Raw genomic sequence first — 114,379 nt, forward strand, 5'->3', positions numbered from 1 at the left:
TTTCGCCGCGAAGGCCCACCGCCTGCTGCCAGGCTCGGCTCCGGTTGGATCCGGTGTGAGCTTTTTCGCGGCAGCGAGGCAGATGGTTCGTGCCCGGGTGGTCGGCCTCCGTGAACACCCGCGATGCCGAAGCGCCGGGCGCGGGTGTCCTCGGGGGCGAACTCAAGGGGGAGGCGACGGCCACGGGCCGTCGCCGAAGGACATTCGTCCGCGAGGGCGGCCGTCCCGGTGCCGCGCGCAAATGATGCGTGACTGTCCGGCGCGTCCAGGCCCAGGTGTCTCACGGAGTGGACCGTACGATGCGAGGCCGGTTCGACCGCGCGGTGGATGGCGGATCCGGAACGGCGGGAAGCTGCAGGAGAAGCGAAAAAAGAAAAGGCCCGCGTGCGCGGGCCTTTCCGGAACATGGCGCTCCCTACGGGATTCGAACCCGTGTTTTAGCCTTGAGAGGGCCACGTCCTAGGCCTCTAGACGAAGGGAGCTGGGTGCTGCGGAACGCAGCGCCGGTTGGACGACCGGCTGCCCCGACCACCCGGGAAGCAAGAGGCCGATGCAGCTTGCTAGTATAGCAGCGATACGGCGGCCGACACTCCATCCCGGCGCCGATCCCGGAAGCCCCTGGCCTGATGCCGACCCATACCTCGTCCATCCCGACCGAACTGCGGATCATCCCCCGCGACCAGCATCCGATCTCGCGCCGGGGCATCAGCCCCAACGCGCTGCGCGTGCTCTACCGCCTGCACGAGGCCGGCCATCGCGCCTGCCTGGTCGGCGGTGCCGTCCGCGATCTGCTGGCTGGGCTCGCCCCGAAGGACTTCGATGTCGCCACCGACGCCACGCCCGAGGAAGTCCGGCATCTGTTCCGCAACTGCCGCCTGATCGGCCGCCGCTTCCGGCTGGCGCACGTGGTGTTCGGACGCGAAATCATCGAGGTGGCCACCTTCCGCGCCAACATCGACGACGGCAGCGGCGATCGCCAGGTGCACGACGACGGCCGCCTGTTGCGCGACAACGTCTACGGCTCGATCGAGGACGACGCGGTCCGCCGCGACTTCACCGCCAACGCGCTGTACTACGACATCGCCGACTTCTCGGTGCGCGACTATGTCGGCGGCTTCGAGGACGTCACCCATCGGGTGATGCGGCTGATCGGCGATCCGGAGACGCGCTACCGCGAGGATCCGGTGCGCATGCTGCGCGCGATCCGCCTGGCCGGGAAGCTCGGGTTCGACATCGCCGAAGACACCGCCGCGCCGCTCCCGGGCCTGGCGCCGCTGCTGTCGGAGGCCGCGCCGGCGCGCCTGTTCGAGGAATGCCTGAAGATGTTCCTCTCCGGGCATGCGGTGGCGAGCTTCGAGGGCCTGGAGCGCCACGGCCTGCTGGCCGCCCTGTTCCCCGAGACCGCGGCGGCGCTGGCATCCAACCGCAGCGGCGCGCTGCGCCGGATGCTGGTCGAGGGCCTGCGCGGGACCGACCGGCGGGTGGCGATGGACGAGCCGGTCTCGCCGGCGTTCCTGTTCGCCGTGCTGCTGTGGCCGGCGTATTGCCGTTCGCTGATGGCGCTGCAGGCGCAGGGCCTGCACACGGTGGAGGCCGAGCGCCGCGCCGCCGACCGGGTGACCCTGCACCAGCTGTCCACGATCGCGCTGCCGCGCCGCTTCTCGCTGCCGATGCAGGAAATCTGGCTGATGCAGGCGCGGTTCTCGCAGCGCCAGCGCAAACGGGTGGTGCGCACGCTCTCGCATCCGCGATTCCGGGCCGCGTTCGATTTCCTGGTGCTGCGGCGCGCCGCTTCGCCTGCGCACGAGGACGACATCGCGTTCTGGCAGGAGGCGCAGGGCGATCCGGACATGGCGATCGCGCACCAGGCGGATCCGGGAATCTCCGACGGCGCGGACGGAGAGGTGCCGCGCAAGCGGCGCCGGCGCCGCCGGCGCCACGCGGCCGGGGAATGAACCGGGTACAGGCCTGCGTCGGCCTCGGCGGCAACGTCGGCGAGGTGGCGCGGACGCTGGCCGCGGCGCTCGATGCGCTCGCACGCTTGCCGGGCACGAGTCTGCTGCGCGCTTCGCGCCTCTATCGCACCCCGGCCTGGGGCCGGCGCGACCAGCCCGATTTCCTCAATGCCGCGGCCGTGCTCGACACCGGCCTGGCTGCGCGCGACCTGCTCGATGCCCTGCTCGCGACCGAACGCGGCTTCGGCCGCGAGCGCCTGGACGGGGAGGGTGATCGCTGGGGCCCGCGCACGCTCGACCTCGACCTGCTGCTGTACGGCGAGGCGGTGATCGACGCCCCCGGCCTCCGCGTGCCGCACCCGCACCTGCACGAGCGCGCCTTCGCGCTGGTGCCGCTGGCCGAGATCGCACCGACGGCAATGATCCCCGGGCACGGGACCGTGGCCGCTGCACTGTCGGCGTTGGATGCCGCCGGCATCGAAGCGATACCCTAGGCGCATGGACCGAGCCGCGCCCGACAAGCCCATGACCGTTCCGGCGCTGGCCGAGGCGCGCCGCGCCGGCCGGCGGCTGGCGATGCTCACCGCCTACGATGCCGGCTTCGCGCGCGTCCTCGACGCCAACGGCACGGACATCGTCCTGGTCGGCGATTCGCTGGGCATGGTGGTGCAGGGCCACGCGTCCACCCTGCCGGTCGCCGTGGAGGACATGGTCTACCACGTCTCGGCGGTCGCCCGGGGCCTGCGTCGCGCACTGCTGCTGGCGGACCTGCCGTTCCAGGCCGACGCTACGCCCGAGCGCGCGCTCGATGCCGCCACCCGGCTGCTGCAGGCGGGTGCGGGCATGGTGAAGCTCGAGGGCGCCGGCCCGCACAAGCTGGCGGCGATCCGCTTCCTGGCCGCGCGCGAGATCCCGGTCTGCGCGCACCTGGGGCTCACGCCGCAGTCGGTGCTTCGCTTCGGCGGCTACAGGGTGCAGGGTCGCGAGGCCGATGCCGCCGCGCAGCTGCGTGCCGATGCGCTGGCGGTGGCCGAGGCGGGCGCGACCCTGCTGGTGCTCGAATGCGTGCCGTCGGCGCTGGCGGAGCAGATCACGCGCGACTCCGCAGTGCCGACCATCGGCATCGGTGCGGGTCCCCACTGCGATGGCCAGGTGCTGGTGCTGCACGACATGCTCGGGCTCGACAGCGGCCACCGGCGCCCGAAGTTCGTCAAGGATTTCCTCGAAGACGGCGGCTCGGTCGCCGGCGCGGTGCGGGCCTACGTGTCCGCGGTCCGCGAGGGCAGCTTCCCGGGCCCCGGGCACGCCTACGACTGAGCGAGGCGGCGCATGCTCGAGATCATCGAAGAGCTGGCCGCGCTGCGCGCGCGCGTGGCGGAGTGGAAACGACTGGGCCTGCGCGTCGGGTTCGTGCCGACCATGGGCAACCTGCATGCCGGCCACTTCTCGCTGGTGCGACTGGCGCGTCGGCACGCCGACCGGGTGGTCGTCAGCGTGTTCGTGAACCCGACCCAGTTCGGCCCGAACGAAGACTACGCGCGCTACCCGCGCACGCCGGTGGAAGATGCCGCGGGACTCGACGGCGCCGGTTGCGATGCGCTGTGGATGCCGTCGGTGGAGACGATGTATCCGTTCGGAGCGGAGCAGGCCGTGCGCATCCGCGTGCCCGGCATCACCGATGTGCTGGACGGCGCGCACCGCCCCGGCCACTTCGACGGCGTGGCGACCGTGGTCGCGCGCCTGTTCAACCAGGTGCAGCCGGACGTGGCCGCCTTCGGGCGTAAGGACTACCAGCAGCTGGCGGTGATCCGCTTCCTCGTCCGCGACCTCGCGATGCCGATCGAACTGCTTGCCGGTGAAACGATGCGCGAGCCCGACGGGCTGGCGATGAGTTCGCGCAACCAGTACCTGGATGCCGGCGAGCGCGCGATCGCACCGGAACTCCATCGCACGCTGCAGGCGATGCGCGACGCCGTGGATGCCGGGACGGGCGTGCAGCGGGCCGAGGCCGATGCGGCCGCACGCCTGCGCAGCGCCGGTTTCGACGTCGACTACGCGGCGCTGCGGCGCGCCGACCTCTCCGGCGTCGGCGACGAACGCGCCACGCCGGGCGCATACGTGGCGCTGGTCGCGGCGCGGCTGGGGCGGACGCGCCTGATCGACAACCTCGCCTTCGACATCGACTGACGACTGACGACGTCTTCGGGTGGACGCGGTTCGATCCTATACTCCGTCGTGATCCAGGCCGCCGGCGCGTGCTGCGCGATCTGCGCGAATGCAGCGCACCCCCGTGCGGCCCGGGACGGATTCCTCTCTCCCCATACTGCAGGCCCGACCATGCCGGATTTCGCGACCCTCCGTTCCCACGCCGCACGCCTGGCCGACACGCCGGTGGTGCGCCTGCTGCAGGACGACCCGGAGCGCGCGCGCGCGCTGTCGCTGCGGGTGGGACCGCTGTACGCGAACTTCGCCCGCCAGCGCTACGACGGCGCCGCGCTGGACGCGCTGTACGCGCTGGCCGACCAGGCAGGCTTCGCGGCGGCCATGCGGCGCCTGCTCGACGGCGAGACCGTCAACGCCACCGAGGGCCGCGCCGCGCTGCACAGCGCGCTGCGCGGCAATGCCTCCGCGGCGCCGTTCTCGCGTGAATGCAGCGCGCAGGCGGCGCAGGCGCGGACGCGGATGCGCGAGCTGGTGGATGCGGTGCTGGCGGGCGGCGTGACCGACGTGGTCAGCGTCGGCATCGGCGGCTCCGATCTCGGACCGCGACTGGTGGCCGATGCCCTGGCGCTGCCGGGCGCGCCGGTACGCGTGCACTTCCTGTCCAACGTCGACGGCAATGCCGCGCGCCGGACGCTGGTCGGCCTCGACCCGGCGAAGACCGCCGCGATCCTGATCTCCAAGACCTTCGGCACCCAGGAAACACTGCTCAACGGCGCCATCGTGCGCGACTGGCTCGGCGACGACGCGCGCGTGTACGCGGTGAGCGCCAACGTCGAGCGCGCGGCTGCGTTCGGCATCGCGCCGGAGCGGATCCTGCCGATGTGGGACTGGGTCGGCGGTCGCTACTCGCTGTGGTCGGCGGTGGGCTTCCCGATCGCGCTGGCGATCGGAATGGACCGGTTCGAGGCGTTGCTGGCGGGCGCGGCGGAACTCGACGCGCACGCGGTGGAGGCCGCGCCGCGCGAGAACCTCGCATTCCTGCATGCGCTGACCGCGCTGTGGAACCGCAATGCGCTCGGGCTGGCGACTCAGGCCGTCCTGCCCTACGACGAGCGGCTCAGGCTGTTGCCCAACTACCTGCAGCAGCTGGTGATGGAGAGCCTGGGCAAGTCGGCGCGCCTCGACGGCGCCCCGCTCGACGAGGACACCGTGCCGGTGTGGTGGGGCGGCCCCGGCACCGACACCCAGCACAGCTTCTTCCAGGCCCTGCACCAGGGGACCCAGGTGGTGCCGGCGGATTTCATCGGCGTGGTGCGCAGCGAGGACGGCTTCGAGGGGAACCATCGCGCGCTGCTGGCCAACCTGCTGGCGCAGACCGAGGCGCTGGCCAACGGCCAGGCCAGCGACGATCCGCACCGCGCCTATGCCGGCAACCGACCCAGCACCCTGCTGCTGCTCGACGCGCTCACGCCGCAGTCGCTGGGCATGCTGATCGCGCTGTACGAGCACAGCGTGTACCTGCAGTCGGTGGCCTGGGGCATCAATGCGTTCGACCAGTTCGGCGTCGAGCTGGGCAAGCAGGTGGCCAACCGCCTGCTGCCGGCGCTGGAAGGCAAGGCCGAGGCCGACGATGCGGTGACCCGCGTCCTGCTGGCTGAGATCGCCGCACGCGCCTGACGCCTGCTTCAGGGCACGCGTAGCCGGGCCGGGCCGCTACACGCCGTGCCGCGCCAGCGCCCACGCGACATGCTCGCGTACCACCGGATCGTCCACGTCGCGACGCGCGCGCAGCGCAGCCAGCACCTGCGGCGAAGACGGCGCGTTGCCCAGCGCCACCGCCAGGTTGCGCAGCCAGCGCGCATAGCCGCTGCGGCGGATCGGCGAGCCTTCGGTGCGCTGCAGGAACTCGTCCTCGCTCCACGCGAACAGCTCCTCGAGCGTCGCTTCGTCCAGCCGGTTGCGCGCGCGGAAGTCCGGCTCGTCGGTGCGCCTGGCGAACTTGTTCCAGGGACACACCAGCTGACAGTCGTCGCAACCGAAGATCCGGTTTCCGATCAGCGGTCGCAACGCCTCGTCGATGCTGCCTTCGTGCTCGATGGTCAGATAGGCGATGCAGCGACGTGCATCGAGCCGGTGCGGCGCGGTGATCGCGCGCGTCGGGCAGACCTCGATGCAGCGCACGCAGCTGCCGCAGTGGGCGCTGGCGGGGGGATCGACCGGCAGGGCGAGATCGACATAGATCTCGCCGAGGAAGAACCACGAGCCGCCGTCGCGGTCGATCAGGCAGGTGTGCTTGCCGATCCAGCCCAGCCCGGCGTTGCGCGCCAGCGCGCGCTCGAGCACGGGCGCCGAATCGACGAACACCCGGTGCCCGAACGGCCCGATCTCGGAGCCGATGCGGTCGGCCAGCCGCTGCAGGCGCTGGCGCATGAGCTTGTGGTAGTCGCGGCCCAGCGCATAGCGCGCGACGTAGGCGCGCGAGCCGTCGGCGAGGGTACGCCATGCCGGGTCCGGATCCTGGCCGTAGTCGAGCCCCACCGAGACCACCCGCACCGTGCCGGGCACCAGCCGGTCCGGGCGTGCGCGCTTGTCGCCGTGGCGCGCCATCCAGTCCATGTCGCCATGCAGCCCCTGCGCCAGCCAGTCGCGCAGGTGGCCTTCGTCCTCGCCCAGTTCGACGCCCGCGATGCCGCAGCGCTGGAAGCCCGCCTCGCGCGCCAGCGCCTTGATGCGCAGCGCGAGTGCGGCGGGGTCGGGGGCCTGTAGGGCGGGGCGGGTGGACACCGGCGCAAGTATAGAATCCGGGCCATGTACGCCGTCCCCGCCCCCCGTGGCACGCCGCTGTATGACGCCGCCGCGTTGCGCGGGATCGAGGCGTCGATGGCGACGCGCCTGGGCGACGACTTCGCGCTGATGGCGCGCGCCGGCCAGGCCGCGTGGCGCGAACTGCTGGCGCGATGGCCGGACGTGCAGCGCATCGTGGTGGTCTGCGGGCCCGGCAACAACGGCGGCGACGGCTACGAACTGTGCCGCTACGCGCACGAGTCCGGTCGCGATGCGCGCGTGCTGCGGATCGATGCCCACGCGCCGCGCACGGCGCTTGCGCAGCGGGCCTGCCAGGCCTACCGGGAGGCCGGTGGTCGCATCAAGGCGTTCGACGACGGGTTCGGGCGCGCGCAGCTCGTTGTCGATGCCCTGTTCGGCATTGGCCTGTCGCGCGAGCCCGATGCCGACGCGGCACGGGTCATCGACGCGATCAATGCCTCGGGCCTGCCGGTGTTCTCGCTCGACGTGCCCAGTGGACTGGACGCCGACCGCGGCAGTGCACCCGGACGGGTGGTGCACGCGACCCACACGCTGCAGCTGCTCGCGCCGCACGCGGGCCTGTACACGGGCGCCGCCGCGCGTTGCACCGGATCGCTGGCGCTGGCCACGCTCGACGCCGAGGAGGCGCTGGCGCAGGCGCCGGTCGCTGCGATCCGGCTCGGCCAGGAGGACCTGCGCGACTGGATCCCGCTGCGCGCGCGCGACGCACACAAGGGCGACAGCGGCCACGTGCTGTGCATCGGAGGCGACACCGGCAAGGGCGGGGCGGTGCTGCTGGCGGCCGATGCGGCGCTGCGCTGCGGCGCCGGACTAGTGAGTGTGGCGACCCGCCCGGGACACGTGCCGGCCCTGCTGGCGCGACGGCCCGAAGCCATGGGCCATGGGCTGGACGACGCCGGCGCGCTGGCGCCGTTGCTCGAGCGCGCCGATGTGGTCGCAGTCGGTCCCGGCCTCGGTCAGGAGGCGTGGGGCGCCGCATTCCATGACCTGGCGCTGGCCTCGACGAAACCGCTGGTGCTCGATGCCGACGCGCTGAACCTGCTCGCACGGCGCACCCGCGTGCTGCCGGCCGGCACCATCCTGACCCCGCATCCGGGCGAGGCCGCTCGGCTGCTCGGGTTCACCACGGCCGAGGTGCAGGCCAACCGCTTCGCCGCGGCGCGGCTGCTGGCGGAGATGTTCGGCTGCGTGGTGGTGCTCAAGGGCGCCGGCACCCTGGTGGCCGCGCCGGAGCAGGTGCCGCGTGTGATCGCGGCCGGCAACCCGGGGATGGCCGTCGGCGGCATGGGCGACCTGCTGACCGGCTGCATCGCCGCATTGCGCGCGCTTGGGCTGGACGCATTCGACGCCGCCTGCCGCGGCGCACTGCTGCATGCGGTCGCCGGCGATGCCGCAGCCGCGGACGGTGAGCGCGGCCTGCTGCCCTCGGACCTGCTCGGTCCGCTGCGCACCTGGGTCAACGGCGGGCCGGGCGCGTGATGGAACTGTCGCTGCCCGACGAACCCGCGACCCGCCGGTTGGCCGCCGCCCTGGCCCAGAGCGCGCCTGCGCGCGCCGTCGTGCACCTGCACGGCGACCTCGGCGCGGGGAAATCGACCCTCGCGCGGGCCTGGCTGCGGACCCTGGGAGTCACCGGCACCGTCCGCAGCCCGACCTACACCCTCGTCGAACGCTATCCGCTGGCGAGGGGAGGCGAGGCCCTGCACCTGGACCTGTACCGGATCGGCGATGCGGCCGAACTCGAATTCCTCGGTTTGGACGAGGCCGAAGCCGCCCTGTGGCTGGTGGAATGGCCCGAACGCGGCGCCAGCGCCCTGCCGCCCCCCGACCTGGACGTGCATCTGGGCTTCGAGGGCACCGGACGGGCGGCGCGCCTGTCTGCGTCGACTCCGACGGGGACTGCCTGGCTTGCCACTCTGCGGGACATGCCCCAGTTGCATCGGATTGCTGAACCGAACCCATAGGAAGGGGCGGCAGGTGACCGATTTGAAAGGAAAAGTGCGTTGCAAACGTGGGTCATCGATGATTCACTAGTCGGTATGCGCACGCGGGGGCTCAACGTCCAACAGATCCTGCTCGGCCTCGCCCTGCTGGCGGCGCTGGTCTGGAACCTCGCGCACGCCGCGGAACTGCGCGCCGTGCAGCTGGACAGCGGCCCCACCGGGACCCGCGCCGAACTGCAGGTGGACCAGGAGGCCGAATACCGGCTCATCCATCTCCAGAATCCCGACCGCCTCGTCGTGGACCTGCCCGGCAGCCGCCTGGCCGGTGCCCTGGCGCTGCCGCGCGCGGCCGGGGTGGTGCGATCGGTCCGCAGCGGCCAGCCGGAGCCGGGCACCACCCGTATCGTGTTCGACCTGGCTGCGCCGGTGGTGGCGCTCAAGCCGCGCTTCGAAGCCGGCCCGGGCGGCACGCGGCTGGTCATCGAATGGCCGGATGACGGCCCGGTCGACCCCATCGCGCAGCTTGCCGCCGGCCGGACCGCCAGCGTCACGACCACCTCCGTTGCCGCCACTTCGCCGGCGGCGGCTCCTGCCGCGCCGTCCACGACCGAGGCGCCCCCGACGGCTGGATCCGTCCCGACGACAAAGCCGGATCCTGCCGCCGCTTCCGCCGCGGCGACCTCGCGTCTGGTCGCCGAACTGCGTGCCGCCGGCCAGGCCGCCCCCGCCCCCGCCCCGAATCCGGCATCGCCGCCGCAACTGCCGCCGACACACGATCCGTCGTTGCCGCGCGCGGTGCCGAACTCCACCCCGTCACCGGCCACGGTCGCCGCGGCCGTCGTGCCTGCGACGTCCCCGGTCGTGTCGCCGCCGCCAGCGGTGGAATCGCCCCCGCCGCCGGTGCGCGCGGTGACCGGCGGCACCCGGCCGCTCGTGATCGCGATCGACGCCGGCCATGGAGGCCAGGATCCCGGCGCCATCGGACCGAGCGGCAAGCGCGAGAAGGACATCACCCTGGCGATCGCGCGCGAGCTCGCGCGCCAGGTCAACGCCACGCCCGGCCTGCGCGCGCACCTGGTGCGCGACCGCGACGTGTTCATTCCGCTCAACAACCGGGCCCGGCTGGCGCGCCAGGCCAAGGCCGACATGTTCATCTCGATCCACGCCGATGCGGCCGAGAACCGCAATGCGAAAGGCTCGTCGGTGTACGTGCTGTCGCTGCGCGGCGCGTCGTCGCAGCGGGCGCGCTGGCTGGCGGACAAGGAGAACGCGGCCGACCTGATCGGCGGCGTGCGCGCGCCGTCGAACGACAACGTGCTGACCAACGTCCTGCTGGATCTTACCCAGAGCGGCCAGATGAAGGCCTCCGAGGACGCGGGCAACCACATCCTGTCGGGGCTCAAGCGCATCGGCAACAACCACAAGCCGCACATCGAGCGTGCGAACTTCGCCGTGCTGCGGACGTCCGACATGCCCGCGATGCTGGTCGAGACCGCCTTCCTCTCCAACCCGGAGGAGGAAAAGCGCCTGATCGACCCGAAGTTCCAGGGCACCGTGGCGCGCGCGATCCTGGACGGCGTGCACACGTATTTCTCCAGCCAGCCGCCTCCCGGCACGCTCTACGCCGCGCGGGCGGCAGGCGACCGGGTCGCCAGCGCTTCACCAGGCGGCCGCTGAAGGACACGCGCGGAGCAACCGCGACGCCGCGCGCCGGTATCATGCGCACGTGCCCATCCAGCAACTGCCCGACACCCTGATCAACCAGATCGCCGCCGGCGAGGTCGTGGAACGACCTGCGTCGGTGGTCAAGGAACTCGTCGAGAATGCGCTCGACGCCGGCGCGGGGCGGATCGACATCGACCTCGAGGAGGGTGGCGTGCGCCTGGTGCGGGTGCGCGACGATGGCGGCGGCATGGCGGCCGACGATTTGCCGCTGGCGGTGTCGCGCCACGCCACCAGCAAGATCGCCAGCCTCGACGACCTGGAGTCCGTGGCGACGCTCGGTTTCCGCGGCGAGGCGCTGCCGTCGATCGCGTCGGTGAGCCGGTTCCTGATCGCCACCCGGCGCGACGGCGACGCACACGGCGCGGCACTGGGCGTGGACGGCGGGCGCGTGGGGCAGGTGGCGCCGAAGCAGCAGCCGGTCGGCACCGTGGTCGAGGTCCGCGACCTGTTCTACAACGTGCCGGCGCGGCGCAAGTTCCTGCGCGCCGAGCGCACCGAGCTCGGCCACATCGAGGAATGGCTGCGCGCGCTGGCCCTGGCGCGTCCGGACGTGGAACTGCGTGTCACCCACAACGGCAAACCGTCGCGGCGCTACCGCGCCCTGTCCGAATCCGGCGCCGGACTGTTCACCGACGAGCGGCTGGCCGGGACGCTGGGCGAGGAGTTCGCGCGCCAGGCGCTGCGCATCGAACACGCGGGGGCTGGCCTGCGGTTGCACGGCTGGGTGGCGCAGCCCGGTTACTCGCGCGCCAGCGCCGACCAGCAGTACGTCTACGTCAACGGACGCGCGGTGCGCGACCGCAGCATCGCGCACGCCGTGCGCCAGGCCTTCGCCGACGTGCTCTACCACGGGCGCCAGCCTGCCTACGTGCTGTTTCTCGAACTCGATCCCACCCGGGTCGACGTCAACGTGCATCCGGCCAAGCACGAGGTGCGGTTCCGCGACTCGCGCCTGGTGCACGATTTCGTCTACCGCACCGTACAAGGCGCGCTGGCGGCGACGCGCGCGGGCACCGCGCCTGCGTCTCCGGGCGTGGGGGCCAGCATGTCGCCGGCGGACCCTGCGCAGCGCCAGGCCGGGGGCATCGAGGACGCGCGTGCCCGGTCAGCCATGGGCGCGATGGCGCCGGGCGCGACCCACCAGGTCCCGATGCGGCTGCAGGTCGACGAGGCGAGGGCCGCGTATGCGGCCCTGTACGCCGGGGACCCCGGGCGCCCTGCGCTGCCGCGCGAGGATGCCGGCGCCGGCGTGCCGCCGCTCGGGTTCGCCATCGCGCAGCTGCACGGAATCTACATCCTGAGCGAGGCGGCGGACGGCCTGATCGTGGTCGACATGCATGCCGCGCACGAACGCATCGGCTACGAGCGCCTGAAGACTGCACACGACAGCGAGGGGCTGCGTGCGCAGCCGCTGCTGGTCCCGCAGGCGGTGGCGGTGTCCGAACGCGAGGCCGACGTGGCCGAGCAGGAGGCCGGCACGCTGGCCGAACTGGGCTTCGAGCTCTCGCGCGGCGGGCCGCAGTCGCTGCTGCTGCGCAGCGTGCCCGCGCTGCTGGCGCAGGGCGATATCGAGGCGCTGCTGCGCGACGTGCTGGCCGACCTGCGCGAACGCGGCGAGAGCCTGCGCGTGCGCAGCGCGCGCGACGCGCTGCTCTCGACCATGGCCTGCCACGGCGCGGTGCGCGCCAACCGCCGCCTCGGCATTCCCGAGATGAATGCGCTGCTGCGGCAGATGGAGGCGACGGAGCGCTCCGGACAATGCAATCATGGACGTCCGACCTGGGCGCACTTCCCGCTGCCCGAGATCGACCGGTGGTTTCTGAGGGGGCGTTGAGCATGGGCATGCGTGGGAGATGGACGGGCGTCGCGCTCGGTGTGTTGCTGGCGGGTTGTGGCGGCGGCGAGCCCGGGGACCGCGGCACGGGCGATGCATCCGCCGAGCCGGTGGGCGCCGATCCCGCCTTCGTGTCCGGGAATGAAGCCTGGCGCGCGCAGCGACGCGAACGCCTGCTCGAGCCCGACGGCTGGGCCAGTCTGATCGGCCTGCACTGGATCGAACTGCCGGCGCACTACGTGGGCAGCGGTGCGACCAGCGGCATCCGCCTTGCCCGCGGTCCCGAGCGCATGGGTCTGCTGCAGCGCCAGGGCGGCAAGGTGTATCTCACGCCGGACGCCGATGCGGCGCTCACCGTGGACGGTGCCCCCGCGAAGGGGCGCTTCGAACTGTTGCCCGATCTCTCAGGCACGCCGACGCTGGTCGGCTTCGACGAGGGCAAGGGGCAACTGGTGCTGGTCGATCGCGGCGGCCGCAAGGCGCTGCGGGTGCGCCACGCCGAGGCCGACACGCTCACCGGGCTGGGCCCGCTCGATTACTGGCCGGCCGATCCGGCGTGGCGGGTACAGGCGCGCTTCGTCGCCCACCCCGCCGGCAAGACGATCCCGATCATGGACATCCTCAGCCAGCAGCAGCCGCAGCCCAATCCCGGCGTGGTGGAGTTCGAACGCGGTGGCGCCAGCTATCGCCTCGAGGCGCTGGAGGGCGAGGACGGCGGGCTGTTCCTGGTGTTCGCCGATCGCACCAGCGGCCACGAGAGCTACGCCGCCGGGCGCTACCTGTACACGTCGGCGCCGGCAGGCGATGGCACGGTGGAGGTCGATTTCAACCGGGCCTACAACCCGCCATGCGTGTTCACCGACTACGCCACATGCCCGCTGCCGCCCCCGGAAAACCGCCTCGACCTGGCCGTGACCGCGGGCGAGAAGAAATACGTGCGGCCGGGGCCTGCCACCTGACGCCGACGCCTGCAGCGCGACGGGACTGCCCACCGGCGGCCCGTTTCGTCACACCCGGCTCGCCGGGCATGTCCGGGATTTACCTCACCACCACCATGGATGTCCGATGAGATTCCAGCACGCGCGCGCGCCACGCCTGATCCGATCCCTCCTCGCGGCCACCGCACTCGTCGCGTTCGCCGGCGCGCTGCATGCCGACACCGCGCGCACCGATGCACCGGTGCCGCTGCTGTGGAAGGTCTCCGACGACGACAACGCGCTGTACCTGCTGGGGTCGTTCCATCTGCTCAAGCCCGACGACTATCCGCTGTCGCGTGACGTGGATGCCGCGTTCGCCGATGCGGAGAAGGTCGTGTTCGAGATCCCGCCCGAAGAGCTGGGATCGCCCGCGCTAGGCATGCAGATGGGGCAGGCCGCGCTGCGCACCGACGGCACCGGACTCGACAGCGAACTGCCGGCGGAGACCCGACAGGCGCTGGCGGAGTGGCTGGAGGCCAACGCGGCCGAACTGCAGAAGCTGCAGATGACGCCGCAGACACTGCAGCTGTTCGAGCCGTGGTTCGTCGGCCTGATGGTGGCGATCGTGGAGATGGGCAAGGCCGGGCTCGATCCGTCGCTGGGCCTGGACAGCAACCTCGCGCAGAAGGCCGCGCAGGCGGGCAAGCCGACCGGCGGACTGGAGACCGGGGTCCAGCAGATCGCGTTCCTCGACGGCATGGACCGGGCCGAACAGCTGCAGTTCCTGCAGGAGTCGCTGAAGACCGCGGACGAGGGTCGCGCGGAAATCGACAAGCTGCACGCGGCCTGGCGGCAGGGGGACGCGGAAGCGCTGTGGTCCGGCATGGCCGCGGAGATGCGCAAGCAGTTTCCGAAGCTCTATCACCGCATCAATGTCGAACGCAACGACGCCTGGGTGCCCAAGCTCGAGGCGAAATTGTCCGCGGCCGGCACGGACGACACGCTGGTCGTGGTCGGCGCGCTGCACCTGCTGGGCGAGGATGGCGTGGTGGAGAAGCTGCGCGCGAAGGGTTACGAGGTCCAGCGCATCTGTTCGGCGTGCCCGGTGCGGTAGGGCGTCAGCGCCTGGGTCACGCCACCCGACGTGCTATCAAGGCGCGTCGAGGGTGCGTGGACACGCCGCCTTCCGACCGCGGACGCCTGGCGGGCGGCACGGGGCGAGTCGGGGTCTGAGCACTGGGCCGGCCGTCGCGACGCGCTTGGCGGGTGCGCAGGCCATCGAGGCCTTCCCATCGGTGCGGTCAGATGTCCGCAGCGTCGCGTGCCGCGCCCGGGCGCAGTTCGATGCAGTCCACCGGGCAGGCCGGCACACACAGTTCGCAGCCGGTGCACAGGGGCGCGACGACCGTGTGCATCAGTTTGGAGCCGCCGACGATGGCATCGACCGGGCAGGCCTGGATGCACTTGGTGCAGCCAATGCAGTCGGCTTCCACCACCCACGCCACCTGCGGCGGTTTGCACGCGCCGCGGGCCCGGTCGTAGGGGCGGGCGGGCACGCCGAGGACGTGCGCGAGCGCACGTGCGCCCGCGTCGCCGCCGGGCGGACAGCGGTCCACGCCGGCCTCGCCGCGGTCCATCGCCTCGGCATAGGGGCGGCAGCCATCGAAACCGCACTGCCCGCACTGCGTCTGCGGCAGCAGCCGGTCCAGCCGTTCGATGCGGACGGGGGCCGCCACCGGAATCGGACGCGTGGCGCGCTCAGCGCACCGGCATGCCGGGCCGGGCGCCGGTGTCGGCGTCGAGCAGGGCGAGGGCGCCGGCGTCGAATCCGGCCGAGAGGATCATCCCCTCGCTGAGGCCGAAACGCATCTTGCGCGGCGCGAGGTTGGCGATGAACACGACATTGCGCCCGACCAGTTTCTCCGGCTCGGCGTAGCTGGCGCGGATCCCGGAGAAGATCTGGCGCTGGCCGAGCTCGCCGGCATCGAGCAGGAAGCGCAGCAGCTTGTCGGAGCCGTCGACGAACCCGCATTCGAGCACCTTGCCGATGCGCAGGTCGAGCCTGGCGAAGTCGTCGATGCCGACGTGCGCCGGCGCATTCTCCACCGACGCGGGCATGGGCGCCGGGGGCGTGGCGCCGGCGACGGCTGGCGCCACCGTGGCGGCGTCGGGCCTGGCGGCGAGTGTGTCCTTCGAGGCTTCGGTCATGGCGTCGATCTGCTTGGGGTCGATGCGGGTGAACAGCGGGGTGTAGACGTCGAGCGTATGGCCGGCGAGTTCGCTGAACCCTCCCGGCCGCAGTTCGACGCCGCCGAGGTAGTGCTCGACCCGCGCGACGATGCCCGGCAGGATCGGCTTGAGCATGCCGGCGATATCGGCGAAGGCCTGCAGCGCGGTGCCGAGCACCAGGTGCAGGTCGGCGCGGCGGGCAGGGTCCTTGGCCAGCGCCCACGGCGCGGTCCGGGCGATGTATTCGTTGACGCTGTCCGCCGCCGCCATCGCGTTGCGCGCCACGGCGGCGAAATTGCCGAGTTCGTAGTCCTGCGGCGCGAGCAGGCACGCCTCGCGCACGCCGTCGCGTACGGCGCGTGCCTGTGCGTCCCAGCCTTCGCTCGTGCCAGCCGTCGTGTCGCCTGGCAGGACATTGTCGAAGTGGCCCTGGAGCAACCTGGCGCAACGGCTGGCGATGTTGACGAACTTGCCGACCAGATCGCTGTTCACGCGCGCCACGAAGTCGGACAGGTTGAGGTCGACGTCGTCCACGCCACCGGAAGACTTGGTGGCGAAGTAGTAGCGCAGCGCTTCCGGATCCAGGCCGCTCTCGAGGTAGGTGCGCGCCATGACGAAGGTGCCGCGTGACTTGGACATCTTGTCGCCATTGACCATCAGGTAGCCATTGACGTGCAGCCGTTCGGGCAGGCGCAGGCCGTTGCCCGCCAGCACCGCCGGCCAGAACAGGCCGTGGAAGTTGACGATGTCCTTGCCGATGAAGTGGCGCAGTTCGGCATGGTCGCCGGGCTGCAGCATCATTTCGAACGCTGCCTCGTCGAAGCCGGGCTTGCGGCCGCTGCGGGCGAGCGCCAGCAGGCTCGACAGGTAGCCGATCGGCGCGTCGAGCCAGACGTAGAAGTATTTGCCCGGATGGCCCGGGATCTCGAAGCCGAAATACGGTGCGTCGCGCGAGATGTCCCAGTCGCGCAGGCCGCCCTCGGCGTCGATCCACTCGCGCAGCTTGGCCTTGACTCCGGGGATGCCGACGTCGCCCTGCAGCCAGTCGCGCAGCACGCTGGTGAAGTCGCCGACCTGGAAGAAGAAGTGTTCGGACGCACGCAGCTCGGGCGTCGCGCCCGAGACCACCGAGCGCGGGTTCTTCAGCTCGGTCGGCGAATAGGTCGCGCCGCAGTTCTCGCAGTTGTCGCCGTACTGGTCCTCGGTGCCGCACACCGGGCAGGTGCCCTTGACGTAGCGGTCGGGCAGGAACATCGCCTTGACCGGATCGTAGAGCTGCTCGATCGAGCGTCGCGCGATATGCCCGCCGGCCTCGAGCGTGGCGTAGAAGCGCTCGGTCAGCTCGCGGTTCTCGGCCGAATGCGTGGAGTGGTACCAGTCGAAGTCGACGGAGAAATCGGCGAAATCGCGCTGCTGGCTCGCCTGCGTGACCTGGATGAACTCCTCGGGCGCCACGCCGGCCTTCTCGGCGGCGAGCATGATCGGCGTGCCGTGGGTATCGTTGGCGCACACGAAGTGCACCGTGCCGCCCGCCATGCGCCGCGCGCGCACCCAGATGTCGGCCTGGATGTAGCCGACCAGGTGGCCGATGTGCAGGTGGCCGTTGCCGTAGGGCAGGGCACTGGAGACGATCGCGGGGCGGGGCATGGAGGCGGGCGACGGCGAGGGGCCGCGATTATCGCATGACCCCACGCCTCTCCTGGCGTGCGTGCCGGCGCTGGTGTTCGTGCTTGTTCCGGGCCGTGCTCATGCGCTTATCCACCCATACGCTCACGGGCCCATGCGCTCACGGGCGTCGCGGACCGCCGGGAGCCCGCTGCTTCCCGCCGGCACGAGCACAACCCGCGCGAAAGCGGGTTGCGCGAAGCCCGGCGCAGGCCGGGCCGGCGGGGATGCCTGGGGCGGCTACTGCCGCACCCAGACCTGCGACTTGCAGATGAAGGCGACGCAGCCCGAGACCTCGAGCTTGCCCCCGCCCTCGAGCAGTTCCATCTTCGACTTGTACACCTTGCCCTCGTCCGGCTTGAGGATCGTGCCGCCGGAATAGGCGTCGCCATCGGGCTTCATGCCGCGAATGATCTCCATCCCGGTGATCGGCTTGCCCTTGCGGTCGTCCTTGCACTTGTCGCAGGCCGGGTTCGGCCGGCTCGGAGCGAGCAGTTCGACGATCCGCCCGCTCAGCGTGCCGTTCGCGCCCTGGGTGATCTCCACGATCGACTTGGCCTGGCCGGTCTCGTCGTCGATGGTCTTCCAGCGGCCTTCGGCGGGGTCGGCGGCGGCCGCCTGCATGGGCAGCAGTGAAAAGGCCAGCAGGCAGATGTACTTGAACATGGTGCTCTCCGTACGCGGCATCCGCCGCTGTGGGCGAACCTTATACCGCATCGCATGGCGGGGACAGGTCTGTCCTCCCATCGCCATTCACCGGAAAGCAGGAAGCCCGACCAGGGCCGGGCTTCCTGCGTCATCACGTCGGCGGTCTATTGCCCGAACGCGTACTTCGCTTCCAGATACACGGCACGACCCAGAATGTCGAAGTAGTAGTTGTTCCAGGGCGTGCCGGTCGTGCCGGGATGGTTCTCCGCCTGCTCATCGGGCATCTTGTTGAGCACGTTGTTCACCATCATCGAGAGCGTGAGGTCCTCGGTGGCACGCCAGTTCACACTGGTGTTGTAGGTGATGTAAGGCGCCCACTTGCCGCCCGTCTGCCCGCTCGGATGCTCGTATCCGTAGCCCTGCGCGTACGCCAGGTAATTCGGCGTTGAGCCGATCCGGTTGGCATACAGGGTCGTGGTCCAGTCGCCCTTCGCCCATGCGACCGAACCATCGGTGCGGGTCTTGGCGTAGGAGTCGTAGATCCACATCGAGTACGGATCGCGCAGCAGGTCCACCCCCGGTGTCTCCGGAGTGGCCTGCAGCTTGTGGCGAATCTTGTTGGTGTAATTGCCGGCGAAGGACAGGCTTCCGAAGTTGCCGATGTCCAGCATGTAGTTCAGGCTCGCGGTCACCAGCTCGAGGCTCTGCTTGGCGATGTTGACCTTCGGCGTATACAGGGAGACCAGCTCGCCGTTCGGTCCGCGCGATACCCATTCCAGGATGTTCTCGCACGCGGTAATCGGCGTGCCATCCGCTGCCGAGCGGCAGTAGTATTCGCCGCGCATCAAGCCATCGGCACTGATCGAGTCCACCTCGTTCTCGATCTGCCAGCTGTAGTAGTCCACAGCCATCGACAGGCTGGAGGTAGGCGACCAGACCACGCCGGCATTCCAGACGTCCGCCTCGATCGGCTCAAGCTCGCGGTTGCCGGAGGACTGTCCGAAGAACTGCTCGCTGTCCCATGTACAGTCGTCGGTGTTCCCGGGCTCGAAGCCGGCTTCCCCGCAGCGGTAGTAGTCGGTCACCGAGCTGTAGTACCCGCTGAGACCCTGGAACGTGTCGGCCAGCGACGGCGCGCGGAAAGCGGTGCCGATCTTGCCACGCAGCAGCAGGCTCTCGAGCGGACGGTATTCCACGCCCAGGCTCCAGGTCGGCTTGTCCACGGTCTCGTCGGCGATCTCGAATGCGTCGTAGCGTGCCGAAGCGGTGACCGTCAGCGGTTCGAACAACGGCATGCGCAGCTCGCTGGTCAGAGAGTAGCGGCTGCGGCGTCCCGCACCGCTTACCGAGGTCTGCCCCCAGATCTCCGAAAGCAGCGTGTCGGGATCCTCGATCATGCGGGCGTCCGGGCTGTAGTCCCAACCCTCGTTGCCTACCTCCGCCGCTACCGCGAACCCCGCGTCGCCTCCGGGGAGCGAGAACAGCGAAGTGCTGGTCAGCTGGAAGTGCGCCAGGTTGTCCCAGGTCCGCGATTCGCTATCGACGAAGCCGGTGAACGAGCGGAAATCCTCCGGATCGATCGGGGAGTAGAACGCGGCGTAGTCGGGGGTGAAGACGGGGTAGACGCCGAAAAACGGGTCCACGCCCTGCTGCGGGCCGAGCACATTCTCCAGGAAATAGTTGTCGATCGGATCGCGGAACCTGACCCAGTTGGTTTCGGTCAGGCGGTACTCCGCTCGCGACACGTAGGCGTTGTAGTCCCATTCGCCCAGCATGCCGTTGGCACCGAAGGTGACAGTCAAGGCCTTGTTGGTGTCGGTGTTGGTGATGTCGCGGTAGCCCTCGCCGCCGATGTCCTCCGGCGCGAAGGACCGCTGCAGGTTGACCAGTGTGTCCGGAATGTTGGGATCGTAGAAAGCGCCGAACGTTACGCCGGTTCCCCACCAGGTGTAGTTCGAACCGGTGGCGTATTCCACTTCCTCGTACAGTCCCATCACTTCCGCGTACAGCTGAGTAGTGTCGCTCAGATCGAACGTGCTGTAGGAGTAAATCTGACCGGCATCCTTGCCGTTGCGCAAGGTGCGATAGCCCGGACTCTGGAACGAACCACAGTAGGTCCCGAAGTTGGGACGCGTGAACTGCTGCGTGCTCCCGCTGAAATTACCGGTGGTGTTCTCGCAGTTGTTGGGATCGGTGAAGTAGTACGTGCCGTCGAACGCGTCGAGCACCACGAAATCACGGCTGGGAGCCGCGGCAGTGTAGCCATCGAAGTTGTAGGTGCTCGACAGGTCGCGCTGGTAACCCCACACGGGGTCGCGGGTATCGAGCTGGACGCCTAGGAGGGTGTTGAACCGGCCATCCGCGCTGCTGAAGCTGTCGGCGAAGGTGAAACGGACGCTGTCGCCACCACCCTCGCTGAAAAAGCCCCCGCGCACAGAAAACTCACCCTCTTCGACCGTCTTCTTCAGGATGACGTTGACGACGCCGGCGATCGCGTCCGATCCGTACAGCGACGACTGGCCTCCAGGCAGGACTTCAATGCGGTCGATCAGCGCTACGGGAATGCCGCTGATATTGTTGAACACGTCCGAGCCATTGTAGAGGGCTGGGTAATTGGCCATCGGGCGGCCGTTGATCAGATATTTGGTGTAGCCCGGGTCGAGGCCGAACATGCTTGCAGCCTCGGCGCCCTGGGTGAAGGACGCGCTGGTCTGGCCGCCCTGAATTCCGCCTGTCGCGAAGCTCGATTGCTGGAGAACATCGGAGACGCTCTGGAAGCCGCGCATCTGGATGTCTTCCGCGGAGATCACGGTCACCGGCGTCGCTGTCTCGATCTGACTCTGCGGGATCAGCGAGCCGGTTACGGTGACCTTGTCGAGGGTGCGGGCGGTGGTCGGCGTGTCGGAGGCGTCCTGCCCGTCAACGTCCTGGGCGAATCCGGCGCCGGTCGAACTCAGCATTACGGCGGTCATCAGCGCCGAGCTCAGGCGGCTCGGTCGCGGGCGGGTGTGTCGAATCGTCATGTGGTCTGATTCCAAGTGGGGAAGACAGGCGGACCCATTCCGGACAAGGTCCGGCACACGCGAGGTCCGCGAAGGATCGGGTGAAGGCCCGACGTCCCGAACTTAACATATGGTTAACCGACGGAACAAACACTGCAAACAGTGTCATCGCAATCTGTTAGCACGCCTATTCGCGGGGGCGACGGGCCTCGAAAATCCTCGCCGGGGCTTAGAATTGTCGAGATGACGCTCCCGCAAGTTCCCGGTCGTTCCGTCCAGCCGAAACTGTCGCCCCATCCCCGCATCCGCAACATCCTCGCCATCGGCTCGGGCAAGGGCGGGGTGGGGAAGTCGACCACGGCGGTGAACCTGGCGCTGGCGCTCGCGGCCGAGGGTGCCCGGGTCGGGGTGCTCGACGCGGATGTCTACGGACCGAGCATCCCGACGATGCTGGGCCTGTCGGGCAAGCCCGACAGTCCGGACGGCAAGTCGATCCTGCCGATGCGGGCGCACGGGATCGAGGCGATGTCGATCGGGTTCCTGGTCGACGCCGACACGCCGATGATCTGGCGCGGGCCGATGGCGACTTCGGCGCTCACCCAGTTGCTCAACGACACGCTGTGGGGGGGTGAAGAGGGGCTGGATTACCTGATCGTCGACCTGCCGCCGGGAACCGGCGACATCCAGCTCACGCTCGCGCAGAAGATCCCGGTCGCCGGCGCGGTGGTGGTGACCACGCCGCAGGACGTGGCCACGCTCGATGCGCGCAAGGCGCTGCGGATGTTCGAGAAGGTGGAGGTGGCAGTCCTGGGGCTGGTGGAGAACATGGCCCAGCACGTGTGCTCGAACTGCGGCCATGTCGAGCACCTGTTCGGGCACGGCGGCGGCGAGCGAATGGCCGCGCAGTACGGCGTGCCGCTGCTGGGATCGCTGCCGCTGGAGATCGGGATCCGCGCGCAGGGCGACGCCGGCGTGCCAATCGTGGCCGCGTCCCCGGGCTCGGCCGCCGCCGCGGCCTACCGCGCCACTGCCGAGCGCCTGCGCGAGGAACTCGAGAAGCGTCCGCGCGCGCCGCGGGGCATTTCCGCTTCACTCCTGTAAATCGGCCTGGATCTGCGCAGCAGCGCTGTCCGGGTGAGCGCCTGCGATCCGGCGCCGGCGCAGGCGTACCCGGGCGCTTCGATCCCTGCGACCATCGACGAGTGGGGCAACTACGCTTCCGGCCTTGTGCCACCTCCGAGCGTGAGGCACCCGGCGCGATGCGCAGAACCAGCGGGGATCGACGGCTGACGGCGGGCCGGGGCCCGCCCTACAATGCCGGGTTCAGGGCCGCGTGGCCGCAGGGAACTCCGCACCGCATGAGCATCAAGAGCGACCGCTGGATCCGGCGCATGTCCGAGCAGCACGGCATGATCGAACCCTACGAGCCGGGTCAGGTGAAGGAAGCCGCCGGCGGTCGCATCGTCAGCTACGGCACCTCCAGCTACGGCTACGACGTGCGCTGCTCGCGCGAGTTCAAGATCTTCACCAACATCAACTCGACCATCGTCGATCCCAAACGGTTCGACCCGAAGAGCTTCGTCGACATCGAAGCCGACGAGTGCATCATCCCGCCCAACAGCTTCGCGCTGGCGCGCACGGTCGAGTACTTCCGCATCCCGCGCGACACCCTGGTGGTGTGCCTGGGCAAGAGCACCTACGCGCGCTGCGGCATCATCGTCAACGTCACGCCGCTGGAGCCGGAGTGGGAAGGACACGTGACCCTCGAGTTCAGCAATACCACGCCGCTGCCGGCGCGGATCTACGCCAACGAGGGCGTGGCGCAGATGCTGTTCTTCCAGTCGGATGCCGACGACGTGTGCGAGACCTCGTACCGCGACCGCGGCGGCAAGTACCAGGGACAGACCGGCGTCACGTTGCCGAAGACCTGAGTTGGCGCGCAGCGAGGCGCGCCCCTATTCCGTCGCGCCCGCGCCGATGCGCCGGTCGTGCGGCGTGCTGAGTGCGACGCGGAGGGCGATGCGCAGCGCTTCCACGATCGATTCCAGCGGCAGCGCGCCCGGGGTGCCCGCGGCGGCGTTGTCGATCGCCGGAGGGACGTGTACGAAGCCCGCCCGGATCCTGCGCCGGCGAAGCATGTGCATCATGCCGTAGAACACGTGATTGCAGACGTAGGTGCCGGCGCTCTGCGAGACTTCGGCCGGAATCCCGGCTTCGCGGATCGCGGCGTACATCGCCTTGATCGGCAGGGTCGAGAAATAGGCCGCCGGGCCGCCGCGCACCACGGCGAGGTCGACCGGCTGGCGGCCCGCGTTGTCGGGGATGCGGGCATCGTCGACGTTGATCGCCACGCGCTCGAGCGAGATCTTGTCGCGACCGGAGGCGAGGCCCGTGCACAGCACCAGCGCGGGACGCACCTCGAGGATCGCGCGCCGCAGCGCATCGCGCGCCACGCCGAACTCGACCGGCAGTCGACGCGCGACCACGCGATGACCCGCGATCTCCTCCCCATCGAGCACGCGCGCCGCGTCCCAGCTCGGATTGCCCGCGGCGCCGTCGAACGGCGCGAAGCCGGCAAGCAGCACGTGGCGCATGCGTGGGTGCCGGGTGCTCATCGGAAGACGATCAGGTACATCAGCACGATATTGCACGCCAGCAGCGGCAACGCGGTGGCGACCTGCTGGCGGATCACCGCATTGGGGTCCTTGAGTTCCAGCAGCGCGGCGGGCACCAAATTGAAGTTCGCCGCCATCGGCGTGAGCAGGGTGCCGCAGTAGCCCGAGAGCATGCCGATCGCGGCCAGCGGCGCGGCATCGGCCCCGTGCAGCTGCACCAGCAGCGGCAGGCCGATGCCCGCGGTCATCACCGGGAAGGCGGCGAAGGCGTTGCCCATGACCATCGTGAACAGCGCCATGCCCAGCGCGTAGGCGAGTACCACCACGAAGCGGTTGTCGACCGGGATCGCCATTTCCACCAGCGCCGCCACCGCCTCGCCCACGCCCGCGGCCGCGAACACGCCGCCCAGCGTGGCCAGCAGCAAGGGCAGCAGCGCGGCCCAGCCGACGGCATCGATCAGCCGACGCGACTGCTCCACCGCGCTCCAGGGCGTCTGCCGCGTCAACCGGCAGGCGGCGACCGCCGCGACCACGCAGGCGATGCCGAGCGCGACCAGGGTGGTCTGCTCGCGCCCCAGCAGGTAGACGCCGCCGAAGGCCACGTCCTTCAGCACCACCGCCAGCAGCACGCAGACCCCGGGGATCAGCAGCGCAGGCCAGAACAGGCGGTTGCCCAGGCGCGTGGCTTCGATCCGTTTCGCCTCGTCCGAAGGCTCGTCGTAGCGCCCGCGACCGAGCCCTCCGAATCCGGCCAGGCAGGCCAGCACCACGACCACGACGCCGACCACGACGGGCGCCAGCCGGTCCGCTGCCAGGAACATCAGCCCGAGCAGACCCCAGAACAGCGCGGTCGCGTGGCGGCGCGGATTGTGGCGATCGCGCAGGCCGAGCGCGGCCACCGCCAGCAGGTAGATGCCGGCGAGCCAGTAGATCATCTGCAGGGTGATCACGCGGCCGGTTCCCGGTTTGCCGCGTCCCGCAGTGCCGCTGCCTCGCGCGCAAGCTGCGCGTCCATCCGCAACAGCCGCGAGGCGTGGATGAGGAAGGCGCAGATCGCCGTGGGAATGCCCCACAGCGCGATGTGTAACGGTTCGAGCACGATGCCGTGTTCGGCGAAGAAGCCCTGCATCAGCAGCACCGCGCCGAAGGCGATGAACACGTCTTCGCCGAAGAAGCGGCCGACGTTCTCGCTGGCGGCGGTCATCGCCTTGATCCGCTCACGGGTGGCCTCCGGCAACCTGCCGTGGGCGTTCTCGGCGGCACCGACCGCCATCGGAGCCATCAGCGGGCGCACCGTCTGCGCGTGCCCCCCGAGATCGACCAAGCCCAGTGCCGACAGCAGTTGCCGGCCGCCCAGATACGCCGTGAGCGCGCGACCGGCGGTGGCACCGCGCAGGCGCGCGATCCACTGCTGCGCGCGTTCCTTCAGGCCGTGGCGCTCGAGCAGGCCGATCGCCGGCAGCGTGAGCAGGAACAGCGCGAGGTAGCGCTGCTTGGTGAAGGCCTCGCCGATCAGCGCCAGCACGTCCAGCGGGGCGATCCCCGCGAGCAGGCCGGTGGCGATGCCGGCGGCCACCACCACCAGCGCGGGATTGAGCCGCAGCACGAAGCCGAGGACGACCAGGGCGATGCCGAGCAGCGGCCACCAGTTCATGCCGCCGCGTCCGGTGCGAGAACGCGGATGCCTTCGGCTTCCAGCGCGGCCCGCAGCGCGGCGGCGAAGCGCGGTGCGTCCGGGCGATCGCCGTGCAGGCACAGGGTGTCGGCGCGCAGCGGGACACGACTGCCGTCGAGCGCGACCACCACACCCTCGCGCAGCATCGTGCGGACCTGGGCCAATGCCGCTTCGAGGTCCTCGATCACCGCGCCGGGAAGGTCGCGTGGCGTGAGGCGGCCATCGGCGCCGTAACTGCGTTCGGCGAAGGCTTCCTCGGCGACGGGCAGGCCGGCGAGACGACCGGCCTCGGCCAGGGCCGAGCCGGACAGCGCGTACAGCCGCAGCGTCGGATCGATGGCATGGACCGCCGCCGCGATGGCATCGGCGACGTCGATGTCGCGCGCAGCGAGGTTGTACAGCGCGCCGTGCGGCTTGACGTGCCGCAGGCGCGCGCCAGCGGCGTCGCAGAGTGCCGCCAGCCGCCGTACCTGGGCCAGTACCAGGACGTGGATGGCGCCGGGGCCGAGGCCGAGTTCGCGCCGGCCGAAGTGCTCGCGATCGACGAACGACGGGTGCGCGCCGATCGCCACGCCATGCGCAAGGCACAGCGCGACAGCTGCCTGCATGGTCTCGTCGCTGCCGGCATGGCCGCCGCAGGCGATGCTGGCCGAGCTGATGTGCGGCACGATCGCGGCGTCGTCGCCACAGCCTTCGCCGAGGTCGCAGTTGAAGTCGATGCGGTCAGGCAAGTGCGCGCTTCGCGTCGAGGGCCAGCGCGATTCTATGCAGGCGCTGGCGCTGGCGGCAAAGCGCGTCGCGGGCCTCGCCGGGCGTGCAGGGCGCGAAGCGCACCCGGTCGCCGGGCCGCAGCTGGGCCAGCAGCGGCCAGTCGGCGCGGATCGCGTGGCCGATGCGCGGGTAACCGCCGTGCGTCTGGGCGTCGGCGAGCAGCACGATGGGCTGGCCGTCGGCCGGCAGCTGGATCGTGCCGGGCATCACCGGTTCGGAGACGCGCTCGCCGCCATCGGCCGCGGTGAGCACGGGCCCCGCCAGCCGCAGCCCCTGACGATTGCTGTCGGCGCGCACGGTCCAGGCGCGGCCGTGCAGCGCAGCGGGTGGCGCGGTCGCGTCGCTGCCCGGCAGGACGCGCACCAGCGGCTCCGCGCCCGCGGGCCGGTCGTCGAACGCCGGGTCGATCCACCACGGTGCGATGTGCAGCGTCGCGGCCCCGGCGGACGGTGCGGCAAGCGCCAGGCGGTCGCCCCGGCACAGGGCGCGGCCCGCGTGGCCCCCGAATCCGCCGCGCAGGTCGGTGCTCGCGCTGCCCAGGATCGCCTCGGAGCGCACGCCGCCTGCGATCGCCAGGTAGGCGCGGGCGCCTTCCGTGCAGCGGCCGATCCGCAGCGTGCTGCCGGGGGGCAGGTCGAGCGGACGATGGCCGGGCACCGGCGCGCCGCCGACTTCGGCGTCGACCGGGGCGCCGCACAGTGCGATGCGCGCCGCGCGGTGGAAGCGCAGCGTCGGGCCCGACAGGGTGATCTCCAGTGCCGCGGTGCCGGCGGGATTGCCGACGACCAGGTTCGCAAGCGCGAAGGCCCACGGATCCAGCGCACCCGCGCCGCCGACGCCGAGATGACGCAGGCCCTGGCGACCGCCGTCCTGCAGCAGCGTCGCCAGCCCCGGCGAGAGGACTTCGATGCTCATGCCGCGCCGCGCCCGCATGCGGCGCGGAACGCGGCCTCGTCGATCGCCACGAAGCGCACGCGCGCGCCGGCCGGCAGCAGGCAGGGCGGATCGCGACGGGGGTCGAACAGCGCGACCGGCGTGCGCCCGACCAGATGCCAGCCGCCCGGACCTTCGCGCGGATAGATGCCGGTCTGGGCGCCGCCGATCGCCACGCTGCCGGCGGGCACGTGGGTGCGCGGCGTACTCCGGCGCGGAATCGCAAGGCGCGGGTCGAGTCCGAGCAGGTACGGGAAGCCCGGAGCGAACCCGGTCATCGCCACCCGGTAGTCGCCCGCGCAATGCAAGGCGACCACCTCGGCCGCGGAGAGTCCCGCGTGCGCGGCCACCGCCTCCAGGTCGGGTGCGAACGCCGGGAGATGGCAGACCGGCACCTCGATCGCCGGCAGGGAGGCCTCAGGCGATGCGTGCGGTTCGTCATCGCCCGCCAGCAGGGCACGCAGCGCTTCCGCCGCATAACCCGTGTCGTGGAGGCGATCGCAGGCGTCCTGCGCGAGGCAGACCGCGAGCGATGCGTACGCCGGCACCACTTCGCGCACCCACGGCAGCCCGGCCGCCTCGATCCGCCGCACCAGCGCGTGCACGCGCGCGTTCACGGCCGGATCGATGCGGCGGTCCAGGCGCAGCAGCAGCGCGTCCTCGCCGAGCGGCTCGATCGTGAGGCCGCTCACGCGCGCAGCGCGGCCTCGAGCAGGCGGATGCGCCCGACCAGCGCGTCGGGCGAGTACGGGCGCGCGGCCACGCGCCCCCAGACCGGCGCCGGCCAGGCGGGATCGTTCTCGAAGCGTGCGATCACGTGCACGTGCAACTGCGGCACCAGGTTGCCCAGGGCGGCCACGTTGAGCTTGAACGGGTGGAAGACCTCGCGCAGCGCGCGTCCGGCCAGATCAATCTCGTCGGTCAGGCGGTGGCGCTGGGTGGCGTCGAGGTCGAGCATTTCGCGCGCGCCGGCCACGCGCGGCACCAGCACCAGCCACGGGTAGTTGGCGTCGTCCATCAGCCGCAGCTCGCACAGGTCGAGCGTGGCGAGTGGATGGGTATCGCTCGCGAGCTGCGGATCGAGCGCGTAGGGGCCGTGGGCATTCGTGTTCATGGTGCCTCCGGGCCGCGCAGCGCGGCATCGAGGAAGGCCAGCGTACGCTTGCGCGCAAGCGCCGCGCTGGCTGGATGGAAGTGGCGGGGATCGACGTCGCGGTTGAAGGCATGGCCGGCGCCGGGATAGACGTGGATCTCGGCTTCGGGCCACGCGTCGCGGTGGGCCTGGATGTCGTCCGCGGGGGTCGTCGCGTCCTCTCCTCCGAAGTGGAACAGCATCGGCGCCCGCAGCGGTTCTCCCAGAAACGGGCGCGAGCGCGCGCCGTAGTAGGACACCGCCGGCAACCCGAGCCGTGTATTGGCGAGCAGAGCCATGCTGCCGCCCCAGCAGAAGCCGGCCACCGCCGTCTTCAGGCCCTCGCCGCGCAGCTGCTCCGCCGCGGCCCCGATCACCGCCACCGCCCGTCCGGTGCCCAGTTCCTCGACGAGCGCCCGTCCGCGCGCGAAGCCGGCCTCGTCGTAGCCCAGCTCGACATTGCGGGCCACCGGGTCGAACAGCGAAGGCGCCAGCGCCACGTAACCGGCCGCCGCGAACCCCTCGGCCACGCTGCGGATATGGGCGTTGACGCCGAAGATCTCCTGCACCACCACCACCGCGCCCAGCGCGGCGGCGTGTCCGGGCGGATCGGCGCGCCAGGCGTCGGCCGGCCCCTGCGGCCCGTGGATGACGATGTCGCGGCCCATGCGCAGGCTCCATCCGGCGGAGGCCCGATTCTAGCCGAGGCTATAATTCGCGCCCCGTGACGCGTCGGTGCGTCGCGCGTCCCCGTCCGCGTCCGGTCCCTCATGCCCGCTGCCAGTCCCAAGGTCGGTTTCGTCAGCCTCGGCTGCCCCAAGGCGCTGGTGGATTCCGAGCGCATCCTCACCCAGCTGCGGGTCGAGGGCTACGACCTGGTCCAGAGCTACGACGATGCCGACGTGGTGGTGGTGAACACCTGCGGCTTCATCGATTCGGCGGTGGCCGAATCGCTGGATGCGATCGGCGAGGCGATGGCCGAGAACGGCAAGGTGATCGTGACCGGCTGCCTGGGCAAGCGTTCGGAGCTGATCCGTGAACAATACCCGGACGTGCTCTCGATCAGCGGGCCGCAGGACTACGACAGCGTGATGGGCGCAGTGCATCGCGCGTTGCCGCCGACGCACGATCCGTTCCTCGACCTGCTACCGCGGCGCGCGCGCGAGGACGAGGTCGGCATCAAGCTCACGCCGAAGCACTACGCGTATCTCAAGATTTCCGAAGGCTGCAACCATCGCTGCAGCTTCTGCATCATCCCCTCGATGCGCGGCGACCTGGTCTCGCGCCCGGTGGACGAGGTGCTGCGCGAGGCCGAACGGCTGGTCGAGCGCGGCGGGGTGCGGGAACTGCTGGTGGTCTCGCAGGACACGTCCGCCTACGGCGTCGACCTGCGGTACGCCGAACGGGAATGGCGCGGCCGCGCGTATCAGACGCGGATGAAGGCGCTGTGCGAGGGCCTGTCCGAACTGGGCGTGTGGACGCGGCTACACTACGTGTACCCGTACCCGCACGTGGACGACACCATCCCGCTGATGGCCGAAGGCCGCCTGCTGCCCTATCTGGACATCCCGTTCCAGCACGCCAGCCCGCGCATCCTGCGGCTGATGAAGCGCCCGGGCGCGGTGGACCGGGTGATCGAGCGCATCGCAAGCTGGCGCGCGATCTGCCCCGAACTGACGATCCGCAGCACCTTCATCGTCGGCTTCCCCGGCGAGACCGAGGCCGAGTTCGAGGAACTGCTCGATTTCCTGCGCGAGGTGCGGCTGGACCGGGTCGGTGCGTTCGCCTATTCGCCGGTCGCGGGCGCCACCGCGAACGCGCTGCCCGATGCCGTGCCCGAGGCGGTGAAGCAGGCGCGGCTGGCGCGGTTCATGGAGGTGCAGGCGGAGATCTCCGCGCAGAAGCTCGAAGCGAAAGTCGGCAGCGTGCAGCGCTGCCTGGTCGACCTGGTCGACGGCGAGCTCGCCATCGCCCGCTCGATGGCCGATGCGCCGGAGATCGACGGCGTGGTGCAGGTGCAGGATGGCCGCGATGCTGGACTGCAACCGGGAGACTTCGTCGACGTGCGGATCCTGGGCAGCGACGAGCACGACCTGTACGGCGAGACGCTCGCGCCGCTGCGCGTGCTGGACTGAGCCCTGCGCCCTTGCGGGCCCGGCTGCCGGGAGTGCGAGCGCGGAGAGGTGTTCGACGACCTCGATCGCGAGGTCGATGGCATTCCCTGAGCCGCCGGACGGCGCTCAGCCGCCGTAGCGCACGTCGAGGATGAAGAAGCGCGCCACGCCGGCCGGCAGCTGTGCCTCGAATTCGTCGTCCACGCGTTTCTTGAGCATTGCGCGGGCCAGGGGCGAGTCGATGCTGATCCACCCGCGTCGCGCGTCGGTCTCGTCCGGACCCACCACGCGGTAGCGCGCGGTCTCGCCACTGGCGGCATCTTCCACCTCGACCGTCGCGCCGAAGAACACGGCCAGCGGATCCGACGGCACCGTATCCACCACGCGCAGCGTCTCGAGCCGTTTGCCGAGGTAGCGCACGCGCCGGTCGATCTCGCCCAGCTGCTTCTTGCGGTAGGTGTATTCGGCGTTCTCGGAGCGGTCGCCCTCGGCCGCCGCCGCCGCCAGGGCGCGGACCACCTCCGGCCGCCGCACGCGCCACAGGTCGTCCAGCTCGGCTTTGAGTCGCGCGTGGCCCTCCGGTGTGACCAGCGCGGTGCTTTTCTCGGCGGGAGGACGCCAGCGGCCCAAGTCGGTGCGGTCAGCCGCGGCGCAGGCTGGTGTTGGCGTTGCCGGCGATCGGCCTGCCCTCGGTATCGAGCGCGCGGAGCTCGTCCTTCGACACGATCTCGAACCAGCGATCCGCGGCCTGCTTGGTGTCCGGATCGAACTGCAGGCGCGTGCCGTCGGCGTCGACGGTCCAGGTGCCCGCCGTCTCGTGGCGCGTGTCGCGGTCCCGGTATGCCTCGACCAGCCGGAAGGTGCCGTCGTCGCCGATCTGCACGCTGGTGTCGATGCCGGGGCAATCGGCGCAGGGCAGGGTGCCGGCGAACCGGCCGGCGAAGGCCTTGCGGTCGAAACCCGCGGGATCGTCGGGGCTGTGGTGCACCACCGCGGTGGCATCGATGCCATCGGGCGTGCCCGCTTCCGCGTGGGCGGCCGTCGCGACCGGCTCGGGAGCCGGTTCGGGGCTGGGGTCGGGGTCGGGCGTGCAGGCGGCCAGCGCCCACAGCAGCGGGGCCAGGGCAAGACGGGTGAGGTGGCGATGGACCATGGGAGCGGCTCCTTGTCGAACGGAACGGGCGAACGCGAGTCTGGGGCGGCGGGGGTGAACGGTCCGTGCCGCCGCCGTCCGACTCACTTCAGGATGCCGCCGAGGATGCCGCGCACGATCCGGTTGGTGATCGTGCGCGCGGCCTGTTTGCCGGCGGCCTGCACCACGCCCTGGCGACGCTTCGTGCCGAACAGCCACTCGTTGACCGCCCGGCCCATGCCGCCTTCCTGCGCGGCAGCTTCTTTGTCCGACTTCGCGGCGGGCGCGCCGGCCTGCGCGGTCGCCGTTTCCGCGCGCCTGGCGAGCAGCTCCGCGGCCGATTCGCGGTTCACCGCAGTGTCGTACTTCGTGCCCAGCGGACTGGCGGCGCGCACCTGTGCGCGCTCGGCATCGGTGATCGCGCCCATGCGGCAGCGGGGCGGGGCGACCAGGGTGTGTTCGACCGGCATCGGGACGCCCTTGTCCTGCAGGGTCGAGACCAGCGCCTCCCCGGTGCCGAGCCTGCCGATCGCCTGCGCCACGTCGAGGTGCGGGTTCGCGACGAAGGTCTCGGCGGCCGTCCGCACCGCCTTCTGGTCGCGCGGCGTGAATGCGCGCAGCGCGTGCTGCACGCGGTTGCCGAGCTGGCCGAGGATGTCGTCCGGCACGTCGTCGGGGAACTGCGAGCAGAAGTACACGCCCACGCCCTTGGAACGGATGATGCGCACCACCTGTTCGATGCGTTGCTGCAGCGCCGGCGGCGCGTCGTCGAACAGCAGGTGCGCCTCGTCGAACACGAACACCAGCCTGGGCTTCTCGAGGTCGCCGACTTCCGGCAGCGATTCGAACAGTTCCGACAGCAGCCACAGCAGGAAGCTCGAATACAGCCGGGGCCGCAGCACCAGCTGGTCGGCGGCCAGGATGCCGACCACGCCGCGGCCGTCGTGGGTGGTGCGCATCAGGTCGTGCAGCTCGAGCGCGGGCTCGCCGAAGAAATGGTCGCCGCCGTCCTGCTCCAGCCGGAGCAGCGCGCGCTGGATGGCGCCGATCGACTGCGGGCTGACCAGGCCGTACTCGGTGGAGACGGTCTTGCGCTCGGCGGCCACCAGGTTGAGCAGGGCGCGCAGGTCGTCGAGGTCGAGCAGCAGCAGGCCGCGGTCGTCGGCCAGCTTGAAGGCGATGTCGATCACGCCCGACTGGGTGTCGTTGAGTTCCAGGATCCGCGAGAGCAGGGTCGGCCCCATTTCGCTGACGGTGGTGCGCACCGGATGGCCCAGCTTCCCGTACAGGTCCCAGAACACCACCGGGCTGCCTTCGGGCGCCCAGCCGTCGATGCCGATCTGTTCGATGCGTGCCTGCAGCTTTTCGTTCGCGGTGCCCGGCACCGCCAGGCCGGCCACGTCGCCCTTCACGTCGGCCAGGAACACCGGCACGCCGATCCGGGAAAAGCCCTCGGCCAGCGTCATCAGCGTCACCGTCTTGCCCGTGCCGGTGGCGCCGGCGACCAGCCCATGGCGATTGCCGTAGCGCGGCAGCAGGTGCACGTGGCCGCCGTCCGCGGTGGTGATCGCCTTGCCGACGAGGAGGGGGTCCATGCGTGCGATCCTGGTGGAGTCGTGCCGATTCTAGGCGCTGGCGACGACCCGTCACAGACGATGCACGCGTTCCTTGTCGCCCCCTGGCACAGCGGATACCCTGCGGGCCGCGTTTCCGTCTTCCTGGTGGTCGATGTCCCTGCTGTCCTGCGCCGCACGCCGGTGGCTGCTCCCCGTCCTCGTCTTCTCCTGCGTCCTTGCCGTGCCCGCGCAGGCGCAATCCCGCCGCGCCCAGGCCGCGATCGACGCCCTCAACCAGCGCATGGCCGTGGCCGAAACGCGCTACCGCGAGGCGCTGGTGAAGATCGGCAACGCCGATCCGGCCGGGCTTGACGAGAGCAACGCCGCGCTCGAGGACATGGAGGACGTCCTGGTCGAATGCGGCCGGATCAAGGGTTGCGGCACCGGCGACCTGCTGGCGAGCTACAAGCGCCTGCTCAAGGCGCAGGCCGATGCGGCGGCCGGCGTGGTCGGGCCCGACGGCGACGACACCCTGGTCGACGACGGTCAGGGCCTGCCGACCGGCGACGTGCCCGACGCCGCCTCCGCGGCCTCGCTGCTGACGGCCGAGGACCGCCGCTTCCTCGAACGGGTGCAGATGAACCCCGCGGTGCAGGCGGGCATCCGCCGCTGGCTGACGGACATGCGCGTGGCGCTGATCACCAGCCACGAGAACTACCAGTACATGCAACACATGATGTCGCCGGCGTTCAAGCGCCGCGGCCTGCCCGAGGCGCTGCTGTTCGGCATCCTGGCCAAGGAATCCAACGGCCGCGTGCACTCGCGCTCGCGCGCCGGCGCCGCGGGACCGCTGCAGTTCATGCCCGCGACCGGCCTGCGCCTGGGCCTGGGGCCCGACGGACGCGGCTTCGATACCCGCTACGACCCGCGCGCGTCCGCCGACGCCGCGGCGGTGTACCTGGGCGAACGCTACGCCGAACTGGGCAACAACATCGAACTGTGGCTGGCGGCGTACAACGGCGGCGAAGGGCGCGCGCGCCGCGTTTACCGGGAATTCGGCGGGCGCAGCTTCTGGGACGCGGACGTGTACAACGAGTTTCCGCCGGAGACCAAGGACTACGTGCCGATGGTGATCGCGGCCGCGTGGCTGTACCTGCATCCGAAGGAGTACGGGCTGAGCTTCCCGAAGGTCGACGCGCGCCCGGCGACCATCGCGCTGCAGCGGCCCGCGTCGATCTACGAGCTGACGATCTGCCTCGGCAACGGCGGCACCCGCGACGGGTACATGCGCGTGCTGCGCAACCTCAACCCGCAGTACGAAGCCGAAGGCTGGATTCCCGCAGGCACCCGGCTCAACGCCACCGTGCGCATGGCCGGCCTGTACGAACGCTGGTGCACCCGCGGTGCGCGCGCCGACCTGGCGCGTTCGCTGGTCAACAGCGATCCGTCCACCGCGATCGTACGCGTGGGCGACGTGACGACGGTGACCGCGCCCGACGGTAGCGTCAGTACGGTGCAAACACCGTCGCCCGCGCCCGCGCCACCCGCCGCGCCGCGCAGCCACCGCGTGGCGCGTGGCGAAACCCTGGTGTCGATCGCGCAGCGCTACGCCTGCGACACGAAGGTGCTCGCGTCGGCCAACGGCCTGAAAGCGCCGCGCTACCTGCTGCGGCAGGGCCAGCAACTCGAACTGCAGGGGTGCCGCTAGCGGTTCGGACCGGGCGGGCAGTCCCGCCCGCGACCGCCGCGACTCCTAGCCGCCAGTGCGCCGGGCCAGTGCCTGGCCGAGCCGGACCGGTGATTCCGCGCCGAGCCCCGGCTCCAGGTCGGCCACGCCCGGCGGCAGCACCACCACCACGGTCGAGCCGTAGTTGAAGCGCGCCATTTCCTCGAACCGTTCGAGCACGATGTCCTCGCCGGTCCACGACTTGCTGGTGATGCGGTCGCCGTAGGCGGGAATCTCCTCGCCGCTCCAGACCGTCTCCACGCCCGACACCAGCAGCGCACCCACCATCACCACCGCCATCGGGCCGAAGTCGGTCTCGAAATGGCAGACCAGGCGCTCGTTGCGCGCGAACAGCCGCGGCACCCGCGCCACCGCCGCAGGCCCGACCGAGAACAGCCGCCCGGGCACGTGCACTGTCTCCAGCAGGCGCCCGGTCCAGGGCATGTGCACGCGGTGGTAGTCCTTCGGCGACAGGTAGACGGTCGCGAACAGGCCGTCGTGGTAGGGCCGGGCCGCGGCCTCGCTGCCCAGCAGTTCGGCGGCGGTGAACGAGCGGCCCTTGGCCTGGAAGATGCGACCGGCGGCGATCGGCCCGCACTGGCTGATGCGGCCGTCGGCGGGCATCAGCAGGGCGCGCGGATCCGGGTCGGGCGCGCGCGCACCGGGCTTGAGCGCGCGGGTGAAGAAGGCGTTGAACGTGGCGTAGGCGGCCGGTTCGGATTCGGCGGCCTCGCCCAGGTCCACGCCGAAGCGGCGCGTGACGGTGTCGATCAGCCAGCCGCGCAGGCGCGGGGAATCGGAGTACGCCAGCGACCGCGCGAGCGAGGACAGCAGCCGGTGCGGCAGCGCGTAGGTCAGCACGGTGACCAGGCTCACGGACGCGGCGCCGCCGTGAGTGCGGCGAAATCCGCGGCGATCGCCGCCGGATCGTCCACCGCATTGCCGGTGACCACGCCGGCCATGCGGCCCCGGGGGTCGAGCACCGCCATCGAGGCGCTGTGGTCGACCGAGTACTGGTCCTGCGGCGCGTCGTCGGGCCCGGGCACCTTGGCGAACACCAGCGACAGCGAGCGGGTGAACGCCTCGAGCGAGGGGATGTCGGCGGTGGCGGCCAGGGTGTCGCGGTGGAACGCGTGCGCGTATTCGCCGATCCGGTCGGGCGAGTCGCGTTCGGGGTCGACCGAGACGAACAGCACCCGCGGCCGGGTCGATTCGGGCAGCGCTTCCCACTGCCGCTGCGCCTGCGCCATCTGCGCCAGGGTGGTGGGGCACACGTCCGGGCAGAACGTGAAGCCGATGAACACGAGCGTCCAGTGGCCGTGCAGCTCTCCCGGCACCAGCTGGGTACCGTCGGACTGCTGCAGCGCGAATGGCGGGATCTCGCGCGGGGTCGGGAACAGCTTGACCGCGCGCAGCTCCGGCTGCGGCGCGGCCGGCGCGGACAGGAACTGGCGCGAGGCCAGCAGGCCCAGACCGGCGAACACGGCCACCAGCAGGATGATGAGGACGGTGCGGTTGAACATCCGGGGTTCCAAGTGCGGTACGGCCATGATACCCCTGCCGCCGCTATACTCGCCGGTCCCCAGCGCGACACCGGCCAGGGCCGCGGATGGCCGGGCCGGCATGTGCCGGATCCACGCGCGAGGCCCTGAACGACGGTCCGCGCGGGACGCGTCCGCCTCCGTTCACCGCACCGACTCCATCGCCCCGACCCGCGCCCATGACCGACGAACTGCACACGATCATCGACCTGATCCGCTACGGCGCGAGCCGGTTCCAGGCCGCGGGGCTGACGTTCGGGCACAGCTACGACAACGCGATCGACGAGGCCACCCAGCTCACCCTGCACGCGCTGCACCTGCCGCACGACCTCGGCCCTGCCTACGGCCAGGCGCGGGTGACGCTGGCGGAGAAGGAGGACGTGCTGGCGCTGTTCCTGCGCCGGATCGAGGAGCGCGTGCCGGCCGCGTACCTGGCCGGCGAAGCCTGGTTCGCCGGCCTCAGTTTCAAGAGCGATCCGCGCGCGCTGGTGCCGCGCTCGCCGATCGCGGAACTGATCGAGTCGGGCTTCGAGCCCTGGCTCGGCGGCCGCGAGGTGCGGCGCGCGCTCGACCTGTGCACCGGCTCGGGCTGCATCGCGATCGCGATGGCGCACTACCGGCCGGACTGGCACGTGGACGGCGCCGACATCAGCGAAGACGCGCTGTCGCTGGCGCACGAGAACGCGCAGCGGCTGCTTTCGCGCAACACCCGCTTCGTGCAGTCGGACCTGTTCGCGAACCTGCAGGGCGAGCACTACGACCTGATCGTCAGCAACCCGCCGTACGTGACCAACGCCGAGACCGACGCGCTGCCGCGCGAGTATTCGTACGAGCCCGAGCTCGGCCTGCGCGCCGGCGACGACGGCCTGGACCTGGTGCTGCGCATGCTGCGCGACGCGCCGCTGCACCTGACCGACGACGGGCTGCTGATCTGCGAGGTCGGCGAGTCCGAGCAGCACCTGGTCCGGCTGCTGCCGGAGCTGCCGCTGATCTGGGTCGAGTTCAAGGTCGGGCAGATGGGCGTGTTCGTCGCCGACCGCCACGACCTGGTGGCGCACCATGCCCGCATCCGCGCGCTGGCCGACGCACGCGAGGCCGGCGCGCCGGCGCCGCCCGCTGCCGCCGCGCCACCGTCGGCCGGCGCTTTGTTCTGAACCGGGGCATCACTGCTTGAACACCTTCGGCCATCTGTTGCGCGTCACCACCTTCGGCGAATCGCACGGCCCGGCGATCGGTTGCGTGATCGACGGCTGCCCGCCCGGCGTCGCGATCGCGCCGGAGGACTTCGCCCACGACCTGGCGCGCCGCGCCACCGGCAGGAGCCGCCACACTTCGGCCCGGCGCGAGGAAGACGCGGTCGAGATCCTGTCGGGCGTGTACGAGGGCGTGACCACCGGCACCCCGATCGCGCTGCTGGTGCGCAATACCGACCAGCGCAGCAAGGACTACCGCGACATCGCGCGCCAGTTCCGCCCCGGCCACGCCGACTACGCCTACTGGCACAAGTACGGCGTCCGCGATCCGCGCGGCGGCGGGCGTTCGTCCGCGCGCGAGACCACGATGCGGGTGGCCGCGGCGGTGGTCGCGAAAAAGTGGCTGGCCGAGCGCCATGGCGTGACCGTGCGCGGCCACATGGCGCAGATCGGCGACGTGCTGCCGCGCGCCCACGACTGGAATGCGGTCGAGGACAATCCGTTCTTCTGGCCGTGCGCGGAACAGGTGCCCGAGCTGGAGGCGTACGTGGATGCGCTGCGCAAGTCCGGAGACTCGGTCGGTGCGAAGGTCGTGGCGGTCGCCGACGGCGTGCCGCCGGGCTGGGGCGAACCGGTCTACGGCAAGCTCGATGGGGAACTGGCCGCGGCGATGATGTCGATCAACGCGGTCAAGGGCGTGGAGATCGGCGACGGCTTCGCCAGCGTGGCGCAGAAGGGCACGGTGCATCGCGACGTGATGACGCCGGCGGGCTTCCTGAGCAACCACGCCGGCGGCGTGCTCGGCGGCATCTCCAGCGGCCAGCCGGTGGTGGTGTCGGTGGCGTTCAAGCCGACCTCGAGCCTGCGCCTGCCGGTCGAGGGCGTGGACGTCGACGGCAACGTCGTCGACGTGATCACCACCGGCCGCCACGATCCCTGCGTGGGCATCCGCGCCACCCCGATCTGCGAGGCGATGCTGGCGCTGGTGTTGATGGACCAGGCGCTGCGCCACCGCGCGCAGTGCGGCGACGTGGACGAGGTGACGCCGCGCATTCCGCCCTCCGCCGATGCCTGAAGCGCGCCCCCGGGTCTGGGTGTCGCAGCCGCTGTTCGGCGACATCATCGCCGGGCTGGACGAGCATTTCGAGGTCGACGACACGCGTGAGGTAACTGCATGGTCTCCCGCGCAGGTGGCGCGGAAGCTGGCGGATGCGGACGGCGCGCTGGTCACGCTCAACGAACGCGTGGGCGCCGCCGAGATCGCGGACGCCCCGCGGCTGCGCGCGGTCGCCAACGTGGGCGTGGGCTACGACAACCTCGATGTCGCCGCGCTGCGCGCGCGCGACATCGTCGCGACCAACACGCCCGACGTATTGACCGAGACCACGGCCGACATGGGCTTCGCCCTGCTGATGGCGGCCGCGCGCAGGATCACCGAAGGCGAGCGCTGGCTGCGCGACGGGCGCTGGACGCAGTGGTCGTTCGACACCCTGCTCGGGCACGACGTGCACAGCACCACGCTCGGCATCCTGGGCATGGGCCGGATCGGGCAGGGCATCGCCCGGCGCGGGGCGCTCGGCTTCGGCATGCGGGTGCTGTACCACAACCGCAGCCGCCTGCCGGACCGTATCGAACGCAACAGTCGTGCGGCCTGGGTCGATCTGGATACACTGCTGCGCGCCGCGGACCACCTGGTCCTGGTGCTGCCGTATTCCGCCGCGACCCGCCACCTGATCGATGCCGCCGCCCTCGCGAAGATGAAGCCGACCGCGACGCTCACCAACATCGCCCGCGGCGGACTCGTGGACGAGGACGCACTCGCCGATGCGCTGTCCGCCGGTCGCCTGGCCGCCGCGGCGCTGGACGTGTTCGAGGGCGAGCCGGCGGTGAACCCGCGCCTGCTCGCGCTGCGCAACGTGGTGCTGACCCCGCACGTGGGCAGCGCGAGCCTGGCGACCCGGCGCGCGATGGCGACGCTGGCGGTCGACAACCTGGTCGCCGCGCTCGGCCGCGGCCCGCGCGCCGGCGATCCGCCGACACCGATCGCGGCGACGGCAACCGGCGCGACCACCGCCAAACGATAGGGGAACCGTCCGCGGGTCGTCCCGCGCGGGTTCCCCCGAAGCCAGCGATGGCGCGCGCGCCCGGTCGGCGCCTGCCGCGCGCGCACCTCCACGACACTTCTTCCTGCACACCTTCCGGACCATCCCGATGAACTCCCCCAGCACCCGTCGCTTCAACGTTGCCGTCGCCGGCGCCACCGGCGCCGTCGGCGAAGTCATGCTCTCGATCCTGGCCGAACGCGATTTCCCGGTCGGCACGCTGGTGCCGCTGGCGTCCGAACGCTCTGCCGGCAGCACCATCGAATTCCGCGGCGACGACATCGTCGTCCAGGACCTGGCCACGTTCGATCCCACGGGCATCGACATCGCCCTGTTCTCCGCCGGGGGCGACACCTCGAAGGAATATGCGCCGAAGTTCGCTGCCGCCGGCGCGGTGGTGATCGACAACTCCTCGGCCTTCCGCTACGACGACGACGTGCCGCTGGTGGTGAGCGAGGTCAACCCCGAGCAGGTAACGCAGCGCCCGCGCGGCATCATCGCCAATCCCAACTGCTCGACCATGCAGATGCTGGTGGCGCTGGCGCCGCTGCACCGCAGGTACGGCATCGAGCGCATCAACGTGACCACCTACCAGTCGGTCTCGGGCGCCGGTCGCAGCGCGATGGAGGAACTGGGCAAGCAGACCGCGCAGCTGCTGGGCTTCCAGGAGATCGATCCGCAGAAGTTCCCGGTGCAGATCGCGTTCAACCTGATCCCGCACATCGACAGCTTCCTCGACAACGGGTTCACCAAGGAAGAGATGAAGCTGGTCTGGGAGACGCGCAAGATCCTGGGCGACGATTCGATCCAGGTGAACCCGACCGCGGTGCGGGTGCCGGTGTTCTACGGCCACTCCGAAGCGGTGGCGATCGAAACCCGCGAGAAGGTGACGCCGGAAGCCGCGCGCGAGCTGCTGGCGTCCGCGCCCGGCGTCGAGGTGGTGGACGAGCGCAGGCCGGGCGGCTATCCAACGCCGGTCACGCACGCCTCGGGCAAGGATGCGGTGTTCGTCGGTCGCATCCGCGAGGATCTGTCGCATCCGCGCGGTCTGAACCTGTGGATCGTCTCGGACAACATCCGCAAGGGGGCGGCGCTCAACGCGGTGCAACTCGCCGAGCTGGTAGCCGCCGAGGGCTGAGCCAGGGCTGGGTCCGGCCGGCGCCGACCGACGGTGCCGCCTCGCACCGGCGCGCGCGTACGGCGATACGTGCCGCCGAGGGCGTCCGTCAGGGGCGCCGCGCTTGACGTCCGCCACGTGAATCAATACGTTGCGTGCGGAACCTGACAGGTGCCGGGAAGACGGGGATCAATGGGAACGCAGCCGTGATGAGATGGGCCGGTCGGCTGGTGGCGCTGTGCCTGCTGCTCCAGTGCCAGGTGGCGCTGGCGCTTGGCCTGGGCCAGGTCGAGGTGCGTTCGCGCGCCGGCGAGCCGCTGCTGGCCGAGATCCCGATCATCTCCACCGATCCGGCCGAGCTGGAGAACCTGCAGGCGCGCCTGGCCTCGCCGGAGACCTTCCGCCGCATCGGGCTCGATCCACCCGCGGGCCTGGTCTCGGACCTGCGCTTCACCGTGGCGCTCGATGCCCAGGGCCGGCCGGTGATCCGCATCACCACCGATGTCCCGGTGCAGCAGCCGGTGCTGAATTTCCTGGTGGAGGTCGAATGGGCCCAGGGCCGGCTGGTGCGCGAATACTCCGCACTGGTCGATACCCCGCAGACCGTGGCCGCGCCCGCCCAGCCGCCGATCCAGGCACCGCAGGCCGCGCCGTCCAACCTGATCGAACGGCCTGCCATCGCGGCGCCGGCCGAACCCGCGCCGGCGGACGGCGCGGACGCAGCCACCGCCGACGAATCGTCCAGTGTCGACGCCGATGCCGACGCCGAGGCGGTTGCGAGCGAGACCCCGGCGGGCGAGCCCGTGCCCGAGCCGGCTCCCGCACCGGCCCCGCCGCCCGCGAGTCCGGCGGTGACGCCGGTCGCGACGTCCGTTCCCGGCGAGATCGGCCCGGTGCAGGCGGGACAGACCCTCGGCCAGATCGCCTCGTCCCTGTCCGCAGGCAGCGGCCACAGTCTCAACCAGGTGATGCTGGCGCTGCTGCGCGCCAATCCCGAGGCGTTCATCGGCGGCAATCTCAACCTGATCCGCCAGGGCGCGGTGTTGCGCGTGCCCGCGGCCGACACCTGGTCGCAGGCCAGCGTGGCCGAGGCCAATGCGCTGGTGCGCGATCATGTCAGCCGCTGGCGCGAATTGCGCCGCCCGGTGGCCCAGCCCGATGCGGTGGCCGGCGACCGGACGCCGGATGCGGAGGCTGGCGACCGCCCGGCGGACGCGTCCCCGGCTGCGGCCAGCCGGATGGCCGAAGCGCGGCTGGAGATCGTGCCCGCGGCTGCGGGCGCCGGCGCGAGCGCAGGAACACGAACCGGCACCGCCGCCGGGGGCGAGGGCGACATGCTGCAGCAACAGGAACTGGTCCAGACCCGCGAGACCCTGGCCGCGCGCGATGCCGAGGTCGAAGAACTGAGGACGCGGCTGGCCGAACTCGAACAGTTGCAGCAGCAGCAGTCGCAGCTGATCGCGATGAAGGACAGCGAGCTGGCCGCCGCGCAGCAGCGCCTGGCTGAGAGCAATGCCCGGCCGGCCGCCAGCGTCGCCGAGTCCGGTGCCGCGGCGCCGGTCACGGAGGCGGGCGGTGCAGTGCCGTGGCTGTGGATCGGGCTTGGCCTGGTCGCCGCCGCGCTGCTGGTCGCCTGGCTGGTGTCGCGCCGGCGCGCGACGTCCGAGCGCAAGTCGGGTCCGAGTTTCGCGACGGCGTCGAACCGGTCGACTCCCAGGCGCGCGGTCGTGGTGCCGACGGCGCCCGAGGCACCCGCGCCGGCGTCCTCGACGGCTGAACCGCCGGTCGTTCCGGTGGAACGCGCCTCCAGCTGGCAGGCGCCGCCGCCGGCAGCCTCGGGCGCCTCGCCGACATGGCATGCGGCGGGCGAGGCACGTACACCTGATCCGGACGACGCACCCACGACCGGGGCACCGCCGCAGTCGCAGAGCCAGTCGCAGACGCAGGTGCAGCCCGAGTCAACATCGCAAGCCGCCGCCGGACACGACCGGATCGAACTCGCACGCGCCTACCTCGACCTGGGCGATACCGACACCGCACGCAGCCTGCTGCAGGAAGTCGCCGACGCCGGGGATCCCGACGCCCGCGACGAGGCACGCCGGCTGCTGCGCGACATGGCCTGAGCGGTGTGCCGCGTTACGCGCTAGGCGTCGAGTACGACGGAGGCGGCTTCCGCGGCTGGCAGCGGCTCGCACCCCCGGGCGCGGCCGACCAGGCCACGGTGCAGGGCGTGCTGGAGACGGCGCTGTCGTCGGTGGCGCACGCACCGGTCTCCACCGTCTGCGCCGGGCGCACGGACGCCGGGGTGCACGCGCAGTGCCAGGTGGTGCATTTCGACAGCGATGCGCGACGCGATCCGCGCGCCTGGACGCTCGGCACCTCGACCCGGCTGCCGCCCGCGGTGAGCGTGGTGTGGTGCCGTCCGGTGGCCGACGACTTCAACGCCCGGTTCTCGGCCCTCGCGCGTCGCTACCGCTACCGCATCCTCAACCGCCAGGTGCGCCCGGCGCTCGCGCGGCAATGGCTGTCGTGGCACTGGCGCCCGCTCGATGCCGACGCCATGCATCGCGCCGCGCAGGCGCTGGTCGGCGAGCACGACTTCGGCGCGTTCCGCTCTGCAGAGTGCGAAGCCACGCACGGCCGGCGCGACCTGCAGCGGATCGCGGTCTCGCGCATGGGCGAGATGGTCACCATCGACGTGCAGGCCAATGCGTTCCTGCACCACATGGTGCGCAACATCACCGGCTCGCTGCTCGAAGTTGGCGCGGGCGCACGCGCGGAGACGTGGATCGCCGACCTGCTGGCCGGGGGCGATCGGCGGCTGGCCGGCCCGACGGCGCCGCCCACCGGCCTGGTGTTCGTCGGGCCGCTGTACCCGGGCTGTTGCGGGCTGCCGCCCGACGTCAGCCTCGACTGAGCCGCGGCGTCGCATCCGCGCACCGGACATGGCCGCCGCGGTCCGTGCCTGCGTGCGCGCTCCCACAAGCGCGGGGAATTCCGCACAATGCACCACCTTCCAGGAAAGCCCGCCATGTTGCCGCCCCTGTTCCGCACCCGCATCAAGTTCTGCGGCATGACCCGCCCCGGCGATGTCCGCCTGGCCGGCGAGCTCGGCGTCGACGCGGTCGGATTCGTGTTCGCCGCGACCAGCCATCGCCGGGTGGAGCCCGAGCAGGCGGCGGCGATGCGCGATGCGTTGGCGCCGATGGTCGATGCGGTCGCGCTGTTCATGGACAGCAGCGCCGACGAGGTCCGTCAGGTGTTGTCGATCGTCCGGCCGTCGTTGCTGCAGTTCCATGGCGACGAGGACGAGGCGTTCTGCCGCAGCTTCGGGCTGCCCTACATCAAGGCGGTGGCGATGGGTGCGGACGCGCCGCCCGATCCGCTGGCCCTGCATTCGCGCTTTCCCAGTGCCTCCGGCTTCCTGCTCGACGCCCACGGGCCCGGCGAGGCCGGCGGGACCGGACGCGCGTTCGACTGGGCGCGGGTGCCGCGCGGGCTGACCAAGCCGATCCTGGTCGCGGGTGGGCTGACGCCGCACAACATCCATGAAGCGGTGGTGACGACCCGTCCCTGGGGCGTGGACGTCTCCGGCGGGATCGAGGCCGATCGCGAATCGCCCGGCGTCAAGGACGGCGCGCGCATGCGCGAGTTCGTCGAGGAAGTGCGGCGCGCCGACTGCGGCTGACCGCGCGCCCCGGCCGCCCGATGCGGGCGGCCGCGCCTCGGGAGCTTCCTGCTAGATGGGCTGCCCCTGGGCCAGTTCCGTGCGCAGCCAGGCGGCCAGCCGATCGAGCTGCGGATCGTCCGCCGTGCGCGTGCACAGGCACCACTGCGCGCCGGTCTCGACGAAGCCCCAGGGGGCGGCGAGCCGGTCGGCGCCGAGGTCGGCCGCCACCAGCGGCGCGGGCGCGATCGCGATCCCCAGGCCCGCCACCGCCGCCTCGAGCAGGTAATAGAGATGCTCGAAACCGGTCCCCGTGCGCAGCCGGTCGGGCGCCAGCCCCTGGCTTCGCGCCCACTGCGGCCAGGCCTGCGGGCGCGAGGCGGTGTGCAGCACGGCTTCGTCCAGCAGCGCGTCCGCGGGCCGTCCGGCCAGCCGCGCGAACGCCGGATGGCGCGGGCTGAGCACCGGCCCGATCTGCTCCGGTCCCAGCGCATGCACGCGCCAGCCCGCGGGCCAGGGCGGAGCGCCGGCCAGCAGCACCGCGTCCAGGCCGGGCAGCGCAGGATCCGGGTCGCTGTCCTGGGCCGACAGGTGCAGGCGCAGCCCGGGCAGGTCCGCGTGCAGGCGCTCCAGCCGCGGGATGATCCAGCGCGCCAGCAGGCTGCCCGGGCAGCCGATGACCCGGGTTCCCGCGCCGGCGCCGCGGCGCAGGGTGCGCACGGTGGCCTGCAACTGGTCGAACGCGGTGCCCGTCGCTTCCCGCAGGCGCTCGCCGGCCGTCGTCAGTCGCAGTCCGCGGCCCTCGCGCAGGAACAGCGCGGCCCCGAGATCGTCCTCGAGCAGCCGCACCTGGCGGCTGACCGCACCGTGGGTGACGTGCAGCTCCTCGGCGGCCCGGCTCATGCTGCCGAGCCGGGCCGCGGCCTCGAAGGCGCGCAGGGCGTTGAGCGGGGGCAGGGCGCGGGCGACCATACGTGAGTTTTACTGACGGATTGGCCAGATCTTATCGGTTCTGGTGGGCCGGCATGTGCATTAGAGTGGGGTCCTGTCTCGCCATCGCTGCCTGCCATGTCCATTCCCGCCGACTTCCACGCCTATCCCGACGCATCCGGCCATTTCGGCCGCCATGGCGGCCGCTTCGTCGCGGAAACCCTGATCGGGCCGCTCGAGGAACTGGCCGCGGCCTACGATGCGGCGCGGGTGGATCCGGCCTTCATCGCCGCCTACGACAAGGACCTCAAGCACTACGTCGGCCGGCCGAGCCCGATCTACCACGCCGAACGACTGAGCCGCGAGGTCGGCGGCGCGCAGATCCTGCTCAAGCGCGAGGACCTCAACCACACCGGCGCGCACAAGGTGAACAACACCATCGGCCAGGCGCTGCTGGCCGCGCGCATGGGCAAGACCCGGATCATCGCCGAGACCGGCGCCGGCCAGCACGGCGTGGCGAGCGCCACCGTGGCCACCCGGCTGGGGCTGGAGTGCGTGGTCTACATGGGCGCCACCGACATCGAACGCCAGAAGATCAACGTCTACCGGATGAAGCTGCTGGGCGCGACCGTGGTGCCCGTGACCTCGGGTTCGGCCACGCTCAAGGACGCGCTCAACGAGGCGATGCGCGACTGGGTCACGAACGTGCGCGACACCTTCTACATCATCGGTACGGTGGCCGGCCCAGACCCGTACCCGCGCATGGTGCGCGATTTCAACGCCGTGGTCGGCCGCGAGGCGCGCGCGCAGATGCTGGAGGACTACGGCCGCCTGCCGGACGCGATCACCGCCTGCGTCGGCGGCGGCAGCAACGCCATCGGCCTGTTCCATGCCTTCCTCAACGACCCCGGCGTGCGCATCGTCGGCGCCGAGGCGGCGGGCGAGGGGATCGAGACCGGCCGGCATGCGTCCTCGCTGGCGGCCGGGCGCGTCGGCGTGCTGCACGGCAACCGCACCTACGTGATCTGCGACGACGACGGTCAGATCACCGAAACCCATTCGATTTCCGCCGGGCTCGACTATCCCGGCGTCGGTCCCGAACACGCCTTCCTCAAGGACAGCGGTCGGGCCGAGTACGTCGGCGTCACCGACGACGAGGCGCTCGCGGTCTTCCACAAGCTCACCCGCAGCGAAGGCATCCTGCCGGCGCTCGAATCCAGCCACGCGGTCGCCCAGGCGATCAAGCTGGCGCGCGAACTGCCGAAGGACGCCCTGGTGCTGTGCAACCTCTCGGGGCGCGGTGACAAGGACGTGCATACCATCGCGGCGCGCGAAGGGGTCGAGGTATGAGCGCGGACGCGCAGGCGGGCGGCCGGATCGCGCGCAGGTTCGCGCGTCTGTCGGACAGCGGCCGCAAGGCCCTGATCCCGTTCGTCACCGCCGGCGATCCGTCGCTGGAGGCGACGGTGCCGGTCATGCACGCGCTGGTCGGCGCGGGCGCGGACGTGATCGAACTGGGCGTGCCGTTTTCAGACCCGATGGCCGACGGCCCGACGATCCAGCGCAGTTCAGAGCGCGCGCTGGCACGCGGGGCGGGGCTGCGCTGGGTGCTCGGGGCGGTGCGCACGTTCCGGGCACGCGACACCGAAACACCGGTGGTGCTGATGGGTTACCTCAATCCGGTGGAGATCCGCGGTGCCGACCGGTTCGCGCGCGACGCACAGGCCGCCGGCGTCGACGGCGTGCTGCTGGTCGACCTGCCGCCGGAGGAGTCGCCCGAATTCCGCGACGCGTTCGCCGCCCACGGCATCGACCTGGTCCTGCTGGCTTCCCCCACCACGACCGATGCGCGCCTGTCGCTGTTGCTGGGCAACGCGCGCGGCTACCTGTACTACGTCAGCTTCGCCGGCGTGACCGGGGCCTCCGAGCGGCTGGACACCGCCGCCGCCAGCGAACACCTGCGCCGGATCCGCGCCGGCAGTCCGGTGCCCGTGGTGGCCGGTTTCGGCATCCGCGATGCCGCGGGCGCCGCGGCCATGGCCGTGGACGCCGACGGGGTGGTGGTGGGAAGCGCCCTGGTCGCGGCGCTGGCCGAAGCGGGGGACGCCGACGAGGCGGCCCGCCGCGCGGCAGAGTTCCTGGCGCCGTTGCGCGCGGCACTGGACTGACCGCGCCCAGCGCGGATATCCGGCCGCTGCCGCGCAGGCACGTCCGGGCTCCCGGCGCTGCCGCGATCGCACTCGGCCACGGCAAACCGCCGTCGAGGACCGCCTGCGTAGACCTCCGGTCCACACATGCGGACCTGACAGAGCGCAGTTCCGGCGCGGCCTCGATCCGTCGGGGCCGCCACCGGCCTTGCGCTAAACTGCGCGCCTTCCGCGGCCGCGGCCGCCCCCGGATCCGATCCCAGGCATGAGCTGGCTGAAGAAACTGATGCCACCGCGCATCCGCACCGACAGCGCCGCCACCCGCAAGCGCAGCGTCCCCGAGGGCCTGTGGGAGAAGTGCGACCGCTGCGGCGCGGTCCTCTACGGCCCCGAACTCGAGGAGAACCTCGAGGTCTGCCCGAAGTGCAGCTTCCACCGCCCGATCCGCGCCCGCGCGCGCCTGAAGGGCTTTCTCGACCCGGGTGAGCTGCGCGAGATCGGCGGCGGCCTGGGCCCGACCGACGTCCTGAAGTTCCGCGACCAGAAGCGCTACGGCGACCGCATCAAGGCCGCGCAGAAGGCGACCGGCGAGCGCGACGCGCTGGTAGTCGTGGAAGGCACCCTCAAGCGCCTGCCGATGGTGGCGGCCGCATTCGACTTCGCCTACATGGGCGGTTCGATGGGATCGGTGGTGGGCGAGCGCTTCGCCCTCGGCGCCGAGCGCGCGCTGGAACTGGGCTCGGGCTTCGTCTGTTTCTCCGCCAGCGGCGGGGCGCGCATGCAGGAGAGCCTGTTCTCGCTGATGCAGATGGCCAAGACCTCGGCCGCGCTCGGGCGCCTGCGTGCGGCGGGCCTGCCGTACATCTCGGTGATGACCCATCCGACCACCGGCGGCGTGTCGGCCTCGTTCGCGATGCTGGGAGACGTCAACATCGCCGAGCCGGACGCGCTGATCGGGTTCGCCGGTCCGCGCGTGATCGAACAGACCGTGCGCGAGACGCTGCCCGAGGGCTTCCAGCGCTCCGAGTTCCTGCTCGAGCACGGCGCGATCGACCAGATCTGCGATCGCCGGCAGCTGCGCGACCGGATCGCCACCCTGGTGGCGATGATGACCCGCCAGCCGGTGCCGCAGGACGTGGCCGCATGAGCCGTCGCTACTTCGGCACCGACGGCATCCGCGGCCGGGTGGGCGAGGGCGCGATCTCGGCCGACTTCGTCCTGCGCCTGGGCAACGCCTACGGCCACGCCCTGCGCGAGGCCGCCGAACGCGGCGGCGACGCGCGCAAGCCGCTGGTGGTGATCGGCAAGGACACGCGCATCTCCAACTACATGTTCGAGGCGGCGCTCGAGGCGGGGCTGGTCGCGGCCGGCGTGCACGTGCAGCTGATGGGGCCGATGCCGACGCCGGCGGTCGCGCACATGACGCGGTCGCTGCGTGCCGACGGGGGCATCGTGATCTCCGCCTCGCACAACCCGCACTACGACAACGGCATCAAGTTCTTCTCGGCCGAGGGCGAGAAGCTCGACGACGCCACCGAGCTGGCGATCGAAGCCGCGCTCGACCGGCCGTTCGCCACCGTCGCGTCGGAGCGGCTGGGCAAGGCGGTACGCACGCGCGACGCCGTCGGCCGCTATGTCGAGGCGTGCAAGAGCTCGGTCTCGCGCAGCTTCAACCTCTCGGGCATGCGCGTGGTGGTGGACTGCGCCAACGGCGCCACCTATCAGATCGCGCCGCTGGTGCTGCGCGAGCTCGATGCGCGGGTGGACGCGATCGGCGTCGACCCCGACGGCATCAACATCAACGCCGGCGTGGGCTCGATGCATCCCGAAGGCCTGGCCGCGCGCGTGCGCGAGACCGGCGCCGACCTCGGCATCGCTTTCGACGGCGACGGCGACCGCCTGCTGTTCGTCGACAGCGACGGCGCGGTGCACGACGGCGACAACCTGTTGTACCTGCTGGCGACCGACTGGCAGGCCAGCGGCCGCCTGCGCGGCCCGGTGGTCGGCACGATCATGACCAACTACGGCCTCGAGCAGGCGCTCGATCGCGCCGGGATCGGCTTCGTGCGCACGAAGGTCGGCGACCGCTACGTGCACCAGGCCTTGCTGGAGCACGACGGCATCCTCGGCGGCGAGGCCTCCGGCCACCTGCTGTGCCTGGACCGCGCCACCACCGGCGACGGCATCATCAGCGCGCTGCAGGTGCTGGAGGTGCTGCAGCGCCGCGGCATCACCCTGCAGGAGGCCCTGGCGGACGTGCGCAAGCTGCCGCAGAGGACGGTCAACGTGCGCTACGGCAACGGCGCCAAACCCGCCGAGTCCGACAGCGTGCAGGCCGCCCTGGTCCGCGCGCAGGCCGCGGTGGAAGGGCGCGGCCGCGCGTTCCTGCGCCCGTCGGGGACCGAACCGGTGGTGCGGGTGACGGTCGAGGCCGATGACGAGGCGCTGGTGGCCTCGACGCTCGAGGCGCTGGCCGGCGCGGTGCGCGACGCGGCCGGCGCCTGACCCGATCCGGATCACGGCGTCCTGCGCGCCGCCGTGGCCGAATATCCCGGACCCGCTTCCCCGGAGCCCATGATGAGTTCGCGAATCCCGACCCTCGACATCCGCCGCTTCGACACCGACCGCGATGCCTTCGTCGCCGAACTCGGCGCGGCCTACCGCGAATGGGGATTCGCCGGCATCGGCCATCACGGCATCGCGCAGTCGCTCATCGACGATGCCTACGCTGCCTTCCGCGCGTTCTTCGCACTGCCCGACGACGTCAAGCGCCGCTACCACGTGCCGGGGCAGGGCGGGGCGCGCGGCTATACGCCGTTCGGCATCGAGACTGCCAAGGGTTCGAAGCACTTCGACCTCAAGGAGTTCTACCACATCGGTCGCGAGCTGCCGGACGATTCGAAGTACCGCGACGTGATGCCGCCGAACGTGTGGCCCGACGAGGTGCCGGAGTTCCGCGCCCGCGGCCTGGCCCTGTACGACGCGCTCGACGCGCTCGGATCGCGCGTGCTGTCGGCGCTGGCGCTGCACATCGGACTGCCGGCCGGTTTCTTCGCCGACAAGACCGACTTCGGCAACTCGATCCTGAGGCCGATCCACTATCCGCCGATCACCGCCGACGACATCCCCAACGTGCGCGCTGGCGCGCACGGCGACATCAACTTCATCACCCTGCTGGTCGGCGCCTCGACCGCCGGACTCGAGGTGCAGTCCAAGCAGGGCGAGTGGGTGCCGTTCACCTCCGACGGCGACACCATCGTGGTCAACATCGGCGACATGCTCGAGCGGCTGACCAACCACGTCTATCCCTCGACCATCCACCGCGTGGTCAACCCGCCCGGCGAGGCCGCGCGCAAGCCGCGCTACTCGGTGCCGTTCTTCCTGCACCCGAACCCGGACTTCCTGATCGACGTGCTGCCGGCCTGCATCAGCGCCGAGCGCCCCAGCCGCTATCCCGAGCCGATCACCGCCCACGGCTTCCTCGAGCAGCGCCTGCGCGAGATCAAGCTGAAGTAGGGCGCCGACGGCCCGGCCGCGCAGCGCTCCACGCGTCGCGCGGAGCCCGGCCGCGATCGGCTATCCTCGGCGCCACTGACCCGAACGGAGCCGCCGATGCGCCGCAGGATCGTCGCCGGAAACTGGAAGCTGTACGGAACCCGCGAGTCCGCCACCAGCCTGCTGTGCGCGGTCGCCGCGGAACTTCCGGTCGACGGGGTGGACGTGGTGGTGCTGCCGCCGATGCCCTACCTGGGCGACCTGGTCGAGGACTTCGAGGCGCATCCGATCGCGTTCGGCGCCCAGGACGTGAGCCACAACGAGGAGGGGGCCTACACCGGCGAGGTGTCGGCGCGGATGCTGCTCGACGTCGGCGCCCGCTACGGCCTGGTCGGCCACTCCGAGCGCCGGCAGCACCACCACGAGACCAGCGAGCTGGTGGCGAGGAAGTTCCTGGCCGCGTCCAACGCCGGGCTGGTGCCGATCCTGTGCCTGGGCGAAACCCTCGACGACCGCGAGGCCGGCAGGACCGAGGCGGTGATCGCTTCGCAGCTGAAGCCGGTGCTGGAACTCGCCGGGGTGGCCCGGTTCTCCGGCGCGGTGCTGGCCTACGAGCCGGTGTGGGCGATCGGCACCGGCCGCACCGCCAGCCCGGAGCAGGCACAGGCGGTGCACGCCTTCATCCGTGGCCAGGTCGCGGCGCTGGATGCTAGAATCGGCGATTCGCTGCCGATCCTGTACGGCGGCAGCGTCAAGCCGGCCAATGCGCCCGAACTGTTCGCCCAGGCGGACATCGACGGCGGCCTGATCGGCGGCGCTTCGCTGGTGGCGGCGGATTTCCTCGCCATCGTCCGCGCAGCCGCCCGCTGACGCCGGGTCCCAAGCCCTCCCGAGTAAGCCGCAATGCTGCTGTTGACCCTCAACATCCTGTTCGTCCTGGTCGCGATCGCGATGATCGCGCTGATCCTCATGCAGCGCGGCGCGGGCGCGTCCGCCGGTTCCGGGTTCGGTGGCGGCGCCTCGTCCACCGTGTTCGGCGCGCGCGGCTCGGCCAATTTCCTGAGCAAGGCCACCAAGTGGCTGGCGATCGCGTTCTTCGCGATCACGCTGTTCATGGCGTGGTACGCCACCCACCGCGCCGTGAGTCCGGAGGCCAGCAGCGACCTCGGCGTGATGTCGCAGGTACCGGCGGCGCCATCGGCCCCCGGCGCCGTGGCGGTGCCCCAGGCCCCGGCGGCCGATGCGAGCGTGCCGGTCGCGCCGGATGCGGCGCCTGCCGCCAGCGATACGGTGGTGCCCGATGCGCCGGCCGCCGACACGCCGGCGGCGGAAGATGCCGAACCCGCTGCTCAAACGCAGTAGGAAGGCTTACAATTGCGTGATGCCGCGCAGCACATGCGCGGCAACCTGAACTTGCCCAGGTGGCGGAATTGGTAGACGCACTACCTTGAGGTGGTAGCGGCTTCGGTCGTGGGGGTTCGAGTCCCCCCTTGGGCACCATTTTTTTGACCTGTCGCGCGCCTGGCGCGTCGAGCAACGGCCGCGGCGACGCGGCAAGTAGCCGAGAGAACAACGAGTGCTGGCCGAATACCTGCCGACCCTGCTGTTCCTGATCGTGGCCACCGGTATCGGCATCGCGTTGCTGATCATCGGCAACCTGCTCGGTCCCAAGCGGCCGTCCCCGGAAAAGCTGTCGCCCTACGAGTGCGGGTTCGCGGCGTTCGAGGACGCGCGCATGCAGTTCGACGTGCGCTATTACCTCATCGCGATCCAGTTCATCATCTTCGACCTGGAGATCATCTTCATCGTGCCGTGGGCGACGGTGTTCCGCGAGCTGGGTCCGCTGGGCCTGGTGGAGATGGGCATCTTCGTCGGCATGCTGCTGCTCGGGTTCGTCTACGTCTGGAAGAAGGGAGCGCTGGAATGGGAGTGATCCAGGCGGTCCGCGGCCTGGCGGATGCGGCCAGCAATCCGCTGCCGGAAGGCCGGCTCGACGACATCCTGCGCCCGGAGGGTGAGAACCCGCTGCTGGAGCGCGGCTTCGTCACCACCAGTTCCGACGTGCTGCTCAACTGGGCGCGCACCGGTTCGATGTGGCCGATGACCTTCGGCCTGGCCTGCTGCGCGGTGGAGATGATGCACGCCGGCGCGGCGCGCCTGGACCTGGACCGCTACGGCGTGGTGTTCCGCCCGTCGCCGCGCCAGTCCGACGTGATGATCGTGGCCGGCACCCTGGTCAACAAGATGGCGCCTGCGCTGCGCAAGGTCTACGACCAGATGCCCAGCCCGAAGTGGGTGATCTCGATGGGCAGCTGCGCCAACGGCGGCGGCTACTACCACTATTCCTACGCCGTTGTGCGCGGCTGCGACCGCATCGTGCCGGTCGACGTGTACGTGCCCGGCTGCCCGCCGACGGCCGAGGCGCTGGTGTACGGCATCCTGCAGCTGCAGAAGAAGATCCGCCGCGCCACCAACTTCGGCGACGACAAGACGGGGCTGCGCGAATGAGCGAGCCGCTGTCCACCTTCGTCGAGCGCCTGCGCGCGCGCTTCCCCGACGCCACCGTGACCATGGCCGTGCCGCGCGGCGAAGTTGGACTCGTGACCGCCGGCGACTGGCTCGAGACCTGCACCGTGCTGCGCGACGAGTTCGGCTTCGAGTCGCTGGTCGACCTGTGCGGCATCGACTACCTCGGCTACGGCAGCGACGAGTGGGACACCGACACCTCGTCGGAAGGCTTCAGCCGTGGCGTGGAAGGACGCGGGCCCGGGCGCTTCGGCTTCGGCCAGGCCACCACCCAGCAGCTCGACGAGCCCGACGGGGTGGGCGCTATCCCGGTGCCGCAGCGGCGCTTCGCCGCCGTGGCGCAGCTGCTGTCGGTCCAGCACAACCGCCGCGTCCGGGTGACCTGCTTCTCGCCCAGCGACGACCTGCCGGTGGTGTCGTCGCTGACTGGCCTGTGGCCGGTCGCCAACTGGTTCGAGCGCGAGGCCTTCGACCTGTACGGCATCATCTTCCAGGGCCATCCCGACCTGCGCCGGATCCTGACCGACTACGGTTTCATCGGACATCCCTTCCGCAAGGATTTCCCGCTGATCGGCAACGTCGAGGTCCGCTACGACGCGGAACGCAAGCGCGTGGTGTACGAGCCGGTGACCTCGGTCGAGCCGCGCGTGAACGTGCCGCGCGTGATCCGCGACGACGCGCGCTACGCCACTGCGGTCGGCGAGCAGATGGCGCGCCGCACCGGAGACGCGAAATGAGCGCCGTTCCCCATGCGCCCGTGCCCCAGGCCAGCGAAGGCTTCGCCAGCAGCGCCGCCGAGGGCCGCCAGGAGATCCGCAACTACACCCTGAACTTCGGCCCCCAGCATCCGGCTGCGCACGGCGTGCTGCGCCTGATCCTGGAGATGGACGGCGAAGTGGTGCAGCGTGCCGATCCGCACATCGGTCTGCTCCACCGCGGCACCGAGAAGCTGGCCGAGTCCAAGCCGTTCAACCAGTCGATCGGCTACATGGATCGCCTGGACTACGTGTCGATGATGTGCAACGAGCACGCCTACGTGCTCGCGATCGAGACCCTGATGGGGATCGAGGCGCCGGAGCGCGCGCAGTACATCCGCACGCTGTTCGACGAGGTCACGCGGATCCTCAACCACCTAATGTGGATCGGGTCCAATGCGCTCGACCTGGGTGCGATGGCGGTGTTCCTGTACGCGTTCCGCGAGCGCGAGGAACTGATGGACGTCTACGAGGCGGTGTCGGGCGCGCGCATGCACGCGACCTACTACCGTCCCGGCGGCGTCTACCGCGACCTGCCCGACCGCATGCCGCAGTACCGCGAGTCGCCGTGGCGCAAGGGCGCCAAGCTCAAGCGCTTCAACGAATGGCGCGAGGGTTCGCTGCTCGACTACATCGAGGCGTTCGCGAAGGATTTCCCCGCGCGCGTGGACGAGTACGAGACCCTGCTCACCGACAACCGCATCTGGAAGCAGCGCACGGTCGGCATCGGCGTGATCCCGCCGGAACAGGCGCTCGCGTGGGGCATGACGGGGCCGATGCTGCGCGGGTCCGGCGTCGCGTGGGATCTGCGCAAGAAGCAGCCGTACGCGAAGTACGACGTGGTCGACTTCGACATCCCGGTCGGCGTCAACGGCGACTGCTACGACCGCTACCTGGTGCGCGTGGCCGAGATGCGCCAGTCCGTCCGCATCATCGAGCAGTGCGTGGCCTGGCTGAAGGCCAACCCCGGCCCGGTGATGATCGACAACTACAAGGTCGCGCCTCCCTCCCGCGAGGAGATGAAGGACGACATGGAAGCGCTGATCCACCACTTCAAGCTGTTCTCGGAAGGCTATTGCGTGCCGGCCGGCGAGACCTACTGCGCGGTCGAGGCCCCGAAGGGCGAGTTCGGCTGCTACCTCGTCAGCGACGGCGCCAACAAGCCCTTCCGCGTGCACCTGCGCGCGCCGGGGTTCGCGCACCTGTCGTCGATGGACGAGATCGTGCGGGGCCACATGCTGGCCGACGTGGTGGCGATGATCGGCACCTACGACATCGTGTTCGGCGAGATCGACAGGTAAGGCAGGCGATGAGAGCGACCGGCAATTTCGAGAATGCGCGCAACGTCGACCCGATGGTCGTGCTGAGCGATGCCACGCGTGCGCACATCGACCATTGGCTGACCAAGTTTCCGCCCGACCGGAAGCGGTCGGCGGTGCTGCAGGGGCTGCACGCGGCGCAGGAGCAGAACGGCGGCTGGCTGAGCGACGAACTGATCGCCGGCGTGGCCAAGTACCTCGACCTGCCGCCGGTATGGGCGTACGAGGTGGCGACGTTCTATTCGATGTTCGAGACCGAGCAGGTCGGGCGCCACAACGTGGCCTTCTGCACCAACATCAGCTGCTGGCTCAACGGGGCCGAGCAACTGGTCGGGCACGCCGAGAAGAAGCTCGGCTGCCGGCTGGGCGAGTCGACCGCAGACGGGCGCGTGTACCTCAAGCGCGAGGAAGAATGCGTGGCCGCCTGCTGCGGCGCGCCGGTGGTCGTGATCAACGGGCATTACCACGAGAAGCTCACGCCAGAGCGCGTGGACGAGTTGCTGGACGGGCTGAAGTGATGGCGGGTCATTCGCACTATTCGGAAGGCTACGGCCCCGTCGGTCCCGCGCCGAAGGAGCATCAGGCCGTCTATACCACGCTGCATTTCGACAAGCCGTGGTCGTACGAGAACTATCTCAAGACCGGCGGCTATTCGGCGCTGCGCCGGATCCTGAGCGAGAAGATCCCGCCGGCCGACATCATCGAGATGGTCAAGCAGTCCGGCCTGCGCGGCCGCGGCGGCGCGGGCTTCCCGACCGGCCTGAAGTGGAGCTTCATGCCCAAGGGCGAGATGCAGAAGTACATCCTCTGCAACTCCGACGAATCCGAACCGGGTACGGCGAAGGACCGCGACATCCTGCGCTACAACCCGCATTCGGTGATCGAGGGCATGGCGATCGCCTGCTACGCCACCGGCGCCAGCGTGGGCTACAACTACCTGCGCGGCGAGTTCCACCACGAGCCGTTCGAGCACCTAGAGGAGGCCACCCGCGAGGCCTATGCCAACGGCTGGCTGGGCAAGGACATCCTCGGCTCGGGCATCGACATCGACCTGTACAACGCACTCGGCGCCGGCGCCTACATCTGCGGCGAGGAAACCGCGCTGATGGAGTCGCTGGAGGGCAAGAAGGGCCAGCCGAGGTTCAAGCCGCCGTTCCCGGCCAACTTCGGCCTGTACGGCAAGCCGACCACGATCAACAACACGGAAACGTTCGCCTCGGTGCCCGCGATCGTACGCAACGGCTCCGAATGGTTCCTGGGCCTGGGCAAGCCGAACAACGGCGGCTGCAAGATCTTCTCGGTCTCCGGCCACGTGACCCGCCCGGGCAATTACGAACTTCGCCTGGGCACGCCGTTCTCGGAGTTGCTGGACATCGCCGGCGGCCTGCGCCCGGGGCGCAGGCTCAAGGGCGTGATTCCCGGCGGTTCGTCGATGCCGGTGCTGCCCGCGGACACGATCATGGGTCTGACCATGGACTACGACGCGCTGCAGAAGGCCGGTTCCGGCCTCGGCTCGGCCGCCGTCGTGGTGATGGACGACAGCACCTGCATGGTCCGCGCCTGCCAGCGCGTGGCGCGCTTCTACTTCAAGGAAAGCTGCGGCCAGTGCACGCCGTGCCGCGAGGGTACCGGCTGGATGTACCGCATGCTGACCCGGATCGCGAACATGGAGGCCACGCTCGACGACCTGCACATGCTGCGCGCGGCGGCGGGCCAGATCGAGGGACACACCATCTGCGCGTTCGGCGAGGCCGCCGCGTGGCCCGTGCAGGGCTTCCTGCGCCATTTCTGGCATGAGTTCGAATACGCCATCGTGAACAGGCGCTTCTACGTCGACGACGAACGGGCCGGCACCCTGGTCCAGGCCGAGCAGGTGGCCGCGTGAGCGCACAGCCGGTCAACCCGAACCTGCCGCCCGACCACGTCACCGTCTTCATCGACGGCGTGGAGCTGGCCGCGCCCAAGGGCTCCATGATCATCCATGCCGCCGACAAGGCCGGCATCCCGATCCCGCGTTTCTGCTACCACGACAAGCTCTCGATCGCGGCCAACTGCCGCATGTGCCTGGTCGACACCGAGGTCGGCGGCAGGTCCGCGCCGAAGCCGTCGCCGGCCTGCGCCACGCCGGTGATGGACGGGCTGAAGGTGTTCACGCGCAACGAGAAGGCGCTCAAGGCGCAGCGCAACGTGATGGAGTTCCTGCTGATCAACCATCCGCTCGACTGCCCGATCTGCGACCAGGGCGGCGAGTGCGAGCTGCAGGACCTCTCGCTCGGTTACGGGCGTTCGGTCAGCCGCTTCGTCGAGCGCAAGCGGGTGATCGCCGACGAGGACATGGGGCCGCTGGTCGCCACCGAGATGACCCGCTGCATCCAGTGCACGCGTTGCGTGCGCTTCACCGCGGAAGTCGCCGGCACCTACGAGCTGGGCGGCATGCAGCGCGGCGAGAACCTGCAGATCGGCACCTACGACGGCAAGCCGCTGACCACCGAGCTGTCGGGCAACGTCATCGACGTGTGCCCGGTCGGCGCGCTGACCAACAAGGTGTTCCGCTTCCGCGCACGGCCGTGGGAACTGATCGCGAGGGAGTCCCTGGGCTTCCACGATGCGCTGGGCAGCAATCTGTTCCTGCATTTGCGCCGCGGCGACGTGATGCGCGCGGTGCCGCGCGACAACGAGGCGGTCAACGAGTGCTGGCTGTCGGACCGCGACCGCTATTCGCACCAGGGCCTGTACGCCGACGACCGCGCGTTCCGGCCCCTGCTGCGCGTGGCGTCCAACGGCGACGACGGCGACTGGCGCGAGGCGACGTGGGAGGAGGCGCTGGCGAAGGCCGCGCAGATCCTGCGCGACAATGCCGCCGACAATCTGGGCGTACTGGTGCATCCGGCGACCTCGAACGAGGAGGGTGCGCTGCTCGCGCGCCTGGCCGAGGGCCTGGGCACCGGCAACCTCGACCATCGCATCGGCCAGCGCGACCTGTCCGATGGTGCGGTCGCCGAGGCGTTCGCGATGCCCGTGGCCGAGATCGAGCAGGCCGACACGATCGTGATCGTCGGCAGCAACCTGCGCCACGAAATTCCGCTGCTGCACCAGCGCGTGCGCAAGGCCTTCCTGCGGGGCGCGAAGGTGCACGTGGTGGGCCCGGTCGATTTCGAGTTCACGTTCGACATCGCGTCCAGGGCGCTGGTCGCGCCCTCGGGGATCGCGGACGCGCTCGGGGCCGGCGAGCTGGCGGAGGCCGTAGGCGGCACTGGCCGCATCGTGGTCATCGTCGGCGCGGTGGCCGAGAACGGGCCGCACGCCGCCGGGATCCGCCGCGCGGCAGCCGACTTCGCGGCCGCGCACGGTGCGTCGCTGTGCCGCATCCCGCAGGGTGCGAACGCGCTGGGACTGGCGCGCCACGGCGTGCTGCCGGCTGCGCGCGACGCCGCCACGATGCTGGCCGACCCGCGCAGCGCGTACGTCCTGTACGGAATCGAGCCCGGGCTCGACTTTGCCGACCAGGCGGCGGCGGGCGGGGCGCTCGGCGCCGCCCAGGTCGTGGCCTTCAGTCATTTCGCCTGCCAGTCCACCCGGCGCGTGGCCGACGTGATCCTGCCGATCGCCACCCTGTTCGAGAACGATGCCACCCTGACCAACCTCGACGGTCGCGACCAGCGCGCGTTCGCCGCCGGCAAGCTGCCGGGCGATGCGCGCCAGGGCTGGAAGGTGCTGCGCGCGCTCGCGGCCGAGCTCGGTCTGCCGGGCTTCGAGTTCACCGATCTGGGCGGCCTGCGCGCCGGCCTGGTGGCGCGGACGCCGTCGGTGCCGCGTGCCGGTGCCGCGCCCGCGACCGACGGAGGCGAGGGGCTGGAGCTGGCCGTGTCGCAGGCGATCTACCGGGCGGATGGCCTGGTGCGCCGCGCCCAGGCGCTGCAGGCGCATCCGCTCACCGTCGGTCCGCGCGTCACGCTGCATCCGGACGACGCACGCGCGGCCGGCCTTGCGACCGGCGCGATGGCGAAGGTCACCAATGGCGCCGGCACGGCGACGCTGCAGGTCCATCTCAGCCAGTCCGTCGCCGCGGGCTGCGTGTGGGTCGAATCCGGTTACGGCGCGACCGCCGCACTCGGCGCCGGTCGGGTCCGGGTGGAGGCCGCATGAGCGCGACCAATACCGCCACCCTGCTGTCGGGCTGGACGGCACCGCTGCACGACTGGCTGCTGTCGCTGGGCGCGATTGGCGTGATCGTCTGGATCGTGCTGAAGGTGCTGCTGATCGCGGTGCCGGTGATCCTCGCGGTCGCGTTCTACGTGGTCTGGGAGCGCAAGCTGATCGGCTGGATGCACGTGCGCCACGGGCCGATGTACGTCGGCTGGGGCGTGCTGCAGGCCTTTGCCGACGTGTTCAAGCTGCTGTTCAAGGAAGTCATCCAGCCGACCAAGGCGCAGAAGGCGCTGTACATCCTGGCGCCGCTGATCACCCTGGCGCCCGCGTTCGCGGCCTGGGCGGTGGTGCCGTTCGACGCGCAGCTGGTCCTGTCCGACGCCAACGCCGGCCTGCTGTACCTGCTGGCGATGACGTCGCTGGGCGTGTACGGCATCATCCTGGCCGGCTGGGCCTCGAACTCCAAGTACGCGTTCCTGGGTGCGATGCGCTCGGCCGCGCAGGTGGTCAGTTACGAGATCGCGATGGGCTTCGCCCTGGTCGGCGTGATGGTCGGCGCGGGCAGCCTGAACCTGTCGAAGATCGTGATGGCGCAGTCCGGCAACGCGGGCCTGCTGGAATGGTTCTGGCTGCCGATGCTGCCGCTGTTCGTCATCTACTTCATCTCCGGCGTGGCCGAGACCAACCGCGCGCCGTTCGACGTGGTGGAGGGCGAGTCCGAGATCGTGGCCGGTCACATGGTCGAGTATTCGGGCTCGGCGTTCGCGCTGTTCTTCCTGGCCGAATACGCGAACATGATCCTGGTCAGCTTCCTGACCCCGATCTTCTTCCTCGGTGGCTGGCTTTCGCCGATCCCGGCGGCCTGGATCCCCGACATTCCCGTGCTGGGCGTGATCCTGGGTGACGGCTGGTGGTGGCTGTTCGCGAAGGTGTTCTTCTTCGCCAGCTGCTTCATCTGGTTCCGCGCCTCGTTCCCGCGCTACCGCTACGACCAGATCATGCGGCTGGGATGGAAGGTCTTCATCCCGCTGAGCATCGGCTGGATCGTGGTGGTGGCATTGATGGCGTATTTCGGCGTGTTCGAGGCGGGGCAGTGATGGGCAAGTTCGTGTCATGGGTGCGGAGCCTGCTGCTGCTGGAACTGATCGGCGGCCTGGGGCTGACGCTCAAGTACCTGTTCCGTCCGAAGTACACGCTGATGTACCCGATGGAGAAGACCCCGCAGTCGCCGCGTTTCCGTGGCCTACATGCGCTGCGCCGGTATCCCAACGGCGAGGAGCGCTGCATCGCCTGCAAGCTGTGCGAGGCGGTGTGCCCGGCGCTGGCGATCACCATCGATTCCGAGCCGCGCGAGGACGGCACCCGCCGCACCACGCGCTACGACATCGACCTGTTCAAGTGCATCTACTGCGGCTTCTGCGAGGAATCCTGCCCGGTGGACTCGATCGTGGAGACCCACGTGCACGAATACCACTTCGAACACCGCGGCGAGAACATCCTCACCAAGCCGAAGCTGCTGGCGATCGGCGACCGGCTCGAGGCCGAGATCGCCGAGCGCCGCGCCGCCGACGCCGCCTTCCGATAAGCGACCGACCATGGATTTCGCACTGCTCGCCTTCCTCGCCTTCGCCGCCGTGGCCGTCGCCTCGGCCGGCGCGGTGATCAGCGTCCGCAACCCGGTGCACGCCGCGCTGTTCCTGGTGCTGACCTTCTTCACCGTGGCCTGCACCTGGATCCTGGCCGGTGCCGAGTTCCTGGGCGTGGCGCTGATCCTGGTGTACGTCGGTGCGGTGATGGTGCTGTTCCTGTTCGTGGTGATGATGCTCGACATCGACGTGGTGCCGCTGCGCGAGGGCTACGTGCGCTACCTGCCGGTGGGCCTGCTGGTGGCGGTGGTGATGCTGATCGAGATGCTGACCCTGATCGGGGTGAAGGCGCGCACGGTGCCGTTCGGCGCGGATCCGGTGGAGGCGGCGGGCGGCAACAACGTGAGCTGGATCGCACGGCGGCTGTTTACCGATTTCCTGCTGCCGTTCGAGGTCGCCGCACTGATCCTGACCGTGGCGGTGATCGCGGCGGTCACGCTGACGCTGCGGCGCCGGCCCGGCACCAAGCACCAGAACCCGGGCGAACAGGCGCGGGTGCGCGCGGGCGACCGCGTGCGCATCGTGAGCATGGCGGCCGAGAAGCGCGTCGACGCCGCGAGCGAAGAGGGGGGGGCGCAGTGATGGAATTCCTCGGCCAGGGCCTGGCGCTGGGCCATTACCTCGCCCTCGGCGCCGCGCTGTTCTGCATCAGCGTCGCCGGCATCTTCCTCAACCGCAAGAACGTCATCATCCTGCTGATGTCGATCGAGCTGATGCTGCTGGCGGTCAACGTCAACTTCATCGCCTTCTCTCGCCATTTCGGCGACGAGGCGGGACAGATCTTCGTGTTCTTCATTCTGACGGTGGCCGCGGCCGAGGCCGCGATCGGCCTGGCCATCCTGGTCACGCTGTTCCGCAACCGCAGCACGATCAACGTCGCCGAAATCGATTCGCTGAAGGGGTGAGCCGCAGCGCTTGCGCGCCACTGGCGCGCGCTGCGGCGAACGCCCGGCCATGGATGGCCGGGCCGGGTCTCTCCGGAGCCCGAGTGGTACCGCCATGGATGGCGGCAGGAAAAAAATCAAGCGCCACGTACGCGCCACTGGCGCGCGCATCGGCGAACGCCCGGCCATGGATGGCCGGGCCGGGTCTCTCCGGAGCCCGCGTGGTACCGCCATGGATGGCGTGACAACCGGGATTCAACGCACGGCAGCGGGCGCAGGCCCGCGCCGGCACAACGTCGCCGCAGGGCGGCAGTGAAGGGCGGCCGCATGGCGCCGGCAATGGACGAGACATGGCGATTTCGACAACCCACCTGCTGATCATCGTGCTGGCCCCGCTGCTGGGCGCGATCGTGGCCGGCTTCCTCGGCCGCCAGGTCGGGCGCGCGGGCGCGCACTCGGCCACCATCCTCGGGGTGGCGGTCAGCTGCGCGTTCTCCGGCTACGTGCTGTACCAGCTGGTGTCGCAGGGGGCGGCGCCGTACAACCAGAACCTCTACACCTTCTTCGAGGTGGGCAACTACGCGGCCCATGTCGGCTTCATGGTCGACACGCTGACCGCGATGATGATGGTCGTGGTGACGTTCGTCTCGCTGCTGGTCCACGTCTACACCATCGGCTACATGGCCGAGGACGACGGTTACCAGCGTTTCTTCAGCTACATCAGCCTGTTCACGTTCTCGATGCTGATGCTGGTGATGTCGAACAACTTCCTGCAGCTGTTCTTCGGCTGGGAAGCGGTCGGCCTGGTGTCGTACCTGCTGATCGGGTTCTGGTTCAAGCGGCCGAGCGCGGTGTTCGCCAACCTCAAGGCGTTCCTGGTCAACCGGGTCGGCGACTTCGGCTTCCTGCTCGGGATCGCGGCGGTGCTGTGGTACTTCGGCACGCTCGACTACGCCACCGTGTTCGCCAATGCGGGCGACGTGCTCGACGGGCGCACCGTTGAGGTGCTGGCCGGGCACGAGTGGTCGGTGGCGACCATGATCTGCATCTGCCTGTTCATCGGCGCCATGGGCAAGTCGGCCCAGGTGCCCCTGCACGTGTGGCTGCCGGATTCGATGGAAGGCCCGACCCCGATCTCGGCGCTGATCCATGCCGCGACGATGGTCACCGCGGGCATCTTCATGGTCGCGCGCATGTCGCCGATCTTCGAGATGAGCGTGACGGCGCTCAACTTCGTGCTGTTCATCGGCGCCACCACCGCCTTCTTCACCGGCCTGATCGGCATGGTGCAGAACGACATCAAGCGCGTGGTCGCGTATTCGACCCTGTCGCAGCTGGGCTACATGACGGTGGCGCTGGGCGTGTCGGCCTACTCGGCCGCCGTCTACCACCTGATGACGCACGCCTTCTTCAAGGCGCTGCTGTTCCTGGCGGCCGGCAGCGTGATCATCGGCATGCACCACGAGCAGGACATGCGCAAGATGGGCGGTCTGCGCAAGTACATGCCGATCACGTTCTGGACCAGCGTCATCGGCACCCTGGCGCTGATCGGGACGCCGTTCTTCAGCGGCTTCTATTCCAAGGACTCGATCATCGAGGCCGCCAAGCTCGGCGCCGAGCGCGCCGGCTGGATCGGCACCTATGCCTACTGGGCGGTACTGCTGGGCGCGTTCGTGACCTCGTTCTACAGCTTCCGCCTGCTGTACATGACCTACTTCGGGCCGGAACGCTTCCGCGATGCCGTGCCGTCTCATGCGCACGCCACGCACGACGAACACGGCCAGGAAACGCACCACGAGCCCCTGCACGACGACGGCCACGGCCACGACGCGCACGATTCGCACCATGGCGTGCACGAGCCGCATGAATCGCCGTGGGTGGTGACGCTGCCGCTGGTCCTGCTGGCGATTCCGTCGATCGCCGTGGGCTTCTTCACCGCCGGGCCGATGCTGTTCGGCACCGACTGGAGCGGACACCACGAGGGCACGCCGTTCTTCGCCGGCGCGATCGAGGTGCTGACGGGCCAGGACGTGATGGCGCGGCTGAAGGAAGAGCTCTGGCACGGGCCTGTAGCGATGGGCCTGCATGCCTTCGTGACGCCGGTGTTCTGGCTGGTGGTCGCGGGCTTCCTGCTGGCGACGCTGATGTACCTCTGGAAGCCCGGGCTGCCGGCCAGGGTGGCGAACGTGCTGCGACTGCCGATCCGCATCCTGGAGAACAAGTACGGCATGGACGACCTGTGGATCAAGGGCTTCGCCGGCGGCGGCCTGATGCTCGGGCGCGGCTCGCGCGAGGTCGATGGCAGGCTGATCGACGGGCTGTTCGTCAACGGCGCCGCGCGACTGGTCGGATTCACCGCCGGTCTGGTGCGCCGCATGCAGACCGGATACCTCTACCACTACGCGTTCGCGATGATCCTCGGCCTGATCGTGCTGTTGGCCGTGCTGATCCGCCATTGGACCTGACCCCGTGCAGAACTGGCCCCTCCTCAGTCTCCTGATCTGGCTGCCGATCCTCGGCGGCGTGCTGGTACTCGCGCTGGGCGAGTCGCGCGCGCGTGTCGCCCGCTGGGTATCGCTGGCGCTCGCGCTGGCGGTGTTCCTGCTCAGCCTGCCGCTGTTCGCCAGCTTCGACTATGCCGCCGTCGGCATGCAGTTCGTCGAACGGCGCGCCTGGATCTCGGCCTACGACATCCAGTACCACCTCGGCGTGGACGGAATTTCGGTCGCGCTGATCGTGCTGACCACGCTGACCACCGCGCTGGTGCTGGTGGGCGCGTGGACGGCGATCGACCGGCGGGTGAACCAGTACTACGCGGCGATGCTGATCCTCGAGGGCCTGATGGTCGGCGTGTTCTCGGCCGTGGACGCGCTGCTGTTCTACGTGTTCTTCGAGGGCATGCTGATCCCGATGTTCATCATCATCGGCGTCTGGGGCGGTCCGCGGCGCGTCTACGCGTCGATCAAGTTCTTCCTCTACACCTTCCTCGGCTCGGTGTTCATGCTGGTGGGCCTGGTGTACCTGTACCTGAAGGCGGGCAGCTGGCAGTTGCCGGACCTGTACGCCCTGCCGCTGAACGCTACCGAGCAGATGTGGCTGTTCTTCGCCTTCCTGGCGGCGTTCGCCGTCAAGGTCCCGATGTTCCCGGTACACACCTGGCTGCCGGATGCGCACGTCGAGGCGCCGACCGGCGGTTCGGTGATCCTGGCCGCGATCATGCTGAAGATCGGTGGCTACGGCTTCCTGCGTTTCAGCCTGCCGATCACGCCCGATGCCGGCCACGAATGGGCCTGGCTGGTGATCGCCCTGTCGCTGATCGCAGTGGTCTACGTGGGCCTGGTGGCGCTGGTCCAGGAGGACATGAAGAAGCTGATCGCCTACTCGTCGGTCTCGCACATGGGGTTCGTGACCCTGGGCACCTTCATCGCCTTCGCGCTGGTGCGCGACGTGCCGGGCGGCGACGACGCGGCACGGCTGGGCCTGCAGGGCGCGATGGTGCAGATGATCTCGCACGGCTTCATCTCCGGCGCGATGTTCTCCTGCGTCGGCGTGCTGTACGACCGCATGCACACGCGCATGATCAAGGACTACGGCGGCGTGGCCAACGTCATGCCGTGGTTCACCTTCTTCATCGTGCTGTTCGCGATGGCGAACGCCGGCCTGCCCGGCACGTCGGGTTTCGTCGGCGAGTTCATGGTGATCCTGGCCAGCTTCCAGCACCACCCGCTGATCGCATTCACCGCGGCAATGACCCTGATCATCGGCGCGGCCTACACCCTGTGGATGGTGCGCCGGGTGATGTTCGGCGAGGTGGCCAATGCCCATGTCGCTGAGCTGAAGGACATCAACGGACGCGAATGGCTGGTGCTCGGCGTGTTCGCCGCCGGCACGCTGCTGATCGGCATCTGGCCGCGTCCGCTGACGGACCTGATGGAACCGGCGATCGCCCAGCTGGCCAGCCAGCTCGCCGCGAGCAAGCTTTGAGGACCCGCACGCGATGACCGCTGCCATGATGCCGCCACCCCCCGTCCGTTCCTTCGCCGAGCTCGCGCCCCTGGCGCCCGAGCTGGTGGTGGTGTTCGGCGCGTTCGCGCTGCTGATGCTCGACCTGTTCCTGGACGACCGCCGCCGCGTGGTCACCCACGCACTCGCGATCGCCACCCTGCTGGTGGCCGCGGCGATGCTCTGGTTCGACGTCGGCGGGCAGGGCACCACGCTGTCGGGCATGTTCGTGCGCGACGAGGGCGCCGACGTGCTCAAGCTCGTGCTGCTGGTGGTGAGCGCCGCGGCGATGGCCTACATCTGGCCGTTCCTGCGCGAGCGCGGGTTGTACAGGGGCGAGGTCGCGGTGCTGGTGCTGTTCGCCGTGGCCGGCATGATGCTGCTGGTCTCCGCCGGCAGCCTGACCATGGTCTACGTGGGCCTGGAACTGCTCGCGCTGTGTTCCTACGCGCTGGTGGCCACCGACCGCGACAGTCCGCTGGCCTCCGAGGCGGCGATGAAGTATTTCGTGCTCGGGTCGCTGGCCTCGGGCCTGCTGCTGTACGGCATGACCCTGGTCTACGGCGCCACCGGCACGCTGGACCTGGTGGCGATCCGCGATGCCGCATGGGGCGTGGCCGGCGAAGACCGGATCCTGCTGCTGACCGGCACCGTGTTCGTGGTGGTGGGCATCGCGTTCAAGTTCGGCGCCGCGCCGTTCCACATGTGGCTGCCCGACACCTACCACGGCGCGCCGACCCCGATCACGCTGTTCATCGGCTCGGCGCCCAAGCTGGCCGCGTTCGGCATGACCTGGCGCCTGCTGGAGGTCGCACTCGGGCCCGCGCACGAACAGACCCAGCTGCTGCTCGCGTTGCTGGCGGCGCTGTCGCTGGCGGTGGGCAACGTGTTCGCGATCGCGCAGGCGAACCTCAAGCGCATGCTCGCGTACTCGACCATCTCCCACGTCGGCTTCCTGTTCCTGGGTCTGGCGGCGGGCGGCGAGGGCGGCTACGCGGCGGCGATGTTCTACGCCATCAGCTACGCGATCATGTCGGTGGCGGCATTCGGCGCGATCGTGATGCTGTCGCGGCGCGGGTTCGAGGCCGACCGGATCGAGGACTTCCGCGGCCTGGCCGCGCGCAGTCCCTGGATCGCCGGGCTGGTCCTGCTGGTGATGGCATCACTGGCCGGCGTGCCGCCGCTGCTGGGCTTCTGGGCCAAGCTGGCGGTACTGCGCGCGGCGCTCGAGGGCGACCTGCTGTGGCTGGCGATCGTCGGCATCGTGTTCGCGGTCATCGGCGCGTTCTACTACCTGCGCGTGATCAAGGTGATGTACTTCGAGCAGCCCGCCGGCGAGCCGATCACGATCCGCGGTGGCGCCCTGCAGGCCGTGTTCGCGGTCAACGCACTGGCGCTGCTGGGGCTGGGCCTGTTCTGGAGCCCCATCATGGCCTGGTGCCAGCAGGCGTTCGCCTGAGCGCAGTCCCGCGCGGTTCAGCCCGGGGAACCCCCCGGGCTTGTCAAAAGCCCCGCGCATCTTCATAATTCCGCGTCTGCTGCGGGGTGGAGCAGTCTGGCAGCTCGTCGGGCTCATAACCCGAAGGTCGCAGGTTCAAATCCTGCCCCCGCTACCAGTTTCATCGGGTCGTCGAAGGCGTTGAGGCCTTCCACGGATGCCGGGGAACCGGGCTCATCGAGGTGGCTGCTCGCCTCGATGCCGAAATCCGGCCGCATGGCCGGACATTCAGGACAAGGGGCCCAATGGGCCCCTTGTTGTTTTCGAAGATTGTCGAACGCGCAACGGACGAGGACGTGACGGACAAGGCGACACAGCTCTCGACACTGCTCGCGCCCACGGTGGAATCGCTGGGCCTGCAGCTGCTGGGCATCGAGTACCTGCCCGCACCGGGCGGCTCGGTCGTGCGCCTGTACCTGGACGTGCCGGATGGCGAGGTCGAGACGCGGCACGTGACGATCGAGGATTGCGAGGCGGTGAGCCGCGAGGTCTCGGCCCGGCTCGACGTCGAGGATCCGATCTCCGGCAACTACACGCTGGAGGTGTCCTCGCCCGGCGTCGACCGGCCGCTGTTCGCCGCGGCGCAATTCTCGCGCTTCACCGGCGAGCGGGCCAAGGTCGGGCTGAAGCTGCCGCAGGACGGGCGTCGCCGGCTCACCGGCACGATCGTGTCGGTGGACGAGGCCGCGATCACGTTCGACGTCGACGGGCAGCCGATCGTGGTGGCCGTCGACAACATCGACAAGGCGCGGCTGGTGCCGGACTGGGCCGCGCTGGGCTTCGCGCCGGCGCGTGATCTGCCCGGGGGCGACGCACGCCCGGGCAAACCCGGCCGCAAGGCGCGTTCGGGCGGGTCGCGGGAAGGCTGAGTATTTCAGGCATCGCCTCCGCCTGCAGGGGGAGCGCGCAGCCAACGGGAGCCGGGCGGAAGTCCGGCGCTATCGAACACGGATCAAGCCGGTTTTCGAATAAGGTCTGACAGAGATGAGCAAAGAGTTGTTGCTGGTGGTGGACGCGGTCGCGAACGAGAAGGGCGTCCCGGAATCCGTGATCCTCGAAGCGATCGAGGCCGCGCTGGCCACGGCCGCCAAGAAGCGGTACGTGGACCAGGACGTGCTGACGCGCGTGGCGATCGATGCGAAGGACGGCAGCTACGAAACGTTCCGCCGCTGGGAAGTGGTGGCCGACGACGTGGTGATGGAATCGCCCGACCGCCAGATCCGCATGATGGACGCGGTCGACGAGGTCGAGGGCGTCGAGGTCGGCGACTACATCGAGGAGCAGATCGAGAACGTCGATTTCGGCCGCATCGCCGCCCAGGCCGCCAAGCAGGTGATCGTGCAGCGGGTGCGCGAGGCCGAGCGCCAGCAGGTGGTCGACGCCTGGAAGGATCGCATCGGTGAACTGGTGACGGGCGTGGTCAAGCGCGTCGAGCGCGGCAACGTCTACGTCGACCTCGGTGGCAATGCCGAGGCGTTCATTCCCAAGGACAAGGCGATCCCGCGCGACATCGTGCGCGCCGGAGACCGCATCCGCGGCTATCTCTACGACGTGCGCAGCGAGCCGCGTGGCCCGCAGCTGTTCATCAGCCGCGCCGCTCCGGAATTCATGATGGAACTGTTCAAGCTCGAGGTGCCGGAAGTCGGCCAGGGCCTGGTCGAGATCAAGGCCTGCGCGCGCGATCCGGGCGACCGCGCCAAGATCGCCGTGATCGCCTACGACAACCGCACCGATCCGATCGGCGCCTGCATCGGCATGCGCGGTTCGCGCGTGCAGGCGGTGAGCAACGAGCTCAACGGCGAGCGCGTGGACATCGTGCTGTGGTCCGACAACCCGGCCCAGTTCGTGATCAACGCCATGGCGCCAGCGGAGGTGCAGTCGATCGTCGTCGACGAGGACAAGCATTCGATGGACCTCGCCGTGGCCGAGGACAAGCTGGCGCAGGCGATCGGCAAGGGTGGCCAGAACGTGCGCCTGGCCAGCCGCCTGTCGGGCTGGCAGCTCAACGTGATGACCCAGGACCAGGTCGCGGCGAAGTCGGAGGCCGAGCAGGCCGCCGCGCGCGCGCTGTTCCAGGAGAAGCTCGAAGTCGACGAGGAAATCGCCGGCATCCTGGTCGCCGAGGGCTTCAACACGGTCGAGGAAATCGCCTACGTGCCGGTCGGCGAACTGCTGGCGGTGGAGGGCTTCGACGAGGACATCGTCGAGGAGCTGCGCGCCCGCGCCCGCGACGCGCTGCTCAACGACGCGCTGGCGGTGGAAGAGGAGCTGGACGAGCACGCCCCGGCAGAGGACCTGCTCGCGATCGAGGGCATGGACGACGAGACCGCGTACGCGCTGGCCTCGCACGGGGTGCGCACCAGCGAGGACCTGTCCGACCTGGGTGCGGACGAGGTGGTCGAATTCGGCATCGAGGGACTCGACGGGGAACGCGCCGCGGCGCTGATCCTGGCGGCCCGCGCCGAGGAGATCGCACGCCTGGAGCGCGGCGAATGACCCCGCGATGAACGCCGCCCTGCGCCGCTCAGGGCTTAGAATCAGCGCTTCCCTTGCTCTGCGCGAGGGGGCGCCACACAGAGCATAGGATCCGAATGTCGCAACAAACCACCATCCGCAAGCTTGCCGCCCTGGTCAACACGCCGGTGGAGAAGCTGCTCGAGCAGTTGTCCGAAGCGGGCATGGCATTCAGCGACCCCGACCAGGTCGTCACCAGCACCGAGAAGGTCAAGCTGCTCGGCTTCCTGCGCCGGACCCACGGCAAGGCGGAGAAGCCGGCCGAAGATCCGGACGCGCCCAAGAAGATCACGCTCAACCGCACGCGCAAGCAGGAAATCACTGTCGGCGGCGGCAAGAACCGCGCCACGGTCGACGTCGTCGTGCGCAAGAAGGTGACCCTGGTCAAGCCGAGCGAAGCCGAGCGCGCCGCGGCACCCCAGGGCCCGGTGAACGACGAGCAGGCCGAGATCCTGCGCAAGCTCGAGGAATCGCGCCTGCGCAACCTGTCCGAGCAGCAGCGCCTGGCCGAAGAGGACAAGCGCCGCGCCGACGAGGCTGCCGAGCGCAAGCTGCAGGCCGAAGCCGAGGCCGAACGCGCGCGCCAGGAGGCGGCGCTCGCCGCCGCGGCGCCGCCGGAGGACGAGGCCGCCGCGCGCAAGGTGGCCGGTCACGGCCACGGACACGGCCATCCGAAGCCGGCTGCTCCGCGCAGCGAGGATCGGGGACTGGGCCCGAAGCACAAGGGCAACCGCGGTTCGCACGTGATGGTGGCCGGGGTTGAGGACGACGACAGCACCGCGCGCTTCGCCGGCCAGCTGCACCTGTCGGCCTCCGAGCGCGCGCGCCGCAGCAGCACGCGCGGCAAGCCCAAGTCGCGTCGCCACGTCGAGCAGTCGCGCAGTGGCGCCGGCCCGCACGGGTTCGAGCGTCCGACCGCGCCGGTGGTGCGCGAGGTCGCGATCGGCGAGGCGATCACCGTGGCAGACCTCGCGCAGAAGCTCGCGCTCAAGGGCGGCGACGTGGTCAAGGCGCTGTTCAAGATGGGCGTCATGGCGACCATCACCCAGTCGATCGACCACGACACCGCTGTACTGGTGGTCGAGGAACTCGGTCACCGCGCCGTGGTCGCCGACAGCGACGATGCCGAGTCGGAACTGCTGGCGCATGCCGAGCAGATGCAGGGCGACAAGGTCGCCCGGCCGCCGGTGGTCACGATCATGGGTCACGTCGACCACGGCAAGACCTCGCTGCTGGACTACATCCGCCGCACCAAGGTCGCCTCGGGCGAGGCGGGCGGCATCACCCAGCACATCGGTGCGTATCACGTCGAGACCGGCAAGGGCGTCATCAGCTTTCTCGATACCCCGGGCCACGCCGCGTTCACCTCGATGCGCGCGCGCGGGGCGAAGCTGACCGACATCGTGATCCTGGTGGTCGCGGCCGACGATGGCGTGATGCCGCAGACGATCGAGGCGATCCAGCACGCGAAGGCGGCCAAGGTGCCGCTGATCGTGGCGATCAACAAGGTCGACAAGTCCGGCGCCGATCCGGAGCGGATCAAGAACGAGCTGCTCGCGCACGACATCGTCGCCGAATCGTTCGGCGGCGACACGCAGATGGTCGAACTCTCGGCCAAGACCGGCGATGGCGTCGACGAACTGCTCGATGCGATCTCGCTGCAGGCCGAGGTGCTCGAACTGCGGGCGGTGGTCGAAGGCCGCGCCAGCGGCACCGTGATCGAGTCCTCGCTGGACAAGGGCCGCGGCCCGGTCGCGACCGTACTCGTTCAGCAGGGCCTGCTGGAGAAGGGCGACTACCTGGTGTGCGGCGTGCAATTCGGCCGCGTGCGTGCGCTGTTCGACGAAACCGGATCGCAGGTGCCGTCCGCCGGGCCGTCGATCCCGGTGCAGGTCCTGGGCCTGTCGGGCGTGCCCGACGCGGGCGACGACTTCGTGGTGGTCGAGGACGAGCGCCTGGCCAAGGAAGTCGCGCAGCAGCGCGAGGCCAAGCGTCGCGAAATGCGGCTGGTGCAGGCCGCCGGCAACCGCATGGAGGACATCATGGCCCAGATGGGTCAGGGTGAGGCCCAGCAGCAGCTCAACCTGGTCATCAAGGCCGACGTGCAGGGTTCGGTGGAAGCGCTGCGCCAGGCGCTGACCGCCCTGTCCAACGACCAGATCCGGATCAACGTGATCGTCTCGGGCGTGGGCGGCATCACCGAATCCGATGCCAACGCCGCGGCGACCGCGAAAGCCACGATCATCGGCTTCAACGTGCGCGCCGACGCGTCCGCGCGCCGGATCATCGAGAACAGCAGCCTGGACCTGCGCTACTTCTCGATCATCTACGACGTGATCGACCAGGTGAAGCAGGTGGCGTCCGGCCTGCTGGGCGTGGAGATCCGCGAGGAGATCATCGGCATCGCCGAGGTCCGCGACGTGTTCCGCAGTTCGAAGTTCGGCGCCGTCGCCGGCAGCATGGTGGTGGAGGGCGTGGTCAAGCGCTCCAAGCCGATCCGCGTGCTGCGCGACAACACGGTGGTGTTCGAGGGCGAACTGGAATCGCTGCGCCGCTTCAAGGAGAACGTCGACGAGGTGCGCAGCGGCACCGAGTGCGGCATCGCGGTGAAGGCCTACAACGACGTGCAGCCGGGCGACCAGATCGAGTGCTTCGAGCGGATCGAGGTGCAGCGCACGCTGTAGGGCCGCGATGGCCGGTGCGGGATCCGCGATCCGCCGAGGCGGGGCCGCGGGTTCCGGACCCCGGCCCCGGCGCCGCCGCTCGCCGACTCCCGCCCACCGACGCCCCCTCCCCGAGTAACCGACCCCGTGCCGACCAAGTCCTTCCATCGTACCGACCGCGTGTCCGCCCAGCTGCGCAGGGAGCTGGGTACCCTCGTGCGCGAGGCGGTGGCCGAACACGGGTTGCCTTCGGTGAGCGTGTCGGACGTGGAGGTCACGCGCGACATGGCCCACGCCAAGGTGTTCGTGACCGCGCTGCAGCCCGAACGGGCCGTGGAGGCGATGAAGGGCCTGAAGGCGGTGGCGCACGAGATCCGCTTCCGCCTGGCACGCGCGATCAAGTTGCGCCATGTGCCCGAGTTGCACTTCCACTACGACGACTCGGTCGACCGCGGCGAACGCATCGACCAGCTGCTGCGCGACCTGCCCGATGTGGGCGGCGACGACACGCCCAAGTAGGACCGGCCTCGAGCCGCGGCGACGCGGCCGCCTCGTGCACCGGTCACGCCGTTCCGCAACAGGGTGTATGGACCGTCGTGCCGGACGCGGTCGCCCGTTCGTGTCCTCCAGTACCCCGGCCAGCGCCCGCATTGCCATTCGGGCGTGCGGCGCGGCCGTCGGCACGCGCTGCGCGCCACGCCATCGTCTGCCTCGATGCCCACGGATCGCTCGCGCCTGCGACCGGCCGGGACCCACCCTACAATAACGACGATGACCGCCCGCCCACGCACGAAGTTCAGGAAGCTCGATGGCCTCCTGTTGCTCGACAAGCCGCGGGGCCTGAGCTCGAACCAGGCGCTGCAGCGCGTGCGCCATCTGTTCCGCGCCGAGAAGGCCGGACACACCGGCAGCCTCGATCCGCTGGCGACCGGTCTGTTGCCGGTCTGTTTCGGCGAGGCGACCAAGATCGCCGGCGGCCTGCTGGGCGCGCGCAAGGCCTACGACACCGTCGCCCGCCTCGGCATCGTCACCGATACCGACGACGCCGAGGGCCAGCCGCTGCGCGAACGACCGGTGCCTGCGCTGCGTATCCCTGCGATCGACGCTGCGCTGCGCGCCCTCACCGGCCACATCCTGCAGCGGCCGCCGATCTACTCGGCGCTCAAGCGCGGGGGCGAGCCGCTGTACGCGAAGGCGCGGCGGGGAGAGGTGGTCGAGGTGGACGAGCGCCCGGTCGACGTGCACGCGTTCGAACTGCAGTCCGCCGCGGACCTGCTCGACGACCTGCAGGGCGTTCCACCCCAGTTGCGCCTGCACGTCGAGTGCGGCTCCGGTACCTACGTGCGCGCCCTGGTGCGCGATCTGGGCGAAGCGCTCGGCTGCGGCGCGCACGTGGCCGAACTGCGCCGGCTGTGGGTGGACCCGTTCAGGGAGCCGCGGATGTGGACACTCGAAGAACTGAACGCGCTCGCCGGGCGGGGCGAGCGCAGCCTGCTCGCTTGTCTGCTGCCGCTGGAACACGGCATGGCCTCCTGGCCTCCCGTGGACCTGGACGCGGCCCAGGCCCACCGCCTGGGCCGCGGGCAGGCGGTGGACGGGCCGTTCCATCCACCCGGCAGCGTCGCCGTGTACGGCCCCGGCGGCCGCGCGCTCGGGCTGGGGCAGGTGGAGGACGGGCGCCTGCGCCCGCAACGGTTGTTCAGCTGGGCCTGCGCGCCGGCGCCGGCTGCAGGCTGAGCTTGTCCGCGGCGCCCGGAGCCGATACAATTTCGCGGCTTTTTTCAAGCACTTCCGAACGACCCCGGGAACGTCGCCACGCGGCGGCGTCCCGTCCATCCATGACGAACCAAGCGGTGCGCCGCGGGCGTCCACGACGCCGCGCCGCCTCTGCCGGTTTCGCGACTACGAGGCACTCCATGTCGATCGACAACAGCAAGATCATCGAAGAACACGCGCGCGGCGCCAACGACACCGGCTCGCCGGAAGTCCAGGTGGCCCTGCTCACCGCGCGAATCGTGCACCTGACCGAGCACTTCAAGACCCACAAGAAGGATCACCACAGCCGGCGCGGCCTGCTGCAGATGGTCAACCGCCGGCGCAGCCTGCTCGACTACCTGCACCGCAAGGACGCCAACCGCTACAAGGCGCTGATCGAGAAGCTCGGTCTGCGACGCTAAGTCCGGATACCACCGCGGCGCAGTGATGCGCCGCGGTTCTTTTTTGGCCGTGGTGGACGCGGCCGCCCGACCGGGGCATGGGTCCCGGCCGGTCCATCGAAAGAGTCATCAAGGAATTCCAAGTGGCAAAAGTGACCAAGAGCTTCCAGTACGGCAACCACACCGTCACCCTCGAGACCGGAGAGATCGCGCGCCAGGCCGGCGGTGCGGTGATGGTGTCGTGCGAGGGCACCGTGCTGCTCGTCAGCGCCGTGGCCAACAAGACCGCGCGCGAAGGGCAGGATTTCTTCCCGCTCACCGTGGATTACCAGGAGAAGTTCTACGCCGGTGGCCGCATCCCGGGCGGCTTCTTCAAGCGGGAAGGGCGCCAGACCGAGAAGGAAACGCTGATCTCGCGTCTGATCGATCGTCCGATCCGGCCGCTGTTCCCGGACGGTTTCCGCAACGAGGTCCAGATCATCGCCACGGTGATGTCGATGAACCCGGAAATCGACGGTGACATCCTCGCCCTGGTCGGCGCTTCCGCCGCGCTGTCGCTGTCGGGCGCGCCGTTCGACGGCCCGATCGGCGCCGCGAAGGTCGGTTACAAGGGCGGCCAGTACCTGCTCAACCCGACCGTCAGCGAGCTGAAGGAGTCGGACCTGGAACTGGTCGTCGCCGGTACCGCCAACGCGGTGCTGATGGTCGAGTCCGAAGCCAGGGAGCTGTCGGAAGACGTGATGCTGGGCGCGGTGATGTTCGGCCACCAGCACATGCAGGTCGCGATCTCCGCGATCAACGAGCTGGTCGCCGAAGCCGGCAAGCCGAAGTGGGAGTGGCAGCCGCCCGCCGCGAACGAAAGCCTGGTGTCGGCGATCCGCACCGCGGTCGGCGAGCAGCTCGCCAGCGCCTTCCAGGTGCGCGACAAGCTCGAACGCCGCGACGCCATCTCCAAGGTGAAGAAGGCGATCATCGACGCGCTGAGCCCGCAGGCCGAGGCCAACGCCTGGTCCACCGGCGAGCTGTCGAAGGAGTTCGGCGAGCAGGAATACCAGACGATGCGCGACTCGGTCCTCAAGACCAAGGTCCGCATCGACGGCCGCGCGCTGGACACGGTGCGCCCGATCGCCTCGAAGGTCGGCATCCTGCCGCGCGTGCACGGCTCGTCGCTGTTCACCCGCGGCGAGACCCAGGCGATCGTCGCGGTCACGCTGGGCACCGCCCGCGACGGCCAGATCATCGATGCGGTCGCCGGCGAGTACAAGGAGCACTTCCTGTTCCACTACAACTTCCCCCCGTACTCGGTGGGTGAAGCCGGCCGCATGATGGGCCCGAAGCGCCGCGAGATCGGCCATGGCCGCCTCGCCAAGCGCGGCGTGCTCGCCGTGATGCCGACGATGGAGGAGTTCCCGTACACGATCCGCGTGGTCTCCGAGATCACCGAGTCCAACGGCTCCTCGTCGATGGCGTCGGTGTGCGGTTCGTCGCTGGCGCTGATGGACGCGGGCGTGCCGATCAAGGCGCCGGTGGCCGGCATCGCGATGGGCCTGGTGAAGGAAGGCGACGAGTTCGTCGTGCTGTCCGACATCCTCGGCGACGAGGATCACCTCGGCGACATGGACTTCAAGGTCGCCGGTACCGAGAACGGCATCTCCGCCCTGCAGATGGACATCAAGATCCAGGGCATCACCGAGGAGATCATGAAGGTCGCGCTGGCCCAGGCCAAGCAGGGCCGACTGCACATCCTCAAGGAAATGGCCAATGCGCTGACCGCGCCGCGCGCCGAACTGAGCGAGTTCGCGCCGCGCCTGATCACGATCAAGATCCACCCCGACAAGATCCGCGAAGTGATCGGCAAGGGCGGCTCGGTGATCCAGGCGATCACCAAGGAGACCGGCACCCAGATCGACATCCAGGACGACGGCACGATCACCATCGCGTCGGTCAACGCCGTCGCCGGCCAGGCCGCCAAGGACCGGATCGAGCAGATCACCTCAGACGTCGAGCCGGGCCGGATCTACGAGGGCAAGGTCGCCAAGATCATGGACTTCGGCGCGTTCGTGACCATCTCGCCCGGAAAGGACGGGCTGGTGCACGTGTCGCAGATCTCCAACGACCGCGTCGAGAAGGTCAGCGACGTGCTCAAGGAGGGCGACGTGGTGAAGGTCAAGGTGCTGGAAGTCGACAAGCAGGGCCGCATCCGCCTGTCGATGAAGGCCATCGAGGAAGGCGAGGGCACCCCGGCCGACTGAGGCACGACGGTCATTCGCTGAAAGAAGAGAGCGGGCTCCGGCCCGCTCTTTTTTTGTCTGCGGATTCCGGTCACCGGTCCCGACCCGCCCGCGTCGCAGAGCCGTCGTGCCCCGAGCGGGCCCATCGAAGTGGCATGCATCGGTGTCCGCCGGGCCGGGTCATGACGCCGCGGGAGTGGCGACTGAAGAGGACCGCACGCGGGTCGGGACAGGGGCGGGCGGCCCGCCCCTGAAGGTGCCGCTACAGCCGATGTTGCTGCATCAGCCGGAACAGCTTCAGGCGCAACCGCAGCAGGGGCTGCGAGAGGCGGCTGGGCATGCGCACGGTGCCGCGGCGATGGCGGATCGGGCCGGCGGCCATCGGAACGCTGCCGCCAGTGTTCTGCGACGCGGACGGCGCCGTGGTGCGCAGGTTGCGCAGCGCCGGCTGCGACATCTGCCGCGCGGGTTCCGGGGCCGCGGCCGCAGCGCCGGCGGCCGCGAACATGCCGAGCGGACTGTAGCCCGTATAGCCCGGGAACACGTCGGCGGTGCGGGTATGGCCCATGCGCGACTGCAGCAGCTCGGTGAATACGCGCCGGAAGTCGGTGGTCACCGGCACGTCGCCGAAATACGGCGAGAGGATTTCCGGGTTGAGCCCGGGCCAGTTGCCGTAGAAGCGTCGGCCCGCGACCGGGCCACCCAGAACCAGCAGCGGATTGCCGTAGCCATGGTCGGTGCCGCCACTGCCGTTCTCGCGCACGCGGCGGCCGAACTCGGACTGCACCACCACAGTGACCCTGGCCATCTCGCCAGTCGCCTTGAGCTCACCATAGAACGCCGCCAGGGCCTGCGACAGTTCGCCGACGCGGCCGTGGAAATAGCCACCGCCACCGTTGCCCTGGCCCTCGTGCGTGTCCCAGCCGCCGAGGTCGACCGCGGCGTAGCGCAGCCCGAGGTTGAAGCGGATCGACTGCGCCACCGTCCACAGCTGACGGGCGAAGGTCGAGGTGGGCCAGGAGGCGGGCAGGGTGGACGTGTAGGGCTGCTGCGCGACCGTACGCAGCGCTCCTTCCGCAGCCCGGCCGCTGTGCTCGAGGCCGACATTGCCCTGCCACATGCTGGCCAGCGTCTCGTTGACCCCCTTGTAGCCGGTCGGCGAGCCGTCCCGCGCGCGTTGCCAGGCCCAGGACCCGGAGTTCAGCTCGAAGTCGGTCGGACTGCCCATGGTCAGCGCTTGGGTGGCGCCGAGCAGGTTGGCAGGCATGCGGCTGTTGACCGCCAACGCAGGCATGATCGTCGAAGACGACGCACCGGGTTGGGTGCCCCATGCACGCGCGACCCATCCGGTGCCGTTGCCCTTGTTGCCCGGGGTGCCGAAGTCGAGGTATTGCTGGGCATCGAAATGGCTGCGCGTGACCGTGGTCTGCATGCCGCAGCAGTGCACGACCGCGAGCTTGCCGTCGACCCAGACGTCGCGCAGGCCGGTGGCGGCCGCGTGCAGGCCGAATCCGGTCGCGCTGCCGTTGGCCAGCGTGAGCGGCAGGGCTGCATTATCGCCGCTGAGCGGCACCCGGAGGTCGGGCCGGGCTTCCTCGTAGAAGCTGCGGTCGTTGCCCGACACGGGCAGCACGAGGTTGAGTCCGTCGATGCCTCCACGCAGGAATACGTGGACGATCGTGTCGTAGCTGTTGACCGCCGCTTCGGCCGGGCTGGCGAAGAACAGCGCGGGACCGGCCGCACCGACGGCGGCCGTCGCGCAGCAGCCCTTCAGGAATTCACGGCGATCGAGTTCGATCCTGCTCATGGTCTCGTCCTCAACGGCTCAGGAATTCGGGGGACATCAGGATCAGCGACACCATGCTGCGGATCCGCTCTTGGTTGTAGTGCCGCTTGAGGTCGCCCTGCGCCCACGCATTGGTGTCCTCGATGACGTAGGTCGCCGGATCGCCGTTCTGGGCCAGGAAGGCGCGCAGCGCCGACACGCGCTGCGACTTGGGCATGTAGCCCAGGATCCGGCGGCACCAGAATTCGACCAGACGGTTCGCGGTCCACTGGCTGGCGGGCACGCCGGCGCGGGTGAGGTCGAGGATCGGCAGCAGCTTGCCGTCGCCGGCGACGTTGTTGGTCTCGGTCAGCCAGTTGAGCAGCTTCCAGGTCATGCCGAAGGTACTTGCGCCGGACCAGGCGGTCGCGACGTCGGGATAACCGTTCGGCGCAGGCCAGTCGTAGGGCTGGTGGCCGGTGAAGCCCATGCGCCAGTTCAGGTCGTTGCTGCGGTTCTCGTCGAAGGTGTAGGTCCACTCGCAGCCGAGCGCACGCAGCGAGGCGGCCACGGCCTCGAACGGGCGCCGCGTCTTGCGGCCCCAGCCGTGCTGTGCCTCGTCGGAGAGCAGGATGTGCCGGAGCGTACGCTTGATCTGCTCGGGGTGCTGCCAGTTGGTGCGGAACACGGCCGCGGCACTGTCGACCAGCGCCTGCGGCGGCTCGTCGGCGATGAAGCGGCGCGCCAGCTTGCGGCAGATGAACTTCGCCACCCGCGGATGGCTGGCGATGCGGTCGAGGATGTCGCGCCCGTCCTGCAGTGCCGGCCGTTCGGGATAGATGAAGGTGCCGAGCACGAACTTCGGTCCCGAATCGTGCCAGTCGGCGTGGTAGTAGAACGCGCCGTCGTCCTTGCTGGCGTGGGTGAATTCCCAGTGGTTGTTGTTGATCGTCCAGCCGGTGAACGCCGCCGCCGTCTCGTAGACGTCGATGTCGGTGTAGCCGATCGGGTAGTTGCGGTCCTCTGGGCAGGGCGGCACCTCGAACGGATCCATGAAGCCGAGGTAGTTCTCGGCGCCGAAGGTGTGCAGTTCCAGCAGCTCGCGGGCGAAATTCTCGTTCGGCCCGGAACGGCGGTTGGAACGGTTGTCGAGGTAGATCTGCATCGCCGTGCTCCTGGCCACGGCCTCGAGCATCTTGCGGAAGTTGCCGAAGGCGTTGGCGCGGATCACGTCGCGGTCGTAGTGGCCGTAGACCGGGCAGGTGTCGTAGTCGCCGAGCATGACGTTGAAATGGTCGTGCCAGAACGCGGTGGTCACCTCGAACAGCTGACGCTTCGAAAACACGGCACGCACCATGGCCTCGCGCTGCACTTCCCAGCCCGGGCGCATGCGCACCGCCCACTCCACGTCGGCGCGCACGTGCTCGGACCACTGCTGGGCGAGGGTCTTGCCGAGCGTGGTGTAGCCTGCGTTCGCCAGGCGGGTGGCGACCGCGGAATCGTCGATCGCGGAAGGGTTGAGCTGGCGGTCGACCCAGGCGGTCAGCCGCGCCGCATCGCTGCTGCCCAGCGCGTTGAGCTCGGCGATTGACGCCGGCGTGGCGCCATAACTCATGTTGTTGAGTACGCGTACCGCGAACGGTGGCTTGGCCAGCGTGAGCAGGCGGCGGCGGGACGACTTCTCGGCAGCCGGCCCGGCCATCGTCCGGGAGGATGTCGTCGCAGGGGCGGGCTGGAAACGGGGGGCGCGGGCAAGCTGGTACCGCTGGCGGTGCGCACGCTCGAGCAGTGCGCGCTCCGCCTGTGAAAGGCCTGGCGTCATGGCGATGTCCTGAAGGGGTCCCCTGGCCGCAGCGTATCGGGCACCGGGTGCCCAAGGCTGTGACTGCGCCCACAATCCGCGCTTGCCCGGTTCACGTCAATCCGCCGGGACACCGGAGGGAGGCGCCGGGTCGCCCGGGTCGGGATCGGAACCCGTTCCGGGCGTATGCCTGACCGGAGTGTCCTCCCGGCTGACTGGTGGCGCTCCGGTACCATGCGCGGCCCCGCCGTCGCACGGACCGCCCATGCCGTACACGCCCATCGCCGCCACGCTCGGCTACGTGCTTTCGCCCGACCGGCGCCGGGTGCTGATGATCCATCGCAACGCGCGTCCGGGCGACCAGCACCTAGGCAAGTACAACGGCCTGGGCGGCAAGCTCGAGGCCGACGAGGACGTGGTGTCCGGCATGCGCCGCGAGATCCGCGAGGAGGCGGGCATCGACTGCGACGAACTGCAGCTGCGCGGCACGATCAGCTGGCCCGGTTTCGGCCGCCAGGGCGAAGACTGGCTGGGCTTCCTGTTCGTGGTCACGCGCTACTCGGGCGATCCGTTCACGGCCAATGCCGAGGGCACGCTGGAATGGGTGGAGGTCGGGCGCGTGCTCGACCTGCCGCTGTGGGAGGGCGACCGCCACTTCCTGCCGCTGGTGTTCGATGACGATCCGCGCGCCTTCCACGGCGTGATGCCGTATCGCGACGGCCGCATGCAGTCCTGGCGGGTGACGCGGATCTGATCCGCGGACTGTCAGCGCACCGCCAGGGCCTCCGCGCCCGCCTCGATCCGCAGTGCCTGGCCCGGTTCCAGCCGCTCGGCGCCGCGCACCACCAGCCGGTCGCCGGGGGCGATCGCGCCCTCCACTTCGACCAGCCGGTCGAGTTCCTCGCCAGTCCGCACGGGCAGCCGCTCGGCCTTGCCGGCTGCGTCCACCCGTACGACGAAGTCGCCTTCGCGGCGCAGCACGACCGCATCGCGCGGAACCGCGACCACGGCGCGCGCCCGGGCGCTCGGCAGGCCGACGGTGACCGCGGTGCCGACGGCGAAGGCCTGTTCCTCGACCGCGACCCGCAGTTCGAGCTGGCGCGAGCTGTCATCGCCGACCGGGACCAGTGCGGTCACCACCGCATCGCGCAGGTCGCCTTCGCTGCGCACCAGCACCGGCACGCCCGGCGCCAAGTGACGCGCCAGCGCGACCGGTGCATGCACGCGCACCTCGCGGGCCGCGGGATCGACCAGGCGCGCCACCGCCGCCCCGGCCGCCAGGTGCTCGCCAGGCTGCACCAGGCGCTCGGCGACCACGCCGTCGAACGGGGCCCGCACCACCATCCGTTCGCGCTGGTGGCGCGTGACCGCGAGCGCGGCGCGTGCACCGGCGAGGTCCTGCGTAAGTACGTCGCGCTCGGCGCGTTGCTGCTCGTACTGGGCGCGGGCGATGGCCTGCTGCGCAGACAGCGCGGCATAGCGACGCTCCTGCGCCTGGGCCAGCTGCAGCAGCGACTGCGCGCGCCCGATCGCGGCCAGGTGCCCGGCTTCGGCCAGACGCACCGCGGTGTCGTCGAGCACCGCGAGCGGCGCACCGGCCCGCACCGTGTCGCCGACTTCCGCGATGCGCAGCACGCGTCCGGACACCTCGCCGGCGACTCTTGAATCCCGGCGGCTGACCACGCTGCCCGGGGCCCAGTGCCGGGGCGCGAATTCGGTCCGCACCGCGGGCGCGACCTGCACCACCGCCGGCGGTGCGGGCTCCGCGGCGGGCGTGGCTTCGGTGGCGCCGGTGCCGCGTGCCAGCAGCGCGAGGGCAGTGGTGCCGACGAGGGCGGCGGCGAACAGGGATGTGGTCAGGGGACGCATGTGAAGTCTCCGGGTCGGGCGCGGGTCACGCGGGCAGGGCGGCGATGCCATGGACGTCGTCGACGGTGTTCCGCGCGCGGCGATCCGCCAGCCGCATCAGCGCCGGCACCAGCACCACCGTGAATACGAGGCTGAGCGCGACGCCGCCCACCGACACCGCGGCCAGGCCGCGATAGATCACCGCGCCGGGTCCGGGGTTGATCGCCATCGGCAGGGCGCCGAGCACGCCGGTGAGTGCGGCGATCAGGATCGGCCGCAGCCGCTGTTCGAGTGCCTGGCGCAGCGCGTCGTCGAGCGTGGCGCCGGCGGCCTGCGCCTCGCGCGCCTGGGCGACCAGCAGGATGGCGTTGTTGATCACCATCCCCAGCAGCAGGATGAAGCCGATCATCGACAGCAGGTCGAGCGTCTGGCCGACGGCCAGGTCGAGCGCGCGCAGGCCCAGCACGCCACCGAACACCGCCATCGGCAGGGTCGCCATGACGAAGGCGCTGTCGCGCAGCGAGCGGAACATCGCCGCCAGCAGCATGAACAGCACCGCCAGCGCCATGGCGAAGTTGCCGCCCATGGCGCCGACCACCTGGTCGAGCCGGTCTGCGCTGCCGGCGACGCGGATCGAGGCGTCCGGCGGCAGTGTCGCCCGCAGGGCCGGCACGATACGGCCGTCGACGATCTCCAGCGCCTGCTCCAGCGACATCGCCGACGGCGGATCGACGGTGAGCGTCACCGTGCGACGGCGGTCGATGCGGCGCAGCTGATTGGGCGCCAGCACCATGTCCACGCGCGCCAGCTCGCCCAGCGACAGCACGCCGGCCGCGGGCGTGGCCAGCGGGGCGGCCTCGAGCGGCAGCCCGTCCTGGCGGTTGCCGCGCAGCAGGATCGCAAGCCGGCGGTCGCCGTCGAAATACTCGCCCAGCCACTGGCCGTCGCCGAGCGCGCGCACCACCGTGGCCAGTTCGCTGCGCTGCCAGCCAGCTTCCGCGAGGCGGCGATCGTCCGGCGCCACGCGCAGTTCGGGGGTGCCGGCATCCGCATTCGGCCAGGCCTGCACGTTCGCGCCGGGGAAATGCGTGGACAATGCCCGGCGGCCCGCTTCCGCCGCGGCTGCGAGCGCATCGCCGTCGCCGTGCTGCAGATGGATCGCGATCGCGCGCGGCGAGCCGCCGAAGCCGCCGAACAGCTCGCCCTCGCTGGCGAAGGCGCGGGTGTCCGGCAGGCCGGTCACGATCTCGTCGCGGACGATGCGTTCCAGTCTGCCGATCTCGGCCGGGTCGGCCACGCGCGCGCCCAGCGAGCCGGCGCCCGGCCACAGGTTGACGTACCAGTTGCTCAGCTGCGGCGCGCGCTCGCCGTCCATGTACGGCCGCATCCGTTCCAGCAGCACCGGCACGATCTCGCGGTTCACGCGCTCCGGACTCATGCCGGGCGGAAAGCTGAAGAACGCATCCACCGCCGCCCGCTTGACCGGCGGGAGGTAGTCGATCTGCGGCAGCAGCACGGCGGTCGCGAGCACCGGACCGACCACCAGTCCAACGACCCATGCCAGCTGCTGGCGCCGGGTCCGCGTGGCGCGCAGCGCCCAGTCGCTTATCCGCGACCAGGCGCGGTGGCGCGCGGCGCCGTCCTGCGGCGCGCGCAGCCAGCGGCCGGCTGCGGCCGGCAGCACCGTGACCGCGACCAGCAGCGACAGGCCCACCGCGATCGAGATGGTCAGCGCCAGGTCGGCGAACAGCTGTCCCTCCACGTCGCGCATGAAGAGTACCGGCACGAACACCGCGACCGTGGTGAGGGTCGATGCGAACAGCGCGCCGCCGACCTGGCGTGTGCCTTCCAGCGCGGCGCGCGTCGCCGGCATGCCGCTCTCGCGCAGGCGCACGATGTTCTCGGCCACCACCACCGCCGCGTCCATCACCATGCCGACCGCGAACGCCAGCCCGGCCAGCGAGATCACGTTGAGGCTGCGCCCGGTCAGCTGCAGCACGATGAAGGTCGCGAGCAGGCAGATCGGGATCGCACAGGCGATCAGCGCGGTCGCGCGCAGGTCGCGCAGGAACCACCACAGGCAGCCGACCGCAAGCAGCACCCCGGCCAGCAGGCTCCCCGAGAGCAGTCCGATCGCGCGATGGATGAACACCGAGGCGTCGAAGCTCTGGGCGATGTCCAGGCCCAGCGGTCGCAACTCCTGTTCGCGCAGTTCGGCCACCACGCGCTTGACCTCGCCCAGCGTGGCCAGCACGTTGGCATCGTGGGTGCGCAGGATCCGCAGCCCGATCGCCGGGTTGCCGTTCTGGTAGGCGAAGAAGCGCTGCTCCGGGCGTCGCACCTCCACCGTGGCCACGTCCGCCAGTCGCACCGGCCGGCCGTTGCGCCAGGCCAGGATCAGTTCGCCCATCGCGTCGGGCGAATAGCGCCCGGCGAAGCGCAGCACGTATTCGCGGCGCCCGCCCTCGACCACGCCGCCGGAGGCGTCGGTCGCGCGCGCCGCGGCCGCGGCCACGTCCGGCACGCCGATGCCCAGCGAGGCGGCGCGCGCCAGGTCCAGGGTGATGGTGAGCTCCTCCGGCGTGCCGCCGTTGATGTCCACGCCGGCAACGCCGTCGATCGCGGTCAGGCGCGGAACGATGCGGTCCTCGATGAACTGGCGGTAGTCGACGATCTGTCCGGCGGTCCCGGGCAGCTGCTGCACGAAGAAGTAGGTGAGCGAGTTATTGGCGTCGTCCGAGCCGGACCGCACCACCGGCGGCACCGCGTCGCGCGGCATCGGCGGCAGCCGGTTCATGCGCGCCAGCACCTCCACCAGCATCGCGTCCATGTCGCTGCCGACGGCGAAGGTGAGGTTGATCGTGGCGTTGCCGGCGTTGACGTTCGAAGCGATCTCCTCGAGGCCCGGCAGGCCCTGCAGCACGGTCTCGATCGGCTCGACGATCTCCGATTCCATCTCCTGCGGCGATGCCGCGCGCCAGGCGCTCTGCACCGACATCTGCGGGCGTTCGATGTCCGGGAACAGCTGCAGCGGCAGGCGGCCGAGGCTGAGCAGGCCGAACGCGCACACCAGGGCCACCGCAACCGCGACGGCGGCGGGGTTGCGCAGCGAGGCGTCGGTGAGCGTCATCGGTGCGTCCGCGGGGAAGGGCGGTGCGCACGATGCGCCGCGTTCCTGCAGCGGCGATGGCCCGGAAGTCATGCGCCGGCGCGATCTGCGCCGAAGCGTGGCGCCGTCGCGACGAGGCGCGGCGTGCGTCGGCTCAGAGCAAGACCTGCAGCCTGTCGCGATAGCTGCGCGAGAGCTTGAGTTCCTGGCCGCAGTCCAGGCGCAGGAAGCTCTCGCCGTTGCTGTGCGGGCGCAGCTCGACCACGCGCGCGGCGTTGACGATCGTCGAGCGGTGGATGCGCGGGAAGCGGCGCGGGTCGAGCTGGCGTTCGAGTTCGCGCATGGTGGCGCGCAGGACCAGGGTCTCGCCCGTCTCGCCGGCGCCGTCCAGGTGGAGGCACATGTAGTCGCCGGCGGCGTCGATCCAGCGGATCCTGCGCAGGTCCACGCGCACCGTGCGATGGCCGTCGCGCACGGCCAGCCGGTCCTCGCGCCGCAGGCGCTCGATCGCGTCCGGCTGCAGCGCGTCCTCCAGCCGCAGCGGTGCCTGTCCGCTCAGCTCGCCGAGCAGCTCCAGCAGCTGCCCGCAGTGCGCGTCCGCGGCGCGCTGCGCGCGCACCTGCCGCACCCGCGCCAGCGCCTGCGCCAGCCGGCCGTCGTCGACCGGCTTGAGCAGGTAGTCGGCGGCCGAGGCCTCGAAGGCGCGGATCGCGTAATGGTCGTACGCGGTCACGAACACCACCAGCGGCATCGCGCTGGCGGGGATCCGGCGCAAGGTCTCGAACCCGTCCAGCCCCGGCATCTGCACATCGAGGAAGACGAGGTCGGGCGGGTCGACGCGCAGGGCGGCGATCGCGGACGCGCCGTCTCCGTACTGGCCGACGATCGTCACGTCCGGGTGCGCCTGCAGCCGGATCTCCAGCCCGCGCCGCGCCAGCGGCTCGTCGTCGACGATCATCGCGCGCAGGCGCGGCGATGCGTGCTGGAGGAGGGCGGGCACCTTGCCGTCCACGGCGCTCATCCGCCGATCCCCGGCGCGGTCTCGAACGGCAGGCGCAGGGTGACCTCCACGCCGGGTTCGAGGTGGCGGATGTGGCACGTGCCGGCGTCGCCGTACAGCACCGCCAGCCGCTCGCACGTGTTGCGCAGGCCCACGCCCTTGCCCGGAAGCGGCGCGCCTTCGCCCAGCGCATCGCAGCCGGGACCGTCGTCGGCCACGGCCAGTACCAGCTGCGTGCCTTCGCGCCGGGCGCTGATGCGCAGCAGTCCGCCGGCCACCTGGCGCGCGACCGCGTACTTGATCGCGTTCTCGACCAGTGGCTGCAGCAGCAGGCTCGGCAGCAGCGCGCGCCAGCAGTCCTCGGCGATGTCGGTCTCGATCCGCAGCCGTTCGGCGAAGCGGACCTTCTCGATGTCGAGGTAGAGCGTGAGCGCGTCGAGTTCCTGGCGCAGGGTGACGCGCTGCATCGGATCGTTGTCCAGCGAATGACGCAGGAACGCCGACAGTCCCTGCACCATGCGGTTGGCGGTGCCGTTGTCGCGGTCGAGGATCAGGGTGGAGATCGCGTTGAGGGTGTTGAACAGGAAATGCGGGTTGAGCTGGTATCGCAGCATCTTCAGCTGCGCCTGGTGGGCGATGCCGCGCGCGGCCAGCGAGCGCTCGGTTTCGCTCTGGAACTGCCGGTAGTACCTGATGCCCAGGTACAGGCCGACCCACGCCAGCACCACGTAGATGTAGCTGAGCGAATAGGCGACGAAGGCCATGTGGTTGGCCGGTTTGCAGGTCTCGCAGAAGTCCACCAACACCGCGCGAGTGCCGAAGTCGATGATCGCCGAGCTCGCCAGCACCGGCACCACCATCGCCGCGAGCAGGCGCCGTGGCGGCAGGCCCCACCACGCGCGCAGCAGGTAGCGCAGGGCCAGCGTCGCCAGCGCCCCGGTGGTCGCCGCGGTGAACGGCACCACCCAGTAGCCCGAGGGCTTGCCGTGGGCCACGGCGTACAGGTAGCCCTGGGCGAAGTACGCGCCCCATCCGCCCAGGTGCAGCAGCCAGAACAGCTGCTGGCGCGGGGCCTCCAGGGTGCGGGGCAGGGCGATCGACATCGACGGGGCATCCGGGCGCGACCGCGCCATGCTACCGCCGCCCGGGCCGGCGTGGATTCGCCCCGGCGCGGATCCCGCACGCTTCGTCGTGCGCGGCCGCCGCGGCCTGCAGCCGGTCGCGCGGGAGGGTCGACCGCGGTGGGATCAATCCCGCCGGAATGCCGCCTGCGGCGAATAGTCCGTCGGCAGCAGGACGTGCTCCTCGATGCCGCCGACGAAGCGGCCATGCTCGCGTCCGGTCTCGCGCTTGATCCGCGACCATTCTTCGTCGGCCATGAAGGCGGCCCAGCGTGTGCGCATCGTCGCCTCGTCCGGCCACTGCAGCAGGTAGACGAAGCGTGGCGTGCCGTCCTCGGCGCGGCTCTCCCATATCGAGACGATGTGGAAGCCGTGGCGCGCCATGATCCGCGCCGCATGGTCGCGGAAGCGATCGTGGAAGGCCTGGCGGGTGCCGTCGAAGATCTCGTAGACCCGCAGCTGGTGGATCGGCCCCGCCTCCCGGGCGAGCAGGGGCGCGGCGTGCAGCAGGAGCAGCAGCAGGCAGGCGGCCAGCAGGCGGCGCGGGAGTGGGCGATGCGACATGATCGGTGTCTCCGGTGCGTATCCGCTGGCATTGGAGCGTGCGGTGCGCGCCGGGTTCCCGGTCAGCCCTGACGACCTTCACAGAACCGCGGATTCCTGCCGATCAGGGACCGAAGTAGGATGGAGTGGCATCGCGCCGGTACGAGCGTACCGTCACGTCGACCCTGCCTGCACTCGCGAAGCGGTGCGTGTCCGCGTACGCGGCCGGACGCATGCGCCGTGCGGGTGGACCACCCAGATCGCCCCCGGAGGCCCGGTGTTCACCGCGCAGCGCAGCAGCGAACATCGCGGACAGGACGACCTGCTCAGCGCGGGCCTCGGCCTCGAGGGACTGCGCGCGATGGCGCCGCCGGCGTTCGCCGATCCCCAACGGCCGACCGCGGCCGAACTGCGGCGGCGTGCGCTGTGGAGCAACTGGCGCGGCATCGCCGACCTCTCGCCCGGCGGCGGTTTCGGCGACGTCTACGGCTGCCTGGCCCGCGTGCCCGGGCGCGAATTCCACGGCTACGCCACACTGCCGGGCGCATCGCAGCCGCACCGGGTCCTGCTGCAGTTGCCCGATGCATTCGACGCGAGCCACCGCTGCCTGGTGGTGTCCGCCTCGTCAGGCTCGCGCGGGATCTACGGGGCGATCGCGGTCGCCGGCGCGTGGGGCCTGCCGAAGGGCTGCGCGGTGGCGTATACCGACAAGGGCGCTGGCACGGACTATTTCGACCTGGACTCCGGCACCGGCGTCCACGTCGACGGCACGCGGGGTGCGGGCGGAAGCCGCGGGCTGGCGTTCGTGCCGGAGACGACGGCGGGCACCGGGGTCGCGGTCAAGCACGCGCATTCGCAGGACAATCCCGAGGCGGACTGGGGCCTGCACGTGCGCCAGGCCGCCGAGTTCGCGCTGCAGTCGCTGGACGAAGCGCTGCCGCACGCGGCACCGTTCACCTTCGACAACACCCGCGTGATCGCGGTCGGGCTGTCGAACGGCGGCGGTGCGGTCCTGCGCGCGGCCGAGCTCGACGGGGACTGGCTGGACGCGGTGGTCGCCGGCGAGCCGAACGTCCATGTGGACGGCCACGGCGGACGGTCGCTGTACGACTACACCACCGAGGCGGCGCTGCTGATGCCGGGCGCCCAGTGGCAGTTCGACGAGCTGTCGCAGCCGCCGCCGCGGGCGCAGTTCGAGGCGGCAGGGCGGCTGCGCTGCGGGGCGCTGCAGGCCGCGGGACTGGTCGACGGGGTCGATCCCGCCGCGCAGTCGCGCTCGGCGTACGAGCGCCTGATCGCCGGCGGCTGGACCGACGGCGCGATCCGCGCAGGGGTGCTGTCCACCGGGTTCGACCTGTGGCGCGCGGTCGCGGCCAGCTATGCCTCGGCCTACGGGCGCTACGGCATCGGCGCCCATCCCTGCGGTTTCATGTTCTCGTCCCGGCAGCCCGATGGCTCGCCACGCGCGGCGACGCCGGCGGAGCAGGCCGCCTGGTGGAGCGACGCCAGTGGCATCCCGCCGGGAGCAGGCGTCGATCTGGTCGACGCTGTCAGCGGAACACCCGGCGATGCGACGCTGCAGGGGCTGCTGAATCTGCGCGCATTGCACGACGGCGCGGGCGAGGACGCCAGGCGCGTCCGCGCCGGCATCGCGGCCACCCGCGCGGCGCCCCCGCGTGCGGGGCTGCCGGTGGTGATCGTGCACGGCAGCGACGACGGCCTCGTGCCGCTGGCCTTCAGCAGTGCGCCGTACGTGGCCGCGGCGCGTGCGGCCGGCCGCGACGTGCGCTTCTGGCAGGTGCGCCACGTCCAGCATTTCGACGCGTTCCTGGGGCTGCCGGACTACGCCGCACGCTACCTGCCGCTGCTGCCCTACCTGCACGCCGCGCTGGACCGCGTGGACGCGCACCTCGACGGCCGTGGCCCGCTGCCGGAGGATGCGGTGATCGCGACACGCCCGCGTGGCGCCGGCGTACCGCTGCAGTCCGCCCATCTCGCGCTGCCCGACTGAGCCGTCGTGCCCCGCTGCCCGTGACCGGCTGCCCGTGATCCGCTGCCCGTGACCCGTAGCCCATGACCCGTAGCCCGGATAAGCGCAGCGCATCCGGGATCGCGCCCGACCGTCGCCTGTCTACCGGTCCGCGCGTTGTTTCGCAGCCCGCACCGAGGAGGTCTGCCGTGTCGAAGTGCGCGGGGTTGCCAGCCCGTTGCATCAGTCGCAATCGGCGGCCGATGATTCGGCGCGGGAGCGACGTCGCAAGCTACCGGCGTCGTCGCGCCCCCGGATGCGCTGCGCTTATCCGGGCTACGCGAGCAACGCGCGTGCGGTGGAGGGCAGGCTGGCGGGGCGAAGCGCGGGGCGTGAAGCCGGGCGATACGTCCATCGTCTCCGGGTGCTGCTGGATCGACACGTCGTGCCCACCCGGCGCCGACGCGTCGCGGGCGCATTGCGCTTGTCCGGGCGAGCCGAGCGGTCGCTTCCAGTGGAGAAACGGACCGGCCGATCGCGGCCCTGGGGAGGCGCTCCGCTTGTGCGGGCGAAGCATCGATCCGGAGACGCGCTTTCCGCGCTTCCGTCGTCCTCACGCCGGATTTGGCACCCTGCGGGTCCCGCCTCCCACAGGACCGGTCATGTCCCGACCCCGCCACTTCTCGATGCTGCGCGACTTCCAGCTGGCCGACTGGTTCACGCTGGCCAATGCGGTCTGCGGGACCGGCGCAGTGTTCGCGGCGATGCGGTTCCTGCAGGACGGCGTGGTGCGCGATCTGATGATCGGCATGGCGCTGATTCCGCTGGCGTTCGTGTTCGACGCCCTCGACGGCCGCGTGGCGCGCTGGCGCAAGGTCGCCTCCACCCTGGGCCGCGAACTCGATTCGCTGGCCGACGTCATCTCCTTCGGCATCGCGCCGGCGGCGCTGGGCTACGCCTGCGGACTGCAGGGCGGATGGGACTGGGTGATCCTGAGCTACTTCGTCGGCTGCGGCGTCAGCCGGCTGGCGCGCTACAACGTCACCGCCGAGACCCTGGCCGATGGCGGCGACAAGGTGAAGTTCTTCGAAGGCACGCCGATCCCGACCAGCCTGCTGATCGTGGTGCTGCTGGGCGTGGCCGCATGGCAGGGCGCGATCGGCGATGCGGTCTGGTTCGGCCAGTGGCAGCTCGGCCCCTGGCAGCTGCATCCGCTGGTGCTGGTCTACGCGCTGTCGGGCTCGCTGATGATCAGCAAGACCATCCGCATCCCCAAGTTCTGAGGGCGCAGCCGCCGGCGCGTCGCCTGCCGTTGCTATGATCGGGACGACACAGGAGGACGGCATGTTCAACCAGGGTTTCGGGGCGGGTCCCGGACAGGGTCAGGATTTCGAACGGCTCGCCCGCCAGTACTGGGCGGCGTGGGGCGATGCGCTGCGCGGCGCCGCTCCGGGCGCCGGACAGCCCGGGATGCATGCCTGGCAGGATGCGATCGACTGGTGGACCCGCTACGCCCACGGAGGCCGCAGCGGGGTGAACGAGGCGCTGGAGCGCTTCAATGTCCAGGCGCGCGACTGGTACGGCCACATGCAGCAGGTGGCGGCCCAGTTCGCCGGCCGCGACCACAGCGCAGGCGACATCGCCCACGCGTGGAAGCAGGCCCTGGGCGCCGCGGGCGCCAATCCGTTCCCGGAGATGCTGCGTTCGCTGCGCGGACACGGGCTGCCGGGCCCGGACCAGTGGGTCGAGGATGCCTCGCCCTGGCTGGAAGCGGCGCGCGGGGAGGGCATGTCGTGGCTGCGCCTGCCCGCGTTCGGGGCCGGGCGCGAGCACCAGGAGCGCCTGCAGCGGCTGGCCCAGTCCGCGATGGAGTACGAACAGGCCAGCAGCGGCTACAACGCATTGATGCTCAAGGCCTCGCAGGACGCGTTCCGGATCTTCGAGGACCGGCTGGCCGCGCACGAGGAACCCGGTCGGCAGATCGAGACGCCGCGTGCGCTGTTCGACCTGTGGATCGACGCGGCCGAGGAGGCGTACGCGGAGATCGCGCTGTCGCCGGAGTTCCGCCATGCCTACGCGCAGCTGGTCGATGCGCAGATGCGGCTGCGTGCGGGCGTGCAGCGGGAAGTGGAGCAGGCCTGCACCACGCTCGGCATGCCCACGCGCACCGAGGTCGACGCCGCCCACCGCAAGATCGTCGAACTGGAACGCGCGATGCGCAGGTTGCGCGATGCGGCCGACGGCGGCCCGGCGCCGGCGGCGCCGCGGACTGCACGCGAGCGTGCGCAGGCGAAGGCCGGGCGCGGTGCGGCTCGCGCGCAGGCGGGATCCGCGGCGTCGGCGAACGTACCCGAAGCCGGTGAAGCGCAGAAGGCGCAGCCCGATGCCACGACCCAGGCGCCCACCGGCAAGGCGGCCAGGCGCGGTACGTCCGCCGCAGGCGGCAAGCCGAAGGCGTCGAAGCGTGCGACTGGCGCCAGGGCGGATTCCGCCCGCGCTGCGCGGCGCCCGGCGCGCAAGGTCGCGTCGCGCCCGGCGGTGAGCGCGCGGCGGTCGCCGACCAATGGCTTCTCGTCCCATATCCCGATTCCCGACGCGCCACTGCCGCCGGACCCGACGCCCGACGACGGGCAGGAAGGAGCCTGACATGCACGGACCGCTGTCCATCACGCCCGACCGGCTTGCGAACGAATCGATGCGCGTCCAGCACAAGCTCGCCGCCGGCCTGCAGACGCTGCGCGAAGTCGGCGACTACGACTACGGCGCGACCGGCAAGGAAGAGATCTGGCGCGACGGCAAGACCGTGCTGTACCGCTACGTCGGCGCGAAGACGCCGACGGCGAAGGTGCCGCTGCTGGTGTGCTACGCGCTCGTCAACCGCCCGTACATGGTGGATCTGCAGGCCGACCGCTCCCTGGTGCGCGGACTGCTCGAGCGCGGCGAGGACGTGTACATCATCGACTGGGGCTATCCCGACCGTTCGGACCGCTACCTCACCCTGGAGGACTACATCGAGCGCTTCCTCGGCGGCGCGGTCGACGTGCTGCGCCGGCGCAGCGGCCGCGATGCGGTCAACCTGCTGGGCATCTGCCAGGGCGGCGCGTTCTCGCTGTGCTACGCGTCGCTGCATCCGGACAAGGTGAAGAACCTCATCACCATGGTCACGCCGGTGGACTTCCACACCGACGACAACATGCTCTCGAACTGGACCCGCGAACTCGACGTCGACCTGTTCGTGGACACGCTGGGCAACGTGCCGGCCGACATGATGAACTTCTGCTACCTCACGCTGAAACCATGGCGTCTGTTCGTGCAGAAGTACGTCGGGCTGGTCGACATCCTCGACGACCGCAAGGCGATGGAGGATTTCCTGCGCATGGAGAAGTGGATCTTCGATTCGCCCGACCAGGCCGGCGAAGCCTTCCGCCAGTTCATCAAGCAGTTCTACCAGGGCAACGGCTTCATCGAGGGCGGGATCGTCATCGGCGAGCGCGAGGTGGACCTGGGCTTCGTCGACATGCCGGTGCTCAACATCTACGCCGAACAGGACCACCTGGTGCCGCCGGATGCCTCGCGCGCGCTGAAGGACGTGGTCGGCAGCGACGACTATTCCGAGGTCTCCTTCCGCGGCGGCCACATCGGCATCTACGTCTCGGGGCGTGCGCAGAAGGAAGTGCCGACGGCGATCCACGACTGGCTGGCGGCCCGCGCGCGCTGATCCGCCGCATGCCGTGACGGGCTGTCCGCAGCGGCCCCGCCACGCAGCGAATCCTTCACGATCGCGGCGCTAGACTGCCCCCAGCATCCACGGGGGCGCCGCCATGAACCAGACCACCACCGCCAAGCCCGCCGGGCTGACCCGCTCGATCCACGACCGCGTGCTGGCCGGCGTGGTCGGCGGCATCGCGCACCGCTACGGCTGGAACCCCACCCTGCTGCGCGTCCTGTACGTGGTGGGTTCGGTGCTGTCCGCGGCCTTCCCCGGCATCCTCGTCTACCTGGTGCTGTGGCTGCTGATCCCGGAAGGCAACGATTGAACCATCCGCGGCCGCGCGTCGGTATGCCGCGCATGCTGCTCGGGGGGATCGGGATCGCCTGGACCCTGCCCAATACGCTGCTGGGGCTCGTCGCCGGCGCCGCCGGCCTGGCCTTCGGCGCGCGGCCGCGGCTCGATCGGCGTGCGTGCGCGCTGGTGTTCCAGCGTTGGCCCTGGGGTCCGGGCGGTGCGATGACCCTCGGCAACGTGATCCTCCACACCGGCGATACACTCGACGTCGCGTGCACCACCTACGCCCACCGCGCGGGGATCTGCGAAGACCCGATGATCGTGCTGGGCGAGCACGAGCGCGCACATGTGTTCCAGTACATGGCGCTGGGGCCGCTGTTCCTGCCGCTGTACCTGGCCTGCGGTGGCATCAGCGTGCGCAACCGGTTCGAGCGCGCCGCGGACCGGTACGCCCACAGCGGTCGCGGCTGGTGGCCGTGGCCGGCCTAGGGGTGCGGTCGCCGCGCTCACCGACGAACGGTCGCAGGGTTTGACGCCCACGTAACGGCCCCTGCGGTAACCTGCATCCGTCGAAGAAAAAGCGGATGGCGAAAGCCGGAAGCAATCGCTTCGGCAAGGAAGGCTCAGCCGACCGGGTCATACCGGAAGACTGGGCCTTCTGCTTGTCCGGCATTCGCAGCCGTGGCATGCGCGCTCGGCGCGCGCCCGGATGCGCACGCGGACGTCGACGTGCGGCTTTGCGGGGAGGTGAGCGTCGACGCGTGCCGGAATGGCCGGCATGACGAGCCCCCTGGCAGTGAGCGGCGGGAATCCTCGGCTATGGCGATCGGGAGAAGCACATGCGCGAACGCGGCATTCGTGACGACGTGGCCCCGTGGTCGTTCTTCCTGCCGGTCACGCTGGCGGTGATCGTCGGCGTCGTGGCGGCGGGACTGATCGGTCGCGGGATCGATGCGGTGTTCACCGATGGCGACGACGGCGGTTCGGCCGCCCGGACGCCTGCGGCGACCCATCCCGCTGCGGCATCGGACCTGGTCGACGCGGCCGCACCTCTGGCTCCTGCGCCCATCGGCGCCACAACAGGTGGCGCCGCACCGGGCGCCGAAGCACCGCTGGACGCAGCCTCGACCCTGCCCGCCGAAGCGCCGCCAGACCCGCTCGATGCGCCCGGGGAAGGCGTCGCGTCCGGGGCGGAATCGACGGAACCGGCGGCGAATGCGGCGCCCGTTGCGGAGCCGGCGGTGCCCGCGTTGCCGGGCGCGATCGTCGCCCGCCGCGACGGCGCGCCGGAGGCCTGCATCAGCGGCACCATCGCCACGCGCGATGCGAACGGCTGGCAGCAGCGACTGGAGAACGACGCGCCCGTCGCCTGTACCGAACTCTCCACCGCGCCTCGACCGTAACGTGGCATGCGGCGCAGCGCCGCATGACGGGCGGGCGGATGTCCCGCCGGGATCGATCGCGCGATGTCGATCTGGCGTCGGACGTTATCTGGCGTCGGACGTTCCCCTCAGGATCCCGCGTCGGACATTCCCGGGCCCACGCGCAGCGCCAGCCGCTGCCAGGACGTCCCCTTCGCCGTGCCCGCGGCATCGAAGCGCCTTTCGGCGAACAGGATCCGGTCGGCGCCGACCAGGACCACGCTGCTGCAGCGCGTGCCGTAGTGCGGATCAAGCACGAACGGTGGCGACAGTGCGCGTTCCAGCGCCTGCCCCACGCCCGTGTCCGGCAGCGCGTCGTCGGCCGCGCGGGTGGTGTCGCGCAATGCCGCGAACAACGGCTCGACCGCATCGTCGAACGTGTCGTCGCCGGTGTCGGCCATCGGCGAGCGCAACCAGGCCTCCAGCGCGCGGGTGGCGAACGTGCTCTTGGGCCAGGCTGCGTCGAAGGCGCCGTTGGACATCGCATGCAGTCCCGGCTCCACCGGGAACGCCACCGGGTGCGGATGATTGCTCGCGAAGGCGAGGGCGTCGCCGTCCCAGACCAGCAGGTTGAAGCGTCCGTAGGCATCCGCGTGGGCAGCGAGCGCGGCCACGTATCCATCCGCAGACGCCTCGCCGCGCACGAACCCGCGCACCAGATCGCCGCGCGACCGCGCTGCCGGCGCCTGCGAGAGGCCTGCACGCACGTTGGTGACCGCGGCCAGGCGCCCGTGGGCGGACGCCTGCAGCCAGCTACCGCCCTGCACGAGGTCGCGTCCGCCGTAGACGTGCGGTGCCTCGGGATCGAAACCGGCCCCGGCGGTGGGTCGCGCGTGCAATTCGTCGCGGTTAGCGATCAGCGCGAGCGGCCAGCGCGGATGCGCGCGCCAGGCCAGGGCGATCAGGCACATGCGCTCAGTCCGTGTCGCGGATGACCAGCAGGCGTGGCTCGGTCATGTCCTCGATCGCGTACTTCACGCCCTCGCGGCCGAGGCCCGACAGCTTCACCCCGCCGTACGGCATGTTGTCGACGCGGAAGCTCGGCACGTCGCCTACCACCACACCGCCGACCTCGAGCCGGTCCCAGGCCAGCATCGTGTGCGCGAGGCTAGCGGTGAACACGCCGGCCTGCAGGCCGAAGTCGCTCGCGTTCACGGTGTCGAGCGCGGACTCGAAGTCCTCGAACGGCTGCAGGCAGGCCACCGGGCCGAAAACTTCCTTGCGGTACAGGTCGCTGTCGCGCGGCACGCCTTCCATCAGGGTGGCCGGGAGCATGTTGCGCTCGCGCGGGCCGCCGGCGAGCACTTTCGCGCCCCCCTTGCGCGCGGCCGCGATCCAGGACTCGATGCGCTTCGCTGCGTCCTCGTCGATCACCGGACCGATGAAGGTCTTCTCGTCCCGGGGGTCGCCCATCACCAGTTCGCGCACGCGTGCACGCAGCTTCTTGCGCAGCTTTTCGTACAGGTCGCGGTGGACCAGGATGTGCTGCACGCTGATGCAGCTCTGGCCGGACTGGTAGTAGGCGCCGAACACCAGCCGCTCCACCAGCGCATCGAGTGCGATCCCCGGATCGGCATCGACGATGCAGGCGGCGTTGCCGCCCAGTTCCAGGGTCACCTTCTTGCGCCCGGCGCGTGCCTTCAGATCCCAGCCCACCAGTCCGCCGGTGAAGCTGAGCAGGGCGATGCGCTCGTCCTCGGTCAGGGCGGCGGCGTCCTCGTTGCTGCAGGCGACAATCGAGAACGCGCCGCGCGGCAGGTCGGTCTCGGCCAGGATCTCGCCGATGATCAACGCGCCCACCGGCGTCTTCGCCGCGGGCTTGAGCACGAACGGGCAGCCGGCCGCGATCGCCGGCGCCACCTTGTGCGCGACCAGGTTGAGCGGGAAGTTGAACGGCGTGATGAAGCTGCAGGCGCCGATCGGCACCCGCTTGACGATGCCGCGATAGGGCCGGGTACGCTCGGAGATGCGCATCTCCACCGTCTCGCCCTCCACCCGCGTGGCCTCCTCGGCGGCGATGCGGAAGGTGTCGATCAGCCGCTCGACCTCGCCGCGCGCGTCGCGGATCGGCTTGCCCGCTTCGATGCACAGGGCCAGCGCCAGTTCTTCCCTGCGCTCGCGGAAGCGGCGCACGCAGTGCTCGAGCACGTCGCGGCGGCGGTCGGGCGTGAAGTCCGCCATGGCACCGCGCGCCTGGTGCGCGGCCACGATCGCCTTGCGCACCACGCCGGCGCCGACGAACGCGGTGCGGGTGGCGACCTTGCCGGTGTACTTGTCGAGGACCTCCAGATCCTCGTTCGGCTGGATCGGCGCGTTGGCGAGGTAGCAGGGGTAGCGCCTGGCGAGCTTGCGCTTGCCCGGAGCCGTCTTGCCGGAGCCTGTCTTGCGTGCCATGCAGCGTTCCTTGGTTCGATGCGGGGGACGGGCGGCGCTCAGCGCACGGCGGCGGCGCCGTCGGGAATCTCGCGGTGGAGCAGGTCGTCGTCGCGGCCGTAGTCCACCGGGATTTCGACCAGGTCGACGCCCGGCGTGTCGAGTGCGGTACGCAGCACTCCGCCGAGTTCGTCCAGCGCGCCGACCCGATGGCCACGCGCGCCGTAACTTTCTGCGTAGCGCACGAAATCCGGATTGCCGTAGTCCATGCCGTACTGCGCATAGCCTTCGTGCGCCTGCTTCCACTTGATCATGCCGTAGGCGTCGTCGCGCAGCACGAGTACCACCAGGTCGAGCCGCAGCCGCATCGCGGTTTCCAGCTCCTGCGAATTCATCATGAAGCCGCCGTCGCCGCAGACCGCGACCACCTTGTGGCCAGGCTTGGCGATCGCCGCGGCGATCGCCGAGGGCAGGCCCGCGCCCATCGTCGCCAGCGCGTTGTCCAGCAGCAGCGTGTTGGCCAGGCGGCAGCGCGCGTGGCGCGCGAACCAGAGCTTGAACAGGCCGTTGTCCAGGCAGGTGATATCGCCAGGATCCAGCTGGCGGCCGAGTTCGGCGACCAGGCGCGGCACCGCGAGCGGAAACCGCTCGTCCGCGGCGAGCGAGGCGATGTTGTCGCACAGCGCCGTGCGCACGCGGTCGAACAGGGCGAAATCCCAGTGGGCCTGGGGCTCGAGGCGTTCGGCGAGCTGCCAGACCGAGTGCGCGATGTCGCCCACCACTTCGATCTGCGGAAAATAGACCTGGTCGGCCACCGCGGGCGAGTAGTTGACGTGGATGACGGTGCGCCGGCCGCGCTTCATCCAGAACGGCGGCTTCTCGATCACGTCGTGGCCGATGTTGACGATGCAGTCGGCAAGGTCGATCGCGCGGTGGACGTAATCGCCGTCCGACAGGGCGGCGGTTCCCAGCCACAGCGGGCCGGTCTCGTCGAGCACGCCCTTGCCCATCTGGGTGCTGAAGAACGGGATGCCGAGCTTCTCGACCAGCGCGTGCAGCATCTTCGACGTGGTCTTACGGTTGGCACCGGCGCCGATCATCAGCAGCGGGTGGCGCGCCTTGCGGATCGCATCGGCGGCCGCGTCGAGCGCCTTGTGCTCGGCCAGCGGCCTCCGGCTGTAGACCGGCGGCAGCACGAACGCCTCGGTCTGGTCGCTGGCCACGTCCTGCGGCAGTTCCAGGTGGGTCGCGCCGGGCCGCTCCTCCTGCGAGCGCCGCACGGCTTCGCGCACCTGCGCCGGGATGGAGTCCGCCGAGACCAGCTGGCGGGTGTACTTGGTCAGCGGACGCATCATGTCGACCACGTCCACGATCTGGAAATGCCCCTGCTTGCCGCTGCGGATGGGCTTCTGCCCGGTGATCATCAGCATCGGCATGGCGCCGAGCTGGGCGTAGGCGGCGGCAGTGACGAGGTTGGTGGCGCCGGGGCCGAGGGTCGCCAGACACACGCCGGTGCGACCGGTGAGGCGGCCCCAGGTGGCGGCCATGAAACCGGCGGCCTGTTCGTGGCGGGTCAGCACCAGGCGGATGCCGGAGTCGCGCAGCGAGTCCAGCAGGGCGAGCGTTTCCTCGCCGGGGATGCCGAACACGTGGTCCACGCCTTCGGCTTCGAGCGCCTGGACGAAAAGATCGGAGGCCTTGGTCATCGCGATCCAGTCTCGCACGGGGCGCGTGACAGGCACGTCCAGCACGCAGAACGCAGCATTGCCCGCGAGTGGTGCATTGCGCATCCGCGGTGCGGAGGCGTCGCTCGAATCGAAGCGACCGTCGCACGAGGCCAGCGGCCGGCTGGCGCGCCGCGCCCCGCGTCAGTCCCGGGACGCAGTGTCCGGCGCAGCCGCAATGCCGTCCACGCGCAGTTGGAGCCGCCCGTCGACGAGGCGCGCGGAGAGCGGTTCTCCGACGGCCACGTCGCCGACGCGACGCACGATGCCGCCGTTCTCGCGCTGCAGGATGCTGTAGCCGCGAGCGATGGTCGCCAGCGGGCTCACCACCTCGAGCGAGCGCGCCAGACCGCGCAGGTGCAGGGCATCGCGCTGCAGCCGGCGCACGATCGCCGCCTGCGGGCGCGGCGCGAACCCGGCGAGCCGGTCGCGCAGGGCCTGCAGACGGCGCTGCGGGCGGGTGGCCTGGAGCACGGCGCGGGCGTGCCGCAGGGTGGCCACGTGGCCGAGCAGGCGCTGGGTCCAGGCCGATCGCAGCCGGCGCAGCGCTTCGTCCCGCCGCTGCACGCAGGCCTGCAGCCGGGCCTGCGGACGGAGCGCGTTCAGGCGCAGCGCGGCGCGATCGGCGCGCTGCGCCCATTGCCGCAACCGGTGGTCCTGCAGCCCGGACAAACGCCGCTGCAGGCCGATCAGGCGCTGACCGAGGTCGACCCGGTCGGGTACCAGCAGCTCGGCCGCGGCCGAGGGCGTGGGCGCGCGCAGGTCGGCGGCGAAATCGGACAGGCTGAAATCGGTCTCGTGTCCGATCGCGGACACCACCGGTACCGGCGCGTCGGCGATCGCGCGCGCCAGGCCTTCGTCGTTGAACGCCCACAGGTCCTCGAGCGAGCCGCCGCCGCGGGCGAGCAGGATCACGTCGTGGCGCCCGGCCGCCGCGACGCGGCGCAGGGTCGCCGTGATCTGCGCGGCGGCGGCCGCACCCTGGACCGGCACCGGCAGGATGTCCACCTGCAGCAGCGGGAAACGCCGCGCAAGGACGCTGAGCACGTCCCGCACCGCCGCGCCCGAAGGCGAGGTGATCACCGCCAGCCGGCGCACGAACGCGGGCAGCGGGCGCTTGCGTGCGGCATCGAACAGGCCCTCGGCCTGCAGCCGCGCCTTGAGCTGGTCGAACGCGCGCCGCAGCGCCCCTTCGCCCGACTCCTCCAGCGAATCGAGGATCAGCTGGTAGTCGCCGCGCGCCTCGTACAGGGTCAGCCGGCCGCGCGCCAGCACCTGCAGGCCTTCGCGCGGCTGGAAGCCGAGCCACTGGCTCTTGGGCTTGAACATCGCGCAGCGCACCTGGGCGCGCGCGTCCTTGAGGGTGAAATACAGGTGGCCCGAGGCGGGGCGCGAGACGTTGCCCAGTTCACCCTCGACGAACACCAGCGGGAAGGCGTCTTCCAGCAGGCCGCGCGCCAGCGTGTTGAGCTGGCTGGGGCTGAGGATCTCGCCGGTGATCGCGTCGGTCATGCGGTGCAGGATAGCCTGCGGCGCGGACATGCCCGGCGCGCGCGGCGCCGCCCCGTCCACCGGTGCGCCGGTGTGGGCCGGGCGGCTGGCGCGCAGCCCGAACCCGCAGCCGAAACCCATGGAACGCCGCATGGCATTCCGGGGCCGCGGACAGGCCGGCCTCACGCCCGCGCGGGTAAACTGCGCGCATGTCCGCACAGCCCCAGCCGTTGCCCCCCTGCCAGGCCGACCCCGCGCTGCCCGCGTACGGCCAGCAGCCGCGCCGCAGCACGCGCCAGGTGCGGATCGGCGGCGTCGCGGTAGGTGGCGACGCACCCGTGGTGGTGCAGTCGATGACCAATACCGACACCACCGATGTCGCCGGCACCGCGAAGCAGATCGCGGACCTGTGGCGCGCCGGTTCGGAGATGGTGCGCATCACGGTCAACACCCACGAAGCGGCGGCCGCGGTGCCACACATCGTCGAACGCCTGGCGATGCAGGGCATCGAAGTCCCGATCATCGGCGACTTCCACTACAACGGCCACCAGCTGCTGGAACGCGAACCGGCGTGCGCGCAGGCGCTGGCCAAGTACCGGATCAATCCCGGCAACGTCGGCTTCGGCAAGAAGCGCGACACCCAGTTCGCGCAGCTGATCGAGTTCGCCATCCGCCACGACAAGCCGGTGCGAATCGGCGCCAACTGGGGTTCGCTCGACCAGGCGCTCGCCGCGCAGCTGATGGACGAGAACGCCCGGCGCGCCGAATCCTGGGACGCCGGCCGGGTGCTGCGCGAGGCGCTGATCCGCTCGGCGCTCGATTCGGCCGAACGTGCGGTCGAGCTCGGCCTGGCGCGCGAGCGCATCGTGCTCAGCGCCAAGGTCAGTGGCGTGCAGGAACTGGTCGCGGTCTACCGCGACCTGGCGCGCCGCAGCGACTTCGCCCTGCACCTGGGGCTGACCGAGGCCGGCATCGGCTCCAAGGGCATCGTCGCCTCGAGCGCGGCGCTCGGCGTGCTGCTGCAGGAAGGCATCGGCGACACCATCCGCATCTCGCTCACGCCCGAGCCCGGCGCGTCGCGCACGCAGGAAGTGGTGGTGGCGCAGGAACTGCTGCAGACCATGGGCCTGCGCGCGTTCACGCCGATGGTCACGGCCTGCCCGGGCTGCGGCCGCACCACCTCGGAGTTCTTCCAGGAACTGGCCCAGGTGGTGCAGGAACACGTGCGCGCGAAGATGCCGGAGTGGAAGGTGACCCGCCCCGGTGCGGAGAACATGACCCTGGCAGTGATGGGTTGCGTGGTGAACGGCCCCGGCGAATCGCGCCACGCCAACATCGGCATCTCGCTGCCGGGAACGGGCGAGGCGCCCTCCGCTCCGGTGTTCATCGACGGCCAGAAGGCGGTGACCCTGCGCGGCGACCGCATCGCGCACGAATTCGTCGCGCTGGTGGACGACTATGTCGACCGCACCTGGGGCCCGCGCGCGGATGCGTGAATGGAGCTGGCGGCACGAGGCCGCCAACGCCTGCGGCGCCATCGCGCGCCGCCACGGCTGGAAGCTGGTGCTGCTGTTCGCCGGCGTGCTGCTGCCCATGTGGGCGTTCATGGAACTCGCCGACGAGGTCCACGAGGCCGAGGCGATCGAGTTCGACGAACCGCTGCTGCGACTGGCGCAGGCGATGGCCAGCGACGGCTTCGACCGCGTGTTCCTGTTCTTCTCGCGGATCGGCTATGCCTGGGGCGTGGTGCCGGTCGACATCGCCCTGGTGGTGGTGCTGGCGGTGCTGCGGCGCTGGCGCGATGCCGCGTTCGCGGCGGTCGCCACGGCCGGGTCCGGGCTGCTCAACGTGGCCGCCAAGCTGTTCTTCGCGCGCGACCGGCCGACGCTGTGGGAATCCATCGCGCCCGAAACCACCTACAGCTTTCCCAGCGGCCACGCGATGGGGTCGATGACGCTGGCGCTGGTGCTGGTGCTGCTGGCCTGGCCGACGCGCGCGCGCTGGTGGGTGGCGGCGGCGATGGCCGTGTTCGTGGGGATGGTCGGGCTGTCACGGGTGTACCTGGGCGTCCACTATCCCTCCGACATCCTCGCCGGCTGGGCCGCGGCCGCGATCTGGACGGTCGGCGCGCACCTGCTGGTGCACCGCGGCGCCGCGCCTGGCGCCCGCCGCTGAGGCTGGCCGACCCCGTCCGCAGGAACGGTCTGCACCCTCCGGCGGCGGATGGTTGCACGCGCCACCAACAGGCGTAGAGTCCGGGGGGCAGGGCACAGGGATTGCGCAATCGGACAGGGGCGGTTGTGCAGGGGACTCCGGACACGCCGGGGCCTCCTGCCGCACGCCTCTGATGCTCCGCGACAGCTTCGGCGATGGCCCGGGCGGTTGCGCGGGGACCATCGTCGATTTCCGAGGGGTATCGACGTTTTCCGGAGGCGGCATGGACGGCAGGGTGCGTTGGGGAATCGTGGTCGGACTGTGCGTGACCGGCGCTGCGGCGCTGGCGGCGGTCGCGACCGTGGACACGGGCGGCGTCGGCCGCGCATGGCAACAGGCGGTCTCGCCGCAGACGGTGGCCACGGTATCGGCGACAGGCGGTTCGAAGATCGCCCCCGGGGCCGCGAACGCCGCGGTGGCCGCCACCACGGCCGCCGGGCGCGACGATGCCTCCGCACGCGGCACCTACATCGTGCTGTTCCGCGAGCCGGCGGTCGCCGGCTATCAGGGCGGCGTCCCCGGCCTGGCCGCACCGGCGAAGCGCACCGGCGCCACCGGCGTGGCGCGCGCCGACATGCGCAGCCCGCAGGCGCGCGCCTACGCGCGTTACCTGCTCGACCGCCAGCACCGGATCGAAGGCGACATGGCGCGCGTGATCGGGCGCCAGCCGCAGGTCTCGCAGCGCTTCCAGCACGCGGTCAACGGCGTGGTCGCCGAACTCGGCCCGGCCGAGGTCGAGCGCGTGCGCGCACTGGGTGAGGTGCTGCTGGTGGACGAGTATCGCGAGTATCCGCTCGACACCGATACCGGGCCCGCGCTGATCGGCGCGCCGGCGGTGTGGTCGGGCGAGGCCGACGGGGGCAACGAGCACCAGGGCGAAGGTGTCGTCTTCGGCATCCTGGATTCGGGCATCAACTTCGGCAGCCCCTCGTTCGCGGCGGTGGATCCGATCGACGGCCATGCGCATGCCAATCCGCTCGGCGCCGGCAATTTCCTCGGCACCTGCGCGGCGGGCGGGATCGACGAGGGCCGCTGCAACGACAAGCTGATCGGCGGCTACGACTTCGTCTGCAACGCGCCGGGCAACACCTGCGGCGCGGCCAACATCCGCGAGGAGCCCGGTTTCGGCGACAGCAACGGCCACGGCAGCCACGTCGCCTCGACCGCCGCGGGCAACCGCCGCGACGTCGAGCTGCTGGGCAACGTGCGCCGCATCTCCGGCGTGGCGCCGCGCGCGAACATCGTCGCCTTCGACATCTGCTACACCAACACCGCGACCGGCCAGGGCCTGTGTCCGAACGTGTCGGCGGTGGCGGCGGTGAACCAGGCGATCGCCGACGGCGTGGTCGACGTCATCAACTACTCGATCGGCGGCGGCGCCTCGCCCTGGAGCGAGGCGGTGTCGCAGGCGTTCCTGGGCGCGGTCGATGCGGGCATCTACATCGCCGCCTCCGCCGGCAACAGTGGGCCGGCGCCGAACACGCTGGGCCATGTCGAGCCCTGGGTGTCGTCCACCGCATCGGCCCAGCACGGGCGCGGCGATTTCGTGGTGGTGCTGCAGGTCACCGGCCCGCAGCCGGTGCCGGAGGCGCTGACCGCGATCGAAATGGCGCCCGGCAGCAACGGCGTGAGCCAGCAGGCCGCGATTCCCGGCGACACCCCGCTGGTGGTGAGCCCGGCGATCGATGCGGTCGACGACGGCTGCGCGGCGTACCCGGCCGACACCTTCGCCGCTGCGATCGCGGTCGTGCGCCGAGGCACCTGTGCGTTCTCGATCAAGGTCGACAACGCGGCCGCCGCGGGCGCGGTGGCGGTGGTGGTCGCCAACAACGCCGCCGGCGGGATCATTCCGTCGGTGCCCGGCACCAGGGTGCCGGCGTTCGGCATCCTGCAGGCCGACGGCAATGCGCTGCGCGATTTCACGGCCGCCAACCCGGGGGCGACCGCGGGCGTGCCGTATCCGGCGATCGTGCTCGAGAACCAGCCCGACGTGCTGGCCGCCTCCAGCTCGCGCGGCCCGGCGGGCACGTTCGACCTGCTCAAGCCCGACGTCACCGCGCCCGGAGTGCGGATCCTGGCGGCGGTCGCCGGCACCACCATCACCGGCTTCGAGAACGACGTGGCGCTGTACAACGGCACGTCGATGGCCTCGCCGCACCAGGCCGGTTCGGCCGGCCTGATCCGCCAGGCCCGGCCGGGATGGACCCCGCCGGAAATCAAGTCGGCGCTGGCGATGACCGCCGAGCGCACGGTGCTGCTGGAGGACGGCGTGACGCCGGCCGATCCGCATGCCGGCGGCTCCGGTCGCATCCGCGTCGATCTCGCGATGGCCGCCGGCCTGGTGCTGCACGAGACCGCAGCCGGCTACGCGGCGGCCAACCCCGCTACCGGCGGCGATCCGGCCGCGCTCAACCAGCCGAACATGATCCGCCGCAACTGCGCGCCGCAGTGCACCTTCGTGCGCACGTTCCGCAACACGCGCGCCACCGCGCAGGGCTATCGCGCCCGGGTGGACGGGCTGCCGGCGCGGGTGACGCCTGCCAACGTGAAGGTGCCGGCGGGCGGCACGGTGTCGCTGCGGGTAGTGGTCGACGGCAGCGCGCTGCCGGCCGACGGCAGCTGGAACTTCGGCGAGCTGGTGCTGACGCCGGTCTCCTCCGGCGCCGCGGCACCGCCGGTCCTGCAACTGCCGATCGCGGTGGTGGTGCCGCCGCCGGTGATCCAGCTGCCCGACCTGGTTTCGCTCACGCTCAAGGCCGGACGCAGCGGAGCGGCGACGACCACGGTGGCGAACGCCGGCGGTTCGCCGCTGAGCTACAGCTTCGACAACACCGGCTCCGGGCTGGCGGGCCTGGTCGACGCACTCGGCCAGAATGCCACCAGCGGGTTCCGCGCCACGCGTTACGCGGATCCGGCGGTGGCCGGATTCGCGGCCCAGTTCTCCGCCGACGACTTCAGCCTGGCCGCACCGACGCGGCTGTTGTCGTTGCGCGCGGAAGGGTTCGTGGTGAGCGGCTCGGCGCTGGCGACCGTGTCGCCGACGCTGACCTGGGCGATCTATCCCGATGCCGGCGGCGTGCCGGCCGGCGATCCGGTGCGCTCGCCGGGCACCGCCGCGTGGACCTACACCGCGCCGGCGACCTCGGCGGGCGTGGACACCGCCGGGGCGGCGATCACGCTGGACCTGACGGCCGCAGGCCAGTCGGTGGACCTCGCACCCGGCCGCTACTGGTTGCTGGTGCAGACCAACTCGACGTTCGCCAACCGCTGGGCCTGGTACGCCTCCACCACGCTGGGCGACGGCGGTTTCGCCGGGCTCAACCTGAGCACCGCAGGTGCAGGCGCGTGGACCACGAATGCCAGCTTCCCGGGCCTGGCGATGCGGGTGGTCGGTGAAGTGGCCTGCGGTGCTCCGTGGATGGGAGCGGTCACGCCGCCGATGGGCACGCTGGCCGCGGGCGCCTCGCGCGCCTCGCGGATCCAGCTCAGCGCCGCCGGATTGACGGCCGGGGTGCGCGACGCGTTCTACTGCGTCGGCAGCAACGATCCGGCCGCGCCCAAGCGCGCCGCCGCGATCCGCCTGACGGTGACGCCGTGACGCCAGCGGCATGTCGCCGCCGTTGAACCACGCGAAGGGCCGGGCAACCGGCCCTTCGTCCGTCTGCGGGTTCCGGTCCGTGGCGCGCGGGGCGCGTCAGCTGCCGATGCAGACCTGGTTGCGGCCGCCGTGCTTGGCCCGGTACAGCGCCGCGTCCGCGGCCGCCAGCAACTGGGAGCGGGTGCCTCCGGTGACCTGCAATGCAGCCACGCCCACGCTCACGGTGATCCTGCGGGGAATGCCGCCGGGCGCGAACGCCGCCTCGGCGACCGACCCGCGCAGCCGTTCGGCCAGCACCCGGGCCGCGGCGAGACCGCCTTCGGGAAGCAGCACCGCGAACTCCTCGCCGCCGATGCGCGCCGCGATGTCCTCGCCGCGCACGTGTTCGCGGATGATCGCGGCGATGTGCCGCAGCACCTCGTCGCCGGCGATGTGGCCATAGGTGTCGTTGACCGGCTTGAACAGGTCGACGTCGACGATGCACAGCGCCAGTTCGCGCTGGTGGCGCTGCGCACGCGCGATCTCCCTGTCCAGGATCTCCATGAAGTGGCGCCGGTTGCAGAGCTCGGACAGCGCGTCGTGGGTGGCGAGCTGGTAGATCTCCTCGTGGTAGCTCGCCTCCACGCTGGTCTGGCCGATGAACTTGAGCAGGCTCTCGCCGACCACGATGTGGTCGCCGTCCACCAGCACGGCCTCGTCGACGGGCAGGTCGTTGACCTTCGTGCGGTTGGTCGCGCCGAGGTCGCGGATGCGGAAGCCGGTGCCGTCGAACCAGATGCGGCAGTGCTCGCGCGACACGCTCTTGTGGCTGATGACCAGGTCGGCTTCCTGCGAGCGGCCCACCAGCATCGGCGAGTCGGCGATGTCGACGCGGCGGCCGAGGCCCTCACCGAGGATCACCACCAGGCAGGCGGCACGCGGCCCCGGCCGGTGCGGACCGCCGCTGAGCATCGTGCGCTGGGTGGTGTTGGCCGGATCGTCGGAGGCGGACATGTCGGCGACAGCAGGTGTGGCCCAAGTGTACCCGGTCGTCGCAGCGGTCGACCCTCCGTTACCATGCATGCGGGGACGTGGTCGTCGGGGGGACGCCATCACGATGTCGATCGACGAGCGGGATCCGGACCGCACCGAACTGCTGGAGACGCGCGCGCCCGGCGCCGCCGACGGCGGCGAGGGACTGGCGCGCGGCACGCGCCTGGGGCGCTACCGCGTCGAGGCGCTGCTGGGCCGTGGCGGGATGGGCGAGGTCTACCGCGCCGAGCAGCTCGAGCCGGTGCGGCGCACGGTCGCACTCAAGCTGCTGCGCGGGCGCACGCTGGACCCGCGGCGCAAGGCGCATTTCGAGATCGAGCGCCAGGTGCTGGCGCAGATGCGGCATCCGTCGATCGCGCAGATCCACGATGCCGACACCACCGCCGACGGACATCCGTTCTTCGCGATGGAATTCATCGATGGCCAGCCCATCGTGGGCTACTGCGAGCAGCACGCGTTGCCGCTCGACCGGCGCCTGGAGCTGTTCATCCAGGTCTGCGAAGGGGTGCAGCACGCGCACCAGAAGGGCGTGATCCATCGCGACCTCAAACCGGGCAACCTGCTGGTCGACGAGGTCGACGGTCGTCCGCGCCCGAAGATCATCGACTTCGGCATCGCCACCGCCTCGAGCCTGTCCGGCGCGCACGAGATCGCCGGCACGCCGGACTACATGAGTCCCGAGCAGGCCGCGGGCGATCCGGCGCTGCTCGATACCCGCAGCGACGTGTACTCGCTGGGCGTGGTGCTGAGCGAACTGCTGACCGGCCAGCGTCCCACCGTTGCGGGCGAAACCGTCACCGACCGTGCGCGCAGCCTGCGCCTGCCCTCGGCGCAGCTCGATACCCTGGGGCCGGACGAAGCCGCGCGCGTCGCGCAGGCGCGCGGACAGCGCCTGCGCACCATGCGCCGCGTGCTGCGCGGCGAGCTGGACTGGGTGGTGGCGCGGGCGATGGCGCACGACCGCGCCGATCGCTATCCCTCCGCGGCTGCGCTGGCCGAAGACCTGCGCCGGTTCCTGGCCGGGCGCCCGGTGCAGGCGGTGCCGGCCTCGCGCCTGTATGCCTGGCGCAAGTTCGCGCTGCGCCATCGCGCCGGCATGGCGGCGGCGGCGATCGCGCTCGCTGCCCTGCTCGGTGGCCTGGCGCTGTCGCTGCACGGACTGCTGCAGGCCCGTGCGCAGCGCGCGATCGCCGAGCAGCGCAGCGCGGAACTGGAGAAGGTGGTCGCCTTCCAGCAGTCCACGCTCGAGGACATCGATCCCGAGGCGATGGGCCGGGGCCTGGACGAGGCCCTGCGTGCGCAGGCCACACACCTGGAGGGCGCGGAGGCGGACGCCTTCTCGCGCGAGATCGACCGCACCAGCACCACCGACATCGCCCGCCAGCTGCTCGACGCGAACGTACTGGCCAGCGCCGAACACGCGCTGGAGCGCGACTTCGCCGGCGAACCGGGACTGGCGGCCGATCTGCGCGCATCGGTGGCGCGCGTGCGCCTCGCGCTCGGGTTGTACCCGGGCGCGGCGGAGGGCTTCGCGCAGGTGGCCGGGTATCGCGCCGCGGTGCTGGGGCCGGGGCACCGGCGCACGCTGGAGGCGGTCGAGGGCCAGGCGCTGTCGCTGCTGCGCGCAGGCCGGGCGGAGCAGGTGCGCGCACTGCTGCCGCCGCTGCTGCCGCTCGTCGCCGACTGGCCCGCGACCGATCCGCTGCGGGTGCGCCTGGAACTGGCCGACAGCGAGGCCCATGCCGCGCTGGGCGAACGCGAGCGCGCGCTGGAGTTGCAGCGGCCGCTGCTGCAGCGGGTCGAGGCGGCGCTGGGTCCGCGCGACCCGCTGACGCTGCGCGTGCGCACCAACCTCGCGATCAACGAAGGTGCGACCGGGCATCCGGAGCGCGCGGTCGCGCAGTTCCGGCAGGTGCTGGCGCTGCAGCGCGAACTGCATGGCGAGGATCACGACGAGACCCGTCGGGCGATGGGCAACCTGGCCGCGTTCCACGCCGATGCCGGCGACTTCGAAGCCGCCAGCGCACTCAACCGGCGCCTGGTCGCGCTCAACACCCGGCTGCTCGGCGCCAGCCATCCGGTCACGCTGAGCAACCGATCGAACCTGGCCACCGACCTGTCCGACCTCGGTCGCCTCGACGAGGCCTGGCCCGAGATGACGGCGGTGGTCGAGGCGCGTACCCGCGTCCTCGGACCCGATCATCCGCAGACGCTGCGCTCGCGCATCGCGCAGGCCTCGCTGCTGGCGAAGATGGGCCGGCACGCCGAAGCGGAGGCCGCCTTCCGCGCAGTGCTGGCCGACCGCACGCGCGTACTCGGCGCCGACCATCCCGACACCCTGACGGCCGTGCTGCGCCTGGCGGAACTGGTCGCGGCCCGCGGCCGCACGGACCAGGCGCTGGCGATGCTGGATGCGCTGCGCGTGCGCGCGCAGGGCGCCGGGCCCGCGGGCGAGCGGTTCGTCGAGCAGGCCGCGGGCATGGCCGCATCGCTGCGCGCGCCGCCGGGCGCGGACGCGGCCCGCTGACGGCGCGCGCTACTCGGCCGGCTTGGCCGCTTCCAGCGGCGCGCGGGTGGCCGCGCGACGCAGCAGCAGCGCCTCGCGATGGGCGATGTAGCCGTTGGCGCCGAGCACGATCGCCGCGCCGAGCATGGTCCAGCCGTCGATCGTCTCGCCGAACAGCCACCAGCCCAGCGCCACCAGCACCGGCAGCTGCACGAAGCTGATCGGCTGCAGCGCCGACACCTCGCCCAGCGCGATCGCGCGCGTCCACAGCAGCTGGCCGAAGGTGCCCAGCACGCCGGTGGCGACCAGCCAGGCCCAGGCCGCGGGCGACGGCCACATCCACTGGAACAGGGCCGGCACCAGCGACATCGGCACCCAGAACACGTAGGTGTAGAACACCACCGTGTCCGGCGCGTCGAAGCGCGAGAGCTGCTTGATCTGGATCGCGACGATGCCGGAAAACAGCGCGCCCAGCAGGGCGACGATCATCCCGGGCGTGAAGTCAGCGCCCGGGCGCAGGATCACCAGCACGCCCGCGAACCCGGCCGCCACCGCCAGCCAGCGGCGGATGCGCACCGCCTCGCCCAGCCACAGTACCGCGCCGATGGTCACGAACAGCGGCGTGGCGTAGGACAGCGAGATCGCCTGCGCCAGCGGCAGGTGCCCCACCGCCCAGAAGCCGCACAGCATCGCCACCAGGCCGACGCTGGTGCGCACCAGGTAGCGTCCCAGGTGGCGGGTCCGCGGCAGCGCCACGCCGCGGCGCAGGATCAGCGGCAGCAGCGCGAGCAGCCCGAACAGGTTGCGGAAAAAGGCGATCTCGGTGGTCGGCACGGTCGCGGTGGCGAAGCGGATCGCCAGCGCCATCATCGCGAACGACAGCGTGCTGCCGAGCATCAGCAGCGCGGCGCGGCCGTAGACCGAGCGCGGCCACAGGCGTGCGGGCAGGCCCTTCACCACGATGCGCCGACGATCCGCGGTTCCGGCTCCAGTGCCACGCCGAAGCGGTGGAGCACCGAATCCGCGACCGACCGCGCCAGCGCCAGCAGTTGCGCGCCGCTGGCGGAGCCGTGGTTGACCAGCACCAGCGCGTGGCGCGCCGAGACGCCGGCATCGCCGTCGCGATGTCCCTTCCAGCCGCAGGCATCGATCAGCCAGGCCGCCGAGAGCTTGCGGCTGTCCGCATCCGCGCCCGGGAACACGGGCAGCCCCGGATGCGCCGCGGCGAGCGCGCGCGCGTGGTCCGTCGGCACCACCGGGTTCTTGAAGAAGCTGCCGGCGTTGCCGATGACCGCCGGGTCGGGCAGCTTGCGTCGCCGCAGTCCGCACACCGTGTCGAACACCTGCAGCGGCGTCGGCGCCGTGATTCCGGCTGCCGCCAGCGCCTCGCGCACGCCGGCGTAGTCGATCCTTGGCGGCGCCGAGCGCGGCAGCCGGAACTCGACCGCGGTGACGATGAAGCGGCCCGGTTCGCGCTTGAACAGGCTGTCGCGGTAGGCGAATCCGCACTGCGCGCTCGACAGCCGGTGCGATCGGCCCGTGGCGGGCTCGAAGGCCTCGACCACGTCCACGAATTCGCCGACCTCCACCCCGTAGGCGCCGATGTTCTGGATCGGCGCGGCACCGACGGTGCCGGGGATCAGGGCCAGGTTCTCCAGCCCGCACAGGCCCAGTTCCAGCGTCCTGCGCACGAAGGCGTGCCAGTCCGCGCCGGCCTCGGCGCGCACGCGCGCATGCGCGCCGTCGTCTGCCGACAGTGCGATGCCGGCGGCACGGATCGACAGCACCGCGCCCTCGGGATCGCCCGCGAACAGCAGGTTGCTGCCGCCGCCGAGCAGCAGGGGCGATGCGTCCGCAGGCAGCTGGGCCAACGCTTCGTCGAGCGCCGGCAACGCATCGACCTCGACCAGCAGCGGCGCGCGCGCGGCCACGCCGAAGGTGTTGCGCGCGCGCAGGTCGGCGCCACGGATCACGCGGAAGGCGACGCTCATCGGCCGCTCACAGGTTCGGCAGGTTGCCCCGGCTGGGGGCTTCCTTGCGCCGGCGGATGGCTTCCACGCACTCGCCGATCAGCTCCGGACCGCGGTAGATCAGGCCGGTGTAGATCTGCACCAGCGACGCGCCGGCGGCCATCTTCTTCACCGCGTCGGCCCCGGACAGGATGCCGCCCACGCCCACCAGCGGCACCGCCTCGGGCATCCGCGTGCGCAGCATGCGCAGCACCGCGGTGGACTTGTTCATCAGCGGCTCGCCGGACAGGCCGCCGGTCTCGCGCGAACGCGGATCGTCCTGCACCGCGATCCGCGAGACCGTGGTGTTGGTGGCGATCACGCCATCCACGTGCAGGTCGGTGAGCACGCGCGCCGCGGCGTGAACGTCGTCGTCGGACAGGTCGGGGGCCATCTTCACCAGCATCGGCACCCGCTTGCCGTGCTGCGCGGCCAGGCGCTCCTGGGCTTCGCGCAGGATCGCCACGAGCCTGCGCAGCGACTGCTCTTCCTGCAGTTCGCGCAGGCCGGCCGTGTTGGGCGAGGAGATGTTGACGGTGATGTAGTCCGCCAGCGGGTACACCCGCTCCAGGCAGTGCAGGTAGTCGCGGTCGGCCGACTCGTTGGGCGTGTCCCTGTTCTTGCCGATGTTGATCCCGAGCGGGCCGGTGCGTCCGCGGGCGCGCTCCACGTTGCGCACCAGCGCGTCGACGCCGTCGTTGTTGAAGCCCAGCCGGTTGATCAGCGCGCGATGGCGCGGCAGCCGGAACATCCGCGGCGTCGGGTTGCCTGGCTGGGGACGCGGCGTGACCGTGCCGATCTCTACGAAGCCGAAGCCCAGGCCGAACAGCGCATCGATGTGGGCGCCGTTCTTGTCCAGGCCCGCCGCCAGCCCGACCGGGTTGGGGAAGGTGAGCCCGAGGATCGGAGTGGGGAACGGCCGCGCTCGCGCGCCCAGCAGCCGCGTCAGGCCCAGGGCGTGCGCGCTGTCGAGCGCACGCAGGCCAACGGCATGGGCGCGCTCGGCGTCCAGACCGAACAGCAGCGGGCGCGCGAGACCGTACATGTCAGCTGTTGAGCCCCAGCCAGAAAAGCCCGCCGAAGAAGGCGAACAGCACCACCAGGCCGACCAGGCTCAGTACCAGCATCGAGTAGCCCAGGATCAGGCCAGCCAGCGCCATGCCGTCGCCCTCCAGGCGCTCGGGCGCGCGACGCACCTCGCCACGGGCCAGGTGCCCGGTGACGATCGCGACGATGCTGCCGATCCAAGGCACGATGGTCCAGCCGAGGATGCCGGCGATCAGGCTGGTGATGGCCAGGCCGCTGGTCTGGCGGGGGGGCAGGGTCATGTCGGCGCTCCGCTTGCGTCGGGTCGGGGGACGGTCATGGCGGCAGGCGGCCGTCGCGCAGCGCGTCGGCCCACTCGTCGAAGCCCCGATCGCGAGCCAGCTCCGCCGCCGGGGCGGGATCGTGTTCGACGGCGAGCAGTCGCGCATGCCAGGTGCCGCTGTCGCGTTGCAGCATCGCATATCGGGCGGCGGGAGTCCCGCTCTGCATCACGTGCGGATGCGGGGCGCGGCCACGGAACGCCTGCAGGCCGACGCTGCCTGGATTCACGCACAGGCGGCCGTCTTCCAGCTCGATGACGCGCGGCACGTGGGTGTGCCCGCACAGGACCACGCGCGCGTCGATGCCGGCCAGGTCGGCGGCCAGTTCATCGGGTCTCGCGGCACGCGCGCCGTCGCGGTCGACGCGTTCGGACAGATTGCCCACG

Annotated in this window: 97 protein-coding genes, 3 tRNA genes and 1 pseudogene (1 of these 101 cut by a window edge); 64 read left to right on the forward strand and 37 right to left on the reverse strand. The window is 70.7% G+C overall.

Going from position 1 to position 114,379, the window contains the following annotated elements:
- Nucleotides 1–406: 406 nt before the first annotated feature.
- A tRNA-Glu gene (locus tag QFW81_RS08815) sits at nt 407–482 on the reverse strand.
- Nucleotides 483–626: 144 nt separating this feature from the next.
- Here QFW81_RS08815 and pcnB point away from each other — a divergent pair.
- From pcnB to pgi, 5 genes are all read left to right on the forward strand, one after another.
- Nucleotides 627–1,955, forward strand: a complete 1,329-nt coding sequence (gene pcnB, locus QFW81_RS08820) for a polynucleotide adenylyltransferase PcnB (protein WP_280578370.1) — start codon at nt 627–629, stop codon at nt 1,953–1,955.
- Nucleotides 1,952–2,449, forward strand: a complete 498-nt coding sequence (gene folK, locus QFW81_RS08825) for a 2-amino-4-hydroxy-6-hydroxymethyldihydropteridine diphosphokinase (RefSeq protein ID WP_280578371.1) — start codon at nt 1,952–1,954, stop codon at nt 2,447–2,449. Before pcnB ends, folK begins: the two co-directional genes overlap by 4 nt.
- 4 nt (nt 2,450–2,453) lie before the next feature.
- Nucleotides 2,454–3,272, forward strand: coding sequence for a 3-methyl-2-oxobutanoate hydroxymethyltransferase (gene panB / locus QFW81_RS08830; protein ID WP_280578372.1), 819 nt, complete (start codon nt 2,454–2,456; stop codon nt 3,270–3,272).
- 12 nt (nt 3,273–3,284) lie between these two features.
- Entirely contained in the window at nt 3,285–4,142 is an 858-nt protein-coding gene (gene panC, locus QFW81_RS08835) for a pantoate--beta-alanine ligase (RefSeq protein ID WP_280578373.1), read from the forward strand.
- A 150-nt stretch (nt 4,143–4,292) separates the two neighbouring features.
- Entirely contained in the window at nt 4,293–5,795 is a 1,503-nt protein-coding gene (gene pgi / locus QFW81_RS08840) for a glucose-6-phosphate isomerase (protein WP_280578374.1), read from the forward strand.
- Between the two features lie 36 nt (nt 5,796–5,831).
- On the opposite strand, the gene queG is transcribed toward pgi, so the two are convergent.
- On the reverse strand, nt 5,832–6,902 hold the full coding sequence (gene queG, locus QFW81_RS08845; RefSeq protein ID WP_280578375.1) for a tRNA epoxyqueuosine(34) reductase QueG: 1,071 nt from the start codon (nt 6,900–6,902) through the stop codon (nt 5,832–5,834).
- Nucleotides 6,903–6,926: 24 nt separating this feature from the next.
- On the opposite strand from queG, the gene QFW81_RS08850 reads away from it, so the two are divergent.
- From QFW81_RS08850 to QFW81_RS08875, 6 genes are all read left to right on the forward strand, one after another.
- A complete protein-coding gene (locus QFW81_RS08850; RefSeq protein ID WP_280578376.1) occupies nt 6,927–8,423 on the forward strand; it encodes an NAD(P)H-hydrate dehydratase in 1,497 nt (498 codons plus the stop codon).
- Entirely contained in the window at nt 8,420–8,908 is a 489-nt protein-coding gene (gene tsaE / locus QFW81_RS08855; RefSeq protein WP_280578377.1) for a tRNA (adenosine(37)-N6)-threonylcarbamoyltransferase complex ATPase subunit type 1 TsaE, read from the forward strand. The genes QFW81_RS08850 and tsaE overlap by 4 nt, the downstream gene beginning before the upstream one ends.
- A gap of 75 nt (nt 8,909–8,983) precedes the next feature.
- Nucleotides 8,984–10,564, forward strand: coding sequence for an N-acetylmuramoyl-L-alanine amidase (locus QFW81_RS08860; protein ID WP_280578378.1), 1,581 nt, complete (start codon nt 8,984–8,986; stop codon nt 10,562–10,564).
- A gap of 49 nt (nt 10,565–10,613) precedes the next feature.
- Nucleotides 10,614–12,446 (forward strand): DNA mismatch repair endonuclease MutL, encoded by a 1,833-nt coding sequence (gene mutL, locus QFW81_RS08865; RefSeq protein WP_280578379.1) that lies wholly within the window; start codon nt 10,614–10,616, stop codon nt 12,444–12,446.
- Between the two features lie 2 nt (nt 12,447–12,448).
- Nucleotides 12,449–13,405, forward strand: a complete 957-nt coding sequence (locus QFW81_RS08870) for a DUF1684 domain-containing protein (protein ID WP_425604004.1) — start codon at nt 12,449–12,451, stop codon at nt 13,403–13,405.
- A 106-nt stretch (nt 13,406–13,511) separates the two neighbouring features.
- The gene (locus tag QFW81_RS08875) at nt 13,512–14,477 is read left to right on the forward strand and encodes a TraB/GumN family protein (RefSeq protein ID WP_280578381.1); all 966 of its coding nucleotides are present in this window, start codon (nt 13,512–13,514) and stop codon (nt 14,475–14,477) included.
- A 187-nt stretch (nt 14,478–14,664) separates the two neighbouring features.
- Here QFW81_RS08875 and rnfB read toward each other — a convergent pair whose 3' ends face one another.
- The 4 genes from rnfB to QFW81_RS08895 form a co-directional block, all read right to left on the reverse strand.
- Nucleotides 14,665–15,099: an Rnf electron transport complex subunit RnfB gene (gene rnfB, locus QFW81_RS08880; protein ID WP_425604001.1), complete on the reverse strand. Its 435-nt coding sequence runs from the start codon at nt 15,097–15,099 to the stop codon at nt 14,665–14,667.
- A gap of 22 nt (nt 15,100–15,121) precedes the next feature.
- Nucleotides 15,122–17,239: a methionine--tRNA ligase gene (gene metG, locus QFW81_RS08885; protein ID WP_280578382.1), complete on the reverse strand. Its 2,118-nt coding sequence runs from the start codon at nt 17,237–17,239 to the stop codon at nt 15,122–15,124.
- Between the two features lie 258 nt (nt 17,240–17,497).
- Nucleotides 17,498–17,944: a DUF2147 domain-containing protein gene (locus QFW81_RS08890; RefSeq protein WP_280578383.1), complete on the reverse strand. Its 447-nt coding sequence runs from the start codon at nt 17,942–17,944 to the stop codon at nt 17,498–17,500.
- A gap of 125 nt (nt 17,945–18,069) precedes the next feature.
- The gene (locus QFW81_RS08895; protein WP_280578384.1) at nt 18,070–20,928 is read right to left on the reverse strand and encodes a TonB-dependent receptor plug domain-containing protein; all 2,859 of its coding nucleotides are present in this window, start codon (nt 20,926–20,928) and stop codon (nt 18,070–18,072) included.
- A gap of 222 nt (nt 20,929–21,150) precedes the next feature.
- Here QFW81_RS08895 and apbC point away from each other — a divergent pair, with 222 nt between their 5' ends.
- Together apbC and dcd are read left to right on the forward strand one after the other, a co-directional pair.
- A complete protein-coding gene (apbC, locus tag QFW81_RS08900; protein WP_280578385.1) occupies nt 21,151–22,008 on the forward strand; it encodes an iron-sulfur cluster carrier protein ApbC in 858 nt (285 codons plus the stop codon).
- 257 nt (nt 22,009–22,265) lie between these two features.
- Nucleotides 22,266–22,838, forward strand: coding sequence for a dCTP deaminase (gene dcd / locus QFW81_RS08905; RefSeq protein ID WP_280578386.1), 573 nt, complete (start codon nt 22,266–22,268; stop codon nt 22,836–22,838).
- 24 nt (nt 22,839–22,862) lie between these two features.
- Here dcd and pcp read toward each other — a convergent pair whose 3' ends face one another.
- Genes pcp through QFW81_RS08945 form a run of 8 tightly spaced genes read right to left on the reverse strand, consistent with a single transcriptional unit; the run spans nt 22,863 to nt 28,701 of the window.
- On the reverse strand, nt 22,863–23,522 hold the full coding sequence (gene pcp, locus QFW81_RS08910; RefSeq protein ID WP_280578387.1) for a pyroglutamyl-peptidase I: 660 nt from the start codon (nt 23,520–23,522) through the stop codon (nt 22,863–22,865).
- Nucleotides 23,519–24,472: a DUF979 domain-containing protein gene (locus QFW81_RS08915; RefSeq protein ID WP_280578388.1), complete on the reverse strand. Its 954-nt coding sequence runs from the start codon at nt 24,470–24,472 to the stop codon at nt 23,519–23,521. Before QFW81_RS08915 ends, pcp begins: the two co-directional genes overlap by 4 nt.
- Nucleotides 24,469–25,176, reverse strand: coding sequence for a DUF969 domain-containing protein (locus QFW81_RS08920; RefSeq protein ID WP_280578389.1), 708 nt, complete (start codon nt 25,174–25,176; stop codon nt 24,469–24,471). Before QFW81_RS08920 ends, QFW81_RS08915 begins: the two co-directional genes overlap by 4 nt.
- Nucleotides 25,173–25,928: a 5-oxoprolinase subunit PxpA gene (locus QFW81_RS08925; protein ID WP_280578390.1), complete on the reverse strand. Its 756-nt coding sequence runs from the start codon at nt 25,926–25,928 to the stop codon at nt 25,173–25,175. The genes QFW81_RS08920 and QFW81_RS08925 overlap by 4 nt, the downstream gene beginning before the upstream one ends.
- Nucleotides 25,921–26,883, reverse strand: a complete 963-nt coding sequence (locus QFW81_RS08930; protein ID WP_280578391.1) for a 5-oxoprolinase subunit C family protein — start codon at nt 26,881–26,883, stop codon at nt 25,921–25,923. The genes QFW81_RS08925 and QFW81_RS08930 overlap by 8 nt, the downstream gene beginning before the upstream one ends.
- On the reverse strand, nt 26,880–27,593 hold the full coding sequence (gene pxpB / locus QFW81_RS08935) for a 5-oxoprolinase subunit PxpB (protein ID WP_280578392.1): 714 nt from the start codon (nt 27,591–27,593) through the stop codon (nt 26,880–26,882). The genes QFW81_RS08930 and pxpB overlap by 4 nt, the downstream gene beginning before the upstream one ends.
- Complete coding sequence (locus QFW81_RS08940; RefSeq protein WP_280578393.1) at nt 27,590–28,015, reverse strand: HIT family protein; 426 nt, start codon at nt 28,013–28,015, stop codon at nt 27,590–27,592. Before QFW81_RS08940 ends, pxpB begins: the two co-directional genes overlap by 4 nt.
- The gene (locus QFW81_RS08945) at nt 28,012–28,701 is read right to left on the reverse strand and encodes a dienelactone hydrolase family protein (RefSeq protein WP_280578394.1); all 690 of its coding nucleotides are present in this window, start codon (nt 28,699–28,701) and stop codon (nt 28,012–28,014) included. Before QFW81_RS08945 ends, QFW81_RS08940 begins: the two co-directional genes overlap by 4 nt.
- A gap of 102 nt (nt 28,702–28,803) precedes the next feature.
- Here QFW81_RS08945 and rimO point away from each other — a divergent pair, with 102 nt between their 5' ends.
- A complete protein-coding gene (rimO, locus tag QFW81_RS08950) occupies nt 28,804–30,168 on the forward strand; it encodes a 30S ribosomal protein S12 methylthiotransferase RimO (RefSeq protein WP_280578395.1) in 1,365 nt (454 codons plus the stop codon).
- Between the two features lie 105 nt (nt 30,169–30,273).
- Here rimO and greB read toward each other — a convergent pair whose 3' ends face one another.
- The 3 genes from greB to QFW81_RS08965 form a co-directional block, all read right to left on the reverse strand.
- The gene (gene greB / locus QFW81_RS08955) at nt 30,274–30,777 is read right to left on the reverse strand and encodes a transcription elongation factor GreB (RefSeq protein WP_280578396.1); all 504 of its coding nucleotides are present in this window, start codon (nt 30,775–30,777) and stop codon (nt 30,274–30,276) included.
- A 10-nt stretch (nt 30,778–30,787) separates the two neighbouring features.
- The gene (locus QFW81_RS08960; protein ID WP_280578397.1) at nt 30,788–31,300 is read right to left on the reverse strand and encodes a copper resistance protein NlpE; all 513 of its coding nucleotides are present in this window, start codon (nt 31,298–31,300) and stop codon (nt 30,788–30,790) included.
- 83 nt (nt 31,301–31,383) lie between these two features.
- Complete coding sequence (locus tag QFW81_RS08965) at nt 31,384–32,874, reverse strand: helicase HerA-like domain-containing protein (RefSeq protein WP_280578398.1); 1,491 nt, start codon at nt 32,872–32,874, stop codon at nt 31,384–31,386.
- Between the two features lie 133 nt (nt 32,875–33,007).
- Here QFW81_RS08965 and QFW81_RS08970 point away from each other — a divergent pair, with 133 nt between their 5' ends.
- Nucleotides 33,008–34,543 (forward strand): transglycosylase SLT domain-containing protein, encoded by a 1,536-nt coding sequence (locus QFW81_RS08970; RefSeq protein ID WP_280578399.1) that lies wholly within the window; start codon nt 33,008–33,010, stop codon nt 34,541–34,543.
- Nucleotides 34,544–34,588: 45 nt separating this feature from the next.
- Here QFW81_RS08970 and asd read toward each other — a convergent pair whose 3' ends face one another.
- Nucleotides 34,589–35,437 carry an archaetidylserine decarboxylase gene (asd, locus tag QFW81_RS08975; RefSeq protein WP_280578400.1) on the reverse strand — a complete coding sequence of 283 codons (849 nt, stop codon included), beginning with the start codon at nt 35,435–35,437 and terminating at the stop codon, nt 34,589–34,591.
- Entirely contained in the window at nt 35,434–36,084 is a 651-nt protein-coding gene (locus QFW81_RS08980) for an SCO family protein (protein WP_280578401.1), read from the reverse strand. Before QFW81_RS08980 ends, asd begins: the two co-directional genes overlap by 4 nt.
- A 197-nt stretch (nt 36,085–36,281) precedes the next feature.
- Between QFW81_RS08980 and prmB the strand changes: the two are divergent.
- The 7 genes and pseudogenes from prmB to QFW81_RS09015 form a co-directional block, all read left to right on the forward strand.
- Nucleotides 36,282–37,193: pseudogene (gene prmB / locus QFW81_RS08985) on the forward strand (50S ribosomal protein L3 N(5)-glutamine methyltransferase); the annotation flags it as partial.
- Nucleotides 37,194–37,272: 79 nt separating this feature from the next.
- Nucleotides 37,273–38,370, forward strand: coding sequence for a chorismate synthase (gene aroC, locus QFW81_RS08990; protein WP_280578402.1), 1,098 nt, complete (start codon nt 37,273–37,275; stop codon nt 38,368–38,370).
- Nucleotides 38,363–39,379, forward strand: coding sequence for a 2-hydroxyacid dehydrogenase (locus QFW81_RS08995; RefSeq protein ID WP_280578403.1), 1,017 nt, complete (start codon nt 38,363–38,365; stop codon nt 39,377–39,379). Before aroC ends, QFW81_RS08995 begins: the two co-directional genes overlap by 8 nt.
- 127 nt (nt 39,380–39,506) lie before the next feature.
- Complete coding sequence (locus tag QFW81_RS09000; protein WP_280578404.1) at nt 39,507–40,535, forward strand: aspartate-semialdehyde dehydrogenase; 1,029 nt, start codon at nt 39,507–39,509, stop codon at nt 40,533–40,535.
- A 188-nt stretch (nt 40,536–40,723) separates the two neighbouring features.
- Nucleotides 40,724–42,637, forward strand: coding sequence for a type IV pilus assembly protein FimV (locus QFW81_RS09005; protein ID WP_280578405.1), 1,914 nt, complete (start codon nt 40,724–40,726; stop codon nt 42,635–42,637).
- 5 nt (nt 42,638–42,642) lie between these two features.
- A complete protein-coding gene (gene truA / locus QFW81_RS09010) occupies nt 42,643–43,431 on the forward strand; it encodes a tRNA pseudouridine(38-40) synthase TruA (RefSeq protein WP_280578406.1) in 789 nt (262 codons plus the stop codon).
- 114 nt (nt 43,432–43,545) lie between these two features.
- Complete coding sequence (locus tag QFW81_RS09015; protein WP_280578407.1) at nt 43,546–44,202, forward strand: phosphoribosylanthranilate isomerase; 657 nt, start codon at nt 43,546–43,548, stop codon at nt 44,200–44,202.
- A 51-nt stretch (nt 44,203–44,253) separates the two neighbouring features.
- On the opposite strand, the gene QFW81_RS09020 is transcribed toward QFW81_RS09015, so the two are convergent.
- Complete coding sequence (locus tag QFW81_RS09020; RefSeq protein WP_280578408.1) at nt 44,254–45,153, reverse strand: LysR family transcriptional regulator; 900 nt, start codon at nt 45,151–45,153, stop codon at nt 44,254–44,256.
- 96 nt (nt 45,154–45,249) lie between these two features.
- Between QFW81_RS09020 and trpB the strand changes: the two genes are divergently transcribed.
- From trpB to pnp, 30 genes are all read left to right on the forward strand, one after another.
- Complete coding sequence (gene trpB / locus QFW81_RS09025) at nt 45,250–46,461, forward strand: tryptophan synthase subunit beta (RefSeq protein WP_280578409.1); 1,212 nt, start codon at nt 45,250–45,252, stop codon at nt 46,459–46,461.
- On the forward strand, nt 46,458–47,279 hold the full coding sequence (gene trpA / locus QFW81_RS09030) for a tryptophan synthase subunit alpha (RefSeq protein WP_280578410.1): 822 nt from the start codon (nt 46,458–46,460) through the stop codon (nt 47,277–47,279). Before trpB ends, trpA begins: the two co-directional genes overlap by 4 nt.
- 244 nt (nt 47,280–47,523) lie before the next feature.
- Nucleotides 47,524–48,405 (forward strand): acetyl-CoA carboxylase, carboxyltransferase subunit beta, encoded by an 882-nt coding sequence (accD, locus tag QFW81_RS09035; protein WP_280578411.1) that lies wholly within the window; start codon nt 47,524–47,526, stop codon nt 48,403–48,405.
- Entirely contained in the window at nt 48,402–49,763 is a 1,362-nt protein-coding gene (gene glmM, locus QFW81_RS09040) for a phosphoglucosamine mutase (RefSeq protein WP_280578412.1), read from the forward strand. Before accD ends, glmM begins: the two co-directional genes overlap by 4 nt.
- 72 nt (nt 49,764–49,835) lie before the next feature.
- Nucleotides 49,836–50,774: an isopenicillin N synthase family dioxygenase gene (locus QFW81_RS09045; protein ID WP_280578414.1), complete on the forward strand. Its 939-nt coding sequence runs from the start codon at nt 49,836–49,838 to the stop codon at nt 50,772–50,774.
- A 96-nt stretch (nt 50,775–50,870) separates the two neighbouring features.
- Entirely contained in the window at nt 50,871–51,623 is a 753-nt protein-coding gene (gene tpiA, locus QFW81_RS09050; RefSeq protein WP_280578415.1) for a triose-phosphate isomerase, read from the forward strand.
- 33 nt (nt 51,624–51,656) lie between these two features.
- Nucleotides 51,657–52,115, forward strand: a complete 459-nt coding sequence (gene secG / locus QFW81_RS09055; RefSeq protein ID WP_280578416.1) for a preprotein translocase subunit SecG — start codon at nt 51,657–51,659, stop codon at nt 52,113–52,115.
- Between the two features lie 53 nt (nt 52,116–52,168).
- Nucleotides 52,169–52,253: transfer RNA gene (locus tag QFW81_RS09060), tRNA-Leu, on the forward strand.
- Between the two features lie 76 nt (nt 52,254–52,329).
- On the forward strand, nt 52,330–52,686 hold the full coding sequence (locus QFW81_RS09065; RefSeq protein ID WP_280578417.1) for an NADH-quinone oxidoreductase subunit A: 357 nt from the start codon (nt 52,330–52,332) through the stop codon (nt 52,684–52,686).
- Nucleotides 52,677–53,261, forward strand: a complete 585-nt coding sequence (locus tag QFW81_RS09070; RefSeq protein WP_280578418.1) for a NuoB/complex I 20 kDa subunit family protein — start codon at nt 52,677–52,679, stop codon at nt 53,259–53,261. The genes QFW81_RS09065 and QFW81_RS09070 overlap by 10 nt, the downstream gene beginning before the upstream one ends.
- Nucleotides 53,258–54,016 carry an NADH-quinone oxidoreductase subunit C gene (locus QFW81_RS09075; RefSeq protein WP_280578419.1) on the forward strand — a complete coding sequence of 253 codons (759 nt, stop codon included), beginning with the start codon at nt 53,258–53,260 and terminating at the stop codon, nt 54,014–54,016. Before QFW81_RS09070 ends, QFW81_RS09075 begins: the two co-directional genes overlap by 4 nt.
- A complete protein-coding gene (locus QFW81_RS09080; RefSeq protein WP_280578420.1) occupies nt 54,013–55,335 on the forward strand; it encodes an NADH-quinone oxidoreductase subunit D in 1,323 nt (440 codons plus the stop codon). Before QFW81_RS09075 ends, QFW81_RS09080 begins: the two co-directional genes overlap by 4 nt.
- A gap of 8 nt (nt 55,336–55,343) precedes the next feature.
- Nucleotides 55,344–55,871 carry an NADH-quinone oxidoreductase subunit NuoE gene (gene nuoE, locus QFW81_RS09085; RefSeq protein ID WP_280578421.1) on the forward strand — a complete coding sequence of 176 codons (528 nt, stop codon included), beginning with the start codon at nt 55,344–55,346 and terminating at the stop codon, nt 55,869–55,871.
- Entirely contained in the window at nt 55,871–57,238 is a 1,368-nt protein-coding gene (gene nuoF / locus QFW81_RS09090; protein ID WP_280578422.1) for an NADH-quinone oxidoreductase subunit NuoF, read from the forward strand. The genes nuoE and nuoF overlap by 1 nt, the downstream gene beginning before the upstream one ends.
- Nucleotides 57,235–59,499: an NADH-quinone oxidoreductase subunit NuoG gene (gene nuoG, locus QFW81_RS09095; protein WP_280578423.1), complete on the forward strand. Its 2,265-nt coding sequence runs from the start codon at nt 57,235–57,237 to the stop codon at nt 59,497–59,499. Before nuoF ends, nuoG begins: the two co-directional genes overlap by 4 nt.
- Nucleotides 59,496–60,599 (forward strand): NADH-quinone oxidoreductase subunit NuoH, encoded by a 1,104-nt coding sequence (gene nuoH, locus QFW81_RS09100; RefSeq protein WP_280578425.1) that lies wholly within the window; start codon nt 59,496–59,498, stop codon nt 60,597–60,599. The genes nuoG and nuoH overlap by 4 nt, the downstream gene beginning before the upstream one ends.
- Entirely contained in the window at nt 60,599–61,087 is a 489-nt protein-coding gene (gene nuoI, locus QFW81_RS09105) for an NADH-quinone oxidoreductase subunit NuoI (protein WP_280578426.1), read from the forward strand. The genes nuoH and nuoI overlap by 1 nt, the downstream gene beginning before the upstream one ends.
- Nucleotides 61,088–61,097: 10 nt before the next feature.
- The gene (locus QFW81_RS09110; protein ID WP_280578427.1) at nt 61,098–61,730 is read left to right on the forward strand and encodes an NADH-quinone oxidoreductase subunit J; all 633 of its coding nucleotides are present in this window, start codon (nt 61,098–61,100) and stop codon (nt 61,728–61,730) included.
- Nucleotides 61,730–62,053 carry an NADH-quinone oxidoreductase subunit NuoK gene (gene nuoK, locus QFW81_RS09115; RefSeq protein ID WP_280578428.1) on the forward strand — a complete coding sequence of 108 codons (324 nt, stop codon included), beginning with the start codon at nt 61,730–61,732 and terminating at the stop codon, nt 62,051–62,053. Before QFW81_RS09110 ends, nuoK begins: the two co-directional genes overlap by 1 nt.
- 329 nt (nt 62,054–62,382) lie before the next feature.
- On the forward strand, nt 62,383–64,497 hold the full coding sequence (gene nuoL, locus QFW81_RS09120; protein ID WP_280578430.1) for an NADH-quinone oxidoreductase subunit L: 2,115 nt from the start codon (nt 62,383–62,385) through the stop codon (nt 64,495–64,497).
- A gap of 4 nt (nt 64,498–64,501) precedes the next feature.
- Entirely contained in the window at nt 64,502–66,016 is a 1,515-nt protein-coding gene (locus tag QFW81_RS09125; RefSeq protein ID WP_280578431.1) for an NADH-quinone oxidoreductase subunit M, read from the forward strand.
- Between the two features lie 25 nt (nt 66,017–66,041).
- Nucleotides 66,042–67,493: an NADH-quinone oxidoreductase subunit NuoN gene (gene nuoN, locus QFW81_RS09130; protein WP_280578605.1), complete on the forward strand. Its 1,452-nt coding sequence runs from the start codon at nt 66,042–66,044 to the stop codon at nt 67,491–67,493.
- Nucleotides 67,494–67,573: 80 nt separating this feature from the next.
- Nucleotides 67,574–67,650, forward strand: a tRNA-Met gene (locus tag QFW81_RS09135).
- A 178-nt stretch (nt 67,651–67,828) separates the two neighbouring features.
- Nucleotides 67,829–68,401: a ribosome maturation factor RimP gene (gene rimP, locus QFW81_RS09140; RefSeq protein WP_280578606.1), complete on the forward strand. Its 573-nt coding sequence runs from the start codon at nt 67,829–67,831 to the stop codon at nt 68,399–68,401.
- A 115-nt stretch (nt 68,402–68,516) separates the two neighbouring features.
- Nucleotides 68,517–70,028: a transcription termination factor NusA gene (gene nusA / locus QFW81_RS09145; RefSeq protein WP_280578432.1), complete on the forward strand. Its 1,512-nt coding sequence runs from the start codon at nt 68,517–68,519 to the stop codon at nt 70,026–70,028.
- A 95-nt stretch (nt 70,029–70,123) separates the two neighbouring features.
- Nucleotides 70,124–72,730, forward strand: a complete 2,607-nt coding sequence (gene infB, locus QFW81_RS09150) for a translation initiation factor IF-2 (RefSeq protein ID WP_280578433.1) — start codon at nt 70,124–70,126, stop codon at nt 72,728–72,730.
- Between the two features lie 126 nt (nt 72,731–72,856).
- Nucleotides 72,857–73,228: a 30S ribosome-binding factor RbfA gene (rbfA, locus tag QFW81_RS09155; protein WP_280578434.1), complete on the forward strand. Its 372-nt coding sequence runs from the start codon at nt 72,857–72,859 to the stop codon at nt 73,226–73,228.
- Nucleotides 73,229–73,480: 252 nt separating this feature from the next.
- Nucleotides 73,481–74,446: a tRNA pseudouridine(55) synthase TruB gene (gene truB, locus QFW81_RS09160; RefSeq protein ID WP_280578435.1), complete on the forward strand. Its 966-nt coding sequence runs from the start codon at nt 73,481–73,483 to the stop codon at nt 74,444–74,446.
- A gap of 179 nt (nt 74,447–74,625) precedes the next feature.
- Nucleotides 74,626–74,886, forward strand: a complete 261-nt coding sequence (gene rpsO, locus QFW81_RS09165; protein WP_280578436.1) for a 30S ribosomal protein S15 — start codon at nt 74,626–74,628, stop codon at nt 74,884–74,886.
- 122 nt (nt 74,887–75,008) lie between these two features.
- Nucleotides 75,009–77,117 carry a polyribonucleotide nucleotidyltransferase gene (gene pnp / locus QFW81_RS09170; protein WP_280578437.1) on the forward strand — a complete coding sequence of 703 codons (2,109 nt, stop codon included), beginning with the start codon at nt 75,009–75,011 and terminating at the stop codon, nt 77,115–77,117.
- Nucleotides 77,118–77,358: 241 nt separating this feature from the next.
- Here pnp and QFW81_RS09175 read toward each other — a convergent pair whose 3' ends face one another.
- Together QFW81_RS09175 and QFW81_RS09180 are read right to left on the reverse strand one after the other, a co-directional pair.
- The gene (locus QFW81_RS09175; protein WP_280578438.1) at nt 77,359–78,903 is read right to left on the reverse strand and encodes a DUF1501 domain-containing protein; all 1,545 of its coding nucleotides are present in this window, start codon (nt 78,901–78,903) and stop codon (nt 77,359–77,361) included.
- Between the two features lie 10 nt (nt 78,904–78,913).
- Nucleotides 78,914–80,683: a DUF1800 domain-containing protein gene (locus tag QFW81_RS09180; RefSeq protein WP_280578439.1), complete on the reverse strand. Its 1,770-nt coding sequence runs from the start codon at nt 80,681–80,683 to the stop codon at nt 78,914–78,916.
- Nucleotides 80,684–80,927: 244 nt separating this feature from the next.
- Between QFW81_RS09180 and QFW81_RS09185 the strand changes: the two genes are divergently transcribed.
- Nucleotides 80,928–81,416, forward strand: coding sequence for an NUDIX hydrolase (locus QFW81_RS09185; RefSeq protein ID WP_280578440.1), 489 nt, complete (start codon nt 80,928–80,930; stop codon nt 81,414–81,416).
- Nucleotides 81,417–81,427: 11 nt separating this feature from the next.
- Here the strand turns inward: QFW81_RS09185 and QFW81_RS09190 are convergent, their stop codons facing one another.
- The 5 genes from QFW81_RS09190 to QFW81_RS09210 all read right to left on the reverse strand — a co-directional run bounded on the left by QFW81_RS09190 (nt 81,428) and on the right by QFW81_RS09210 (nt 88,304).
- A complete protein-coding gene (locus tag QFW81_RS09190; protein WP_280578441.1) occupies nt 81,428–82,531 on the reverse strand; it encodes an efflux RND transporter periplasmic adaptor subunit in 1,104 nt (367 codons plus the stop codon).
- A 25-nt stretch (nt 82,532–82,556) separates the two neighbouring features.
- Entirely contained in the window at nt 82,557–85,640 is a 3,084-nt protein-coding gene (locus QFW81_RS09195; protein ID WP_280578442.1) for an efflux RND transporter permease subunit, read from the reverse strand.
- Between the two features lie 133 nt (nt 85,641–85,773).
- A complete protein-coding gene (locus QFW81_RS09200; protein WP_280578443.1) occupies nt 85,774–86,640 on the reverse strand; it encodes a LytR/AlgR family response regulator transcription factor in 867 nt (288 codons plus the stop codon).
- The gene (locus QFW81_RS09205; RefSeq protein WP_280578444.1) at nt 86,637–87,722 is read right to left on the reverse strand and encodes a sensor histidine kinase; all 1,086 of its coding nucleotides are present in this window, start codon (nt 87,720–87,722) and stop codon (nt 86,637–86,639) included. The genes QFW81_RS09200 and QFW81_RS09205 overlap by 4 nt, the downstream gene beginning before the upstream one ends.
- A 144-nt stretch (nt 87,723–87,866) precedes the next feature.
- The gene (locus QFW81_RS09210) at nt 87,867–88,304 is read right to left on the reverse strand and encodes an NIPSNAP family protein (RefSeq protein ID WP_280578445.1); all 438 of its coding nucleotides are present in this window, start codon (nt 88,302–88,304) and stop codon (nt 87,867–87,869) included.
- 256 nt (nt 88,305–88,560) lie between these two features.
- Here QFW81_RS09210 and QFW81_RS09215 point away from each other — a divergent pair, with 256 nt between their 5' ends.
- The 7 genes from QFW81_RS09215 to QFW81_RS09245 all read left to right on the forward strand — a co-directional run bounded on the left by QFW81_RS09215 (nt 88,561) and on the right by QFW81_RS09245 (nt 95,661).
- Complete coding sequence (locus tag QFW81_RS09215; protein ID WP_280578446.1) at nt 88,561–90,294, forward strand: 3-hydroxybutyrate oligomer hydrolase family protein; 1,734 nt, start codon at nt 88,561–88,563, stop codon at nt 90,292–90,294.
- Nucleotides 90,295–90,914: 620 nt separating this feature from the next.
- The gene (locus QFW81_RS09220) at nt 90,915–91,535 is read left to right on the forward strand and encodes a CDP-alcohol phosphatidyltransferase family protein (RefSeq protein ID WP_280578447.1); all 621 of its coding nucleotides are present in this window, start codon (nt 90,915–90,917) and stop codon (nt 91,533–91,535) included.
- A 61-nt stretch (nt 91,536–91,596) separates the two neighbouring features.
- Nucleotides 91,597–92,898 (forward strand): class III poly(R)-hydroxyalkanoic acid synthase subunit PhaE, encoded by a 1,302-nt coding sequence (gene phaE, locus QFW81_RS09225; RefSeq protein ID WP_280578448.1) that lies wholly within the window; start codon nt 91,597–91,599, stop codon nt 92,896–92,898.
- Nucleotide 92,899: 1 nt separating this feature from the next.
- Nucleotides 92,900–93,970 (forward strand): class III poly(R)-hydroxyalkanoic acid synthase subunit PhaC, encoded by a 1,071-nt coding sequence (locus tag QFW81_RS09230; RefSeq protein ID WP_280578449.1) that lies wholly within the window; start codon nt 92,900–92,902, stop codon nt 93,968–93,970.
- Nucleotides 93,971–94,073: 103 nt separating this feature from the next.
- Nucleotides 94,074–94,289 carry a PspC domain-containing protein gene (locus QFW81_RS09235; RefSeq protein WP_280578450.1) on the forward strand — a complete coding sequence of 72 codons (216 nt, stop codon included), beginning with the start codon at nt 94,074–94,076 and terminating at the stop codon, nt 94,287–94,289.
- A gap of 23 nt (nt 94,290–94,312) precedes the next feature.
- Nucleotides 94,313–94,747 carry a hypothetical protein gene (locus QFW81_RS09240; protein ID WP_280578452.1) on the forward strand — a complete coding sequence of 145 codons (435 nt, stop codon included), beginning with the start codon at nt 94,313–94,315 and terminating at the stop codon, nt 94,745–94,747.
- 350 nt (nt 94,748–95,097) lie between these two features.
- Nucleotides 95,098–95,661 (forward strand): hypothetical protein, encoded by a 564-nt coding sequence (locus tag QFW81_RS09245; protein ID WP_280578453.1) that lies wholly within the window; start codon nt 95,098–95,100, stop codon nt 95,659–95,661.
- A gap of 107 nt (nt 95,662–95,768) precedes the next feature.
- Here QFW81_RS09245 and QFW81_RS09250 read toward each other — a convergent pair whose 3' ends face one another.
- The 4 genes from QFW81_RS09250 to xseA all read right to left on the reverse strand — a co-directional run bounded on the left by QFW81_RS09250 (nt 95,769) and on the right by xseA (nt 101,288).
- Nucleotides 95,769–96,590: an NRDE family protein gene (locus QFW81_RS09250; RefSeq protein ID WP_280578454.1), complete on the reverse strand. Its 822-nt coding sequence runs from the start codon at nt 96,588–96,590 to the stop codon at nt 95,769–95,771.
- A gap of 4 nt (nt 96,591–96,594) precedes the next feature.
- Entirely contained in the window at nt 96,595–98,073 is a 1,479-nt protein-coding gene (locus QFW81_RS09255) for an aldehyde dehydrogenase family protein (RefSeq protein ID WP_280578456.1), read from the reverse strand.
- A gap of 38 nt (nt 98,074–98,111) precedes the next feature.
- Entirely contained in the window at nt 98,112–99,758 is a 1,647-nt protein-coding gene (locus QFW81_RS09260; RefSeq protein ID WP_425604006.1) for an acetolactate synthase large subunit, read from the reverse strand.
- A gap of 162 nt (nt 99,759–99,920) precedes the next feature.
- Nucleotides 99,921–101,288, reverse strand: a complete 1,368-nt coding sequence (gene xseA, locus QFW81_RS09265; RefSeq protein WP_280578607.1) for an exodeoxyribonuclease VII large subunit — start codon at nt 101,286–101,288, stop codon at nt 99,921–99,923.
- A 188-nt stretch (nt 101,289–101,476) separates the two neighbouring features.
- On the opposite strand from xseA, the gene ispG reads away from it, so the two are divergent.
- From ispG to QFW81_RS09280, 3 genes are all read left to right on the forward strand, one after another.
- Nucleotides 101,477–102,763, forward strand: coding sequence for a flavodoxin-dependent (E)-4-hydroxy-3-methylbut-2-enyl-diphosphate synthase (gene ispG, locus QFW81_RS09270; protein WP_280578458.1), 1,287 nt, complete (start codon nt 101,477–101,479; stop codon nt 102,761–102,763).
- Nucleotides 102,756–103,442, forward strand: a complete 687-nt coding sequence (locus QFW81_RS09275) for a phosphatase PAP2 family protein (RefSeq protein ID WP_280578459.1) — start codon at nt 102,756–102,758, stop codon at nt 103,440–103,442. Before ispG ends, QFW81_RS09275 begins: the two co-directional genes overlap by 8 nt.
- Before the next feature lie 262 nt (nt 103,443–103,704).
- On the forward strand, nt 103,705–107,079 hold the full coding sequence (locus tag QFW81_RS09280; RefSeq protein ID WP_280578460.1) for a S8 family serine peptidase: 3,375 nt from the start codon (nt 103,705–103,707) through the stop codon (nt 107,077–107,079).
- Nucleotides 107,080–107,175: 96 nt separating this feature from the next.
- Here QFW81_RS09280 and QFW81_RS09285 read toward each other — a convergent pair whose 3' ends face one another.
- Nucleotides 107,176–108,072 (reverse strand): diguanylate cyclase, encoded by an 897-nt coding sequence (locus QFW81_RS09285; protein ID WP_280578461.1) that lies wholly within the window; start codon nt 108,070–108,072, stop codon nt 107,176–107,178.
- A gap of 103 nt (nt 108,073–108,175) precedes the next feature.
- Between QFW81_RS09285 and QFW81_RS09290 the strand changes: the two genes are divergently transcribed.
- Nucleotides 108,176–110,638: a serine/threonine-protein kinase gene (locus tag QFW81_RS09290; protein ID WP_280578463.1), complete on the forward strand. Its 2,463-nt coding sequence runs from the start codon at nt 108,176–108,178 to the stop codon at nt 110,636–110,638.
- A gap of 9 nt (nt 110,639–110,647) precedes the next feature.
- Here QFW81_RS09290 and QFW81_RS09295 read toward each other — a convergent pair whose 3' ends face one another.
- The 5 genes in view from QFW81_RS09295 to QFW81_RS09315 are tightly spaced (at most 56 nt apart) and all read right to left on the reverse strand, a layout consistent with a single transcriptional unit that may run on beyond the window.
- The gene (locus QFW81_RS09295) at nt 110,648–111,514 is read right to left on the reverse strand and encodes a DMT family transporter (RefSeq protein ID WP_280578608.1); all 867 of its coding nucleotides are present in this window, start codon (nt 111,512–111,514) and stop codon (nt 110,648–110,650) included.
- 56 nt (nt 111,515–111,570) lie between these two features.
- Complete coding sequence (murB, locus tag QFW81_RS09300) at nt 111,571–112,608, reverse strand: UDP-N-acetylmuramate dehydrogenase (RefSeq protein ID WP_280578465.1); 1,038 nt, start codon at nt 112,606–112,608, stop codon at nt 111,571–111,573.
- Nucleotides 112,609–112,615: 7 nt separating this feature from the next.
- The gene (locus tag QFW81_RS09305) at nt 112,616–113,671 is read right to left on the reverse strand and encodes a quinone-dependent dihydroorotate dehydrogenase (protein WP_280578466.1); all 1,056 of its coding nucleotides are present in this window, start codon (nt 113,669–113,671) and stop codon (nt 112,616–112,618) included.
- Nucleotide 113,672: 1 nt separating this feature from the next.
- Entirely contained in the window at nt 113,673–113,954 is a 282-nt protein-coding gene (locus QFW81_RS09310) for a DUF4190 domain-containing protein (RefSeq protein WP_280578467.1), read from the reverse strand.
- A gap of 34 nt (nt 113,955–113,988) precedes the next feature.
- Nucleotides 113,989–114,379 carry the 3' portion of a metallophosphoesterase family protein gene (locus QFW81_RS09315; protein WP_280578468.1) on the reverse strand. The gene runs 350 nt beyond the window's last position, so the window shows 391 of its 741 coding nt (coding positions 351–741); its start codon lies off the right edge, out of view; the stop codon is at nt 113,989–113,991.

This window comes from Luteimonas kalidii, from assembly GCF_029887935.1.
GTDB classification, from domain to species: Bacteria; Pseudomonadota; Gammaproteobacteria; order Xanthomonadales; family Xanthomonadaceae; genus Luteimonas; species Luteimonas kalidii.

Coding starts and splice junctions, on each gene's coding strand:
- pcnB (WP_280578370.1), top strand. CDS start 627: ATGCCGACCCATACCTCGTCCATCCCGACCGAACTGCGGATCATCCCC.
- folK (WP_280578371.1), top strand. CDS start 1,952: ATGAACCGGGTACAGGCCTGCGTCGGCCTCGGCGGCAACGTCGGCGAG.
- panB (WP_280578372.1), top strand. CDS start 2,454: ATGGACCGAGCCGCGCCCGACAAGCCCATGACCGTTCCGGCGCTGGCC.
- panC (WP_280578373.1), top strand. CDS start 3,285: ATGCTCGAGATCATCGAAGAGCTGGCCGCGCTGCGCGCGCGCGTGGCG.
- pgi (WP_280578374.1), top strand. CDS start 4,293: ATGCCGGATTTCGCGACCCTCCGTTCCCACGCCGCACGCCTGGCCGAC.
- QFW81_RS08850 (WP_280578376.1), top strand. CDS start 6,927: ATGTACGCCGTCCCCGCCCCCCGTGGCACGCCGCTGTATGACGCCGCC.
- QFW81_RS08860 (WP_280578378.1), top strand. CDS start 8,984: ATGCGCACGCGGGGGCTCAACGTCCAACAGATCCTGCTCGGCCTCGCC.
- QFW81_RS08870 (WP_425604004.1), top strand. CDS start 12,449: ATGGGCATGCGTGGGAGATGGACGGGCGTCGCGCTCGGTGTGTTGCTG.
- QFW81_RS08875 (WP_280578381.1), top strand. CDS start 13,512: ATGAGATTCCAGCACGCGCGCGCGCCACGCCTGATCCGATCCCTCCTC.
- metG (WP_280578382.1), bottom strand. CDS start 17,239: ATGCCCCGCCCCGCGATCGTCTCCAGTGCCCTGCCCTACGGCAACGGC.
- QFW81_RS08890 (WP_280578383.1), bottom strand. CDS start 17,944: ATGCCGCGTACGGAGAGCACCATGTTCAAGTACATCTGCCTGCTGGCC.
- QFW81_RS08895 (WP_280578384.1), bottom strand. CDS start 20,928: ATGACGATTCGACACACCCGCCCGCGACCGAGCCGCCTGAGCTCGGCG.
- apbC (WP_280578385.1), top strand. CDS start 21,151: ATGACGCTCCCGCAAGTTCCCGGTCGTTCCGTCCAGCCGAAACTGTCG.
- dcd (WP_280578386.1), top strand. CDS start 22,266: ATGAGCATCAAGAGCGACCGCTGGATCCGGCGCATGTCCGAGCAGCAC.
- pcp (WP_280578387.1), bottom strand. CDS start 23,522: ATGAGCACCCGGCACCCACGCATGCGCCACGTGCTGCTTGCCGGCTTC.
- QFW81_RS08920 (WP_280578389.1), bottom strand. CDS start 25,176: ATGAACTGGTGGCCGCTGCTCGGCATCGCCCTGGTCGTCCTCGGCTTC.
- QFW81_RS08930 (WP_280578391.1), bottom strand. CDS start 26,883: ATGAGCATCGAAGTCCTCTCGCCGGGGCTGGCGACGCTGCTGCAGGAC.
- QFW81_RS08940 (WP_280578393.1), bottom strand. CDS start 28,015: ATGAACACGAATGCCCACGGCCCCTACGCGCTCGATCCGCAGCTCGCG.
- QFW81_RS08945 (WP_280578394.1), bottom strand. CDS start 28,701: ATGGGCCGCGACATCGTCATCCACGGGCCGCAGGGGCCGGCCGACGCC.
- rimO (WP_280578395.1), top strand. CDS start 28,804: ATGCCCGCTGCCAGTCCCAAGGTCGGTTTCGTCAGCCTCGGCTGCCCC.
- QFW81_RS08960 (WP_280578397.1), bottom strand. CDS start 31,300: ATGGTCCATCGCCACCTCACCCGTCTTGCCCTGGCCCCGCTGCTGTGG.
- QFW81_RS08965 (WP_280578398.1), bottom strand. CDS start 32,874: ATGGACCCCCTCCTCGTCGGCAAGGCGATCACCACCGCGGACGGCGGC.
- QFW81_RS08970 (WP_280578399.1), top strand. CDS start 33,008: ATGTCCCTGCTGTCCTGCGCCGCACGCCGGTGGCTGCTCCCCGTCCTC.
- QFW81_RS08980 (WP_280578401.1), bottom strand. CDS start 36,084: ATGTTCAACCGCACCGTCCTCATCATCCTGCTGGTGGCCGTGTTCGCC.
- QFW81_RS08995 (WP_280578403.1), top strand. CDS start 38,363: ATGCCTGAAGCGCGCCCCCGGGTCTGGGTGTCGCAGCCGCTGTTCGGC.
- QFW81_RS09000 (WP_280578404.1), top strand. CDS start 39,507: ATGAACTCCCCCAGCACCCGTCGCTTCAACGTTGCCGTCGCCGGCGCC.
- QFW81_RS09005 (WP_280578405.1), top strand. CDS start 40,724: ATGAGATGGGCCGGTCGGCTGGTGGCGCTGTGCCTGCTGCTCCAGTGC.
- QFW81_RS09015 (WP_280578407.1), top strand. CDS start 43,546: ATGTTGCCGCCCCTGTTCCGCACCCGCATCAAGTTCTGCGGCATGACC.
- QFW81_RS09020 (WP_280578408.1), bottom strand. CDS start 45,153: ATGGTCGCCCGCGCCCTGCCCCCGCTCAACGCCCTGCGCGCCTTCGAG.
- trpB (WP_280578409.1), top strand. CDS start 45,250: ATGTCCATTCCCGCCGACTTCCACGCCTATCCCGACGCATCCGGCCAT.
- trpA (WP_280578410.1), top strand. CDS start 46,458: ATGAGCGCGGACGCGCAGGCGGGCGGCCGGATCGCGCGCAGGTTCGCG.
- accD (WP_280578411.1), top strand. CDS start 47,524: ATGAGCTGGCTGAAGAAACTGATGCCACCGCGCATCCGCACCGACAGC.
- glmM (WP_280578412.1), top strand. CDS start 48,402: ATGAGCCGTCGCTACTTCGGCACCGACGGCATCCGCGGCCGGGTGGGC.
- QFW81_RS09045 (WP_280578414.1), top strand. CDS start 49,836: ATGAGTTCGCGAATCCCGACCCTCGACATCCGCCGCTTCGACACCGAC.
- tpiA (WP_280578415.1), top strand. CDS start 50,871: ATGCGCCGCAGGATCGTCGCCGGAAACTGGAAGCTGTACGGAACCCGC.
- secG (WP_280578416.1), top strand. CDS start 51,657: ATGCTGCTGTTGACCCTCAACATCCTGTTCGTCCTGGTCGCGATCGCG.
- QFW81_RS09070 (WP_280578418.1), top strand. CDS start 52,677: ATGGGAGTGATCCAGGCGGTCCGCGGCCTGGCGGATGCGGCCAGCAAT.
- QFW81_RS09075 (WP_280578419.1), top strand. CDS start 53,258: ATGAGCGAGCCGCTGTCCACCTTCGTCGAGCGCCTGCGCGCGCGCTTC.
- QFW81_RS09080 (WP_280578420.1), top strand. CDS start 54,013: ATGAGCGCCGTTCCCCATGCGCCCGTGCCCCAGGCCAGCGAAGGCTTC.
- nuoE (WP_280578421.1), top strand. CDS start 55,344: ATGAGAGCGACCGGCAATTTCGAGAATGCGCGCAACGTCGACCCGATG.
- nuoF (WP_280578422.1), top strand. CDS start 55,871: ATGGCGGGTCATTCGCACTATTCGGAAGGCTACGGCCCCGTCGGTCCC.
- nuoH (WP_280578425.1), top strand. CDS start 59,496: ATGAGCGCGACCAATACCGCCACCCTGCTGTCGGGCTGGACGGCACCG.
- nuoI (WP_280578426.1), top strand. CDS start 60,599: ATGGGCAAGTTCGTGTCATGGGTGCGGAGCCTGCTGCTGCTGGAACTG.
- QFW81_RS09110 (WP_280578427.1), top strand. CDS start 61,098: ATGGATTTCGCACTGCTCGCCTTCCTCGCCTTCGCCGCCGTGGCCGTC.
- nuoK (WP_280578428.1), top strand. CDS start 61,730: ATGGAATTCCTCGGCCAGGGCCTGGCGCTGGGCCATTACCTCGCCCTC.
- nuoL (WP_280578430.1), top strand. CDS start 62,383: ATGGCGATTTCGACAACCCACCTGCTGATCATCGTGCTGGCCCCGCTG.
- nuoN (WP_280578605.1), top strand. CDS start 66,042: ATGATGCCGCCACCCCCCGTCCGTTCCTTCGCCGAGCTCGCGCCCCTG.
- nusA (WP_280578432.1), top strand. CDS start 68,517: ATGAGCAAAGAGTTGTTGCTGGTGGTGGACGCGGTCGCGAACGAGAAG.
- infB (WP_280578433.1), top strand. CDS start 70,124: ATGTCGCAACAAACCACCATCCGCAAGCTTGCCGCCCTGGTCAACACG.
- truB (WP_280578435.1), top strand. CDS start 73,481: ATGACCGCCCGCCCACGCACGAAGTTCAGGAAGCTCGATGGCCTCCTG.
- rpsO (WP_280578436.1), top strand. CDS start 74,626: ATGTCGATCGACAACAGCAAGATCATCGAAGAACACGCGCGCGGCGCC.
- QFW81_RS09175 (WP_280578438.1), bottom strand. CDS start 78,903: ATGAGCAGGATCGAACTCGATCGCCGTGAATTCCTGAAGGGCTGCTGC.
- QFW81_RS09180 (WP_280578439.1), bottom strand. CDS start 80,683: ATGACGCCAGGCCTTTCACAGGCGGAGCGCGCACTGCTCGAGCGTGCG.
- QFW81_RS09185 (WP_280578440.1), top strand. CDS start 80,928: ATGCCGTACACGCCCATCGCCGCCACGCTCGGCTACGTGCTTTCGCCC.
- QFW81_RS09190 (WP_280578441.1), bottom strand. CDS start 82,531: ATGCGTCCCCTGACCACATCCCTGTTCGCCGCCGCCCTCGTCGGCACC.
- QFW81_RS09195 (WP_280578442.1), bottom strand. CDS start 85,640: ATGACGCTCACCGACGCCTCGCTGCGCAACCCCGCCGCCGTCGCGGTT.
- QFW81_RS09200 (WP_280578443.1), bottom strand. CDS start 86,640: ATGAGCGCCGTGGACGGCAAGGTGCCCGCCCTCCTCCAGCACGCATCG.
- QFW81_RS09205 (WP_280578444.1), bottom strand. CDS start 87,722: ATGTCGATCGCCCTGCCCCGCACCCTGGAGGCCCCGCGCCAGCAGCTG.
- QFW81_RS09210 (WP_280578445.1), bottom strand. CDS start 88,304: ATGTCGCATCGCCCACTCCCGCGCCGCCTGCTGGCCGCCTGCCTGCTG.
- QFW81_RS09220 (WP_280578447.1), top strand. CDS start 90,915: ATGTCCCGACCCCGCCACTTCTCGATGCTGCGCGACTTCCAGCTGGCC.
- phaE (WP_280578448.1), top strand. CDS start 91,597: ATGTTCAACCAGGGTTTCGGGGCGGGTCCCGGACAGGGTCAGGATTTC.
- QFW81_RS09230 (WP_280578449.1), top strand. CDS start 92,900: ATGCACGGACCGCTGTCCATCACGCCCGACCGGCTTGCGAACGAATCG.
- QFW81_RS09235 (WP_280578450.1), top strand. CDS start 94,074: ATGAACCAGACCACCACCGCCAAGCCCGCCGGGCTGACCCGCTCGATC.
- QFW81_RS09240 (WP_280578452.1), top strand. CDS start 94,313: ATGCCGCGCATGCTGCTCGGGGGGATCGGGATCGCCTGGACCCTGCCC.
- QFW81_RS09245 (WP_280578453.1), top strand. CDS start 95,098: ATGCGCGAACGCGGCATTCGTGACGACGTGGCCCCGTGGTCGTTCTTC.
- QFW81_RS09250 (WP_280578454.1), bottom strand. CDS start 96,590: ATGTGCCTGATCGCCCTGGCCTGGCGCGCGCATCCGCGCTGGCCGCTC.
- QFW81_RS09255 (WP_280578456.1), bottom strand. CDS start 98,073: ATGGCACGCAAGACAGGCTCCGGCAAGACGGCTCCGGGCAAGCGCAAG.
- QFW81_RS09260 (WP_425604006.1), bottom strand. CDS start 99,758: ATGACCAAGGCCTCCGATCTTTTCGTCCAGGCGCTCGAAGCCGAAGGC.
- xseA (WP_280578607.1), bottom strand. CDS start 101,288: ATGACCGACGCGATCACCGGCGAGATCCTCAGCCCCAGCCAGCTCAAC.
- ispG (WP_280578458.1), top strand. CDS start 101,477: ATGTCCGCACAGCCCCAGCCGTTGCCCCCCTGCCAGGCCGACCCCGCG.
- QFW81_RS09275 (WP_280578459.1), top strand. CDS start 102,756: ATGCGTGAATGGAGCTGGCGGCACGAGGCCGCCAACGCCTGCGGCGCC.
- QFW81_RS09280 (WP_280578460.1), top strand. CDS start 103,705: ATGGACGGCAGGGTGCGTTGGGGAATCGTGGTCGGACTGTGCGTGACC.
- QFW81_RS09285 (WP_280578461.1), bottom strand. CDS start 108,072: ATGTCCGCCTCCGACGATCCGGCCAACACCACCCAGCGCACGATGCTC.
- QFW81_RS09290 (WP_280578463.1), top strand. CDS start 108,176: ATGTCGATCGACGAGCGGGATCCGGACCGCACCGAACTGCTGGAGACG.
- QFW81_RS09295 (WP_280578608.1), bottom strand. CDS start 111,514: ATGCTCGGCAGCACGCTGTCGTTCGCGATGATGGCGCTGGCGATCCGC.
- murB (WP_280578465.1), bottom strand. CDS start 112,608: ATGAGCGTCGCCTTCCGCGTGATCCGTGGCGCCGACCTGCGCGCGCGC.
- QFW81_RS09305 (WP_280578466.1), bottom strand. CDS start 113,671: ATGTACGGTCTCGCGCGCCCGCTGCTGTTCGGTCTGGACGCCGAGCGC.
- QFW81_RS09310 (WP_280578467.1), bottom strand. CDS start 113,954: ATGACCCTGCCCCCCCGCCAGACCAGCGGCCTGGCCATCACCAGCCTG.